Here is a 113,585-nt window from a genome sequence, read left to right on the forward strand (position 1 = left end):
GGGACAAACCCCTGGTGGCCGGCGCGCTGCGACCCGGCACGGTGGCGATCGCGGCCGGCGCCGCGCTCGCGCTGTGCGTCCCGTTCTCGCTGGCCAACGGTGCCTCGGCGGGCACCGCCCACCTGGTCGCGGTGGCCGCCGCCTGGGCCTACGACCTCGGCGTCAAACGGACGGTGCTGTCCTGGCTGCCGTACGCCGTGGGCTTCGGTCTGCTGCCGGTCTTCGTCACGCTCGCTCTCCCGGGACACCCCTGGCCGCAGCCCTGGGCGGTCGCGGCGGGCGCGCTGCTCGGAGTGGGCGCGCACCTCACCAATGTGCTGCCGGACATCGACGCGGACCTCCGCGTGGGCGTGCGGGGCCTGCCGCAGCGCCTCGGCCGGGGCCGGACCAGGGCGCTGGCCCCGGTGCCGCTGCTCGCCGCATCGGTGTTGCTGGTGTTCGGGCCGCCCGGCCCGGTGGGTGGTTGGGGGTGGGCCGCGCTCGCGGTCACCGGCGCGCTCGCCGTCGCGGTGGTGCTGCCCGGCGGCGCCGCTGCGGAGAGCCGGCGTCCGTTCCTGGCCACCCTCGCGATGGCCGCGACCGCGGTGGGCCTGCTGCTCCTGCACGGCGCCGCGTTCACCTGACGGGCGGTCCGGGGACGGCGTCCCGCCTGCCCTCCTCCAGGGCTGCCCTGCTCCGTGGCCTCCCTGCCCCATGGCCGGGGCGATCGACGGAGCCGTGGACCAGGCCGTCGACCAAGCCGTCGACCAGGCCGTCGACCAGGCCGTCGGCACGGGGCCGATCCCGCGCGGGGGCGCGGGACCGGCCCCGTGGCCGGTGGGTGCCGGCGCACCCCTCGGCCGCCCGGCGGTGGGTCAGCCGACGTTCGCGCAGGTGTTGCCGAAGGCCGGGTTCAGCAGGCCGATGACGCTGACGGAGTTGCCGCACAGGTTCACCGGAACGTGCACGGGCACCTGGATCAGGTTGCCCGAGAGCACGCCGGGCGAGCCCGCGGCGACGCCCTCCGCACCCGAGCTCGCGCTGGCGGCGCCCGCACCGGCGAGGACGAGGGCGCCGGCGGCGGCGCCCAGGACGAGGGACGTGCGAAGACGGGGCATGGATCTCTCCTGTGTTTGCGTGACGGATCGGACCGTCCGGGGCCGGGGTCCCGACCGGCCGGACGTCTGCTCTTCGGGCACGCGACGGCCGCGGACCGGTCGCCCGGCCCTGGTTCACCCGATCCGGTGAACAGCTGCGTGCGGACGGGCGAAGGGGTGACGGGCCGCCCGCCGGCCGGCCCCGCTCGCCGAACACACGAGCGGCCGCCCACCGAAGTGGGCGGCCGCTCAGGGAGGGGAGAGGGCGGGCTCGGATCAGGAGAAGATCTGGAACTCCGAGAGCTGCCCCGCGGGCCAGCCCGTGTTTCCGGTGAAGTTCAGCCGCAGGTAGCGCACCGATCCGGCCGGGACGGTGATGGTGACCGCGTTGCCGGTGGCCGGGTTGAAGGTGTACCCGGCCGAGGCCTTGAGCGTCGTCCAGGTGCTGCCGTCGGTCGAGCCCTGGACCGAGAGGGTCTCGGTCCGGGTGGCCCAGTCGGCGGACGGGGGCAGCGTGAGGGTGAGCGTGCTGACGCTCTTCGCGCTGCCCAGGTCGGCCTGGAGCCACTGCGGGAAGGCGTTGTTGTTGCTCTCCCAGTAGCTGCCGGTGTTGCCGTCGGCGGTGTTGCCAGGCCCGTAGTTCTGGGTGGAGCTGCTCGCCGTCATGGTCGCGCCGAGCGCCAGGTTGCCGCCACCCGCCGCGGTGGCGGTACCGGTGAGGGCGATGACGAGCGGGCCGGCCGGGTCGTTCGAGGCGACGCTCACGCTGCCGGTGCGGGCCCCGGCGGCGGTCGGCCGGAACGTGACGGCCACGGTGCAGGAGGCGCCCGCGGCGAGGGTGGCGCCGCAGGTGGTGGTGTCGCTGAAGTCACCGGAGGCGGTGACGGCGCCCAGACTGGCCGTCGCGGTGCCGGTGTTGCTCACCGTGGTGCTCTTCGCCGGGCTGGTGGTGCCCACCGTCCGGCTGTCGAAGGCCAGGCTGCTCGGAGCTGCCGTGAGGGCCGGCGCGCCGGTGCCGCCGCCGCCCCCGGTGCTGCCGCCGCCGGAGTAGATCAGCAGTTCGGAGAACTGGGCGGCGGGCCAACTGGTGTTGCCGGTGACGTTGATCCGCAGGTACCGCACCGTGCCGGTCGGCAGCGCGATGGTCACGGTGTTGCCGGTCGCCGGGTCGAACGTGTACCCGGCCGAGGCCTTGAGCGTCGTCCAGGTGCCGCCGTCGGTCGAGCCCTGGACCGAGAGCGTCTGCGTACGGGCGCCCCAGGCGGTGGCGGGCGGGAGGTCCAACGTGAGCGAGCCGACCTGCTGGGCCGTACCGAGGTCGGCCTGGAGCCACTGCGGGAAGGCGTTGCTGTTGCTCTCCCAGTAGCTGCTGGTGTTGCCGTCGTTGGTGTTGGACGCCGGGAAGCCGCCGTTGGAGCTGCTCGCGGTGAGGGTAGCGCCGGCCGCGAGGTTGGTGGTGGCCGAGACGCCGGTACCGGTGAGCGTGGTGCCGACCGGAGTGGAGGTGGTGGAGTTGGCGATCGCGAGCGTGCCGCTCTGCGGCCCGCCGGCGGTCGGCGTGAAGGTCACGCTGACGGTGCAGGACGCACCGGCGGCCAGCGTGGCGCCGCAGGTGTTGGTCTGCGCGTACGGGCCGCTGACCGTGATCGAGGACAGCGTGGCCGCGGCCGTCCCGGGGTTGCCGACCGTGACGGTCTTCGCCGCGGTCGTGCTGCCGACCGCGACGTTGCCGAAGGCGAGCGAGCCCGGGTTGGCGGAGACCGGCGTGTGCACCACGGTGCCGCCGTCGGTGCCGACCAGCTGCACCGTGGTGGGGCCGCCGGGCCGGCTGTTCGGGATCGTCAGGGTACCGCTGGTGATGCCGGAGGTGGGCGCGGTGTAGGAGACGTCGACCTGGCACCACATGCCCGGGTCGGTGTCGTTGGCACCGTTCAGGCTGCCGCCGCAGGGCTTGGCCGGGTCGGGGGAGACGGTGAAGCCGCCGGTGGCGGAGATGCCGCCGAGCGTGGCCGCCGAGCGGCCGGTGTTGTAGACGGTCACCTTCTGGATCGCGGTGGCCGCGCCGACCCTGGCGTTCTCGAAGGTCACCGTGGACGGGAAGGCGGTGACCGGCGCGGCCCCGGGGAACCCGCAGGTCGGGGTGGCGGACCAGCCGGTGTTGCCGCTGCCGAGGCCGAGGGCGAAGCCGGAGCCGCAGTCCTCCACGCCGCCGACGCCGACGTTGGTGGCGGTCACGCCGGACACGGTGGCCGAGCCGGAGGTCTGGTTCTGGAAGACGTACGTGCCGACACCGTTGACGGTCTCGTTGCTGATGTGCACGCCGCTGATCGGCTTGCCGCCCTCCAGCGCGCCCTGGAACTGGTAGGCCTCGTAGGGGCTCTGGTCGATCTCGTTGCCGGAGACGTTGATCGTTCCGGTCATCGCCGAGTCGAGCGCGAAGAACCACATGGCGCCGACGCCGTAGTCCCAGCCCGGGTCGAACTGACCGGTGCGCACCAGCTTGTTGCCGCTGATGGTGGTCGTCCCGGCCAGTGCCACCGCGCCGAAGCGGTTGCCGACGTGGACGCCGCCGCCCCGGGTGACGGTGTCCTGGAGCAGGTTGTTGGTCACGCTGTTGTCCGAACCGCCGTACAGGGCGATGTTGTTGGCGAGACCGGGGGAGTCGACCGTGTTGTGGTCGAAGGTGTTGCCGCTGTCGTTGGTGGACGACCACATGGCCAGGCCGTCGTCCTGGGTGTTGCGCAGGAAGCTGTTGCGGACGGCCGAGTTGGTCACCCCGCCGTCGAAGTTGATGCCGTCGGCGAGGGTGTCCTGGATACGCATGTTCTGGAACGTCAGGTTGGTCGTCGCGCCGACCACCCAGGCGCCCACCTTGGCGTTCTGGATCCAGACGTCGGAGATCGTGGTGTTGTTGAACCCACCGTTGAAGCCGTTGACCGAACCGTCGCTGTCGTCACGCGAGTTGACGTTGCCGAAGATCGACAGGTCGTGCACCGTGACGTTGGTGGTCTGGCCGACGTTCCCCTGGAACTCCACGTTGTGGCCGGTCAGCTTCGTGTACCACTGGCCGGCGCCGGCGACGCCGACCCGGTTGAGGCCGATCGGCGCGGTGATGTTGTACAGGCCCTGCGGCAGGTAGACGCCGGTGCCGGCGGCCGAGGCGTCGTTGACGGCCTGCTGGAGCTTGGTGGTCGCGTCGGCGACACCGGAGCTGTCGATGTTGTACGGCGCCTGGGTGACGTCCAGGTACCCGGCGGGCTTCGGCAGCGGCGCGGCCACGTTCTCGAAGTCGGCCGTGTTGATCGCGTACCAGGGAGCGGTGTCGTTCGCGTCGACCTGGAGCTTCACCACCGTCCCGGCGGGCAGCACGGACGGGAACATCGTCCGGACGTCGTCGTAGAAGTCGTGCGGCACCGCGCTCTGCGGATCGCCCACGTCGGCCGGGTTGTTGGTGAACGTGTACGCCCCGTAGAGCCAGCTGTTCCTGGAGGTCAGCTGGAGGTCCTGGGTCTTGGTGCCGTTGACGTAGACGCTCAGCGGCGCGGTCAGGCCGGTGCCGTCGAGCGAGTCCGGGATGGAGTAGTGGAAGTCCACGGCGTTGGCCGGCGCGGTCAGCGTGAACTGCACGTACTTGCCCTGGCCCACCAGCTGCACGGCCTGGCGGCCGGTGGCCTCGGAGGCGAGCGTGCCGTAGGTGTAACTCGGGGCCAGGACATTGCCGTTGGTGGCCGCGTTGGCGGCCAGGTACTCGGTGAACGGGGTGGCGGCGCCGGGTGGGGTGGCGGCGCCCGCGGTGGCGGGCAGCGCCAGCACCGGCACGGTGGCCAGCAGCGCGGCGCTGGTGAGACCCGCCGCCCAGCGGCGGACGGCGCGGGTCGGATGGTGGAACACGCAAGGGCTCCTACGGCTCGGATGGGGCTGGGTGGGGGTGGTCGGCCGCACCGCCGCCCCTCAGCGGCGACGCGGCCGTCGGTGCCAGCCACGCGGGAGCTGCGCCCGAGGTGTCGTCGGCGTGCCGTCCCTCCGTCGGTGGCGGCACGCCCGCCCGGTACAAGCCGCTTGTGGCGGGGCTCACTTAACCATCGCCAACAGATACTCTCAATATCTCGATCGATATTTGCAAAAACTTGACACATCTTCGAGTCTGCATGACGTGCCCGAGGGTGGCGCGCGTCGCCTCCGCGGAATACCCGGGAACGCCACGGGTGGTCGCTCGAACACCGGCTCGGAGGGCGCGGCGCCGAGGGCGCGGCCCGCTCCGTGCCTGCGCGGGATTTGCCCTGGAGTGCGCTCCAATGTTCAGACTGAGGGCATCCGCGGACGCCGGCCCCCTTGCCCGGCGGTACCGGCTCCCGACAGAAGAGAGCAGCGCCATGGACAGCACCCGTCCCGTCGTCCTGATCACCGGCACGTCCAGCGGCATCGGCCTGGAAACCGCCGTGGCCGCGGCCAGGGCCGGCCATCAGGTGATCGCCACGATGCGCGACCCCGGTCGGGACGCCGCCCTGCGCGCGGCGGCGGAGGCCGCGGGCGTGGCCGACCGCGTCGAGGTCGGCCGACTGGACGTCACCGACCCGGCCTCGGTGGCCGCCTGCGTGAGCGCCGTGGTCACCGATCACGGACGGCTCGACGCGCTGGTGAACAACGCGGGCGCCGGTCACGTCGGGACCTTGGAGATCGACGGTGTGGCGAAGGCGCGCGAGGTGATGGAGGTCAACTACTTCGGGGTGCTGGCCGTCACGGAGGCCGCGCTGCCGCACCTGCGGGCCGCGAAGGGCCGGGTCGTCACCGTCAGCAGCGTGGGCGGCGTGGTCGGCCAGCCGTTCAACGAGGCGTACTGCGCGGCCAAGTTCGCGGTCGAGGGGTTCATGGAGTCGCTGCACCCGGTCGCGGCGGCCGTCGGGGTCGCGGTGGTCCTGGTCGAACCGGGCGCGGTGGCCAGCGAGTTCGTCCGCAACGTGGGGGCCGGTGGTCCGCTCGAGGAGCGCGCCGCGGCGGCGGGCCCCTACGCCCCGGCGATGGTGGCCTACCTCGACCGGACCGCCAACGCGTTCGCGTCCGCGCAGACGGCCGCCGAAGCGGCCGCCGTGGTGGTCGCCGCGCTGACCGCCGAGCGGCCGGCCCTGCGGATCCAGACCTCCGAGGCCGCGGCGGCGTTCGTCGGCGCCAAGCTCGCCGACCTGGACGGCGGCAGGATCACCACGATGACGGCGGGCTGGATCGCCTGATCGCCCGTCGGCGCTCAGTGCTCGGCGGCGGGCGCCACCGAGGCGTGCAGCAGCAGGTCCCGCAGCGCCGTGGCGCTGTCCGACGGCTCGGCGGGGGTGAGGACGACCTGGTCGGCGGTGGTCGAAGGGCCGGTGAGGGGGATGACGCGCAGGCCGGGTGGCCGGTGGTCGAGCGCGGATTCGACGGCGATGCCGATGCCCGTTCCCGCGGCGACGTGAGCGGCGATGGCCTGCACGCTGTCGGCGGTCCTGATGATGCGCAGGTCGGCTCCGCCGAGGTGGAACGCGGCCAGCAGGCGGTCGCAGAGACCGCTGTTGATCTGGTGGGGCCAGGTGAGCAGGTCGGTGGTGGACAGTTCGGACGCGCTCAGCTCGGTACGCCCGGCGAGGGGGTGGGCCGCGGGTACGAGCGCCATGAACCGCTCGGTGGAGAGCACCCGCGCGCGTACGCCGGTGATGTCGCCGGTCGCCCAGCCGATGCCCAGCCCGATCGTCCCGGCCCGCAGGGCGGTGAGCTGGGCGGTGGTCGGCATCGCCTCCGGCACGATCGTCACGTCGGGAAGGCGGTCGCGCAGTCGCGGCAGGCAGCGCAACAGCAGTTGGTGGCCGGTGTACTCGGCGTGGCCGACGACGAGGGCGGTGTCGGCCCGGCCGCCGGCGGCCAGGGAGCGTCCGCGCTGCTGGAAGCGGCGCAGTTGGGCCAGGGTGGCGTGGGCGTCGGGCAGCAGCGCCTCGCCGAGATCGGTCAGTGACACCCGGCGGCTGGTGCGGTGGAACAGCCGCCCGCCCAGGGCGTTCTCCAGCCGCCTGACGGCGTCGCTGACGGTGGGCTGCCCCCGGTGCAGCCGCGTGGCGGCGCGGCCGAAGTGCAGCTCTTCCGCGACGGCGACGAATGCTTCCAGTTCCATCCTGTCCACCGGAGCAGGCTAACCCGATCGATCGGTGCGACCGATCGCTGGGTGCCGGAGTTCGGCGTTGATGGTCTGCCGTGCGCGGGCTGTGATGGGGCGACAGGGATTTCCGCACGAACGGGAGCAGTGAGAAGCAGATGACAGTCAATGAGGTCGACCGTGAGCACGACGCGCCGGTGGTCACGGTGACGGTGGTCCACCACTCGGTGCACGGGCACACCCGGGTGCTGGCCGAACACCTCGCCGCCGGGGCGCGGCTGGTGCCGGGCGCCCGGGTGCACCTCGTCGAGATCAGGCCCGAGGACGTCACCGCCGGCCGGTGGCACGATGCGCGGGTGCTGGCGCTGCTCGACCGCTCCGACGCGATCGTCCTCGGCTGCCCGACGCTGATGGGCAGCGTGTCGGCGGTGTTCAAGGCGTTCATGGAGGCGGCGTTCACGCCGTTCACGACGCAGGCGTGGAAGGACAAGCTGGCCGGAGGTTTCACCATGTCCGCCTCGCAGAGCGGAGACAAGCTGGCGGTCCTGGAGCAGCTGGCGGTCTTCGCCGCGCAGATGGGCATGCAGTGGATCGGCGTGGGCGACATGCCGGGCAACAACTGGAGCGGTGGCGCCCGTGACGACGTGAACCGGCTGGGCTCGTGGCTGGGCCTGATGAGCCAGAGCCACGCCGACCAGGGGCCGGAGCACGCCGGATCGCGCGGTGACCTGATCACCGCGCAGCGGTACGGCGAGCGGATCGCCCGGCTGGCCCAGCGTTGGGTCAACGCCGTGCCGTACGACACGCCCCGGACGACCGAGCACGAGGCCCGCGCGCTGTCGGCCTCCTTGAGGGAGACGGCCGCCGCGCCGGCGGCGCTGACCGGCGCCTGACCTCGCAGATGGCCCCGCACCGGCGGCGTCCGGACCGGGCGAGGCGTGCGGGCCGGGCGAGGCGTGCGGTCCGTGACGGGAGGGACGGCACCCCTCCTCCCCGGCGGGGGCCGGCGCCCGCCCGGATGGCGGGCGGAGGTGTTCACGGTCCGGTGTTCACGGCCCGTGCGCGCGGCGAGGTGTTCACCGCCCGGTGTTCACTCCGGATTCGGCCGTCCTCACGTCGATGTGGTCGGCGCCGGAGAGGACGGAGGCCAGTTCGGGAGTGGTGTCGATGATGCTCATGAGGTGTGCCCTCCTCGGTACGGGGGAGCGACGCGGGGGAGTCAGGAGGCCGACCGGTCCAGCAGCGGAAGCAGCAGCTCGTACACTCCACGCTTCCGGGGTGGGTCCGGCCGTCCGGCCGACCGGGGATCCCGGCCCGATGTTCGACAGCTGGCCAGGTGAGCGGGACACTGGGCGGATGGACACGCGCAGCAGGCACCATGTGACGGTCGTGGGTCGGGACGAGGGGCCGTCCTTGGTGCTGGCCCACGGCTTCGGGTGCGATCAGAACATGTGGCGCCTGGTGCTGCCCGCGCTCGCGGAGCAGTTCCGGGTGGTGCTGTTCGACCACATCGGCGCGGGCGGGTCGGACGCCTCGGGGTGGAGCGAGCAGCGGTACTCCTCGCTGGACGGCTACGCCGACGACGTGCTGGAGATCCTGGCGGAGCTGGACCTGCGGGACGTGGTGTTCGTCGGGCACTCCGTCAGCGCCTCCGTGGGGGTGCTGGCCGCGGTACGGGACCCGGCGCGCTTCGCGAAGCTGGTGCTGCTCAACCCCTCCCCGCGGTTCATCGACGAGGACGGCTACCGCGGTGGCTTCAGCCACGACGACATCGAGGAGCTGCTGGAGTCGCTGGAGAGCAACTACCTGGGGTGGTCGGCGACGATGGCCCCGGTCATCATGGGCAACGAGGAGCGCCCCGAGCTCGGCCGGGAACTCACCAACAGCTTCTGCCGGATGGACCCGAAGATCGCCCGGGTCTTCGCCCGGGCCACCTTCCTCTCCGACAACCGCGCCGACCTGCCGCACGTGACGGTGCCCACCCTCGTGCTGGACTGCGCGCAGGACGCCATCGCCCCACCCGAGGTCGGCGCCTACGTCCACGCGCAGATCCCCGGGAGCCGCCGCGAGACGCTGGCCGCCACCGGCCACTGCCCCCAGCTGAGTGCGCCCGAGGCCACCGCCGCCGCGATCCGCGCGTTCGCCGGCGGCTCCAGGTGATGTCGCGCGTCGGCGAATCCCGCGAGGGCGGATCCGGCGCGGAGGGGCACGGCGCCGCGGCGTTCACCGCCCTGCTCGAGGACAGTGCCGAGGACCTCTACGACAACGCCCCGTGCGGCTATCTCTCCACCCTCATGGACGGCACCCTCGCCAAGGTCAACACCACCCTGCTGAAATGGCTCGGCCACTCCCGCGAGGACCTGGTCGGACGGCGCCGCTTCGCCGACCTGCTCACGGTCGGCGGAAAGCTCTACCACGAGACGCACTTCGCGCCGCTGCTCGCGATGCAGGGCGAGGTCGGCGGCGTCGCCCTGGACCTGAAGACCGCCGACGGCGGCCGGCTGCCGGTCCTGGTCACCTCCACCGTCAAGCGGGGTTCCGACGGGCAGCCGCTGCTGATCCGCACCACCCTCTTCGACGCCCGCGACCGCCGGGCCTACGAGATGGAGCTTCTGCGGGCCCGCGAGGAGGCCGACGCCCTTCGCCAGGACGCCGAACAGGCGCGCCGGGAGGCGGAGCTCCAGCGTCAGGAGGCGGAGCGGGCCCGCGACCAGGCGCAGGCCGCGTCCCGGCTGCTGGAGGTGGAACGCGACCGCCTGCGCGTCCTGGCGACGACCCTGCAGCGCACCCTGCTGCCGCCGGCCCTGCCCGCCGTCCCCGGCCTGGAGGTCGCGGCCCGCTACCACGTGGCCTCCACCGACGAGGTCGGCGGCGACTTCTACGACCTGTTCCCGCTCGGGGGCGGGCAGTGGGCGTTCTTCCTCGGCGACGTCTGCGGCAAGGGAGCGGCGGCCGCCGCCGTCACCTCCCTGGCCCGCTACACCCTGCGTGCCGCCGCGCTCGCCGACAGCGACCCCGGCGCAGTCCTGGCCCACCTCGACGCCGTCATGCAGAACACCTACACCGGCCTGGACACCCGGTTCTGCACCGTCGTGCACGGCCTGCTCACCCCCGACCCGGCCGGGCAGGGCGCGGGCTTCACGCTGACGCTCGCCAGCGGCGGCCACCCCCCGGCCCTGCTCCTGCACGCCGACGGCACGGCCACCTACCGGCCGACCCCGGGTGGGCAGCTCATCGGCGTCATCCCCGACGCCCACATCGCCACCACGACCCTGCACCTGGCCCCCGGCGACACCCTGCTGCTCTACACCGACGGCCTCACCGAGGCCCACACCGAGAGCGACGGCCGCTACGGCGACGAGGCCCTCCTCGTCCACGCCGCCCGGCTCGCCCCGACCACCGCGTCCGCCCTCCTCGACTCGCTCGTCGAGCTGCTGGCAGGCTTCGGCGCCGGCGTGGACGACGACACCGCGCTGGTCGCGCTGAGCGTCCCGATCAGCAGGCGGGGCCCCCGATGAGCGAGCTGACCCTCACCGTGACCACCGCCGGACAGGGGGCGGTGATGGCGATCCGAGGTGACCTCGACTTCCACAGCGCGCCCCGCGTCCGCGAGGCGCTGGCCGACCTCCGGCTGGCGCCGGGCGGGCGACTGGTACTCGATCTCGGGGGCCTCACGTTCTGCGACTCCTCCGGGATCAGCGTCCTGGTGGCGGCGCACAACCACACCCAGGGCCTGCGGGCCGAGACCGTGCTCGCCGACGTCCCCACCGGCGTCAGCCGCATCCTGGGCGTGGTCGGACTGGAGCGGGTCATCGCGCAGTACGCCGACACCCGGGCCGCCACCGCCGGTTGGACGCAGGCCGCGACCTGACGATTGGCCGGGACGCCCCGCGACCTCCCCGTGGGGTGCGGGGCCGGACGGCAGTGGACCCGACCCCCGGTACGGTCGTGCGACCAGCCGCCGACCGGGCACACCGGTGGTCCGCCGCAGCAGCCACAGCAGCAGCCGCCGCAGCAGCAGCCGCCGCCGCAGCCGACAATCGGCGGTCCGATCGAGGGACGGCGTCGCGTTTCGAGCCCCTCCACCGCCTGTCCGGCCGGTCCGGTCAGCCGAGCGGCTGGGCGTGCACGGGCATGTCCGGCGCGGGGTAGCGGCCGACGGCGACCAGGTAGGCGATGCCGTCCGGAGTGATCTCGACCTCGATGCCCCCCTCGCCGACGTAGAGGGGCTGGCCGCGCGGTCCGAGGGTCCCGTGCCACTGCACGAGGGCGGTCTCCTGCCGGGCGTGGCAGCCCTGGGGGCCGGGGAAGGTGATCAGCCAGCGTCTGGGAGTGTCCGTCACGATGATCACGATCCTTCTGCCCCCACCGGGGTGGCCCCACGCCAAGTGTGCACCCGACAGGGGCCGGCCATGCCGGGATCATGACGCCTCCCCCCTCGCCGGGCACGCCGGAGGGGCCCCGCGCACGGTGGTCACGCCCAGGTCAGGTGCCGGTTCCGGGTGACGCGGGTGCTCCCGCCTCCCCGACGGGGTGAGCGAGGGCCCGTCGAGTGCGACTACCGCGCGAAAGGCGGGTATGCGTTGCCCTGACGGGAGCACTAGCTGCCCGAATCCTCTCCCGTCCCGGGCATCCCGGCCCTGCTCGAACCGAAGGAGTTCCCCGATGGACGCGATCGTGCCGCTGAAGCACGACCACGAGAGGGTGGAGGTCCGACGCCCCGCGCGACCCTCCCGAGGCCCCCGGCGCCCGCGACTGATCCGCCCCCCGCGGCGACCGCCCCGTCATCGCGTCGGCGGCCCCTCGCGACGGTTCGACGAAGGAGACACGTGCCCCCCGACCAGGTGACCCCCCAGGACCCGGTGCGGCAGTACCCCCGCCCCGACTTCGCCGCGCAGAGCCAGCCGCATCCCGGATCCGGTGCGCGGATGGATCCCGAACCGGACCACGGCGAGCAGAGCTACCGCGGCAGCGGCCGCCTCACCGGCAGAAAGGCGCTGATCACCGGCGGTGACTCCGGCATCGGGCGGGCCGTCGCGCTCGCGTTCGCCCGGGAGGGCGCCGACGTCGCGTTCTGCCACCTGCCGGCCGAGGAGGACGACGCCCGCGAGACGACCCGGCTGGTCGAGGAGGCCGGTCGGCGCGCCCTCGCGGTGGCGGGCGACGTGCGTGAGGAGCAGTTCTGCGCGGACCTGGTCACCCGTACGGTCGACACGCTGGGCGGCCTGGACATCCTGGTGAACAACGCCGCCTACCAGATGTCCCAGCCCGACGGGCTCGCCGCGATCAGCACCGACCAGCTCGACCGGGTGATGAAGACCAACGTGTACGCCATGTTCTGGCTCTGCCGGGCGGCGCTCCCGCACCTTCGCCCGGGGGCGTCCGTCATCAACACGGCGTCCGTCCAGGCCTACAGGCCCAGCCCGCACCTGCTGGACTACGCCGCCACCAAGGGCGCGATCGTCACCTTCACCCAGGGGCTGGCCCAGCAGCTCGCCCCGGAGGGCATCCGCGTCAACGCCGTCGCCCCGGGGCCGGTGTGGACGCCGCTGATCCCGGCGACGATGGCCCCCGACAAGGTGGCCGCGTTCGGCCGGCAGTCTCCGCTGGGGCGCCCGGCGCAGCCGGCCGAGATGGCTCCGGCCTACGTGTTCCTCGCTTCGCAGGAGGCGAGCTACATCACCGCCGAGATCGTCAACGCCACCGGCGGCACACCCCTGTGACCGCGCCGGCCCGATGATGCGCACGCGCCGCTCGCGGGTCGGGCCGGGGCCCGGATGTCAGGAGCCGGGCGGGTGGCCCGGATGTTAGGAGCCGGGCGGGTGGGGCAGGCGAACCGGGGGAGAGCGGAGCGTCGCTCCCCCCGAGGGCCGCACGGCCGAGGCCGCGGTGTCCCGTCGTCCGCGGTACGGGCGCCGGCCCCGCACGGGGCCGGCGCCCGTACCGGACAGCCGGGGGACCACTCGCGAAGGAGGCCCGCGTCATGGACGCCGACACACAGGGGAAGCAGTTCGAACTGCTGGGGATCTACCTCAACGATCACCTGATGGGCGCCTTCGGCGGTACCGAACTGGCCCGCAGGATCGCCCAGGAGCAGTCACCGGGAGATCTGCAGCGCCTCGCCGCCGACATCGCCGAGGATCGCGACGACCTGGTGCGCATGATGCGCAGGCTCGGTGTCCCGGTGCGCCGATACCGGCAGTGGCTGGGTATCGCGGGCGAGCGCCTGGGGCGCGCCAAACTGAACGGGCGCCTGCTGCACAGGTCGCCGCTCAGCGACCTGGTGGAGCTGGAGGCCATGCGTACCGGCGTCGAGGGCAAGGCCGCCCTGTGGCGTGCCCTGCGCCCGCTCGCCGGTGCGGGCGGGCCGCTGGGCCCCGCGGAGCTGGACCGTCTCGCCGACCGGGCCCGGTCGCAGGCCGCCACCCTGGAGGCGCACCACGCGTCCGTGAGCGCCCGGCTGTTCCCCTCGGAGGCCCTCGCCCCGTCCCGGGCGGCCCGCCCGTGAGCGGACCGGCCGGGAGAGGGCGGGACGTGGGTCCTCAGATGGCGCCGCCGTAGAAGGGGCCGTAGTACGCGTTGTAGATGTCCTGGTAGTCGGTGTCCGCGTCGTGCGTGTGCGGGTCGAACTCGGGGCCGCTCTTGATCTCGTCCTTGGTGCGGTCGACGTGGACCTTCCGGTCGCCCCGGTCGACCCGCAGGACGGTGCCGGCGGGGAGCAGGACGTGCCTGCCGAAGATCCACGGGCCGGTGTCCACCACCAGGTACTGGGAGCCGGCCTGCTCCGACAACGTGTCGATCTTTCCGATGTGGCCGTCGGTGGCCTCCACGTGGAATCCCACCAGGTCGCTGCCGGAGACGTGGCCGGCCGTCGAACGGAACTCCCAGATCTCGGTGCCGCTCATGCGGTCTCCTTCGCTCGATGCGCCGCACCGGGCCGATCCCGGGCACGATCGCCGCTGACCCGCCGCCTGCCCGCCCACGTCCCGTCCATGCTCCGTCCCGGCGCGGACGCGACGATCGGCGAAGGCGAGCGACCAGCGGGGCGGACCGGCCGGGTGGCTCGTCCGCCTCGGCGACGCCCCGGGAGGCGGCTGTCAGGACGCGGGCCTCGGCCGGCCGTCGTGCGGATCTTGTTCAGCCGGCGGTCCAGGACCTCCTGCGGGGCCTTCGGCCCGGCGCCGCCGGGCAGCGGGGTCGGGCCGCCGGGCACCGGGCCGGGAGAGAACACGGCGACGACGCTGCCCTGCCGGACGACCCTCACCTCCCGCGTCTGCCCGTCGGAGGTGAGGGTGTGGGAGACCGCCTCCTCGCCGAGCTTCGGTGAGGAGGCGGGACGGGCCGGGACGGGCCGTGGACGGCGGGCCGGACCCCGGCCGTCGGGTGCGACGGCCGGGTCCGGCGGGTGGCTGCCACCGCGCCGGCTACTGCGCGCCGGCCGCCTGCCTGAGCCGGGCGGTCAGTTGCTCCGTCGTCAGGGCGTGACCGGCGGCGTCCGACAGCTTGACCGTGGTGCCGTCGAGCCTGACGGTGGGCGTGCCGGTGACGCCGCTGCTCTCGAAGGCGGCGGCGACCTCGGCCGCCCACGGTGCGTAGGTGCCCTCGGTGACGGCCTTGGTGAACGCCTCGGTCCTCAGCCCCGGCACCTGCCCGGCCAGCGCGAGGATCCGGTTGACGTCCCCGAAGCCGTCCTCCCGCTCCTCCGGCTGGTTGGCGTAGAGGACATCGTGGAACTGCTTGAACTTGTCGACGCCCTCGTTGAGCGCCGCGCCGGCGGCGGCGAGGGCGGTGTGCGAGCCCCGGCCGCCGAGGCCGGCGTCGAGAAAGGCCGCCAGGTGGTACTCGATCCTGTACGTGCCGTCGTCCGCCAGCTGCTGTACGGCCTGACCGTGAGCCGCCTCGAAGGACTTGCAGATCGGGCAGCGGAAGTCCTCGAACACCTGCAGCGTGTGCGGGGCGTCGGCCTTGCCGTAGACGATCACGGTGCCGTCCGGGCCGGTGCTGTTGGCGGGGACGACGAGCGGCGCGGCGGTCCCGCCCGCCCGGCCGGTGCCGCCACCGGGCACGGTCGCTGCGAGGGGCGTCCGGCCGTCGTCGGCGAGGCCGATGGCGAGGGCGGCGCCGCCGGCGAGGGCCAGGACCGCCAGGACGCTCACGCCGACGAGGATCCGACGACGGGTCCGGGCGGCGAGTGCCTCCCTGCGGTGTGCCTCCCGGAGGCGCTCACGGGCGGCCGGCGTGGCGGCCGGAACGGCGACCGGCGTTGCGTGGTGCTGGTGCTGGGGCTGGCTCATGGGTCACTCCTGTACGGGGTGCGCCGGCGCGGTCGGGTGCGGGCGCGCCGGCCCGACCCGCTGGGCGGGTGCGTGGGATGGGCGGGCACACGTGCGCGCTAACGGGCGCGAGGATGCGGGCGGGTCCGGAGGGCGGGCCGACGGATCGTCAGCAGGCCGGCACGAGAACCGGCGGACCGCGCCGGGGCGCCGGGCCGAGCAGCGCGTCCGTGCGGTGCGGGCGCGGCAGGTCCCGTACCGGTGGGGGCACCCGCAACACCGGGCGGCCGGGCACCGGAGCGAGCGGCAGGAGCAGGCGCAGCGGCGCGGCGAGCGATCGCCGCAGGACGCGCAGGGCGCTCGCCAGTGCGGTGAGCGCGGCGTCGCCGAGGCGCAGCCAGAGGGCGGCGAGCAGGGCGACCGCCAGGTGCACCAGCAGCAGGAGCAGTCGGGTTGCGGCGGGCGACAGCGGCCCGGAGGGGCCGAACTGGCCGGAGAACAGCGAGCCGTCCACCGAACCGCCCCCGCACACCAGCAGGTTCACGCCGCGTACCGGGAGGTGACCCGCGTCCTGGACCGGGGCGCAGGTGCTCTGCCCGAGGTTGAACGCGGTGTTGAGCAGTAGCTCGACCGGGATCATCACCGCCGAGATGTGCGGGAGCCGCCGCTCGGATCCGGCCAGTGCGGCCGCGAGGAGGAAGACCACCACGGCGGCCTCGGCCACCAGGCCGAGCGGGAGCGGGCGTCCGGTGACGACCACCTGGCCCGACGCGGACAGCGACACGGCGAGCGCGGTGAACACCGCGGCCCGCAGGGCCCTGATCGCGCGGGAGGAGGTCATGGTTCGGGAGTATGCCATGCGGGCGGGGCCCCTCACGAGGGTGCCTCCGGTCCGCGGCACCGGTGGTCGTACGGGTGCCGTCGTTTCGGCTGTCTGTTCGTCAGGATGGCTCCCCGGCTTCACCCCTGGGGTGGTTTGCGATGCGCCGTCGGGGTGATCACGGGTCGGCCGCCGTCGGAGCGGCTACAGAATCGGCCGATGGACAACGCCCCGCACTCATCCCAGTCCCCCTACGGGGCGCCGCTCGCGCCGGTGTCCCGACCGACCGATCTCGGCCACGCGCCACAACAGGCCCAGCCCGCGCACCGCTCCGATCCGGCGCACACGTCGGACACCGCGCACAACACCACCGACCCTTCGCACGCTCCCTTGCACACGCACGCTCCGTCGCACCCGTCACCGCCCACGCGGACACCCGGGCCGTCGCACACCTCGCACCCGCCACAGCCGCCCGAGCAGCACCCCCCGCACCCGCCGCACCCGCCCGAGGTGCACCGGCCACCGTGCGAGCCCCCTCCGCCCCCTCCGCCCTGCCCACCGCCCCAGCCCGATCCACCGCCCCAGCCGACGCCACCGCCGGTGCCCTCGCCTCCCGCGCCGGTGCACCCGCCGGACCCGCCGGCGCCCCCGGCCCCGCCCGCTCCACCGCCGCCCCCTCCACCGCCGCCGGTCAAGGCCGCCCCGGCTCCCGTCCCGGCGGCGCCCGTCCCGCCGAAGCCGGCGGCGGCAAAGCCGGCTCCCCTGAAGGCGGTGCCGGTGAAGGCGGTCGAGGCGCCCCGTCCGCCTACCCCGCCCCCGCCGGCCGCTCCCGTGCCGACGCCGCTCGCCACGACGGCGGTTGCCGCGCCGCCGCCGATCGCGGCGCCGCCGCCCACCCTGGACCCGGTGGTGTGGTCCGTCGTCCTGCTCGTCACCGTCCTCGTGCCGGCGGCCCTCGCCGCCATCTTCCACACCCCGACCAGGAGTCGCAGATGAATCCCGCTCCGCTCATCGGTGCCGTCGCCGCGGCGACGATGGCCCTCGCCGCACTCACCGTGGCGCACCGCCTGCGCCCCGCCCTCCCCGAGGGGGAGGAGGCGGACGGCCCGCACCCCGTGCTGTCCACCATCGGCGGCGGCCTGCTCTCCGGCTTCGTGCTGCTGACCGGCTTCCTGGTCGCCACCGGCTGGGCCGCGCACACCACCAACGTGGTCCCGCCGGTCGGGCTCTACGCCGCCGACCTGGCCGCCGGCTGCGCCGTCCTGGCGTACCCCTCGCTCGCCGGGCTGCCGTTCACGGGCCGGCACGCGACCGCGGTGGCGCTGTTCGGCGCCCTGGTCGGGTACACCCTCTCGTTGGCGATCCAGCTCCGGCCGTGACTCCCCGGCGGCGTCGCCCGCCCCGGCCCGCGGAGCGGATCCACCCGTGATCCGGTGCTTCGGACCACCCGTGATCCGGTGCTTCGGACCGCCCGGAGGCAGCGGCCCGTGAGGGGTGAGCCGTTTGTCGGCGCCCGTGACCCAGGGTGGGCGCGGGCGCCCGCCCGGTCAGGGGCCGGGGGGTTCCGGCGCCGGATCCAGGCCCGCCGTGCGGGCGGCCGTCCGCAGCACGTCCCGGAGCATGACGGGGGTGAGGCGGCCGGTGTGGGTGTTGCGCGGGCTGACGTGGTAGCAGCCGTACAGCTCCAGCGGAGCGCCGCCGTCGGCGGCCGGCAGTTGGACGTGCGCGCCGTGTCCGAAGGCCGGCCTCGGGCGGGGCGACTGCCAGCCCGCGGCGGACAGCGCGGGCAGCAGGGCCTGCCAGGCGAAGCCGCCCAGCGCGACCACGGCGCGGACGGTCGGGCGCAGCAGGGCCAGCTCGCGGGCGATCCACGGTCGGCAGGTGTCGCGCTCGGCCGTGGTCGGCCGGTTGTCGGGCGGTGCGCAGCGGACGGGGTCGGTGATCCGCACGCCGGACAGCTCCAGGCCGTCCCCGTGGCGGACGGACTCCGGGCGGTTGGCCAGCCCGAGGCGGTGCAGCTCGGCGTAGAGGAGGTCGCCGGACGGGTCCCCGGTGAAGATCCGCCCGGTGCGGTTGGCGCCGTGCGCGGCGGGGGCCAGGCCGACCAGGACCAGGGCGGCGTCGCGCGGGCCGAAGCCGGGGATGGGGCGGGCCCAGTAGTCCCAGTCCCGGTACGACCTCCGTTTGGTGCGGGCGGCCTCCTCGCGCCAGGCGACCAGGCGCGGGCAGGCCCGGCAGCCGGTCACCGCGGTGTCCAGTGCGGCCAGGTCCGTGCTGACGGCGGCGGTGGCGGCAGGGTGGTCGGGGTGCTGGGGGTCGTCGGTGTGCCCGGTGTGCCCGGTGTGCCCGGGCCGGAGGTCACGGTCGGCGGGCGGCTGGTCCGGCATGCCCCGATCCTATCCAGGCGGGCCGGCCGTACCGCGCGCCTACCGGACGGCCCCTCGGGGTCGGGCCCGGTGGGCCGCGCACCGCCGTCCGGGCGGCCGGAGGCGTAGCGTGGAAGCGGCTGTTCCGACGATCGTCGGCCCGGGCCGGCGGGGCCCGGGGCAGGGCGGCGTACGTGGTACCGAGGTGATCGACGATGTGGGTGGTCGATGCGGTGCTGGTGCTGGTGTTGGTTCTCGGCCTGTGGGCGGGGCTGAGCTTCCGGGTGGTCCAGCAGTTCCAGCGGGGTGTGGTCTTCAGGTTCGGCCGGGTGCGCGAGCAGGTGCGCCAGCCGGGTGTGGTGATGCTGCTGCCGGTCGCCGACCGGCTGCGGAAGGTGAACGTGCAGATCGTGACGATGCCGATCCCGGCCCAGGAGGGCATCACCCGGGACAACGTGACCGTCCGGGTGGACGCGGTGGTGTACTTCCGGGTGATGGATCCGGTCCGGGCGACGGTGAACGTGCAGGACTACGGCTTCGCGATCTCCCAGGTGGCGCAGACCTCCCTGCGGTCGATCATCGGCAAGAGCGAGCTGGACGACCTGCTGGCCAACCGGGAGCCGCTGAACCAGGGGCTCGAACTGATGCTTGACACGCCGGCGATGGGGTGGGGCGTGGAGATCGACCGGGTGGAGATCAAGGACGTGGCGCTGCCCGAGTCGATGAAGCGCTCGATGTCCCGGCAGGCGGAGGCGGAGCGGGAGCGCCGGGCGCGGATCATCACGGCGGACGGCGAGTTCCAGGCCTCGGCCCGGCTCTCGGAGGCGGCGGCGGTCATGAGCGCGACGCCTGCCGCGCTCCAACTGCGTCTGCTCCAGACGGTCGTGGAGGTGGCGGCGGAGAAGAACTCGACACTGGTCCTGCCGTTCCCGGTGGAACTGCTGCGGTTTCTCGACAGTGCCACCGAGGCCAACGGCCGGGTGGCGGCGCAGGCGGCCGGCGCCGGCGCCGGAACGGAGCAGACGCCGACGACGACGGTCGACGGGCTGGACGCCGCACACCTGCTGAAGGGCGTGGAGCAGCTCGAACTCCCGCCGTTGGAGGATCTGTTGGCGCACTCGTCGGTGGAGGCCCCCGACGCCGAGCGGCCCTCGGCCGACGTCCAGGCCAACGTCCAGGCCAACGGTCGGACGCCCGGGCCGGCCAAGGGGCAGGAGCCGGGCGCCGCGCGGGAGCCGTGAGGCCCGGTGGCGCTCCGGCGGGGGCCGGACCACGATGGAGTGACCGGGGAGGGGCGAGCACGTCAGGAGGCCCGACCATGACCAGAGCCGGCGACATCATGCACACCGGGACGGAGTGCGTCGACGAGCACGACACCCTTGCCGACGCCGCCCGGATCATGCGGGAGAGAGACGTCGGGGCACTGCCGATCTGCGGGAAGGACCAGAAGCTGCTGGGCATCCTCACCGACCGCGACATCGTGCTCAAGTGCGTGGCCGAGGGCCGCGATCCCGGGGAGGTGACCGCCGGGGAGATGGCCGAGGGTCGCCCGATGGTGATCGAGGACGACGAGGACACCGACCAGGTGCTCAGGGTGATGGAGCAGTACCGGGTCCGCCGGCTGCCGGTGATCAACCACCCGGACCACAAGCTGGTCGGGATGATCAGCGAGGCGGACATCGCCAGGGGGCTGCCGCAGGCCCGGCTCGCCGAGTTCGTGACGGCGATCTGCGCCAGGTAGACCCGCCCCCGCCCGGGGCGGGGCGCTCCGCACCCGCCCTGGCCGCACCCGCCCCGCCCGTACGCCGCGCGTGAGCGCGTGACGCGTACGGGCGGGGCGGGTGCGGAGCGTTCGCGGCTCCGACGCCGGTCGGGCCCTGCGCCCGGCCGGTCCGGTGCGCGCGCGGCCGGTCCGGTACCCGGCCGGTCCGGTGCGAGCCGGACCGGCCGGGGCGGCATCAGCTGCAGGTGATGCTGAGCGAGGTGTTGGCCCTGCAGGTCCGGGAGGCGCTGTCGTCGGTGGCGACCGGGTCGGCCGGAGCGCTCGCCGTACGGGTGGCCGTGACGGTGAACGTCCGGGAGGTCAGCAGGCCGACCGGGACGGAGAAGTGCCGGGTCACGCTCGCTCCGCTCGCCAGCGCCGCCAGGGTGCAGGTCACCTTGCCGCCGGCCACCGTGCAGTCGGTGGAGGTCGCGGTGGTCGGCGACGTCAGCGGCACCGTGACGGTGCCCGAGGTCAGGGCCGAGGGGCCCCGGTTGGTGACGGTCAGGGTGAAGTCGACCCGCCCGCCGAGCCCGGTGACCGGCTTGGCGGTGAGGGCGACGGCGAGGTCGGCCTGCTCGGTGTAGGTGTAGTGGTCGCCCGGGACGACGGCGCTCACGCCGAGCGGGGTGGTGACCCGGACGTCGACGGTGCCGGCGGCCCCGGCCGGCGCGGTCGCCGTGCAGCCGGTGGCCGTGCAGGAGAAGGCGCTCGCGTTGCCGGCCGCGCCGAAGGTGACGGCGGTGGCGCCGGCCAGGTTGGTGCCGGTCACGGTGACGGCGGTGCCGCCGGTGACCGGGCCGGTGGCGGGGCTGACGGCGGTGACGGTCGGCACGGGCCGGGGGATGGACAGCACGTTCACGGTGGCGGCGCCGAAGTCGGCCAGGTAGCCGTGCTTGCCGTCGGCGGTGACGGCGAGGCCGTAGGGGTTCGCGCCGACCGGCAGGGTCGAGCTGACGGTGTCGGCGGCGGTGTCGATGACGCTGACCGTGTTGTCGTCGTAGTTGCTCGCGAACGCCGTCCGGCCGTCCGGCGCGACGGTGACGGCGAGCGGGTTGGCGCCGACCGTGACGGTGCCCGTGGCGGTGCCCGCCGCGGTGTCGATCACGCCCACGGTGTGCTCGCCCCAGTTGGCGGTGTAGAGGCGGGCGCCGTCGGGCGTGACGGCCAGGTCGAAGGCGGCGCTGGGGACGGTGATGCTGCCCGTGACGGTGGCGGTGGCGGTGTCGAGCACCTGGACCACCTTGTCGCCGGGGGCGGCGACGTAGACGCGGTGGCCGTCGGGGGAGGCGACCAGCCCGTGCGGTTCGGCCCCGACCGGCACGGTGGCGGTCACCGTGGCGGTCGCGGTGTCGATGACGCTGACCGTGTTGGCGTCCGCGTTGCTGACGTAGGCGTGCGCGCCGTCGGGGGCCAGTACCACGTCGAACGGGGCCGCGCCGACGGGCACGGTCGCGGTGACCGTGCGGGCGGCGATGTCGACGACGCTGACGGTGTTCTCGGTGGCGTGCGTCACGTACGCGTGCCCGCCGTCCGGTGTGACGGCCACCGCGTACGAGCCGGAGCCGGTGTCGACGGTGGCGGCGACGGTGTCGCTCGCCGTGTCGATCAGCGTCACCGCGCCGCTGCTCTGGCTGGTGACCAGGACCTTGCTGCCGTCGGGCAGCAGGGCGACCCCGGCGGGGTAGGGGCCGACGGGGACGGTCGCGGCGACGGTGGGCGGGGGCGTGTCGGCGAGCGCGAGACCGCCCGGGCCCAGCAGCGCTCCTACGGTCAGACCTGTGGCCAACAGGGCCGTCCAGGATGGACGCAGGGATCGACGGGTCCTCAACAGAAGCCTCCAGGGCTCAGCACTCGGTAAGGGCGGCCGCGGCGGGCGGTGATCGCCGTCCGGACGTGCACAGCGTAGGAGGTGAGCTGATGGTGGGTCAGAATGTTGGATGGATTGTCGTTTAATGATTGGAGTTGGACCATCGTGAAAATAGCGTGACGGTGGCTGCACCGCACGATCACCTCGGATACTGCTCCCGCAGGGCCCGCTGGAGCAGCTCCGCCAGGTGCAGTGCCCGCCGGCCGTCGGCCAGCCGGCTGATCTGCGTCCGGCAGCTGAACCCGTCCGCGAGCACCGCCGTCTCCGGCCCGGCGGCCCGGACCTCCGGGAGCAGCACCCGTTCGGCCACCGCGACCGAGACGTCCCAGTGCCCGCGCTCGAAGCCGAAGTTCCCCGCGAGCCCGCAGCAGCCCGAGTCCAGTACCCGGTTCGCCAGCCCGATCCGCGCGTCGATCCGCCGGTCCGCCCCGGTGCCCAGCACGGCGTGCTGATGGCAGTGCGTCTGGGTGATCGCGCTCCCGCCGACCCGGGGCAGCTCCAGGCCGGCCGCGGACTCGTCCAGGAACTCCGCGAAGGTCCTGGTCCGCCCGGCCACCGGCCGACCGGCCTCGCCCAGCAGCTTCGGCAGCTCCTCCCGCAGGGCGGTGGTGCAGCTCGGTTCCAGCCCCACCACCGGCAGGTCCGGCGCCAGCGCGCGCAGGCTGCGCCGCATCACCCGCCGGGCGGCGTCCAGTTGGCCGGTGGAGACCAGGGTCAGGCCGCAGCAGACCGGCCCGTCGGGGAGCACGACGACGAAGCCGAGGTGTTCCAGCACCTCCACCGCGGCCCGGAGCACCTCGGGCTGGAGGCGGTCGGAGAAGGTGTCCGGCCAGAGCAGCACGCGCTGTGCGCCGGGCCGCTGCGGCCGGGCGGCGCGGCGGTGGAACCAGCGGGTGAAGGTCTCCGGCGGGAACTCCGGGATCGGCCGCCGGCCGTCCACACCCGCGAGCCGCTTCAGCAGGGGCGCGGCGGGCGAGCGGGCGACCCGGTTGGCCAGGCCGGGCGCGAGCGCGACGCCGCGCAGCCACAACGGCAGCCATCCCAGGGAGAGATGGGAGACGGGGCGAAGCCGGTGGCGGTAGTGCTGGTGGAGGAACTCGGAGCGATAGGTCGCCATGTCGACGTGGACCGGGCAGTCGCTCGCGCAGCCCTTGCAGCCGAGGCAGAGATCGAGTGCCTCCCGGACCTCCTCCGAGCGCCAGCCGTCCGACACGGTCTCGCCGCGCAGCATCTCGGCCAGCAGCCGGGCCCGGCCCCGGGTGGAGTGCCGCTCCTCGCCGGTCGCCATGTAGCTGGGGCACATCACCCCGGTGCCGGTGTCGACGCACTTCGCCACACCGACGCAGCGGTGCACGGCCTTCAGCAGGCTGCCGTCGTCGTCCGGGTACGGCAGGGCCAGCGGCAGCTCCCGCACCGGACCGGCGAAGCGCAGGTCGGCGTCCAACGGGCGCGGGTCCACCAGGTTGCCGGGGTTGAGCAGGCCGGCCGGATCCCAGATCCGCTTGAAGCGGCCGAACAGCTCGATGATCTCCGGCGGGTACATCCTGGGCAGCAGCTCGGCCCTGGCCTGGCCGTCGCCGTGCTCGCCCGAGAGTGAGCCGCCGTACGAGACCACCAGGTCCGCGGCCTCCTCCAGAAAGCCGCGGAACTCCCCGGTCCGCCGGGGCCGCGTCAGCGGGAAGTCGATCCGCAGGTGCACACAGCCCTCGCCGAAGTGGCCGTACGGCACTCCACGCAGCCCGCGCCGGAGCAGCAGGGCCCGCAGGTCGCGCAGGTAGTCGCCGAGCCGCTCGGGCGGTACGGCGGAGTCCTCCCACCCGGGCCACGCCTCGCTGCCGTCGGGGAGCCGGGTGACGATCCCCGCGCCCGCCTCCCGGACGCCCCAGAGCTGGCGCTGCTCGCCCGGGTCGGTGACCACCGTGACGGTCGCCGCGCGCTCGCGGCGGACCGCGTCGGCCAGGGTGTGCGCGGCGTCCAGCGCCTCGGCCGCGGTGGCGCCGCCGGCCTCCAGGAACAGCCAGCAGCCGCCGGCCGGCAACCGGTCCAGCGCGGCCGGCCTGGGCCCGGCGGCGAGCAGCGCGGCGATCAGGTCGACCGCCATCCCCTCGACGGTCAGCGGCCGCAGCGGCAGCAGCGCGGGCACGGCGTCGGCGGCGGCCGTCTCGTCCGGGTAGCCGGCCACCACCAGGACCCGGACCGGCGGCTCCTCGACCAGCCGGACGGTGGCGCCGAGCAGCAGGGCGCAGGTCCCCTCGGTGCCGGTGAGCGCGCGGGCGAGATCGTGGCCGCGCTCGGGCAGCAGGGCGTCCAGGGGGTAGCCGGAGGTGCGGCGCGGCAGGTCGGGCATCCCCCGGCGCAGCACGGAGAGGTTCTGCTCGGTGAAATCCAGCAGATCGCGGTGGAGTTCGCCCGCACGGCCGGGCAGCGTGCGCAGTCGCGCGCGGTCGGCGGGGGTGAGCGGGCCGCCGACGGTCAGCTCGGTGCCGTCGGCGAGCATCAGGTCGAGGGATTCGACGTTGTCGGAGGTCCGGCCCCAGGCCACCGAGTGCGCGCCGCAGGAGTCGTTGCCGATCATGCCCCCGAGGGTGCAGCGGCTGTGGGTGGACGGGTCGGGGCCGAAGCGCAGCCCGTACGGGCGGGCGGCCGCCTGCAGGTCGTCCAGTACGGCGCCCGGCTCGACCCGGGCGAGGCGGCGCTCCGGGTCCACCGCCAGCACGCGGTTGAGGTGCCGCCGGAAGTCGAGGACCACCGCGCCGGGGCTGATCGCCTGGCCGCCGACACTGGTCCCCGCGCCCCGGGCGACCACCGGCACACCGTACTCGCGGCAGAGCGCGAGCGCGGCCCGGACGTCCTCGGTGTCGGCGGGTTTGACCACGCCGAGCGGCAGCTGACGGTAGTTGGACGCGTCGTGGCTGTAGACCACGCGTTCGGCGGGGCCGAAGCGGACCTCGCCGCGCAGGGCCTCGGTGAGTGCGCGGGCCAGCGGGCTCGCGGCGTCGGTGGACGGGGTCACTGGGCGGCTCCGGGGCAGGCGCGGTGGTCGTGCCGCCGATGATCCCAGCCGGAGCCGGGTCGCGCGCGGGGCCACCCCGGGCGTGGCCGACGGTGCGTCATGTGGCAGGCTTTTCGGCCATGACCCCCGACCGCGCCCTTCCCGGACCGGACCACCGACCCAGCCCGTTCGTCGAGGGCCTGCCGATCGGGCAGCCCCTGCCCGTCCCGAAGGACGGCCTGCCGTCCTGGTCGATCTTCCCGTACGAGGGTGCGCTGGAGGTCAGGCCGCTGGAGGCACCCGAGCTGCCCGAGCCGCCCCGCCAGGGCGAGGCGGGCGAACAGGACTGCGACCAGTGCGCGCGCCCCGACTCCGACTTCCTCTGGACCGACCGGCACTGGCGCCTGGACGCCCCCCGGGAGCCGGCCGCCCTGCCCGCGATGGTGCTCCTCCAGCCGCGCGCGCACCACGACCTCTCCGACCTGCCGGTCGAGCGGGCCGCCGAACTCGGCGTGCTGCTCCAGCGCGTGGAGCGCGCCGTACTGTCGCTCGGCGGCATCGCGCGGGTGCACGTCAACCGGTGGGGTGACGGCGGGGCGCACCTGCACCTGTGGCTGCTGGCCCGGCCCGAGGGCATGATGCAGCTGCGCGGGGCCTGCCTGCCGCTCTGGGACGACCTGCTGCCGAAGCTGCCGGCCGAGGAGTGGACGCGGATCCGTGGACGGGTGGCCGTGGCGATGGCGGCGGACGGCGGCGTCGCACACGCCTGAGCCCGCGGCCGGGGCCGCTCGGGGGTGGGTGCGGCCCGGCTGTTCGGCGGCAGGAGGTCCGGCCCGGGGGAGGTCGGCCCGGCGGCAGGACCTCCGGCGGCGGGGGTCGGCCCGGCCGCCTCGAAGACCGGGGGTCAGCCCGTCGGCCTGCGCCGGCGGGCCTCACCGGTGACGGCGGCCCGGGCGAGGTGGGACAGCTTGGCCACCTCGAAGGCCGGGTAGGAGCCGGCCGCCAGCAGCGAGAACTTCAGGCCCTCCCGGCCGGGCGGGCGCGGGTGGCCGGGCGGCAGGTAGCGGCGGTGGTGTTCGGAGGCGCGCTGGAAGAACTGGGGGCGCTCGGCGCGAGCCACGCACCCGGCCAGGTCGAAGACGAACAGGTAGTGCCGGATCATCCGGGTGAACAGGAACGGCCGGACGGCGTCCAGTTCGGGCCGGGCGTCCAGCAGCTCGAAGCTGCGCTCGTACTGCCCGAAGATGTCGAAGTGGCTGCTGCCGGGTGAGCCGGTGGGATGCAGCGTGTGCCGGCGGCGCAGCCGTACGCACTCGCGGGGCAGGACGGCGATCCGCGCGGCGGCCAGCATGGCGTGGTGGGCGAGCGGCACCTCCTCGTAGTGGCCGTCCGGAAAGGCCAGGCCCCGGGTGGTCCACAGGTCCCGGCGCAGCAACCGGTCCCAGCTGTGCGGCGGCGCGCCGAACAGCTCGGGGCGGGCGGCCGGGCCTGACACCTCCGGGCCCGCCGGATCCAGCAGCTCCTGCGCCCCGCCGGGCCACTCGCGGCCGCCGTGGTGGCGGGTGTGGCCGAACAGCAGCACGTCGACCGGCCCGGTCACGGCCAGCCGGTCGGCCAGCGCGTGCAGCGCCTCGGGCGGCAGCACGTGGTCACTGTCCAGGAACAGCAGGTACTCGCCCCCGGCCCGGGCGGCTCCGGCGTTGCGCGCCCGGCCGATGCCCACGGCGGCGTTCAGCCGCAGCACGTCGACGCGCGGGTCCCGGGCGGCGTAGGCGTCGGCCGGTCCGTCGGCGGCCTCCGGGGAGCGGTCGACGACCAGGATGACCTCGATGTCGCGGAAGGACTGGGAAAGGAGCGAATCCAGGCAGTCCGACAGCTGTTTCTGCTGGTCGTGGGCGGGGAGCACGACGCTGATCAAGGGGGAGGGCATGCGGTGGAGGGTAGGAGCGGCCCTCGCCCGCAGGCAACGGCGGGCGGCCGACCGAACCTGACCAATCTGCGGCAAAAGGCGCAGTGTGCGCCATATCTTCACGCCGTGCGCCGGGCGCGTCCACCTGGACGGCGCGCCGGGCGCACGCGCTCGGCGCCGACCATCCGCCGGAGTGGACCACCGTACGGAGAGTCGCGGGAGCGCGTGCGCCGGTACGGGCGACGAGGTGTGCGCGGGCGGCGCGACGCGCGAGTGGGCGGAGCGGCGGTGGGCGGAGCGGCGGTGGGCGGCGCGAGGATGGGTGCGTGGGTGCGTACCCCGGGTGAGTGAGTTCGTCCGGGGCGAGGACGCGGGCGGATCAGTACGCGTGGTGGATCTGCCAGAAGCCCCACGCGCCGCACGGGCTGCCGTAGGTGGCGTTCATGTAGCTCAGGCCCCACTTGATCTGGGTGGCCGGATTGGTCCGCCAGTCCGCGCCCGCCGACGCCATCTTCGACCCGGGCAGGGCCTGGACCAGGCCGTACGCACCGGAGCTCGGGTTGGTGGCGGTGACGATCCAGTTGCTCTCGCGCTGGACGATGTTCTCGAAGCACTGGAGTTGACCCGCCGGCACGATCTGCGCGGCGATCTGCTGGGGGGTGCCGGTGAACGCGCCGGTGCTGTTCAGGGCGGAGCGCTGCTGCGAGCGGGAGGCCGCCGCGGCCGCGTCCGCCTTGGCCTTGGCGTCGGCCCTGGCCTTCGCCTGTGCCTGTGCCTGTGCCTGTGCCTGTGCGGTCGCCCGCGCCTCGGCGTCGGCCTTGGCCTGCGCGGTCGCCTCGGCCTGCGCGTCGGCCGCCGACTTGGCACTCGCGTCGGCCTGTGCCTGGGCGTCGGCCTCGGCCTGCGCGTTTGCCCGGGCCTGCGCGGCGGTGTCGGCGTCGGCCTTGAGCCGGGCCTCGATGTCGGCGGTGGCGCGGTCCGCGTCGGCCTGCGCGAGCACGTCACCCTCGGGAGCGGTCACCGGGCGGCCGTCGACGGAGGCCGAGCCCGCGGGGGCGGCCGCCTCGGCCACGCCGTTGTCGCCGGGCAGCGCGAGCGCCAGGGTCGCCGCGCTCGCCACCACGACCGTGGTGATACCGGTGATCAGCGAGTTGCGGCGGGCATGGGTGAGCTGCATGGAGCGGACATCCTCTTCCGTCGGGCCGGGGCCGCGCCGAGGGCGCACGGCGGCACGGGGCGTGCTCGGGGAGCGGGCCTTCGTGCCGTGCGCAGCGGCGGTGACACCCCGGCTGTCGGGACGGGGCGGGCGGGCCGCACGGCGGTGTGACGCTCCGTGCTGCCCGGCGGCTTGCACATTCTTGGCAGAGGGGCGAGCGGGGGGCAACGAGCTCGCCTACTACGGGCGGTAGTGGAGACGGCCGTGGGCGGGGCGCCGACGGCTCCTGCCCGGCGGGTCCGCGCCGCCGTGGGCCCGCCGCACCGAGCAGGCCGCGCGGGGTGCGCTCCGAGGCCGGGAAACCGGCGGTGGCGCGTCCTCGGCGGGTTCCGGGCGAGGGGCCGGGGCGATCGGCCCCGGCGGTCGCCGGCCGAGGCGGGCGGCTCCCTGGCAGGTTCGACTATCGGCGGCAGTAGTCGCCGGCCGGACTGTGGGCGGGCTCACAGCGCGGGGAGGCCGTCGTCACCCTGGAGTGACCGCTCACCCACGGGCGGCTACGGCTCCGGCTCCGGCCGTGCCCGCGCCTGTGGCCGTGACCAAGCCTTCCCCTACGCCTGGACGGGGCCGGACGGCCCGTGAGGCCGCCGCGCCGCGCCATGCTCGCCCGGTCGGGGGCCGGAGGCCGGGAACGCGCCCCGGCCGGGGCCGCCCGGCTACGGCGCGGCCGGCTGACCGCCGTGGCGCCGGTCGCCGGTGCAGCGGCCCGCCGAGGGCCGACCGTCCCCGGCGGCGCCGCCGTCGTCGGGGCCGTCCACGGCCGGGGTGCCGCTCTGCTCCGACCCCGATTCCGCAGCCTCCGCCGCTTCCCCGGCCTCCTCGACCGGAACCAGGTCGCGGGCCAGCAGCGTCGCGCCCGCCACGGCGCCCGGCATCGCGAACACGGTCAGCATCGGGACGAGGAAGAGCAGGATCAGCGGCACGCCGAAGCCGAGGGCGAGCGGCAGCCGGGCACGGAGCAGCCGGATCCGCTCGCGCTGCGGTACGCCACGCCGCTGCAGCGCGACGGCCGTCAGTTCCACGGCGAGGAAGAAGCCGGACACGCAGAACCCCGCCACCGGCACCAGCGTCTGGCCGACCACCGGGATGAACCCGCAGGCGAACAGCAGCACGCCGAAGCCGAGGACCCGGATCAGGACGTACAGGCTGTCGCGGGCGGAGACCCACAGTTCGCGCCAGAGCGGCGTCTCGGGCGCCGGCGGCGCGCCGCCCTCGGCCTCGTCGACCTTCGCGCAGAGCGACTCGTAGAACGGCTGGCCGACCAGCAGGGTCACCGCGGTGAAGGTGACCAGGGCGACCAGCAGCCCGCCGCCGAAGACGAGGACGGCGAGCGCGCCGCGCAGCAGGCCCTGCCAGGGGGAGCCCCAGCCGTCGGCGAACGGCGTGGCCCAGCCGGCCAGGTCGTCGGCGCCGGTGCTCAGCACCACCAGGGCCACGAGGTACCCGACCAGGGTGATCAGCGCGGGAATCATCCCGAAGCCCCACCAACGGCCGTGCCGGGCCGCCCACTTCTGGCCCCTGATCAGGTACCGCGTCCCCGCCGCAAGATCTCGCATACCGGGAAGGGTAGGTGAAGCCGCCCGACGCGTCACATCGCCCCGGCGCCGAGTGGGCGGTGCCGGGGCGATGTGACAAGCCGGTGCGGCGGGCCGCCTGACGCCGCTTCGGCGGCTCGGTCCGGGGTGCGGGTGTGCGCCCGCAGCTCAGCCGGCTGCCGCGGCCGCCTTGCGCCGGCGGTCCACCACGGCCGCGGCCGCCAGCACGACGACCGCCGCGGCCAGCGACAGGTACATCTGGGTCCGGCCGTCGTGGTCGGTGAACATGTAGGCCACGACGAAGCCGATCAGGCCGATGGTCGCCCAGGTCAGATAGGGGTAGAGCCACATCCGCACGGTGAGCCGCTCGGGGGTCTCGCGTTCGATGATCTTGCGCATCCGCAGTTGCGAGAAGCAGATCACCAGCCAGACGAAGAGCGCCACCGCGCCCGAGGAGTTGATCAGGAACTTGAAGACGGTGTTCGGCGAGGTGTAGTTGAAGAACACCGCCAGAAAGCCGAAGACCACCGAGGAGAGGATCGCCACCCGGGGTACCCCGCGCGCACTCACCCTGGCGAAGGCCCGCGGCGCGTCGCCGCGCTGCCCGAGCGAGAAGGCCATCCGGGAGGCCGTGTACAGGCCCGAGTTGAGGCAGGACAGGACGGCGGTCAGCACGATCACGTCCATCACGCGGGCGGCGCCGGGGATGCCGACGTGCTCCAGCACCGCGACGTAGGGGCTGCCCTTCACCGAGGCGTCGTTCCACGGCAGCAGGGTCACCACGATGGCGATCGATCCGAGGTAGAAGATCCCGATACGCCAGATCACGCTGTTGGTGGCCCGGCTGACGGCCTTCTCCGGGTCGGCGGACTCCCCGGCCGCCAGCGTGACGATCTCGCTGCCCATGAAGGCGAAGACCACCGTCAGCATCCCCGTGAAGACGGCTCCGACGCCGTGCGGCAGGAAACCGCCGTTGCCCGTCAGGTTGGTCGTACCGACCGCGTGGGTGCCGGGCAGGACGCCGAACACCGCCAGCGCCCCGATCACGATGAAGGCGATGATCGCCACCACCTTGATGCCGGCGAACCAGAACTCGAACTCCCCGTACGAGGCGACCGAGAACAGGTTGGTCGCCGTGAGCACGGCCATCACCAGCAGGGCGAAGGCCCACTGCGGCACGCCGGGCACCCAGGTGTTGAGGATCTTGGCGCCGGCGGTGGCCTCGACGGCCAGCACCACGACCCAGAAGAACCAGTACAGCCAGCCGATGCTGAACCCGGCCCAGCGGCCGAGCGCCCGGTCCGCGTAGGCCGAGAACGAGCCGCTCTGCGGATCCGCGGCCGCCATCTCGCCGAGCATCCGCATCACCATCACGACCAGGATCCCGGCCAGCGCGTACGAGAGCAGGATGCCGGGGCCGGTGGAGGCGATACCGGCGCCGGAGCCGACGAACAGGCCGGCGCCGATCACGCCGCCGATCGCGATCATCGACAGGTGCCGGTTCTTCAGTCCGGCCTTGAGACGGCCGTCGTCGGGTGCCGCCGTCGGCGGCGAGGTGGTCGGGGTGCCGGTGTCCGCACTCATGCGTGAATGCCTGTGCCTTTCCCGCGCGGGCAGCCCCTTCGGCCTGTGGTGCCGGAGGGTGGGGGACGGATCCGCGCATTGCGGTGCAACCTAACTTCTCCTTCCGGCTATCGGAACAGTGCACAGCGCAACGTCCGCTCAGCGAACGCAAAAGCCCAGGTCAGAGGGGGTACGAAATTGTCCGCGAAAGCTCAAATATGACGCAGCGTCAGGAGCTGCAGGTGGCCCCGGAGACGTCCGGGGGCAGGTTCGGGCCCGCTCGGCGCGGCCCGCATACTGTGGGCATGAAGATCGACGGAACGGCTCCGGGGCGGGTGGCGGCGTGATCGTGGTCGTGGTGCTCGCCGTGCTCGTCGTCCTGGCCGTGTTCGGGCTGGCGCACCGGTACCTCTGGCGGCGTCTGGTGCGCGACGTCAGCGCCCCGGGAGGCCCCTGGCGGCGGACCGGCACGGTACTGGCCTTCGTGCTGCCGCTGCTCGCCCTCGGCGCGCTGGTCGGCGGCCGGGCGCTGCCGCTGGCCGCCGAGCGCTGGCTGGCGTGGCCGGGCTACCTCTGGCTGGCCGTGCTGCTCTACCTGCTGATGGCGCTGCTGGTCGGCGAGGCGATCCGCCCGCTGCTCAACCGCCTGCCGAAGCGCCGCCCGGTGCCCGCGGCCCCCGACGGTGAAGCCAGGTCGGCGGGCGGGACGACCCCGGACGAGGTGACGCAGGGCGAGGTGACGCAGGGCGGGACGGCCCCGGACGGGGCCGTCCCGGCCGAGGGGACCGAGCGCGAGGGCGCCACTGGCGGCAGCCCGGCGCCCGGCGCGCCCTCGCCCGGCAGGCGGCTGTTCGTCGCCCGGGCGGTCGCGATCGGCGCGGCCGGCGCCGCCGTCGCCGTCGTCGGCAACGGTACGTACGGTGTGCTGCGCGGCCCGCACCTCAAGCAGGTCACCGTGCCGCTGGCTAAGCTGCCGGCCCGGGCGCACGGCTACCGGATCGCCGTGGTCAGCGACATTCATCTCGGACCGATCCTGGGGCGCTCGCACACCCAGCGCATCGTCGACACCATCAACGGCGCCCAGCCGGACCTGATCGCGATCGTCGGCGACCTCGTCGACGGCACCGTGCCCGAACTCGGCAGCGCCGCCGAGCCGCTGGCGCGGCTCCGGGCCCGGGACGGCGCCTACTTCGTCACCGGCAACCACGAGTACTTCTCCGGCGCCGCCCCCTGGGTGGAGTTCGTCCGCTCGCTCGGGGTGCACCCGCTGCAGAACGCCCGGGTCGAACTGCCCGGCTTCGACCTCGCGGGTGTCAACGACCTGGCCGGCACGGCCGAGGGCGACGGGCCGGACTTCGCCCGGGCGCTCGGCGACCGCGATCGCAGCCGCGCCTCCGTGCTGCTCTCGCACCAGCCGGTGACCATCCACGACGCCGTCCGTCAGGGCGTGGACCTCCAGCTGTCCGGCCACACCCACGGCGGCCAGCTCTGGCCCGGCAACTACCTCGCCGAGCTGGCCAACCCCACCGTCGCGGGCCTGGAGCGCTACGGCGACACCCAGCTCTACGTCACCCGGGGCGCCGGCGCGTGGGGCCCGCCCGTCCGGGTCGGCGCGCCCTCGGACATCACCATCGTGACCCTCGCGTCACTGCGAACCTGAAAGCGGACACCGAGCTCATGACCGGACCCGACACCCCCGCCGACCCCTCGGCGGACGGCATACTCCCCAACGTCCCCAACGTCCCCAACCTCCCCAACCTCCCCGGCCTCTCCGGCCTCCCCAACCTCCCGACGGACCGCCCGGACGGCACATCCTTCGCCCCCCTGACGGACGGCCCGGACCGGGGCGGCAGAGCGTCGGCCGAGGGCTGGGAGCTGCGCCCGGCGCTGCCCGGCGACGTGGAGGCCATCGCCGACCTGCGCGCCGTGGTCCTGCGCGAGGATCTCGAACGGCTCGGCCGCTACGACGAGCACCGGGTGCGGCAGCGGCTGCGGGACGGCTACCACCCGCAGTACACCTCGCTCCTGCTGGTCGACGACGGCGGAGCCGGCCGCGGGCGGGCCGGCTGCGTCACGCTGCGCCCGGCCGAGGACGGGCTCCACCTGGAGCACTTCTACCTGGCCCCGCGGTACCAGGGCCTGGGCCTGGGCTCCGCCGTCCTGCGCTCGCTGCTGGCACGGGCCGACGCCGAGGGCGTACCGGTGCGCCTCAGCGTGCTGCAGGGCAGCGCCGCCCGCCGGCTGTACGAGCGACACGGCTTCGTCCCCGACTCCGAGGACGCCGTCGAGGTCTTCATGCACCGCCCGGCCCCGGTGTGCGCCGGCGCCCCGGTCGCCACCGCGCCGGTCACAGGGCACGCAGGCCCAGCAGGGTGATCCGGACGCCGTCGTCCGCCCGGCCGGTCAGCCGGGCGGCGACCAGCCTCGGGATGTCGCTCTCCTGCGAGTATCCGGGCAGCAGCGACACCTCGGTCCGGCGGATCACCGCCGACCCGGCGAGGGTGTACGTGACCCGGTAGGCCGTCCGCTCCGGCGGCGGGTCGCCGTCGGGCGGGCGGCGGCGCGGGCTGCGCCCGTCCGTCCGGAGCTCGCTCATCCGCCTCGGCCTCCTCCTGGGCAGCCCCCTCAACCTGTCCATTCTCGTCCCGCCACGGCGGCTTGTCGCGGTCACCCGCGCCGCCCCCTGGACGGGGCGAAATCGCAGGTCCGAAGGGTGTCAGAGGGTGCGTGACAGGGCACCACGCCTGTAGGCCCCGTCGCCGGACGACCCGGAGGCGGCGAGGGACGGACGAGCCCGGACCGACCTGGCGCCGGCGCCGGAGTCTGGAGGCGATCGAGATGGACCCACGGACGAATGAGGGCCCCGGACGGGGTGACGGGACGGCCGGCGCGCGGCCGGGCCGGATGGGGCGCGCGCGCAAGGCGCTCCTCGGTGTTCACCCCTCGACGGTGTTCTGCCTGGTGGCACTGTCGCTGGGGCTGGGCGCCGTCGCCGCGCAGATGTACTACCTGCCGCTGCTGGTCGTCTTCGCGATGGTGTGGGGCGTGACCGTGATCGCCATGATGGGTATCACGGCGCGCTGGATCGAGGAGAGCCGCCATCACCACCACGCCCCGCCCCGGGCGGCGGTCGGTCTCTGAGCGCGGTGCCCGCGCTCACCCGTCCGGGCTCGGCGCACACCACGAGGCCCCCCGGTCCCGGCGAAATGCCGGGACCGGGGGGCCTGGGCCGCGCCGCGAGCGGCGGGCGGGTCGTGCTCCGTGCGTCGGCCGCTGTCAGCCGAGGGTCGCGATGGCCTCGTTGAAGGTCTGCGACGGGCGCATCACGGCCGACGCCTTGGCCGGGTCCGGCTGGTAGTAGCCGCCGATGTCGGTCGCCGAGCCCTGGACCGCGATGAGCTCGTCGACGATCGTCCGCTCCTGCTCGGCGAGCGTCTTGGCGAGCGACGCGAACGACTCCGCCAGCTGCGCGTCGTCGCTCTGTGCGGCCAGCTCCTGGGCCCAGTACAGCGCCAGGTAGAAGTGGCTGCCGCGGTTGTCGATGCCGCCCAGGCGACGGCTCGGCGACTTGTCCTCGTTGAGGAAGCTGCCGGTCGCCCGGTCGAGCGTGTCGGCGAGGACCTGGGCACGGGCGTTGCCCGTGGTCTGCGCGAGGTGCTCGAAGCTGACCGCCAGCGCGAGGAACTCGCCCAGGCTGTCCCAGCGGAGGTAGTTCTCCTTGAGCAGCTGCTGGACGTGCTTCGGCGCGGAGCCGCCCGCGCCCGTCTCGAACAGACCGCCGCCGTTGATCAGCGGGACGACGGAGAGCATCTTGGCGCTCGTGCCGAGCTCCAGGATCGGGAAGAGGTCGGTCAGGTAGTCGCGCAGCACGTTGCCGGTCACCGAGACGGTGTCCTCGCCGCGGCGGATGCGCTCCAGGGAGAAGGCGGTGGCCTGCTCCGGCGTCATGATCTCGATCTGCAGCCCGTCGGTGTCGTGCTCCGGCAGGTACGCCTTGACCTTGGCGATCAGGTTGGCGTCGTGCGCGCGGCTCTCGTCGAGCCAGAACACCGTCGGGTTGCCGGTGGCGCGGGCACGGTTGACGGCCAGCTTGACCCAGTCGCGGATCGGCACGTCCTTGGTCTGGCACATGCGGAAGACGTCGCCGGCCGCGACCGGCTGCTCCAGCACGACGTTGCCCGCGGCGTCCACGACGCGGACGGTGCCGTCGGTCTTGAGCTCGAAGGTCTTGTCGTGGCTGCCGTACTCCTCGGCCGCCTGCGCCATCAGGCCGACGTTCGGCACCGAGCCCATGGTGGCCGGGTCGTAGGCGCCGTTGGCGCGGCAGTCGTCGATGACGACCTGGTAGATGCCCGCGTAGCTGCTGTCGGGGATGACGGCGAGGGTGTCGGCCTCCTTGCCGTCCGGGCCCCACATGTGCCCGGCGGTGCGGATCATGGCCGGCATCGAGGCGTCGACGATGACGTCGCTCGGCACGTGCAGGTTGGTGATGCCGCGGTCCGAGTCGACCATCGCGAGCGCCGGGCCGTCGGCCAGCTCGGCGTCGAAGGACGCCTTGATCGCGGTGCCGTCGGCGAGCGCGTCCAGGCCGCCGAGGATGCCACCCAGGCCGTTGTTCGGGTTCAGGCCCGCCGCCGCCAGCACCTCGCCGTACTGGGCGAAGGTCTTCGGGAAGAAGGCCCGCACGACGTGGCCGAAGATGATCGGGTCGGAGACCTTCATCATGGTGGCCTTGAGGTGCACCGAGAACAGCACGCCCTCGGCCTTGGCACGGGCCACCTGGGCCGCGAAGAAGTCGCGCAGGGCCGCCACGTGCATGACCGAGGCGTCGACGACCTCACCGGCGAGCACCGGTACGGACTCGCGGAGCACGGTGGTGCTGCCGTCGGCGGCCGCCAGCTCGATGCGCAGGGTGCCGGCCTCGGCGACCACCGCGGACTTCTCGGTGGAGCGGAAGTCGTCGGCGGTCATGTGCGCGACGTTCGTCCTGGACTCGGAGGTCCAGGCGCCCATCCGGTGCGGGTGCGCCTTGGCGTAGTTCTTGACCGAGGCGGGCGCGCGGCGGTCGGAGTTGCCCTCGCGCAGGACCGGGTTGACGGCGCTGCCCTTGATCTTGTCGTAGCGGGCGCGGACGTCGCGGTCCTCGTCCGACTGCGCGTCGTCCGGGTAGTCCGGCAGCGCGTAGCCCTGCTGCTTCAGCTCGGCGATCGCGGCCTTCAGCTGCGGGACGGACGCCGAGACGTTCGGCAGCTTGATGATGTTGGCCTCGGCCGTCTTGGCGAGCTCACCGAGCTCGGCGAGGGCGTCCGCGATGCGCTGGCCCTCCTCAAGACGCTCCGGGAAGGCCGCGATGATGCGCCCGGCCAGCGAGATGTCGCGCGTCTCCACGCTGACGCCCGCCGTCGAGGCGTACGCCTGGACCACCGGCAGGAACGAATAGGTCGCCAGGGCCGGGGCCTCGTCGGTGTGCGTATAGATGATGGTCGAGTCAGACACCGGTACTCCGCTTCACGTCGACAACGTCTCGATATCAAGATATCTCGTGACCGCCCCTCCTCGACACCCACCCCCGCGCCGAGTCGGCGATCCGGGGCGCCGCCTGCGCGGGCCCGCGGGGCTCAGCCCTGCTGCGGCGGCCCGAGCCACACCGTGGTGATGTTGCAGAACTCCCGGATGCCGTGGCCCGAGAGCTCACGCCCGAAACCGGAGCGCTTCACACCGCCGAACGGCAGCGCCGGGTGCGAGGCCGTCATGCCGTTGAAGAACACGCCGCCCGCCTCGATGTCGCGGACGAACCGCTGCTGCTCGGCCCCGTCCGTGGTCCACACGTTGGAGCTGAGGCCGAACGGCGTGTCGTTGGCGGCGGCGAGCGCCTCCTCCAGGTCCTCGACCCGGTACAGCGTGGCGACCGGCCCGAAGGTCTCCTCCAGGTGGATGCGCATGGCCGGGGTGACGCCGGAGACGACCGTCGGTTCGTAGAACCAGCCGCCGTCCAGCCCGACCGGGCGCCGGCCGCCGCACTCCACCCGCGCGCCGTGCGCCCGGGCGTCCTCGACCAGCTCCTCCAGATCGGTCCGTCCCTGCTCGCTGGCCAGCGGGCCGACGTCGGTGCGCTCGTCCATCGGATCGCCGACCCGAAGGGCGCGCATCGCCTCGGTGAAGGCGGTCGCGAACTGCTCGTACACCTCGCCGTGCACGATGAAGCGCTTGGCCGCGATGCAGGACTGCCCGTTGTTCTGGACCCGGGCGCGGACGGCGGCGCGGACGGCGGCCGGGACGTCGGCGCTCGGCAGGACGACGAACGGGTCGCTGCCGCCCAGCTCCAGGACGGCCTTCTTCACCTCGTCCGCCGCCGTCGCCGCCACCGAGCGGCCGGCCGGCTCACTGCCGGTCAGCGTCACGGCGGCGACCCGGCGGTCGCGGATCACGCCCTCGACCGCGCCCGACCCGATCAGCAGGGTCTGGAAGCAGCCCTGCGGGAAGCCCGCCTGTCGGAACAGCTCCTCCAGCGCCAGCGCCGTCCGGGGCACGTTCGACGCGTGCTTGAGCAGACAGACGTTGCCGGCCATCAGCGCCGGCGCGGCGAAGCGGATCACCTGCCAGAACGGGAAGTTCCACGGCATCACCGCCAGCACCGCGCCGAGCGGGCGGTAGCGGACGTAGGCGTCGACGGCTCCGGAGTCGGTGACGTCGGCGCGGTCCGGGATCTCGTCCGCGAGCAGGCCCGGAGCGCGCTCCGCGTACCAGCGCAGCGCCGTCGCGCACTTCGCGGCCTCGGCGCGGGCGGCCGTCAGCGGCTTGCCCATCTCCTCGGTCATCATCCGCGCGATCGGCTCCCGGCCGTCGTCCAGCAGGTCGGCGGCCCGGCGCACCAGCTCGGCGCGGTGGTCGAAACCGGTGGTGCGGTACTCCCGGTAGGCCGCCTCGGCGCGGGCCAGGCGCAGCTCGATCGCCGCGCCGTCCAGTGCCTCGAAGGTCTCCAGGGTCTCGCCGGTCGCGGGGTTCACGCTGGCGATGGGCATGACGGCTTCCTCACAGACGGAGTCGGGTGGCGTTCTGCTTCTCGGGGCCCGAGGTCTTCCCGGGCCCGAGGTCGTCCCGGGGTCGTACGTCCCGGGTGGTGCTGCTCTCGGGGCTGCCACCGGCGGCGGCCCCGGCCGCGTGCCGGTGTGCGGTGGGCCCGTGTCGTTCGGTGGTCCCGCCGCCCGGGGCGCCCCCCGGCCGCGCGGCGGCCGGTCACTCGGGGGCGGCCTCGGCCCGCGCGGCGGCGTCCCGGGCCCGGGCGCCGGAGCGGGTACGGGCGGCGGTGACCTGGCGGTCCGGGAAGCGGTGCAGGTACTCCGCCTCCAGCTGCGCGGAGCGGGAGGTGTGGCGCTCCAGCGCGTCGTCGGAGCCGTAGAGGAAGGTCTCGTGCCTGGTGCGGTGCAGCTGCTCCAGCTCGCGCAGCAGCACCCCGTTGTCCAGGGCGTGCGGGGAGATCCCCGCGGGTTTGCCGTGCGGGCCGTCCGGGTGCCGCATGTCCGTACCTCCTCGGCGATAGCCCCCCATGGCCCCCTTCTACCTTCCACCCGCCGTCGCAACCGCGCCGCCGGTGACCGGTCGGGGCGTTGCGCCGATCGAGTGCGATCGCGCCCGGGGCGCCGCCGAGCGCTCACCGGACGGGTACCGCACTGCTGGAGAGCTTTCCCGGCGGCGAACGGTGGCCCATGATCCGGCGGTACCTCGAACGGCTGGAACTGTCGGCCGTGCTGGAGCGGTACGACCCGAGCCTGGTCAGGGCCGGCTACTCGGCGGTGAACGCCGGCCTCTCGCTCGCGGTGATGGCCGCCGTGGCGCACTTCAGCCACGCGCCGTTCCTCTTCCCCTCACTGGGGCCGACGGCGTTCCTGCTCTTCTACACCCCGACCGTGCCGGCCGCCTCGCCGCGCAACACGGTCTACGGTCACCTGATCGGCGTGCTGGCCGGCTACCTCGCGCTGACCCTCACCGGCCTGCGGGACACCCCGCCCGACCTCACCGACATCACCTGGGCCAGGCTCTGGGCGTCCGCCGTGGCACTCGGCCTGACCTGCGGGCTGATGCCGCTGCTCGGGGTCGCGCACCCGCCCGCCGCCGCCACCACCCTGATCGTCGCGCTGGGCCTGCTGCGCACCCCCCTGCAGCTGACCGTGGTGATGATCGCCGTCGTCCTGCTGGCCGCGCAGGGGCTGCTGGTCAACCGCCTGGCGGGCGTCCCCTATCCGTGGTGGCGCCCGGCGCCGCCGGTCCCCGCACCGTCCGAGCCGGTCACGACGGGGTCGTAGGATAGACGTTTCCAACCCCCGAGCCCCGAATCGAACCCTCATGCCGCTGCCCAAGGCCGAACTCCACCTTCACATCGAAGGAACCCTGGAGCCCGAACTCGCCTTCGCCCTCGCCGCCCGCAACGGTGTGACCCTGCCCTACGCGGACACCGGGGAACTGCGGCGCGCCTACTCCTTCAGCGACCTCCAGTCCTTCCTGGACCTCTACTACGCGCTGATGGCCGTGCTGCGCACCGAGGACGACTTCGCCGATCTCGCCGACGCCTACCTGACCCGCGCCGCCGCCCAGGGCGTGCGGCACGCGGAGATCTTCTTCGACCCGCAGGCGCACACCGCCCGCGGCGTGGAGATCGCCACCGTCATCGAGGGCCTCTCGCGGGCACTGGAGCGCAGTGAGGAGCGGCACGGCATCAGCACCCGGCTGATCATGTGCTTCCTGCGCGACGAGTCGGCCGAATCGGCGCTGGTGACCTTCGAGGCCGCCCGCCCGCACCTGCACCGGATCGCCGGTGTCGGGCTGGACTCCGCCGAGGTCGGCAACCCGCCGGCGAAGTTCCGCGAGGTCTACCAACTGGCCGCCGCCGCCGGACTGCACCGCGTCGCGCACGCGGGTGAGGAAGGTCCGGCCGCGTACGTCCGCGAGGCGCTCGACGTGCTGGGGGTGGAGCGGATCGACCACGGCCTGCGCAGCCTGGAGGACGCGGAGCTGGTCGAGCGGCTGGCCCACGAGCAGATCCCGCTGACCCTGTGCCCGCTGTCCAACGTCCGGCTGCGCTGCATCGACGCCCTCACCGACCACCCGCTGCGCCGGATGCTGGACGCGGGCCTGCTGGTCACCGTCAACTCCGACGACCCGGCGTACTTCGGCGGCTACGTCGAGGACAACTTCACCGCCGTCCGCGACGCGCTGGGCCTGGACGACGAGACGCTGCGCCTGCTCGCCGCGAACTCCTTCCGGGCCGCGTTCCTGGACGAGCCGCGCCGGCAGCAGCTGCTCGCCGAGGTGGCGGCGTACGACTTCGCCGGCTGAGCGCGGCCGGGCCGGGCGACGGCCCGCCCGGCCCGCCCCGTCCGTGGCGGGTGCGCGCTCCCGTGAAGGGGTTCACGGGAGCGCGCGGCGCGTCACAGCAGGGTGCGCCAGTAGTACCAGAACCGGTTGAGGATCATCAGGACGATCACCGCGTACCACAGCGCCGGCACCACCCAGTGGTAGCGCGCGGCCTCGCGGACGGCCGGGCGCAGCCGCGCGGACACCGGGATGACGCCGTTCCTGAGATTGTTCAGGGTGGTGTACCAGAACAGCGGGATCATCGCGGCCCAGACCACCATGCAGTACGGGCAGAGCGCGCCGATCCGGTACAGCGTCTGGGTCATCAGCCAGGTCGCGAAGCCGATGCCGAACACCGTGCCGGCCTGCAGGCCGAGCCAGAACCACCGCCGGTAGCGGGCCCCGGCGAGGAGTCCGGCGCCCACCGCCATCACCACGGCGAAGCCGATCAGGCCGAGGATGGAGTTCGGGAAGCCGAACGCCGCGGCCTGGTCGCTGCCCATCACCGAGCCGCAGCTGATGATCGGGTTGATGTTGCAGTTGGGCACGTACGACGGATCCTCCAGCAGGCGGATCTTGTCGATGGTCAGCACGACCGACGAGGCCAGGCCGAGCGCACCGGTGACGACCAGCAGCCAGGCGAAGGCCCGGCCCGCTCCGATCACGCCGGCCGCGTCGCCGGTACGGGTGGCCCCGCCGCCGTCCAGGTCGGCGCGGGTCATCCGATCGCCTGCTTCACCAGGGCGGTGTACTGGTCCGGGGTGACCGCGGCGCCGTCGGTGAAGACGTCGAGCTTCTTGCCGTCCAGCTCGAACGTCGGGGTGCCGGTGACGCCGCTGTTGTCGAAGGCCCTGGACACCTCGGCCGCCCACGGCGCGTAGGTGCCCTCCTGGACGGCCTTGACGAACGCGTCCGTCCTCAGCCCCGGCACCTTGCCGGCCAGGTCCAGCAGGTGGTTCACATCGCCGAAGCCGTCCTCGCGCTCGTCCGGCTGGTTGGCGTAGAGCACGTCGTGGAACTGCTTGAACTTGTCCATGCCCTCGTTGAGCGCGGCTCCGGCGGCGGCGAGCGCGGTGCGCGAGCCCTTGCCGCCGAGCCCCTTGTCGAGGAAGGTCGCCAGGTGGTATTCGATCTTGTACGTGCCACTGTCGGCGAGCGCCTGCACGGTGGGCCCGTCGGTGGTCTCCAGCTGCTGGCAGTACGGGCAGCGGAAGTCCTCGTACACCTTCAGCGTGTGCGGGGCGTCGGCCTTGCCGTAGGTGATCACGGTGCCGTCCGAGCCGCTCGCGTTGGCGGGCAGCACCAACGGGCCGCTCGCCTGCGCGCCGCCGGAGCCGCCGACGGCGAAGGCGACGCCCGCCGCGAGGGCGAGTACGGCGGCCGAGGCCGCGCCGACGACCACCCGGCGGCGGATCTTCGCGGAGCGGTCGGCGCGCTGCCGCTCCTCGCGCAGGCGCTCGGTGGCGGCCCGCTTGGAGGTGTTCCGCTGCCGCGCGCCGTGGCCGGACCGCTCGCCGGTCCCGGGCCCGTCACCGTTCTCGGGTCGGTCGCTGTTCTTGGGCCGGTCGCTGTTCTTGCTCATGGGGAGGTCGTCCTGTGCTCGATCGGAGGTCGGCTGGCGCGGGCGGGCCCGCGGGAAGGCGGGCGGGCCGGGCGCGACGGAGCGACCGCTGAGCGCGCAGGAGGCGTCTCAGCAGGCCGGGACGAGCGCGGGAGGACCACGCCGGACAGCCGGGTCGAGCGGAACGTCCACGGCGGGGATGTGCTCCCGGCTCGCGGAGGGGAACGGGATCCGGCCCAGCGGCCGGGCCGGAACCGGCGCGGTGAGCAGCCGGGGCCAGTGGGCGGCGGCGTCCACGAAGCTCTGCAGGAAGTCGCGCAGCGTCCGCAGCGCCTGCGCGAGGCCGCTCAGGGCGGCGTCCGCCCGCCGCAGCCAGAACGCGGCCACCAACGCGATCACCGTGTGCACCAGGAGCAGCAGCAGACCCCCGGCCGCCGTGGGGACGGCCCCGGGAAGCGCCCGGTCGCCGTGGCCGAACAGGCCGCCGTCGCCGACCAGGAAGGCGCCCACCGAACCGCCACGGCAGACCAGCGGCTCGAAGGCGTGCAGGCCCGCCGGGGCGGCCCCGGGGCGGCAGGTCGCCTGCGCGAGGTCGAACAGCACCGAGAGGGCCAGTTGGAGGGGGAGGAAGACGGCGGCGATCCGCCAGAATCCGCGCACGGAACCGGCCAGGGCCAGCGCCACCGCGAAGACGGCGCCGCCCGCGAGGGCCAGGACGGGCAGGGGCAGCGGGCGGCCGGTGACCAGCACCTGGCCGAGCGCGGCGAGCAGGACGACCAGCGCGGCGAACACCGCCGCGCGCAGGGTCCTGGTGGCCGGGCTGCTGCTCATGTCATCCGAGTCTGCCACAGGGCCTCACCCGAACCGTCGGCCTGTGAAGATCCTCACGACCGGGCCTTCTCTTACGGTGCGCCTACGGGGAGGTGTGCAGCGGAGCCGTTCGGGACGGCGGTGGGGACGGCGCTGGGGTGCCCGGTGAGGACGGCGGTGGGGACGGCTGGGGTGTCGCCGTGGTGCCGGTGCCGGGATGGGGGTAGGTGGGGCGGGGGCGGTGCCGGGGCTGCGGTGCCGGGGCTGCGGTGCCGGGGTGTCTGCGGGAGACTTCTTCCATGCCGGAACTGCCCGAGGTCGAGGCACTCACCGCCTTCCTCGCCGACCAGCTGGTCGGCCGCACGATCGCGCGGGTGTACCCGGTCGCGGTGAGCGCGCTGAAGACCTACGCCCCGCCGGTCACGGATCTCCAGGGCCGTCGGGTGGAGGCGGTCGGGCGGCACGGCAAGTTCCTCGACATCACCGCCCTCGACGCCGAGGCGCAGGGCCTGCACCTGGTGGTGCACCTGGCCCGGGCCGGCTGGCTGCGCTGGCGGGAGAACCTGCCGCCCGAGCCGCCGCACCCGGGCAAGGGGCCGCTCGCGCTGCGGCTGTGCCTGGCCGAACCGCAGGGCGCGGGGTTCGACCTGACCGAAGCCGGTACCCAGAAGCGGCTGGCGGTCCACTGCGTCCGGGATCCGGCGGAGATCCCCGGCATCGCCCGGCTCGGGCCGGACCCGCTCGCGCCGGAGTTCACCCTGGACGTCTTCGCCGGACTGCTGCACGGCGAGCGGCGTCGGCTCAAGGGCGTCCTACGGGACCAGGGGGTGATCGCGGGTATCGGGAACGCGTACTCGGACGAGGTGCTGCACGCGGCCCGGATGTCGCCCTACAAGCCGGCCGCCGGTCTGTCGGAGGAGGAGACGGCGCGGCTCTACGAGGCGCTGGGCAGCACGCTGCGAGACGCGGTCGAGCGCTCGCGCGGATTGGCGGCCGGTCTGCTGAAGGCGGAGAAGAAGAGCGGGCTGCGGGTGCACGGCCGGGCCGGGCAGCCCTGCCCGGTCTGCGGTGACACCATTCGCGAGGTCTCGTTCAGCGACTCCTCCCTGCAGTACTGCCCGACCTGCCAGACGGGTGGCAAGCCGCTCGCGGACCGCCGGCTCTCGCGCCTGCTGAAGTAGCCACCGCGGCGGGAGCGGGCACCCGGCCGGGGCCCACGCTGGGGTGGACGGCCCGGTCGTGCCCCGGTCCGGCGGGTCGGGTCCGGCGCCTCAGTGGCCCGTTCGGGTGGTGATCGGGCCCGCTGGGACCGGGTTCGGCTGGGCTCGGCCTCGGACGGGGGAAGGCATCTGACATGTTGTCGTATCGACAGATTGTCTCTCGAAGGATGCTCCTGGCGAGTGCCGGCATCACCCTGCTCGGGGTGAGTGGTTGCGGCGGACCACCGAAGGGCGAAGCGGACAACGCGTCCCCGACCGGCCCCGGGCCGGCCGGGGCGACGAGTCCCGGTCCGGGCCCGAGTCCGGGCTCGGCGCCCCCCTCCGGCCCGACCGGCGGCGCGAGCCCGCATCCCGGTTCGGCGCCGGCTTCGGTGTCCTCATCGGCCACGGCGGCCGGACGCCCGTCGGCTGCCGCGACGGCGCCGTCGCAGCCGCCGTCGCAGCCCCCGTCCCTGTCGCCGTCGCCGTCGTTCTCGTCTCCCGCGTCGTCGGCGCCGACCGGGTCGTCGATGCCCGCGCCCGCCGCACCCGCCGCGCGCGGGGCGCTGGATCCGGCGAAGAACGCTCCGCTCAACGAACTCTCCCGCGACGGACGGGTGCTGGCCCTCACGATCGATGACGGTCCGGACCCTCGCAACACCCCCGCCGTACTCGCCGTCCTGCGCCGGTACGGCGTCCGGGCCACCTTCTTCATGGTGGGCCAGAACGCCGCGGCCAACCCCTCGCTGGTCCGCGCCGTCGCGGACGAGGGCCACCACATCGCCAACCACACCTGGTCCCACCCCGACCTGCGCCGTCTCACGGAGGCGCAGGTGAACGCCGAACTCCAGCGCACCTGCGACGTGTTGGAGAAGCTCACCGGCAAGCCGCCGACCTGGTTCCGGGCGCCCGGCGGGGACTGGGCCCCGGTGACCATCCGGGTGTGCTCGGCGCTGGGTCTGCGGCCGATGGGCTGGTCGGTGGATCCGATGGACTGGGCGCGCCCCGGTACGGCCGCCATCACCACACGCGTCCTGACCGCCGTGCGGCCGGGCTCGATCGTGCTCAACCACGACGGGGGCGGCGACCGTTCGCAGACCGTCGCCGCGCTGCGCGCCTACCTGCCGGTGCTCATCGACCGGGGCTACGCGTTCACGGCGCCGCCCTGACCGGCCCCGGGCAGGGCGGCCTCGCGAGGTGTCGACGGCCGACCGGGTGACCGTGGCGCACGTAGCGGCTTCAGGGGTAAAACCACCCAAATAGGTGAAATAGAAGAACCGTTTCACCACTTTTGCGGCCCATAGGGTGATTCTGCACCGCACCACTTGGAAAAGGATCACCTCTCATGCGTCTCCGCAACGCCGCGATCGCCGCCGCCAGCGCCCTCACCCTCGTGCTGGCCGTCCCGGGTTCGGCCTCCGCCGCGGACGGCGAATTCCGGTACACCCACCGCGACGCGGCGGGCGAGCGGCACATCGGGTGGCTGCTCGGCCCGGCCAGCGGGGAGTGCGTCGACCTGCCCGAGGCGACGGAGCAGAATCCCGCGTACGCGCCGAAGAACCGCACGGGCTCCACCGCCACGGTCTTCCTGGACCTCGACTGCCACGGCGACGTCTTCTCCTCGCTGCGCCCGGGCGGTGTGGCGTCGGAGCGACTGCTGATGCGTTCGGTGATGTTCTCCTGACCGGGTGCCCGCGTTGACGAGGGGCTCGGCCTGACACGACGGCAGCCGGGAGCCGAGCCGGTCGGCTCGGCCTCGGCCGCTCGGCCCCCGACTGCTCGGACCGCGAGGTCCGACGCCGTGTCAGGCAGCCGCACCGCTCGGCGCCTCAAGCCGTCCGGTCGCCGGCCGGTCCCACGAGCGGTACCGGCGACCTGCACGCACCCCCCGCGACGCGGCGGGCCGGGCGCTTTGACGTCGCCGACCACTGCCCCACACTGGAAGGCGACGCAGCGCCCCGGTCCGACTCGTCTCCGCATGACGGAGCCGGGGCGCCGATATGCCGGCCCGCGATGTGTCGGAGTTCGGCGGCCTGCGGGTGTCCAGAACGTGCCACCGGCTCCGTCCCAGGGGCACCAGCGGCCACCACCGACTGTTCGGACGAAGAGGGAGAAGCCAGCATGGCGATTCAGCGGATGGACAACGTCGGCATCGTCGTCGAGGACCTGGACGCCGCCATCGCGTTCTTCGCGGAACTCGGTATGGAGCTGGAGGGCAGGGCGGAGGTCGAGGGCCTCTTCGCCGACCGGTGCACCGGGCTCGACGGCGTCCGCTGTGACATCGCGATGCTCCGGACCCCGGACGGTCACAGCCGGCTCGAGCTGGCGAAGTACCGCAGCCCCGAAGTGATCAGCGCCGGGCCGCGCAACCGGCCGCACAACGTTCTGGGCACGCACCGCGTGATGTTCGCCGTCGACGACGTCGAGGACACCGTTGCCCGCCTGCGCCCTCACGGCGCCGAACTCATCGGCGAGATCGCCCGGTTCGAGGACAGCTATCTGCTCTGCTACGTCCGTGGCCCGGAGGGCGTCATCGTCGGACTGGCCGAGCAGCTTCGCTGATCAGGAGCAGCCCGAGCAGGTGGCCGAACGAGGTCGTCGAGTGGCCCGCTCGGGCTCCCCGGGCGTGCGCCGCCCTCGCGCCGCCTCCTCGGTGGTCGGCCGGTCCATTGACACGCCGCTGCGCCGCCTCCACCATGGTCGGCGCCGCAGCACTGTTCACCGGGGACGTTCAGGGCGTGAAGTGGGAGCGCTCCCACGCTTTGCAGGCTCACCTGCAACACCGCGTCCGTACGGCCCCGTCCTGCCCGGCACCGCACGCCGTCGCCCCCTGTGGACGGCCCCCACCTGCGATGTTCAGCGGAAGGTAGCCATGCCTGAGCCCACTACGCCGTTACCACCGGCCGCCGCGTCCGTGCGCCCCACCGCGCCCGCGACCACCGTCCCGTCCGCGCGCCCCACCGCGCGGGTCGTCTCCGAGAGCCGGGCCGCCGCCCGGGGCCCCCGGCCGCTGCGCCACCGGCTGGGCCTCGGCCTCGCGCTGGCGGGCGCGCTCGCCGCCGCCGCGCTGCTGCCGGCCCGGGCGGAGGTCGCCGGCCCCGCCCCGGTGGCCGCCTCGGGCCAGTACAACTACGCCGAGGCGCTGCAGAAGTCGATCCTGTTCTACGAGGCCCAGCAGTCGGGCAAGTTGCCCGACACCAACCGGGTCTCCTGGCGCGGCGACTCCGCCCTGGACGACGGCAAGGACGTCGGCCTCGACCTCACGGGCGGGTGGTACGACGCCGGGGACCACGTGAAGTTCGGCCTCCCGATGGCCGCTTCGACCACCATGCTGGCCTGGGGCGCGATCGCGGAGAAGCAGGCCTACACTGCCTCCGGCCAGATGCAGTACCTCAAGAACAACCTGCGGTTCGTCAACGACTACTTCATCAAGGCCCACCCGTCGCCGAACGTGCTCTACGGCCAGGTCGGCAACGGCGGTACGGACCATGCCTGGTGGGGTCCGGCCGAGGTGATGCCGATGGCCCGTCCGGCGTACCGGATCGACACCTCCTGCCCCGGCTCCGACCTGGCGGGCGAGACCGCCGCCGCGATGGCCTCCTCCTCGATGGTCTTCGCGGACAGTGATCCGACGTACGCGGCCACCCTGCTCACCCACGCCAAGCAGCTCTACTCCTTCGCCGACACCTACCGAGGGAAGTACAGCAGTTGCATCAGCGACGCCCAGGGCTACTACAACTCCTGGAGCGGATACAACGACGAGCTGGTCTGGGGCGCCATCTGGCTCTACAAGGCCACCGGTGACAGCAGCTACCTGGCCAAGGCGGAGACCTACTACGCGGACCTCTCCACGGAGCCGCAGACCACGACGAAGTCCTACAAGTGGACCATCGCGTGGGACGACAAGTCCTACGGTGCCTATGTCCTGTTGGCCCAACTCACGGGCAAGCAGGGCTACATCGACGACGTCAACCGCTGGCTGGACTGGTGGACGGTCGGCGTCAACGGCAGCCAGGTCAAGTACTCGCCCGGCGGTGAGGCCGTCCTCGACTCCTGGGGGTCGTTGCGATACGCGGCCAACACGTCCTTCGTCGCCCTGCTCTACTCGGACTGGCTGACCGGGGACGCCACCCGCAAGGTCCGCTACCACGACTTCGCGGTGCGCCAGATCGACTACGCGCTGGGCGACAACCCCCGCCGCTCCAGTTACCTGATCGGCTTCGGCACCAACGCGCCGAAGAACCCGCACCACCGCACCTCGCACGGCTCCTGGACCGACCAGTTGACCAGTCCGGTGAACAACCGCCACACACTCGTCGGCGCCCTGGTCGGCGGTCCGAGCTCGGCCGACGACTCGTACACCGACGACCGCAGCAACTACGTCAACAACGAGGTGGCCACCGACTACAACGCGGCCTTCACCGGAGCCCTCGCCCGTCTCTACGCCGAGTACGGCGGCTCGCCGCTCGCCGCGTTCCCGGCCAAGGAGACCCCGGACGGTCCGGAGATGTCGGTGCAGGCCTCGGTGAACGCCGCCGGCACGAACTTCACCGAGATCAAGGCTTACGTGATCAACAAGTCGGCCTGGCCCGCCCGGGCGATGAACAAGGCCGCGCTGCGCTACTACTTCACGCTGGAACCCGGTGTGACACCGAGTCAGATCACGCTGAGCACGAACTACAACCAGTGCGGGACGGTCAGCGGGCCCACCCTGTACTCCGGCTCCACGTACTACGTGACGGTCGACTGCTCCAACACGAGCATCGCGCCGGCCGGGCAGTCGGCCTACCGCAAGGAGGTGCAGTTCCGGATCTCCTCGGCGGGTGCCTGGGATCCTGCCAACGACTGGTCCTACCAGGGCATCGCGACCACGCCCGGAGCCACACCGGTGGATGCCTCGCACCTGCTGCTGCTGGACGGCGGGGTGCCGCAGTGGGGTGCGACGCCGGACGGTTCCGTGCCGACCGGCAGCCCCAGCCCGCCTCCGACCGCCTCCACATCGGCCTCGCCGAGCCCCAGCCCCAGCCCCAGCCCGAGCCCGAGCCCGAGCCCGTCCGCCTCTCCGACGGGTACGCCGACCGGGAGTTCCTCGCCGACCGCCGTGCCCGGGGCCTGCTCGGTCGGCTACACCATCGGCAGTAACTGGGGTACGGGCTTCACCGCCGACGTGGTGGTGCGGAACACCGGCACCGCCGCGATCTCCGGCTGGACTCTCGGCTGGACGTTCCGGGGTGCGGAGCAGGTCACCAACGCCTGGAACGCCAAGGTGTCCCAGAGCGGCGCGGCCGTCACCGCGGTCGACGCCGGCTTCAACGCCACCGTCGCGCCGGGTGGTTCGGCCTCGTTCGGCTTCCAGGGCGCCGGCGCCCCCGCAGGTCTCCCGGTCTTCACGCTCAACGGGAGGACGTGCACGGGCTGACCCGGCCGGCCGGGTGCACCGACCGGTGCACCCGGTGACGCCGCCTGCCCGGCCCCCGCAGTGTTCCGGGGGCCGGGCAGGCGGCAACGCGCGGGGCGTTCACTCCCGGCGCTCACTGCCGGCGCTCGTCGCCGGGTTCGCCTGCGGCCCTCACTCCCGGCGGGCGTCCTCGGGGGTCTCCTCCTCGGCGGCTTCCTGGGCGACCGCCTCCTCCGTGACCTCCTGGGCGGTACGGACCTCGTCGGCCACGTCCTCGGCCGGCCGCCGTACGAGCCGCCCACCGTGCCGGGCGGCGATCGCGTCCGCATCCTGCGGCTGCTGCTCGCGCACCTCGGCGATCAGCAGGCTGTCGCCCTCCGCGAGACCGCTGCTGTAGACCGTCAGGCCCTCGGCGGCGTCCTGGAAGCGCTTGATCTCGGCGGCGCCGGCCAGCACGGTGCCCGCGGTCCAGCCCAGGAAGACGCCGACCGGGCCGCCCAGCAGCCCGACCAGGCCACCGACGATCCCGCTGACCACGGTCGGCGTACCGGCCCCGCGCACCCAGCTCTCGGGCACGTCGAGCAGTCCCTCGGCCGAGCGCTCCAGGACGGCCGCCTGCCGGGCGCCGTGCAGTTCCTTCACCTCCTGGTAGGCGGCTCTGGCGGCCGCCGGGTCGTCGAAGGTGACGAACAGCATGGTGTGGGTCTCCGGCATCGGACGGCCTCTCGACGTTCCTGGGCAGGGCTGCACGCTTGCACGATAGACCGCCGCCCGCGGATCGGCCCCCGGGCCGGGCCGCCGCGTGCCTCGGCCGGAGGCGGGCAGGACGCTCGGGGCGGCAAGCGGCAAGCGGCAAGCGGCAAGCGGCAAGCGGCAAGCGGGCCGGGCGTCAGGGCGCCGGGGCGGGCCGGGGCGGGGGCCGCTCGGCGGAGTCCCGCAGGGCCGCTTCGACGATGGCGTTCAGGCTGGCGTGGTGGGCGCCCCGCCAGTACACCTGGCCGCACGCGGTGCACTGGGCGAACACGTCGTAGGAGCGCTCGGTACCGCCGCGCAGTCGACCGTGCACCGCCTCCTTGGGGGCTTCGCGGAGCGTGCCGTTGCAGGCCGTGCACCTGGTCCAGGGAGCGAGCGGCGGGGCGAACCGGGCGAGTACCTCCCGGAGCTGTTCGGCGGGGCGGTGGCTGTAGACGTAGGCCCCGGCCCAGATCTCCCGGCGCCGCAGGAGGCCCCGGTCGCGGGAGAGCATCACCCGGTGCTCCGCGGCCGAGCGCGTGGCCAGCGCCGCGTCGCCGATGTCCGGGTTCTCGTACGCGGCGTCCACCCCGAGCAGCCGGAGCCGGCGGGTCAGCGTCCCGAGATGGACGTCGAGCAGGAAGCGGGCCGGGCCGGCCAGCGGCTGGGGCCGTGGGACGGCGTGCACCGCGACCTCCTCGCCGTGCGCGGGCAGATGCGAGGTGGCCACCGTCCGGCCGTCCACGACGAGCTCGCCGACCTCGGTGAGTGGCACGCCGAGCGACTCCACCACGTGTCCGAGCGTCGCGGCGCGGTCGGTGCGTACCGCCGAGCGCGCCACGCGCCTGGCCGCGGCGAGGAACACGTGCAGTTCGGGGTCGAGGCTGATCCAGATCTCCGGTCTGTCCACGCGGCCAGCATGCCAGCGGTGCGGGTCCGGCCGCGAGCGTTTTCCGCCCGTGCCGCCCGTGCCGCCCGTGCCGCGGCGCGCCGCGGCACGCGGGTCAGACCTGCTGGGGCGAGGGCTCGCTGCCGACCGGGTCGGGGCGCGCTGCCGGGTCGCCCGGCCCGGCCGGGTCGCCGGCGTCCCGGCGGGTCCGGGCGTCGGGCATGGTGAAGGCGAACAGGCCGGCGGCGACCGCGATCGCGGCGAGTACCAGGTAGCCGTTGCGGTAGGCGTCGAGCGCCGGGTGGGCCCGTTCGGCGCCGGTGGACCCGAGCATCAGCACGGTCGTCACGACGGCCGGCGCGAGTGCCGCGCCGGTCTGCCGGACGACGGTGTTGAGGGTGGCCGCGTGGGCCACGTCGGCGCGGGCCACCGCCGTGAAGGAGGCCACGGTCGTGGGCATGAAGACGGCGCCCATGGCCAGGCCGAGCAGGAACATGTAGGCGCGGAAGGTCCACAGCCCGGTCTGCGCGTCCGTCCCGGCGAAGAGCAGCATGACCGCGGCCACCCCCAGCATCCCGGTGCCGATGATGACCCGGGGGCCGATCCTGGCGTAGACGACGCCGACCACCTGCATGGTGAGCAGCACGCCGAAGGCCTCGGTGAACGTGCTGCTGCCGCTGTCGAGCGCGCTCCCGCCGCGTGCCTCCTGGATGAGCAGGGGGCCCAGGTACATCGCGCCCATCATGGGGATGTGGCCGACCAGGCCGACCAGGTTGGTGTCGCGGAACAGCCGGTCGCCGAAGAGCCGCAGCCGCAGGATCGGCTCCGGTGCCCGCAGCATGGTGCGGACCGCCAGTCCGAGCAGGAGCGCGCCGCCCGCCAGCGATCCGAGCACCTGCGGCCGGGCCCAGCCGAGGTCAGGGCCCGCGCAGACCCCGTACATCAGGATCGCCGTGCCGCCGCCGCTGAGCAGCAGCCCCGGCAGGTCCAGCCGGCCGGCCCGGTGGTCGTGGTGCTCGGCGAGGAAGAGCAGTCCGAAGAGGATGGCGAGCGCGCCGACCGGCAGGTTGACGTAGAAGACCCAGCGCCAGGACAGGCTGGTCACCAGCACGCCGCCGAGCAGCGGCGCGAGGGCGGGGGCGATCTGCTGGGGGATGATCAGCAGCCGCGACAGCCGTACCTGCTCGGTCTGGTCGAAGGTGCGGAACAGCAGGGCCTGCGAGGTGGGGGTGAGCAGGCCGGCGGCGAGGCCCTGCAGGGCGCGGGCGGCGATCAGGGCGGTGAGGCCGGGCGCCGCGCCGCACAGGCCGGAGGCGAGGGTGAAGACCGTCAGGGAGAGCAGCAGCATGCTGCGCCCGCCGAAGCGCTCCACCAGCCAGGCGGAGGCGGGGATCATCATCGCCAGGCAGACCGGGTAGACCACCACGACGCTGTCCAGCGCGGCCGGGGTGAGGGCGAACTGACGGGCGATGCTGGGCAGCGCGACGGTGGTGATCGCACCGTCGACGATGCAGATGAAGGTGGTCGAGACGGTCATGATGGGCACCACGAGGCGCTGGCTGAGTCGGCTGCTCATAAATGCTGAGCATACTCACTATGATGATGCTCATAAAGCTCTGGGACGGGGAAACGACGGACATGGCACAGGTTCAGGACTTCGGCAGCAGCGACATCCTGGTGGACGAGCTGTTCGCCACCACCCACCGGCTGCGGATCTTCGTCGACGGGCGGCTGCGCGAGCACGGCGCCTCCGTGGCGCGGTTGCGGGCGATGCGGGTACTGGCCCGGGCCGGCGAGCCGTTGCGGATGCGCGACCTGAGCGATCTGCTCGGCAACGCCCCGCGGACCACCACCACCATCGTCGACAGCCTGGAGCGGGACGGGCTGGTCGAGCGGGTGCGGCACCCGGACGACCGCCGGTCCTTCCTGCTGACCCTGACCGAGCGCGGGGTGCGCTGCCACCGGGAGGCCGAGGAGTTGGACGGCGCGGCGCTCGCAGCGGCCACCGGCGCACTGAGCGCAGCCGAGCGCGACCAGTTGCGGACGCTGCTGGCCAGGATCCGGACGGCCGTCTCCGGCGACCGCCTGACCGCCTGACCGCCCGACCGCCCGACCGCCCGACCGCCCGACCAACCGCCCGGCCGCCCGGGGGAGACGGGGCCGTTCCGCGGCGGGAGCGGCGAGCGACGAGAATGGAGGCGGGTCCGTGCGACCCGCCCGGAGGGGACCGTCACTGTCACCGGAGTGAGGGACAGCCCATGGGACAGGCAGCCATCAGCGTCGTCGGACTCGGCAAGAGCTTCGGGTCGGTGACGGCCCTGGACGGGGTGGACTTCGAGGTGCGGCCCGGGACGGTCTTCGGCCTGCTCGGGCCGAACGGCGCCGGGAAGAGCACCGCGATCCGGATCCTGACGACCATCCTGCGGCCGAGCCGCGGCCACGCCGAGGTGCTCGGCCACGACGTGGTGCGCGAGGCCGCCACCGTCCGGCGGTCGATCGGCCTGGCCGGCCAGTACGCCGCCGTGGACCCGAATCTCACCGGCCGCGAGAATCTGCGGCTGATCGGCCGGCTGACCCGGATCGGCCGCACCCGGCTCCGCCCCCGCGCGGCGGAGCTGCTGGAGCGCTTCGACCTGAGCGCGGCCGCCGACCGCCCGGTGCGGACCTACTCGGGCGGAATGCGCAGACGGCTCGACGTCGCCGCCGCGCTCGTCCCCGAGCCGCCGGTGCTGTTCCTGGACGAGCCGACCACCGGTCTGGACCCGCAGAGCCGCAACGCCCTGTGGGGGCTGATCCGCGAGCTGGTGAACGACGGGACGACCGTCCTGCTCACCACCCAGTACCTGGAGGAGGCCGACCGGCTGGCCTCGCGGGTGGTGGTGGTCGACGAGGGACGGATCATCGTCGACGACACCCCGGCCGCTCTCAAGGCCCGGCTCGGCAACACCGTGATCGAGCTCGCGATGGGCGACGAGGACCGCGCCGCCCGGGCGGTCGCCGTCCTCACCGGGAGGCTGCCCGAACCGCCGGCGCGCGAGGGCCCGCTGCTCACGCTCGCCTCCCGGGACGGCTCCCGGCTGTTGCTGGAGGCCCTGCACCTGCTGGACGAGAGCGGCCTGGTGCCCCGGGCGGTCGCGGTCCGCGAATCCAGCCTCGACGACGTCTTCCTGGCCCTGACCGGCCACCGCACCGCGAGCGGCGGGCCCACCGCAGCAGGGCCGCCCGGCGAGGATCCCGGCGCGGACGGGGCCGCCCAGGCGGGTGCGTCATGACCGGTACCGCCGTCCCGCACGCGTTCGGCGCCGGGAGCCTCGCCTGGCGGCTCGGCCGGGGGCTCTCGGACGCCGTCCGGGACGGGCTCGCGGTGGCCTGGCGCAACCTGATCGCCCTGCGCCGGGTGCCCAGGCTGCTGGTCTTCTCCACGATCCAGCCCCTGGTCTTCGTCCTGATGTTCCGATACGTCTTCGGCGGGGTGGTCGGGCCCGCACTCGGCCCCGTCTCCTACGTCGACTTCCTGATCCCCGGCATCTTCGTGCAGACCGCCGTGTTCGGCTCCATGAACACCGCGATCGGCCTCGCGACCGACATGCAGACCGGCCTGATGGAGCGGTTCCGCTCGCTCCCGATGGCCCGCTCGGCGGTGCTGGTCGGCCGCACCACGGCGGATCTCGCGCGCAACGTGTTCGTGGTCGCGCTGATGACGGCGGTGGGATTCGCCCTCGGCTTCCGGATCCACGCGGGCGTGCCCGCCTTCCTGGGCGGCGTCCTGCTGGTGCTGGCCTTCGGGTTCGCGATGTCGTGGATCTTCGCGGTGGTGGGCATGGCGGTGGGCGACCCCGAGACCGCGCAGGCCGCCGCGTTCCCGGTGCTCGCGCCGCTGGTCTTCGCCTCCTCGGCGTTCGTCCCGGTCAGCACCATGCCTGGATGGCTGCAGGCGTTCGCCGGCCACCAGCCGGTCTCGAAAACCGCGCAGGCGGTGCGGGTCCTGGTGCTCGGCGGCCCGGCCACCACCGTGGTCTGGCAGGCGCTGGCCTGGGACGCCGGGATCGTCGCCGTCTTCGCCCCGCTCGGGGTGTGGTTCTACCGCCGGGCCGTGTAGGACGCCGGAGCGGGAACCGGTGGCCCTACGGCGGACGCGCCGCCCGCGCACGGTGGCACGCGGCGGCCGGGCCGGACGCTCCTGCATCCGAACGCTCCTGCAGCCGGATCCCCTGCAGCCGGATCCCCTGCACCCGGATCCCCTGCACCCGGACACGGCGAAGCCGGTCGATGGCGATCACCGACCGGCTCCGCCGTGCCGCACGACGGGTCAGTTCTGCGTGACCTCGGTGGTGAGTTGGGGGAGGACGGTGAAGAGGTCGCCGACGACGCCGTAGTCGACGAGTTCGAAGATGGGGGCTTCGGGGTCCTTGTTGACGGCGACGATGGTCTTGGAGGTCTGCATGCCGGCTCGGTGCTGGATGGCGCCGGAGATGCCGGCGGCGACGTAGAGCTGGGGGGAGACCTGCTTGCCGGTCTGGCCGACCTGGTTGCTGTGGGGGTACCAGCCGGCGTCGACGGCGGCGCGGGAGGCGCCGACGGCGGCGCCGAGGGCGTCGGCGAGGTCCTCGACGACGGTGAAGCCCTCGGCGGCGCCGACGCCGCGGCCGCCGGAGACGACGATGGCGGCCTCGGTCAGCTCGGGGCGTCCGGTGGCGACGCGGGGGGTGCGGGCGGTGACGGTGGCGGCGTTGCCGGTGAAGGCGACGGTGACGCTCTCCACGGTGCCGGCGGCGGGGGCGGGCTCGGGGGTGGTGGAGTTCGGCTTGACGGTGATGACCGGGGTGCCGTGGGTGACGGTGGAGCGGACCTGGAAGGAGGCGGCGAACACCGACTGGGTGGCGAGGGGGCCGTCGTCGCCGGCCTGCACGTCGACGGCGTCGGTGATGAGGCCCGAGCCCAGGCGCAGGGCGAGGCGGGCGGCGATCTCCTTGCCCTCGCCGGAGGAGGTGACCAGGACGGCGCCGGTGTCGGTGGCGCGGGCGATCTGGGTGAGGGCGTCGACCTTGGGGACGACGAGCTGGTCGGTGAACTCGGGGGCGTCGGCGACGTAGACCTTGGCGGCGCCGTACTCGGCGGCCTTGGCGGCGATGTCGGCGGCGCTCGCCGCGGCGCCCAGGATGACGGCGGCGGGCTCGCCGAGGCGGCGGGCGAGGGTCAGCAGTTCGAGGGCCGGCTTGCGGACCGCGCCGTCGGCGTGGTCCACGAGAACCAGGATCTCAGCCATGATTCGTTGCTCCTGATGGTTCGTGAAGTGGCGCTGGCGGCGGGGTCAGATGAACTTCTGGGCGGCGAGGTAGCCGGCGAGCTGTCGGCCGCCCTCGCCCTCGTCCTTGACGATGGTGCCGGCGGTGCGGGCCGGGCGGGCGGTGACGTCCTGGACGGTGGTCCAGGCGCCGGCCAGGCCGACCTGCTCGGCGTCGATGCCCAGGTCGTCGAGGTCGTAGGACTGCACGGGCTTCTTCTTGGCGGCCATGATGCCCTTGAAGGAGGGGTAGCGGGCCTCGCCGGACTGGTCGGTGACGGAGATGACGGCGGGCAGTTCGGCGCGCAGCTGCTCGGTGGCGCTGTCGCCGTCGCGGCGGCCGGTGACGGTGGTGCCCTGGACGGCGACCTCGGAGAGCAGGGTCAGCTGCGGCACGCCCAGGCGTTCGGCGAGCAGGGCGGGCAGGACGCCCATGGTGCCGTCGGTGGAGGCCATGCCGCCGACGACGAGGTCGTAGCCGCTCTTCTCCAGGGCCGCCGCGATGATCGCGGAGGTGCCGATCACGTCGGTGCCGTGGATGTCGTCGTCGTTGACGTGGACGGCCTTGTCGGCGCCCATCGACAGGGCCTTGCGCAGGGCGTCCTTCGCGTCGTCCGGGCCCACCGTCAGGACGGTCACCTCGGCGTCGCCGTGCGACTCGGCGATCCGCAGCGCCTGCTCGACGCCGTACTCGTCCAGCTCCGACAGGAGGCCGTCCACGCCCTCCCGGTCGGTGGTGTGGTCGTCCTCGAAGCGACGGTCACCGGTCGCGTCGGGCACGTACTTCACACAGACAACGATCCTCAAGCTCACGGCCTGTCTCCTGTACTCGTCTCGTCCGGCGTGGTCCGGCCGGCGGTCGCGGGCCAGGACGACGCGCCTGACCTGCTCGGCGCCCTGCTGGAGCGGGATGATGGCGGTGCGGTGACAACCACCGCTCGCGATCCGGACCAGAGGGAACTGAGTTCCCCTAATAGAGCACACTCGGTGCCGAATGGCCAGTATCGACATGGCCGCGACATGCCCGAAATTAGCAAAGGATCGGCGAACGAGCCTGTCGCCGGGAGGGATGGCAGGGTACTCAGTGTCCTCATTTGTGGGAACTGAGTGTCGCGAGGAGGTGTCGTCATGCCGTCGAGGGCCGCGACCGCCGGTGGTCGCGGCCCTCGACGGCATGGGGTGCCGCGCGGATCAGCGCTCCTCGCGGAAGGCCGTGTGCCGGCGGGCGGCGGGGTCGTACTTGCGCAGGACGAGGCGGTCGGCGTCGTTGCGCCGGTTCTTACGGGTGACGTAGGTGTAGCCCGTCCCGGCCGTGGAGCGGAGGCTGACGATCGGGCGGAGTTCACTGCGGGCCATGGCGGGTCCTCCTGGTGCGTCGGCGGAACACTATGGAACGGTTGTCGTTTTCATGTGCCGTCCACCGGCTGCAACGCCCCCGTGGGGAGCGGTATTCCGGCCCGCCCGGCTTCGGCGCCGGCCCCGCACCGCCCGGGGGCCCGCGAGCGGCCGCCGGCCCGGGCACTCACCAGGAGTGCCCGGGCCGGCGGCCGGTCAGGAGCCGAGGGGCCGAGCGGATCGCTGACCCTCGGCCGGGTCACGGACCCTCGGGCGGATCGCTGACCCTCGGCCGGGTCACGGACTCCGGAGTGGAGCACTGGCCCGACGGGTGGGGCTCAGGAGGGGGCGCCACCGCCCCGGCGGCGCAGCGCGAACAGGCCGAAGGCGACCCCGAGGACGCCGATCACGATGCCGACCACGCCCAGGGTGCGGGCGGTCGAGTCGGATCCGGGGGTGGTGGCACCGGCGGTGGTGGTGGCACCGGCCTTGGCGTCCTGGGCGGAGCCGGCCTTGCTGAGGACCAGGGTGGGTGCGGGGTGCTCGGGTTCGGGCTGCCCCTCCTTGCCGTCCTCGATCCAGCGGACGACGGTCCCGTCGTCGTAGGTCTGCAGGGCCTTGAAGACCAGCTTGTCGGTGTCGGTGGGCAGCGGGCCGAGCGAGATCCTGAACTCCTGGAACTGGCCGGGCGCGATCTTGGCGCTCGCGTCGGCGGTCCAGGTGATCTTCGAGACGGCATCGGTGATCTCGTCGCCGTCGTCGGTCTTGAGCGGGGTCGCGAGTTTGGCCTTCTCGACCGTCGCGGTCCAGCCGGGAAGCGGCTGCGTGCTGACCGAGGCGACGGGGTGGTCGGTGGGGAGGTTCACCTCGATCTTCGTGGTGGACGCGGTGTCCTTCTCGTCCGGGACGCGGAAGGACACCGCGGTGTAGTCGCCCTGCTGGGCGGTGCCGGGCTGCACGGTGACGTGCGCGAAGGCCGGTCCGGCCAGGGCGGTCAGGGCGGCGGTGAGCGCGGTGGTCGCGGCGAGGCGGCCGGCGGTGCGGTGGCGCATGGGTGGTGGTCTCCGTCCGGAGGCGGGCACGGTGGACAGCGCCAGGAGGGCACTCGCTCCGGGGCGCCGTCCATGACGGTGCCGGTCCGGGGGAGCGCCGTCCGTGGCTCGGTCGGTGCCTGGTCGATGGGGGCAGGGCGGGAGGGCGTCGCGGGACGCGGACCTCCCCGCCTCGTGCTCGTACGGCGCGGACGACCCGGCCACCGCGGCGGCGGCCCGATCGCGTCAGCGCGCGAACTCCGCCACCGGTGGACCACGGCGCACCACGCTGTGCCGCAGCACGGCCCCGGCCGGGGGCCGATGGCGGTTCCCCGGTGCCCGACGCGATCGTGGCCCGCCGCCCCCGGCGGCCCCTGCGCGGGTCAGGGCGGCGAGCAGGCGGAGCACCCGCCGCAACGGTGACACCCACGCCCGCGCCCTGGTCGCGCCCAGGCGGACCAGCCGCCAGAGCGCGGACTCGCCCCGCCACAGCCACCAGCCGGCGACCACGGTCGCGGCGAGGTGTCCCACCAGCATGCCCGGCGTCAGACCGAGCGACGGGGCGTGCCACCAGAGCGCCGCGTGCGCCGTCCCGGTGGCATGCGGGTGCAGCGCGGCAGCCGACCGTACGGCGGGCATCGCGGTCGTACCGCCCATCCCCGGCATGTCGTCCATCCCGGCCATCCCGGCCATCCCGGTCATGCCGCCGGCGCCGCTCGGGCCCCCGGTGGCCGCCGCGTTCGCGTGGGCGTGGGGCTGCCCGAGCTGGAAGAGCAGGTGGAGGCCCAGCTGACCGCCGGCGAGCCCGCCGAGGATCGCGGGCAGCGAGCGCTCGCGGCCCGCCCCCGCCACGGCGGCGCAGAAGGTGAGCAGCCAGCCGAGCAGCGCCGCCCCCAGGGGCACGCCGCCGCCGGAGGCGAGGAGGTGGCCCGCCGCGGCCAGCACGAAGCAGACCGTCGCGATCGGGAGGGCCCGGATGACGCGAAGGTCGAGCGCTGCGACGAGCGGTCGGCCGGACACGGGAGCAGGCATGGCGCCCCATCATGGCACCGTGCACCGCGCCCGGGGGCACAGGCGCCGAAACCGCCCATCCGCCCGCCCGTCGCTCGGCCGCCCGTGGCTTCCCACCCGCACGGTGGACGCGAGCGCCCCGCTCCGCACGCGGGGCGCGTGCGGAGCGGGGCGGGGGAGCGGGTGGCCGGCCGGATCAGCCGTCGATGCGGTGCTGGGTCCAGAACGACGTCAGGTCGGTGGTGGTGGCGGCCTGCGCCGCGGCCTTGAACTCGGCCGTGGTCGAGACGCCGTACCAGTGGGCCTGGGCGTAGTCGTGGAGCAGCTTGGTCATCGCTGTGTCGCCGATCAGACGCCGCAGGTCGTGCAGGGCGCACTTGCCGTAGCCGTAGACGACGGTGGAGTAGCGCGAGGAGTTGGCGTCCCAGTAGGCCATCGAGTTGGTGATCTTCTCGGCGGAGGAGGCCCAGGAGACGCTGCTCCAGCAGCCCGAGCCGGTCTTGCCCAGGGCGAGGTCGGTCGCGTAGTCGGTGAACGCCTCGTCCAGCCAGGGGCTGTTGTACTCGTCGTCACCGACGATCCCGTAGAACCACTGGTGGCCGATCTCGTGCGTCAGCGCGGTGGTGCTGACCAGGTCGAGGACGAAGCCCGGGTACTCCATGCCGCCGAACCAGAAGTTGTTGTCCAGGACGGCGTCCAACTCCGTGTACGGGTAGGCCCCGAAGCGCTGGGCGTGCGCGTCCACGGCCGACAGCGAGGTGCTCAGCATCGACTGCGAGTCGGCGGAGCCGATGCCGCTCACCGCGTAGACGTTGACCTTGACACCGGCCGGGGACGTGCCGGAGATCCGGGTGAACGGGCCCGCGCCCCAGGCGAAGTCGCGGACCTTGCTCGCCGTCGCCCGGGTGACGGTGCGCCCGGCCGCGCCCGGGGTGTCCACCGAGGTGCCGGTGGCCGGGACCAGCAGGCTGGTCGGGTGGTCCAGGGTCACGTCGAAGTCGGCGGCCAGCGAGTAGAACGACTCGCCGTTGTTGGTGTACGGGTCGAGATGCCAGCCGGCGGCGTCCCTGACCGCCAGCACCGGAAGGGCGTTGCCGATGAAGCTGAAGGCGCCGTCACGACCGAAGCGGTCGGCTCCGCTCGGCACGCTGATGCCGAGGTCGAAGCCGATCGTGCCGCTCTGCCCGGTGCCGAGCGCGGCGGGCAGCGTGACCTTGAGTGCGGTGCAGTTCACCGACAGGGCGCCCGCGGTGCCACCCGTCAGGTTGGTCACCGTGATCGGGGTGGTCGGGCAGCTGCCGTGGTAGTTGTCCCACAGCCGCAGGTACACCTCGCCGAGCGGGGTGGCCGAGGCGTTGGTGAAGCTCACGCTCTCGTGCCCGCTCCAGACGCCGCCCGAGGAGTCGGCGGTCAGGTTGACGGTGTAGCGGGGAGCGGCGGGCGTCCGGGTCGCGTCCGGCGGCGGGGGCGTGGTGCCGCCCCCGGCGGTGTTCAGCGCGACGTCGTCCAGGACGAAGCTGGTCTGCTGCCCCGAATCCTCGACGCCGGTGAAGGAGACGGCCACCGTCTGGCCGGCGAACGAGGAGACGTCGAACGACTTCTGCACGTATCCGGAGCCCGCGTCCAGGTTGCTGTAGGTCGCCAGCGTGCTGCTGCCGATCTTGGCGGTCAGCTTGTCGTAGGCGACCGAGCCGGACTCCGCGGTGTCGACGTGCAGCCAGAAGGAGAGGGTGGCCGAGGTGCAGCCGGCCGGCACCACGACGCTCTGCGAGAGCGTGTCGGTGTGCGTGGATCCGTAGCCGTCCAGCCAGGCGAAGGAGCTGCCGCCGTGGGCGCTCTGGCCGCCGCCGCTGGTGATCACGCCGCTCGACGCCGACCAGGGCGTGGCGCCGGATTCGAAGCCGCCGTTCGTGACCAGCTGGGCGGGCGTGCAGGTGGCGGCCACGGCGGGGGCCGCCGGTGCCGGGGTGGCCTGCGCGGGGGTGGCGAGGGCGGTGGTGCCGGCGGCCGCCAACAGCGCGGCCCCGGTGACGAAGTGGAGCAACCTGCTTCTCATCGGATCCTCTTGGGGGGACGGGAGCGCCCGTGGGGGACTCGACACCGCCGGGACGCCGCGTCCGCGAGGACGCGCCGAACCCGCGAGGAATCGGCGCGACGAGGGTGGAAGAGCCACTGTCCAACTCTTCCTGACGCAGCGTCACCGGATGGGTCGAGCGGCCGCAGGGGACGCTCCCCACTCCCGAGGCCATAGGAAGAGTGGCAGGAAAATCCGTTGAATTGAAGAGGGCATGCCACATTGTCGATGGCATCGAAGCCGCCCGGCCGTACTCGGTGCCACCGGCGCGGGGCAGCGGAAAGCCCGGGGCGGGCCCGGTGGTTGAACACCGGGGCCGCCCCGTGGGTCGATCGCCTCGGCCCGGCCGGGGGGTGGCCGGCCGGGCCGTGGTGGGTCAGCTGGTGGCGATGGAGGTGTCGTCGATCACGAAGCTGGTCTGGAGGGAGGCGTCCTCGGTGCCGTTGAACTTGAGGGTGACGCTCTGGCCGGCGTAGGCGGAGAGGTCGAAGGTGCGCAGCTGGTAGCCGGTTGCGGCGTTGGCGTTGGAGTAGGTGGTCAGCGCGGTGCCGTTGACGGTGACGGCGAGCTTGTCGTAGGCGGTGGTGCCGGTCTCGGCGGTGTCGATGTGGAGGTAGAAGCTGAGGGTGGCCTTGCAGCCGGCGGGGATGGTGACGGTCTGGGAGAGGCTGTCGGTGTGGGTGGAGCCGTAGCCGTTCAGCCAGGCCTTCCAGGAGCCGGCGTGGGCGGCCTCGCCGGTGCTGTTGTCGACGACGCCGCTGCTGGCGGTCCAGGGGCCGGCGGTGCCGGTCTCGAAGCCGGCGTTGCCGAGCAGCTGGGCCGGGGTGCAGGTGCCGCCGCCGCCGGTGCTGACCGTCCAGGTGAAGGAGGCTGCGCCGGTCTTGTTGGCGGCGTCCTTGGCGGTGACGGTGACGTTGTAGGTGCCCGCGGTGGTGGCGGTGCCGGTGATCTTGCCGGTGGAGCTGATCGACAGGCCGGTGGGCAGGCCGGTGGCGGTGAAGGTCAGCGGGGCGGTGCCGCCACTGGCCTGGATCTGCAGGTTGGCGGTGCCGTTCAGCGCGGTGGACTGGTTGCCCGGGCCGGTCACCGTGACGGCGCTGCCGGCCGGCTTGGTGAGGAGGCAGCCGCTGACGCTGAGGTCGATGGCGCGGCCGGTGCCCAGGCAGGTGGTGAACCAGTAGGTCTCCTCACCGTAGCTCTGGCCCTTGGTGACCGTGGTGGTGCCGTCGGCGGCGACCTCACAGGGGTTGTTCAGGGTGCACACCGCACCGTCGTCGTTCCCGGTGTTGTTGATGCCGACGATCCTGTTGGTCGCGGCGTCGACGATCGGCGAGCCGGAGGTGCCGTGCGTGGTGTTGCAGCCGGAGCTGTAGCGGATCGAGTCGTGCCAGGTCCACTGGTCCTCGCGCAGGGTGTCGACGAACCCGTTGACGGAGCAGTTCCAGACCTGCTTCCAGTACGAGGAGGGTATGAACATCGAGGAGCCGTCGGCCGGGTGGGTGTCACCGATCGTCAGCGCCGTCGTGGCGTACTTGGTGCTGATGGACGCGTAGGTGTCGGTCAGTTGGTAGAGCGCGACGTCGGTTCCCGTCATGGTCGCGTAGAGCACCTTGTCCGCCTGGACGGTGCCGAGCGAGGAGCCGGAGGGGCCGAGCAGCGTGCCGCTGCGGCTGGCCGTGGTGTTCTGGATGACCTGCCCCGCGGTCGGCATGGTCGGCAGGCAGTGCCCGTTGGTGAGCATCAGGGCCCGGTCGGTGTCGACCGAGGAGGGGTAACGAACCAGCGAGGCCGAGCAGTTGCTCAGGGCGATCGTACCCGTGAGATCGGCGGCCCGGACGGCCTGCGCCGGGGTGGCGACACAGGTCATGGCGCCCGCGACGACTGTTGCCGCGCCGAATGTGGCGGCAAGTCTCTTGAACATGGCTCTCCTTGTGGGGGAAGACGGGATGCGTGACCGGTTGGGGGCACCCCGCCGCATGAACCTGCCATGGCCACTTCAATCAGGTCAACCGTGCGAGCGGAAGTCGGGGTCGGGCCTCCGCGTCCGACGGCGCGTCCGAGGCCGCCCGGATCCCCGCCCGGACGGCCCGCTCGGATCCCCGCCCGGACGGCCCGCCGGGGCGTCGAACCGCCCCGGCGGCAGCGGTGGTTCGGCGCGGCGGTCGTGGTGGGGGGGCGTCGTCGGGGTGTGCTCGCGGCGCGGGGTGGGCGGCGGCGGGATCGGCGCGGTCGGGGCCGCGCAGGTGCCCCCGGGGAGCGGGGGAACGGTCGGACGCGGGCCGGACGGCACTCCTCCGGAGCAGATGGGGCGTCAAAAACGTTTCAAGGAAACGGACTCGCGGATTCCCGGTCAGAGGATCCGCGGAACCCCGCGGACGCGTCGGCGCCGGAGGGCCACCACGGCCGCGACGGCCAGTACCGGCAGCGCGAGGCCGGCCGCCCGTCCGGCGGTCAGCCAGGGCCGGCGGGACGGGGCCTGCGCCGGGCCCGCGGCGGTCGGCAGCGCCGCGGCGCCGGTGAGCGCGCCGACGGCGGCGGCCTCGCCCCGGGCGGCGAACCCCCAGTCGAGGAGCTGCCGGGTCTCCTCGTACACGGCGTTGGGCTTGCCGCTCCTGGGGTTGAGCAGGGCCACCGCCAGGGTGTGCCCGTCTCGGGAGGCCGCGCTGATGAGGGTGTTGCCGGCCTGCGCGGTGTAGCCGTTCTTGCCGGCGATCAGCCCCGGGTAGCGGGGGACGCCGCCGGTGCCGGCGAGCAGCCGGTTGGTGTTCTGGATCTGGAACGACGGCGCCGGCGTGCCCTTCGCGGTCCTGCCGCCGGGAAACGTGGCGACCCTGGTGGTGGAGTACCGCGCGAAGTCCGGGTTCGCCAGGGCGTCGCGCAGGATCAGGGTGAGGTCGTAGGCGGAGGAGACCTGCCCGGGCGCGTCGTAGCCGTCGGGGGACACCACATGCGTGTCCAGGGCGCCGAGCGCGGTGGCCCTCGCCTGCATCGCGCCGACGGCCGCGGGGACGCCGCCGCTCATCGCGGCCAGGGTGCGGACGGCGTCGTTCCCCGAGCGGAGGAACACCCCCAGCCACAGGTCGGAGACCTTGTAGGACTGGCCGGCCTGAATGCCGACCCGGCTGCTGCCCTCGCCGACGTCGCTGAGGTCGGCGGCTGAGACCCGGTGCACGGCGTCCGCCGACAGCCGGGGGAGCAGCGTGTCGGCGAACAGGGCCTTCAGGGTGCTGGCCGGCGGCAGCGGCCAGTGCGCGTTCTTCGCCGCCAGCACCTCGCCGGTGCCGAGGTCGGAGACCATCCAGGAGAGGGCCGACAGCTCGGGCGGGGCGCTCGCACCCGACGGCTCCGCCTGGACACCGGGCAGCGCCAGCCGCTCGCCGCCCGCGGCGGACATCCCCGGCGGCGGCTGAAGCGGCGGCAGATCCGCGGCGCGTGCGGGAGCGCCGGTGGCGGCGGACAGGACGGCGGCCACTGCGGCGGCGGCCACGCGGGGGCCCACCGGTGAGCGGTACGAGTGCGGGGAGCGGCCCATGGAGCCACCCTACGAACGGCCCCCCGCGTACGCAGGGCCCGCTGGGCCGGTCGGCCCAGCGCGGCCGCCGCGGCCGAGCACCGCCGCCCCGGGCCGTCGGCCGCCCCCGGGGCCGCGGCGGCGACCGGGCGTCGGCCAGGAGCCGTACCGGGGGCGGAGGTTGGGAGACCGCCAGGGCCCGGGAGCCGGGCGGTCGCGGGCCGCCGCCCCTGCCAGAGGACGGTGTCGTCCGGGTCAAGCCGTGCCCATCGCGAGATGACGAGCAGGTGGCCGCTCGTGCTCCGACGGCCGCTGCCGGGGCTCCGGCGAGCCCTTCAGCAGGTGCACATCCCCGCGTCTCCGAATGGCCACCTGGACGCCAGCCTGCTCGGCGAGACATACGGGTGCCACCCCACCCGCAGGAACAGTCGCCCGAACGGCGAGCCGGCACCTCGGTTGCACGCGCCCGCCTCCACGCTCGCGTACCCGGAGACTCACCATGACCACTGCGCCCGTCCTCACGCCGACCGTTGCCACGCCGACCGTCCCCGCCCCCCGTGCCGCGCCCGCCGCGCGGCTCGGGTCCGGCCCGGGCGCCGCACCCGCCACCGCGCCGCAGCGCGCCGCCGCGACGGCGGGCGGCTACTCCGTCCTGATGGCCCGCGACGAGGCCGATCTGCGGGCGGCCCAGCGGCTGCGGCACCTGGTCTTCGCGGGCGAGCTGGGAGCCGTCCTCGACACCCCGGTACCCGGTCTGGACGTCGACGCCTTCGACGAGCACTGCGAGCACCTGATCGTCCGGGAGGACGCCACCGGCGAGGTCGTCGGAACCTACCGGCTGCTCCCGCCCGAGCGCGCCGCGCGGGCCGGCCGGCTCTACTCCGACACCGAGTTCGACCTCTCCGCACTGGCCGCGCTGCGCGGCGGCCTGGTCGAGGTCGGCCGCTCCTGCATCCACCCCGACCACCGCGCCACCGGCGCCGTCATCAACCTGATGTGGGGCGGCCTCGCGCGCTACCTGGTCGAGTCCGGCAACCGGTGGATCGCGGGCTGCTGCTCGGTCCCGCTGGCCGACGGCGGGGCGACGGCGGCCGCGGTCTGGGACGCGGTGGCCGCCAAGCACCTCGCCCCCGAGGAGTACCGGGTCCGCCCGCTCCGCCCCTGGGACCCGGCCGGGATCGTCCGGCCGGCGGTCCGTACCGGTCTTCCGCCGCTGCTCCGCGGCTACCTGCGGCTCGGGGCCTGGGTCTGCGGCGCACCCGCCCTGGACCCGGCGTTCGGCGTCGCCGACCTGTACGTGCTGCTGTCGCTCGACCGCATCGACCCCCGCTACCTGCGCCACTTCCTCTCCGCCGGACCGGCGGCCGTCGCGGCAGCCGGATGAGCGGCTGGCTGCCGACCGCGCCGTGCACGCCCGAGACCTGCGTGACCGGGCCGGGGCCGACCGTCCCGGTACCGCGCCGGGTGCTGCGCTGCGCGGCGCTCGCCGCCGTGCTCGTCGGCGGCCTGCTCCTCGCGCCGCTGCTGCGGGACCGTCGCCCGCCGAGCACGACCTGCGGGCCGGCGGGGCGTCAGGGCGGGGCCGGGGTGCCGGCGCTGCCGGCGGAGCGGCTGATGCGCGGCTGGTGCCGGCTGCTGGTCGCCGCCGCCGGGGTACGGATCCGCACGGCCGGGCCGGCCGGCGCCAGGGGCCGGGCGTACGGCGGCGCGAGCGGTGGTGCCGCGGCCGGTGACGAGGCGGTCGGCGGCGGTGCGGTCGGCGGCGGTGCGCTGCTGGTGGCCAACCACGTGTCCTGGCTGGACATCCTGCTGATCCAGGCCGTCCGACCGGGCCGGATGCTGGCCAAGACGGAGGTCCGCGGCTGGCCGCTGATCGGCCGGCTGGCCGCCGGGATCGGCACCATCTTCATCGAGCGAGACCGCCTGCGGACGCTGCCGCGCACGGTCGAGGAGATCGCGGCGGCCCTGCGCCGCGGCGAGCACGTGGTGGTCTTCCCGGAGGGCAGCACCTGGTGCGGGCAGGGCGGCGGACGCTTCCGGCCCGCCGCCTTCCAGGCCGCCCTGGAGGCGGGCGCTCCCGTCCAGCCCGTGACGATCCGCTACCGCCTGGCCGGCGGCGAGCCGACCACCGCCCCCGCGTTCGTGGGCGAGGACGGGCTGCTCTCCTCCCTGTGGCGGGTGGTCACCGTCCGCGGTCTGGTCGGCGAGCTGACGCTGCTCCCCCGGATCCCGGCCGGCCGGCACCCGGAGCGCCGCTCGCTGGCCGGAGCCGCGCAGACCTCGGTCCAGGGCCACCGGGCACCGAGCGGCCCGCACCGCGTTCTGCCGGGCCCGCACCGCGTACCGGCCGGGCCGCCTCACGTACCGGCCGGTACGCCTCACGTACCGGCCGTTTCGGCCCACGTACCGGCCGGTACGGCCGGCGGGCAGCGCCGCACGGCCGGGGTGGGATCGAGGGTGGCCGCGACGGCGACCGGGAGAGGCGGTGCGGCGCCGCACGGCTAGGCGCTCGGTACCGGGCCCGTCGAGCCGCGGACGATGAGTTCGGTGGCGAGTTCGACGTGGAGGGCCTCGACCGCGTGGCCCTCCATCAGGCGCATCAGCAGGCTGACGGCCATCCTGCCGAGCTCTCCGAGCGGCTGGCGGACGGTGGTCAGCATCGGGACGGTGCTGCTGCTGAGGTGGACGTCGTCGAAGCCGGCGATCGAGAGATCCTCGGGGACCTGACGCCAACGGCGGCCCGCAGTACGGCGGGTGCGGCACCGCCTGCAACGGCGTCGTCGAGATCTCCAACGGCACCTGCACCAAGAACGCCGAGTACTACCTGCTCGGCCACATCGCCAAGTTCACCCAGCCGGGCGCCCCGACCGGAAGCCCGAGCCCGAGCCCGAGTGCGTCAGCGAGCCCGAGCCCGAGTGCGTCGGCGAGCCCGAGCCCGACCAGCAGCCCCACCGGCGGCGGCCCGATCAGCACCAGCGCCTGGTACACCGCCGCCAACCCGAACTCCGGCACGTGCGTGGACGACGCGGGCAGCGCGAACGGCAGCGCCGTGCAGCAGGGGAGCTGCTCGTCGGGTGCCAACCAGCAGTGGCAGTTCACCGCCACCGACAGCGGCTACTACCGCATCACCGACCGCAACGCGGCCTCGGCCGGCCAGGTCCTCGACGTCTCCGGCGCCTCCACCTCCAACGGCGCGAAGATCCAGACCTGGCAGTGGGGCGGCGGCGCCAACCAGCAGTTCAAGCCCACCCCGCAGGCCGACGGCACCCACACCTTCGTGGCGCGCAACAGCGGCAAGTGCCTCGACGTCACCGACGTGTCCACCGCGGACGGCGCCCTGCTCCAGCAGTGGGACTGCACCGGCGGGCCCGCGCAGGCCTTCCGCGCGGTGACCGGATCGCCCTGCCTCAGAACCGAACTGACGGAGCGTCGCCGACGGCCGCCCTCCGACGGCGGGCGTACGCCGCGCGCGCTCCGCTCCGCCCGGCCGGTCTCGCCGGACAGTGCCCCGGGGCCCGCCGCCCGGCGCTAGGCTCTGAGGCGCGACGAGGCTGGTGAAAGGACTTGCGGGTGACCCACCAGGAGCACGGCCCGGGCGAGTCGGACGCGCCCGGTGAACGGCGGGCCGCCCCGCCGGGCACCGCCCCCGCACTGCACGAGCGGGAGCGGGAGCTGCGGGCGGCCGAGGAGGCCGTCGGCTCGCTGCGGGGAGCGCCGGTGGGAGAACCACCGGGAGCGCCGGGAGCCGGCGGGATCCTCCTCTACGCGGGCCGCCCCGGCCTGGGCAAGACCGCCCTGCTCGCCGAGGTACGGCGGTCGGCCGCCCACGACGCCGGCTGCACCGTCCTGTTCGCCCGCGGCGGTGAGCGGCGGCGCAACGATCCCTTCCACGTGGTGCGTCAGCTGCTGCGGCCGGTGGTCGGCACGCTCTCGGACGCCGAGCGACAGGAGGCCTTCGGCTCCTGGGGCGACATCGTGGGGCCCGCGGTCGGACTGACGCCGCCCGCCGGCCGGCTCGACCCGCAGGGCGTCCGGGACGGCCTGGACTTCGTGCTCGCCCGCCTCGCCCGGCTCCGGGCCCCGCTGGTGCTGATGGTGGACGACCTGCACTGGGCCGATCTCGAGTCGCTGGGCTGGCTGGCCGCCTTCGCCGTCCACACACGTGAGCTGCCCGTGCTCCTCGTCCTCGCCCACCGCGACGAGTTCGCCGACGACGCGGCGCCGCTGCACCAGCTGGTCGCGCGGGCCGGGACCAGGTACGAACTGCGCCCGCTCAAGCCCGCCTCGGTCGCCGACCTGGTCCGCGGCCGGCTCGGGAAGGCCGCCGAGGACGCCTTCTGCCGGGAGGTGTGGACGGTCACCGGTGGCAACCCCTTCGAGACGGCGACCCTGCTGCGCCGGGTCCTGGAGCAGGACCTCGCGCCCGTGGAGGAGAACAGCGGCCGACTGCGGCCACTGGCCGCCGAGGCACGCGGCATGACCCTGCGGGGCTGGCTGGACAGGCTCGGCGCGGGCACCCTGCAGTTCGCCTGGGCCGCCGCCATGCTCGGCACCGGCATCCGTCCCGAACTCGCCGCGGCCATCTGCGCCCAGGGGCCCGCGGCCGCGGCCCGGTCGGTCGGCGAGCTGCGCCGGCACCGGGTGCTGACCGACGCGGCCGACGGGCGGCTGGAGTTCGTCCACCCGCTGATCGCCACCTCCGTCTACCAGTCGATGCCGGCCGCCACCCGTACCGCGATGCACGGGGTCGCCGCCACCGAGATCCAGAACGCCGGACAGGGCCTGCTGGCCGCCTCCCGCCACCTGCTGGAGACCGTCCCCGACGGTGACCATGAAACCGTCGCCGCGCTGCGCGGGGCCGCGGCCGAGCACCTGGCGATCGGCGCCCCCGACGCCGCCCGGCGCTGCCTCCGGCGCGCGATGAGCGAACCGCCCGCCGACGAGGAGCGCGCCGAGGTCCGCTACGAACTGGGCTGCTCCTCGCTGCTCACCGACCCGGCCGCCACCGTCGACCAGCTGCGGCTCGCTCTGGAGGAACGCCCGGGCCTGAGACCGGAGTTGCGGGTGGACGCGACCTTCCGGCTGGCCCAGGCACTCGCACACAGCAACCACCTGGGCGAGGCGGCGCGGGTGTGCCGGGAGGAGGCGCTGGCGACGCCGCCGGGGCCCGGACGCCAGCGGCTGGACGTCGCGCACTTCATGTTCACCGCGTTCCAGGCCCGGGAGGACGACGGCCCGGCCCGCTCCCGGAGCCTGGCCCGGTTCGCGAGCGCGCTCGACGGCGGGGAGCGGAGCACCGTCAGCGCCGTACGCGTCCTGCACTGCTGGGACCTCACGCTGCGCGGGCGCCCCGCGACGGAGGCGGTGGCGACGGCCGATCTGGCCCTGGAGGACGGCCGGCCGCATCGGAGCCTGGGATGGACCAACACCCTCTGGGGGTTCGAACTGCCCGGGGTCCTCGGTATCAGCTACCTGTACGCCGACCGCGCGGACCGGGCGGAGGCCCTGTTCGACGAAGCCGTCTGGGCCTACCAGGTGGCCGGCTGGAGCGGTGCCCACCTCGGTTTCGCGTACTGCCTGATGGGGCTGCTCCGGTTCCGTCAGGGCAACCTCCGCGAGGCGGAGGACTTTCTGCGCCGCGCCCTGCGCTCGGCCGAGCGGATCGCCCCCGGCATCCCCCTCCAGTGGTTCGCCGTCGGCGTGCTCGCCGACACGCTCCTGGCGCGGGGCCGGACCGACGAGGCCCTGGCACTCGCCCGGAAGTACTCCTTCGAACCGCCCTTTCCCACGGTGATGGTCCTCCCCGACGCGCCCACCCTCCACGGCAGGCTGCTGCTGGCGGGCGGCGACCCGGCGGGTGCGCGGGTCGCGCTGACCGAGGCCGGGGCCCTGCTGGACACCCGGGGCTGGCAGAACCCCGTCTGGGCGCCGTGGACCGGCCACCTCGCCCTCGCCACCCTCGGGCAGGACCGCGCCAGGGCCCGCGACCTCGCCGACGAGGCCCTGCGCAGAGCGGAGCGGACCGGCACGCACTCGGCGGTGGGCAGTGCGCTGCGGGTGAGCGCGGCCGTGCGCGGGGACGCGGAGTCGGTGGAACTGCTGGAGGAGGCGGTCCGCCGCCTGGCACAGTCCCCGGCGGCGTACGAGCACGCCATCGCGCTGGTCGACCTCGGCGCGGCCCTGCGCCGCGCCGACCGGGGTGAGGAGGCGCGCCGAGCGCTGGAACGGGGCCTGGAACTCGCCCGGACCTGCGGCGCCGACGCGCTGGCGGAGCGAGCCCGGCTGGCCCTGGCCGGACTCTGACCGGCCGGGCTGTCGGGCTGTCGGGCTGCCAGGCCGCCGGGCCGTCGGGCCGTCGGGCTGACTCTGGCCGAGGAGCTACGTGCCCCCGGGCCGCAGCCGCCACTCCGCGCCGGGCCCCGGCGCGGACGACCCGCGCGGGCCCGGTCAGCCCGTCGGGAAGGCGTGCGCCGCGACGCCGGAGAGCAGGTCCGCCAGCTGTCGCAGCGCCCGCTCCGACGGTGAGTGCGGTTCGACGGTGAAGGCCACCAGGAGCTGGTCCGCGCCGCTGTCCGCCCGGAGGACCTCCTGGCGGACGCTGAGCGGGCCGACCAGAGGGTGCATCAGGTCATTGGTGAACGAGTCGCAGTCGGCCACCGAGTGGTCGCCCCAGAGATCGACGAAATCGGCGCTCTCCACGGAGAGTTCGGTGACCAGCGCGGCGATTCGCCGGTTCTCCGGATACCTCGCGGACACCAGCCGCAGGTGGGCCACCACGGATTCGGCCTTCGCCCGCCAGTCGACGAACAGCAGACGCATCTGCGGGTCGAGGAAGATCAACCGGGTCATGTTGGGTAACTCGCTCCGGTGCCCCGCGAAGAGGCTGTGCGCGAGCGGGTTCCAGGCGAGCACGTCGGCGGACGGCGACAGCACCATCATCGGGACGTCGCTCACCATGTCGACCAGTCGGCGCAGCCCCAAAGGGAGTTGGTTGCCGGCGCCCGGCCGGTCCGTCGGACGGGCCGGGCGGGCGAGCGTCGCGAGATGGGCTCGCTCCGGCCCGTCGAGGCGCAGCGCGCGCGAGAGCGCGTCCAGCACCGTCTGCGAGACGTTCTGCCCCAGGCCCTGTTCGAGCCGTGCGTAGTAGGAGGCACTCACACCGGCCAGTTGAGCGAGTTCCTCCCGGCGCAGGCCCGGTACCCGACGGCGTTCACCGTAGCGGATGAGACCGGCGTCCTCCGGCCGGAGCCTGGCACGACGGGACTTGAGGAAACTCCCGAGGTCGTCCATGTGGCCCATTATGCAGAAAAATGGCCCGCTTGATCCTCCCTTTGGCAGTGATACGAACAGCGGGTGTCTGGCTAGCCCGGCCGTGATCTCCCACCCTTGCGTACATGACCACACCTCCGAACGCACGGGAACGCATGAGCGCCCGGCTGAAGCTGACACTCTTCGTGCTGCTGGGCGCGCAGTTCATGCTCTCCGTGGACTTCTCGATCCTGAACGTTGCGCTGCCCAAGATCGGCTCCGGCGTGGGGATGTCCCAGTCCGACCTGCCCTGGGTGGCTTCGGCGTACACACTGCCGGCGGCGGGGTTCACCCTGCTGTTCGGCCGGATCGCGGACCTGTTCGGCCGACGCAGGCTCTTCCTGACCGGCGTGGCCCTGCTGGCCGTCGCCTCGATCCTCGGCGGTTTCGCCGACAGCGCCGGGCTCCTGCTCACCGCGCGCGTGCTGCAGGGCTTCTCGACCGCCATGGCGGCGCCGGCGGCCCTCTCGCTGCTGATCACCTCCTTCTCCGAAGGCGCCATGCGGGACCGGGTGCTGGGCCTCAACGGCGCGCTGCTCTCCGGCGGCTTCACGGTCGGCGCCCTCGTCGGCGGAACGCTCGTCGGCCTGCTGAGCTGGCGCTGGGCCTTCCTGATCAACGTCCCGGTGGCGCTGGTCATCCTGATCGCGACGCCGAGGCTGATCGCCGACAGCCGGGCGCCCGAGAAGGTCCGGCTCGACCTGCCCGGCGCCGTCACGGTCACCGGCGGCCTGCTCGCCTTCATCTACGGCGTGATCGACAAGAACATCGCGATCGCCGCGATCGGCGTGGTGCTGCTCGGGGTGTTCTGGGCGATCGAGCTGCGCGCCCCCGCGCCGCTGGCCTCCGTGCGCATCCTCAAGCGGCCGACGGTGAAGTGGGGCAACTTCGCCGGCTTCCTGGTGTTCGCCATGGAGAGCGCGCTGATCTTCCTGATGACGCTCTACCTGCAGAACGTGCTGCACCTCGCGCCGCTGACCACCGGCCTGATCTTCGGGGTGCCCGGCCTCGCGGCGGTGGCGGCCGGCGTGATCGCGGGCCGGGCCATCGGACGGTTCGGCAGCCGTACCGTCCTGGTGGTCGGTATGGCCGCGCAGAGCCTGGCGACCGCGCCGCTGCTCCTGGTCGGCACCGACCGCGTGATGCTGGCGGTCCTGATCCCCGCCCTGTTCATCGGGTTCTTCGGGCACGTCACCTCGATCGTGGCCTACACGGTCACCGCCACCTCCGGACTGCCCGACTCCGAGCAGGGCCTCGCGACCGGTCTCACCGCGCTGAGCCAGCAGGTGGCCGTCACGCTCGGCATCCCGGTGCTCAGCGCGATCGCCGCCACCCGGACGGTGGAGCTGGACGGCATCCACCTGGCGCTCGCCGTCAACGTGATCGTCACGCTGGTCGCGACGGCCTTCATCTGGTTCGGACTGCGCCCGCGGGTCGGGCAGCCGGTCGCGGCGGCCCCCGAGGCACAGCTCGCCGTGGGCGAGGAAGCCACCTCGCACTGACAGGGACCGCAGCCCGCGACCGTCGGGGCGCCGCACCGGAAACGGGCGGCGCCCCGACGCATTTTCCGGAATGCGCCCGGCCGGCGGCGCGCGCTGCCTCGCGCGGGAATGTCAAGGGCAGCCTGGGAGAAGGTGACGGGCCTTTTCGGGGGCACCCTGGAAGGCGACCGGAGGGGTCACCGGCGAATTGCGCGCCGGGGCCTCCGGTCCACTTCCGCGTTCCCGCACCCTTCGAGAACGGAATCACCGTGGAACTCCAGCGAATCACCGCGAACGGTATCGACTTCGCGTACGCCGAAATGGGCCGGGGGCCGCTCGCCCTGCTGCTGCACGGCTTTCCGATGTCCCCGGCGACCTATCGTCATCTGATGCCGGCCCTGGCGGACGCGGGGTACCGGGTGGTGGCGCCGTATCTGCGCGGCTTCGCCCCGAGCGCGCTGCCGGCCGACGGCAGCTTCCGGATCGCGGATCTGGTCGCCGACGCCAACGCCCTGCACGAGGCGCTCGGCGGCGAGGAGGACGCCGTCCTGGTCGGGCACGACTTCAGCGCCCCGGCGGCCTTCGGCGCGGCCCAGGCGGCGCAGCGCTGGTCGAAGCTGGTGGTCTGCGACGTCCCGCCGCTGCAGGTCTTCGGGCCGTTGGTGCTCACCCCGGAGGGCATCGAGGCGCTGAACCACTTCTGGTTCTTCCAGATGGACGTGGCGGAGCAGGTGCTGGCCGCCGACGATCTGGCCTACCTCGACTGGATCTACCGCAAGTTCACGGCCGAGGGCTTCGACGCCACCGAGGACCTCCGGTACGCCAAGGACGCCCTGCGCGCCCCGGAGAACCTGCGCGCGGCCCTCGCGCTGTACCGTACGGCCTTCCCGCCGGCCGGGTTCGGCTCACCCGACTGGGCCGCCGAGCAGGCGGCCGTCTGGGGCGCCCCGCCGGTCCAGCCCACCCTCAACCTGTTCGGCGCCGAGGACCCGAGCTTCGCCCTGACCGACGTGGTGCTGGCCACCATCGTGGAGGGCCTGCCGAAGGGCTCCCACGCCGAGATCGTCCAGGGCGCCGGGCACATCGGCCTGGTGGAGCAGCCGGCGGTGGTCAACGACCTGATCCTGCGGTTCCTCGCCGGGGAACTCTGACCCCGGCCGGGGAGCAGGGGGAAGGGCTGTGGCCCGGGCGGTCCAGCGCCCGGGCCACAGCCCTTCCCCCGTCGACTCAGGAGCTGAACTTGTCCTCGCCGTTCCACCAGTTCTGGCCCGGCCCGGTCGAGCCCTCGGCGTCGTACCTGTCGTGCAGGCGCCACCAGTCCCAGGGGTGCTCCAGGCCCTCCTCCTGCCGGCCGAGCAGCGTCATCTCCAGGTAGTTGTAGTTGTTCAGGGTCACCTCCCCGCCCCGGTCGAAGATCGAGTTGGTGTGGAAGACCTGGTCGCCGTCACGCAGGAAGGCGCTCACCGCGGGCAGTTCGCCCCGGTCGGTCGTCACGTGGAAGTCGCGGTTGAAGTCGGTGCCGAAGGAGGAGACCCAGGGGATGTCCCAGCCCATCCGCTGGCGGAACGCCTCGATCTTCGCGATCGGCGCGCGCGCCACCATCACGAAGGAGGTGTCACGTGCGTGGATGTGCGAGAGGTGGCCGACCGAGTCCGCCTGCATCGAGCAGCCGGGGCACCCCTCCTCCTGCTCCGGGCTGAACATGAAGTGACGGACGATCAGCTGGCGCCGCCCCTCGAAGAGGTCGAGCAGGGTGGGGTTGCCGCCGGGCGCCTCGAAGACGTACTCCTTCTCGACCGGCACCATCGGCAGGCCGCGCCGGGCCGCCGAGACCGCGTCGCGCACGCGGGTGAGCTCCTTCTCCTGTTCGAGCAGCTCCTTGCGCGCGACGAGCCATTCCTCCCGGGACAGGACGGCTGGCAGATCCACGGTTCCTCCTGGTGTGAAGTGTCCGGACGGCTCGGGGGAGGCCCGGACTCCTGGCATTTGTCATCTCACGGTGGCAGGTCGGACGCGCGCCGCCTTCCTCGGTATTGCCCTCTGTTTCATGCGACCTCCACGCCACGGAAAGACAGCAATCCTGAAGAGGTCGGCGGACGCCCGGGGATGGCATTTTGAACCTGAACGGATCGGCCGGCCACGGCGCGGCCGTTCATTCCACCGTCCCGTCCAGGAGGCCATGATGCCGAGCAATGGAATTCCGACCCGCGAGGAAATAGTCCGTCGTGTCTCCGACATCGTGCCGCTGCTGCGCAAGCAGGCGGCCTGGTCGGAGGAGAACCGGCGGCTGAACGACGAGACGGTCGAGACACTCGCCGCCGCCGGCATCTTCCGGCTGCGGACCCCGGTGCGATACGGCGGGTACGAGGTCGACACCGCCACCCTCGTCGAGGTGGCCACCGAGCTCGGCCGGGCCGACGGGGCCATCGCCTGGACCACCTCGGTCTACTGGATCCCGACCTGGATCTCCGGCCTCTTCCCCGACCACGTCCAGGACGAGGTGTTCGCGACGCCGGACACCCGGGTCTGCGGCACCAACAGCCCCACCGGGATGGCCGCGCCGGTCGACGGCGGCATCGTGCTGAACGGCGAGTGGAAGTTCATCAGCGGTGCGCGGCACGCCCACTGGCAGGAGATCGCGGCGATCCTGCTCCGCCCGGACAGCGAGCCCGAGCCGATCATGGCACTCGTCCCGATCTCCGAACTGGAGGTCGTGGACGACTGGCACACCTCCGGGCTCCGCGGCAGCGGCAGCGTCACCACCGTCGCGAGGGACCTCTTCGTCCCGGCCGACCGGGTCATCCCGATGGCGGCGGCGATGCGCCCGCAGGGCCTGTCGCAGATCAACGCGGCCTCGCCGGTCTGGCGGACCCCGGCGACGCTGGTCGCCGCGGCCTCCGGCGTGGGCGTGGTGATCGGCATGGCGAAGGCGGCCCAGGAGGCGTTCTTCGAGCGGCTGCCCGGACGGAAGATCACCTACACCGACTACGCCCTGCAGAGCGAGGCCCCGATCACCCACCTGCGGGTCGCCGAGGCGGTCAACAAGATCGACCAGGCCGAGTTCCACGCCTACCGGGCAGCCGCCGTGGTGGACGCCAAGGCGGCCGGCGGCGAGGAGTGGACGCTGGAGGAGCGGGCCCGGGTCCGCAACGACCAGGGCGAGGCCTCGCGGCTGGCGAAGCAGGCCATCGACCTGTTCATCAGCATCAGCGGGGGATCGTCCATCCACCAGGACGTGTCGCTCCAGCGGATCGGCCGGGACGTCCAGGCCGCCGCGCTGCACGCCCTGATCAACCCCGACACCAACGCCGAGCTGTACGGCCGGGTGCTCTGCGGCCTGGAGCCCAACACGGTCTACATCTGACGGTCCGGGGCCGGATCCTGGATCTGACGGCCGGGGCCGGGGCGGGATCGACACGCTCCGCCGTCCGGGGCCGCTCCGGGGCCGCTCCGGGAACGACCCGGTCCGCCGGGCCCGCGTGGGGCGGGTCCGGCGGACCGGGTCGGCGGGTCGGGTCGGGGCGGTCAGCAGTTGACCATGCCGCCGGTCAGGTCGGCGATGGTGCCGGTGGTGACACCGGCCCGGTCGGAGGCCATGAAGGCGGCCATGTTCCCGACGTCCGCCAGCGAGGGCGCCCGCCCGAGCAGGTTGCGCGCCTCGGAGCGCCGGCCCCAGCCCTCCATCCGGCCGGGCAGCGCGGGGTTGCCGACGGCGAGGGTGGACTCCACGCTCCGGGGCGCCTCCGGCGATCCGGCCGAGTGCAGGCAGACCACCCGGACCCCGTCCGGCCCGAGCTCGGCGGCGAGGGTACGGGAGAAGGCCTCCACCGCGGCCCAGGCCGGCCCGAAGCCGGCCGTGTAGGGGTAGGGGATGCGCGAGGGCACCGCGGTCATCATCATGATCACGCCCTGCTTGCGGGCGGTCATGTGCGGGGCGGCGGCGTTCGCCGTGACGAACTGTGCCTTGGTGAAGTCGATGATGGGCAGGGAGAAGTCCTCGAACGAGAGCTCGCCGAGGGCCGCACCCTGGTCGCCGCCGGGCCGACGGGTGGAGGTGGCGCAGAAGGAGACGTCCAGGCGCCCGGTGCGCTCCACCACGGAGGCGACAAAGGTCTCGACGGCGGACCGGTCGAGCGCGTCCACCTGGGCCGTCTCCACGGTGCCGCCGGCCAGGGCGATCTCGTCCGCGAGCTGCTTGAGGGAGGCCTCGCCACGGCCGGCCACGAACACCTGGGCGCCCTCCCGGGCGAAGGCCTTGGCGACCGCGCCGCCGACCGCGCCGGCGCCGTAGACGATCGCCGACCGGCCGCTGAGCAGACTCTCCATGGGGCTCTCCTTCTCCTGGGTTCGACCGGCCCGTACCGGGCGGGCTCCGGCCCGCGGGCGTGCGGACCGCGACGGCGGCCACGGCGCCGCGGGCGGGCCTCCTGCTCCGGTCCGAGGGGCCGGGGCAGCGCGGCCGCCCGGGTGCCCGGGCCGCGTCGAAGGGGGGCGCGACATCGCTCCGGGTTGCCCGGTGCGGTCGAACCGTGACCGCTTCACACGGTATTGAAGCGGTCGGGCCGGCGCGATTCGACCGGCCGGTCGAATCGTCGGTTCCTTGACGATGACGCAGGTCAGCGCGGTTCGAGCAGGCTTCCGACCTTGGCGTGTCGGCCGGCGGCGACGGTCTGACGCACACGCGTGCGACCCGGCGCCCCGATCGGCCGCCCGGCGAGCGGCGTCGGGCGGGCCCCCGGGCCCTGCCTGCGCCGCCCCGGCCCGCGCCGCTCGGGTCCGCGCCGCCGGTGTCCGCGTACCGCCCGTCGTGCCCGTCCACCCGGCGGTACGACCGGGCACGTTGGGAGAAGACCGTCGGGCGACAGGTTCGGATCATCGGTACCACCGTCCCGAACAGGACCGGTACGAAAGACAGTTGACGAGGGGGAGCCTCATGGGAGATGCGGACGCGGGCACGGTGGGTCTCGGCCGCCGGGCGGCCCGGATCGGCGCGGTGGCGCTACGGCACACCGCTCACGCGCTCTCGGGCGCGGTTCTGCGCAGGGGCGGCGCGCAGTCGGTGTCGGCGCGGCTGGCGGCGGTCGCCCCCGCGATGCTCACGGATCTGGGCCCGTTCTACGTGAAGGTCGGCCAGCTGCTCAGCACCCGGCGCGACCTGCTGCCGGAGGTCTGGTGCACCGAGCTCGGCAGGCTCACCGACACGGTGCCGGCGCCACCCAGGGAGGCCATCGCCGCGGTGCTCACCGAGGAGTTCGGCCCCGCCGGGCAGTGGCCGTTCCGGTCGTTCGACTGGGAGCCGGTGGGCAGCGGCAGCATCGCCACGGTGCACCGCGCGGTGCTCGCCGACGGCACGGTGGTCGCGGTGAAGATCCGCAGGCCCGGCATCGTGCCGGTGATGACCGGCGACTTCCGGCTGGCCGGCGCCCTCGCCCGGGCGGCCGGCCGGCTGCCCGGCCTGCGACGTCTCCCCGCCGAGGAGATGCTCGGGCAGGTGGGCTCCGCGGTGCTCGCGCAGACCGACCTCGCGGCGGAGCGCGTCTCGCTGGAACGCCTGCGCGGCAACCTGGCGGCGGTCGCCGGGGTCCGGCTGCCCAGGCCCCTCCCCGAGCACTGCCGGGACCAGGTCCTGGTGATGGAGTACCTCGACGACCTCCGGGAGTTCCGGCCGGAGCCGTACAGCCCGGAGCAGCGCAGGGAGGCCATGCGCCGGGTGCTCCGGGTGGTCTACCAGATGCTCTTCCTGGACGGCCTGGTGCACTGCGACCTGCACCCCGGGAACCTCCGCCTGGACGCCGCGGGGGACGTCGTCCTGCTGGACGCCGGTTTCGTGGTCGCCCTGCCGGACCGGGTGCGGCGGCACTTCGGCGAGTTCTTCCTCAACATGGCGCTCGGCAAGGGACGGCGCTGCGCCGAGATCGTGATCGACAGTGCCGCCCGGCTGCCCGAGAAGGGCGATCTGGACGCCTTCGGCGTCGAGGTGGAGAACCTGGTCGCGGAGTCCTCGGCGGTGGTCGCCGGGGAGTTCAACCTGGCCGCGTTCGCGCCGCGGCTCTTCAAGCTGCAGCGCAGGTACGGCATCTTCGCCGCCGCGGAGTTCGCCTTCCCGCTGCTCTCGCTCCTGGTGCTGGAGGGGATGATCCACAGCTTCGACCCGGGCGTCGACTTCCAGGGAGAGGCGGTACCGGTCCTGCTGAAGGCCGTCGGATCGCCGACCGGGCGGGGCGAGGACTGAGCACACGCCGCGCCATGCTGTCACATTGACGGTCCGTCATACCGTCGCCGGTCGGGCACGCTGCGAGAAGCCATGCGGGTGTTCCCCGCACCAGGATGGCTTCGGCCGTGCCGAGGGAGCGTTCCCGTGTGCGCGGCACCCACCGGTCACGACATCTAGGGGGAGACTCATGTCCCGAACGACCGCCGGCGCAGCCGCCGGGCGGATCAGAGGCTTCGAACACCCGGTAGCCTTCTGGCTGGGAGCGGCCGCCTGCACGGCCGGCGTCCTCCTGCACCTGCCCATGTTCCTGATGGCCCGCGACATGGGATACCGCCTGGCCGGGATGGACCCGGACCCGGAGATGCTCGTCGGCATGACCCTGATCGTGCTCGGCATGGCCGCCGTGTTCTACGGCGTGGTGCCGCGGCGCAGCGGCGACATCAAGCGGTCGGCGGCGCGGATCCGGGTCTCCGCACTCGACGACACCCCGATGCGGCCGGCCCACGTCGCGCTCGCCGTGGTGATGGCGATCGCGGTCACCATCGACGTGATGAAGCCGACCGCGCTGGCCTTCGTGGCACCCGGGTTCGCGCACGAGTACGGTCTGAAGTCCCCCGGCAACCCGCACGGCCACATCTCGGTGGCCTGGCTGCCGCTGGTGGGCATCAGCGGGACGGTGTTCGGCTCCTGGCTCTGGGGCGAGCTCGGTGACCGGATCGGCCGCCGCGCCTCCATCATCCTGGCCGGCATGCTCTTCGTGACCACGTCCATCTGCGGCGCGATGCCCAGCTTCGGCTGGAACCTGGCGATGTGCGCGGTGATGGGCACCAGCGCCGGCGGGATGCTGCCGATCACCTTCACCCTGCTCGCGGAGACGATCCCGGCCCGCCACCGGGGCTGGCTGATGGTACTGATCGGCGGGGACATCGCGGGCGCGTACGTGATCACCAGCTGGCTGGCCGGCTGGCTCACCCCGACGTACGGCTGGCGCATCCTGTGGCTGATCGGCCTGCCCACCGGGCTGCTGTTCATCGCCCTCCAGCGCTGGATCCCCGAGTCCCCGCGGTTCCTGCTGGCCCGCGGCCGGCAGGCCGAGGCGGAGCAGGTGATGCTCCGGTACGGCGCACGGGTGGAGGAGATCGCTCCCGAGGAGGTGGAGGTCCGCGAGGTGGTCGACCGCGGCAGCTATCTGACGCTGCTGCGCCGGCCGCTGCTCAGCCCGACGCTGGCCATCACCGTGCTCGGTGTGGGCGTCGGACTGATGACCTACGGTTTCCAGCTCTGGGTGCCGACCAACCTCCAGCACCTGGGGTACTCGGCGGTCAACTCCGACTACGTCGTACGCAACGCCGCACTGCTCGGGCTGCCGCTGACGGTGGTCACCGCCTGGCTGTACGCGGCGTGGGGCAGCCGGCGGACCATCGTGGCCGTCTCGGCGCTCACCGGACTCGCCCTGCTGGGCTTCGTACTGGCCGGCGACAGGCTGGCCCACGAGCACCTGCTGCTCTCGCTCCTCCTGGTGATCCCGTTGTCCGGGGTGAGCTCGGTGGTGGCCGTGGTCGCCAGCTACGCGTCCGAGATCTACCCGACGCTGGTGCGCTCGCGCGGTACCGGCCTGGCGGCGGGCATGACCAAGGCGGGCGGCGTGCTGATCCTGGCGATGACCGTCCTGGCGGCCACCGTTCCGTCCATCGCGATGACGGCCGTGATCGGCGCCGTACCGCTCCTGCTCGCCGCGCTGTGCTTCCTCTGGATCGGTCCGGAGACGCGCAACCGCCGGCTGGAGGACATCAGCCAGGGCCTGTTGGCCGCCAAGCCGTAGGACGTCCCCGGACGACCACCGCCATCCCCCGGAGAGGACAGGCTCCCATGCTGGTCTGCGTGACAGGCGGCTCCGGCTTCGTCGGAGCCCATTCGGTCGCCGCCCTGGTGCGCGGTGGTGCCGAGGTCCGGGTGCTCGCCCGCGATCCCGCGGGGGTGGCCCGGGCGCTGCGGCCGCTCGGTGTCCTCCCGGCCGCCGTCGAGGTGGTGACCGGCGAGGTCACCGACCGGGCGGCGGTCGACGCGGCGGTGCGCGGCGCGGACGCCGTGCTGCACGCCGCCTCGGTGTACTCCTTCGACAGTCGCCGGCACCCGGAGCTGCGCCGTACCAACGTCTCCGGCACCGAACTGGTGCTGGAGGCGGCGGTACGGGCCGGAGCCGCCCGGGTCGTGCACGTCTCCAGCGTCGCCGCGCTCTACCCCTCGGCGTCCGGGCCCGTCACCGCGGGCTCGCCGGTGGGTTCGCCGCGCGAGGCGTACATGGCGAGCAAGGCGCAGGCCGAGCGGGTGGCCCGCCGCCTCCGGGCGGCGGGCGCGCCCGTGCTGATCAGCTACCCGCCCGGGCTGATCGGGCCGCACGATCCCCACCTGGGCGACCAGAACGCCCGCCTGCGCAACGAGTTGCGGGGCCTGATGCCGTTCTGGCCGACCGGTGGCTTCCCGCTCGGGGACGTCCGCGACACCGCCGCCCTGCACGCCCGCCTGCTGCTGGGGCCGGAGCCCGTCGCCCGGGCGGGCGCCGAGCCGGGCCGGTTCTTCGGCCCCGGGCGGTTCCTGACGACCCGGGAGTACCTCCGGGAGGTCGGCGCGGTGACCGGGCGCAGACTGCCGGCGCTCTTCCTGCCGCCGGCCGCGATGCTTCCGGTGGGCCGCGCGGTGGGGCTGCTGCAGCGGGCCTGGCCGTGGCACATCCCGGCGGAGTACGGCGCGGTCTACATCTGCGCCGCCGCCGCGCCGGTCGCCGAGGACGCGCCCACCGCGGGTACGCCTGCGCGACCGCTGGCCCGGAGCGTCAGCGACACCGTGCGGTGGCTGTACGAGGGCGGGCGGTTGTCGGCGCGGCAGGCCGGCGCCGCCGCCAGGGGCCCGGAAGGCGCCGGGCCCACCGGCTGACCTGTCCCCGGCGGCCGTCCGCGAGCCTCGGCGAGGCTCGTGAATCACCCTGATCCACCCCGAGCCACCCCGGTCGGCCCCGACGTGATCTCCCCGTCGTGGTCACCCGTCCGACGCACCCCACCGTTCCGGTCCGCCGACCGATCCCGGCGAACCCACGAGCCGACCGAAGCAAACCGACCGAGCCGAGCCGACCGAACCGACCGAACCGAACCGAGCCGACCGAACCGAACCGAACCGAGAAAGAGGAGTCGCATGTCCGAGAACCCCTGGGACCGGGTGCCCCGTCATCTCGCCTACCGAAGTGCGCGCGAGTCCGTCTCCGGCCTGCTGGCCGGGCGGTCGGGTGACAGTGGCCTGGCGGTCCCGGCCTGTCCCGGCTGGACGATACGGGACGTGGTGGCCCATCTGGTCACGGTCTGCCGGCACGTCGTGGACGGCACCGAGGCACAGCTCTGGGAGATCCCGGTCGAGGAGCCCGGCGCCGATCTGGCCGCCCTGCTGGCCGACTGGGCGGCCCTGGACGCCGGCATGGAGCGACGGCTCACCGAGCCGTACAGCATCCAGCACTCCATCATGCTGATGGACTGCTTCTCGCACGAGATCGACATCAGGACGGTGCTCGGCGAGCCCGTGGTGGACCGCCACCCCGCGTACCCGATCGCGCTCGACCTGGTGGCGCTCGGCTTCGGCGCGGCGGTCGCCTCGCACGGGATGCCGGCGCTGCAGCTGGAGGTGTCGGGCGCGCAGTGGGTCGCGGGCGAGGGAGAGCCGGTGGCCTCGGTCAGGGGCCACCGGCACGACCTCTACCGCTCACTGACGGGACGTCGCACGGTGGAGCAGATCTACGCACTGGACTGGTCGGGGGACCCGGACGTCTGGCTGGCGGCCTTCGCCTGGGGACCCTTCCAGCCGCCGGACGCCGCCACCGAGCACCTGGTGGCCGGCGGCGGCCGGTAGCGGCGGGCGCTCAGGCTCCGTAGGCGACCGAGGAGGTCTCGCCCGGGGGCCTGACGGCCATGAGGCTCTTCAGCGGGCCCCTGCTGTCCAGTTCGGGCAGCGCGAGCAGGATCGGGATGTCCAGGCTGCACAGCGGCCGGGTGTGGATGTCGACCTCGACCGCGCGACCGGCACTGATCACCACCGGTGAGGAGGCGGCGCCGATGAAGAGTGGCTGCCGCACCCACGGGCGGGGCTCGACGGGCCGGCTCGACACGACGGCGACCCGGATGAACCACTGGCCGTCCGGCAGGCCCGACAGCCGGTAGTCGCCCGGGCCCTCCAGGATGTCGCAGGCCTTCGGCTGGCCCTCCGGGATCGACTCCTTGAAGGCGGCGACGTAGACCCGGATCGGGAGGTCGGTGGCCGGAACGTGCACCTCGCCGTGGACGGAACCGCGGTGGGCGGAGGGGGCCCCGGGGAGCAGGGCCCTCGGTAACGCGCTGATGCCCAGCTCCGACAGGATCCGGAAGCGGGCCGGCGGGACGCCCACGCTTCGGGTGAAGCGGCTGGTGAACGTGCCCAGACTGTTGTATCCGACCATGAACGAAATGTCGGTGACGCTGGCCGAGGTCTCCAGCAGCAGCTTTTTCGCCATGCACAACCGGACCGCTGCGAGGTACCGGCTGGGTGAGGTTCCGGTCAGCGTCCGGAAAACCCTTGAGAAGTAAAATTTGCTGAGTATTGCGGTGTCGGCAATATCGTTGAGGGACAGGGGTTCGTCGAATCTGTCCCACATGGTTGCTATGGCTCGCTCGACAGCGTCATTCAAGGAAGCTCTCCATTACCCCGGTGGATGTCCTGATGTGCTGTGCCATTTGCGGGCAGAGCCTACCGAGGGGGTGCCAGGCACGCAATGGTGCTTTCTATTGACGCTCGGTCACTGCTCCGGTGACCACAGCGTGTGGAATCCGTGCGGGACCCGTACGCCCAGCGGGACGACGGCCACCGGTGCGCCGGTGAACGTCGAGGTGTCGACGACGATCAGCTCGGTGAGGTCGGTGCGCAGGTCGTGAACCAGGCTCAGCAGCCAGCCGTCACCCTCGGTCGCGTGCGTCCCGCGCGGGACGAAGACGGCCTCGCCGGCCTCCCGGCCCGGGCCCAGCTCGTGCACGTCGGTGCGGCCGGCCACCAGGTCGTGGCGCAGCAGTTCCGGGCCCGCGAGCGCGGCGCCCTGGCCCGGGCGCAGGCCCACGGTGAAGGCGTAGCGGTGGGGGGTGCCGGTGAAGCGGTCGTCGATCCGGGGGAACTCCTGGATCCTGCCGTCCAGTTCCCGCTCCTCCACGGTGGCCGCGGAGCGGTCGACGGTCCAGCGCCACAGGGTCGGCGCGGACTCGCTCGGGTGCAGCGGGTCGCGGTCGAAGACCCGTTCGTGCCGGATCACGTCGATGACGGTGAGCGGTCCCTGTTCGTACGCGTTGACCGGGTGGAAGACGAAGCAGGGGTCGATCTCGATCCACAGGACGTCGGCGTCCCGGCCGTCGCGGGGGATCAGGCCGAGTCGCGCGCCGTGGTTGTCGTCCCACGTGTAGGGCACCCGGGAGCCGTCGGCGGCGGCCCGCGGGTCGAAGGTGACCGGAAGGTCGTAGACGATGGCGTGCCGGCTGGTGAGCGAGAAGGCGTGCACCATCGGCGTGCCCTTGACGGTGATCGGCTCGGCCCGCCGGACCCGGCCGAGAGCGTCCACGGTCAGGTGGGTGAGCTGCGGCCGGCGGTGGTCGTACGCCATCGCGTGCAGCTCCCCGGTGAGCGGGTCGCTGACCGGGTGGGCCGCGAACCCGGCCGGCAGGGTCCCGTCGAAGTCGAAGCGGGCGAGGGTGTCGAGCCCCTCGCTCAGGTGCACCGGCCGCGCCCCGCCGTCGGCGAGTGCCAGCAGGCGTCCGGCGTGCCGGACGAGGCCGGCGTTGACGTTGTCGCCGAGCCCGTACCGCGGCCCCGGGGCGGGCAGTTCGCCGAGCGCGCGGGCGACCCGGTCGGTGCGGATCCAGCGGTTGCGGTACGACTGCGCGGCGCCGCCTCGCAGGCGCAGCGCGTGCACCATCGCGTCCCCGGCGAAGGCGTGGTCGAGGGCGGGGTCGTACGGGCCGATCGGGTTGGGGCCGATGCGCAGCAGGCTGCCGTCGAGTTCGGCCGGCAGGGTGCCGAGCACGGGCAGGTCGGTGAGGGTCCGCTCGTCGGTGACCGGGCGGTAGCCGCTGCTCAGCAGGTGGGAGGTGGTGTTGGTGGGCCGGGTGAGGACCATGTCGACTCCTTGCATATCGGCGTTATGTAACACTGATATGCAAAGGTTCGCTGGCGCGTGAGAGGATGTCAAGGGTGAGCCCCCGTCAGATCGACCCGACACTCGGTCCGCAGCTCGTGGAGACGGCCGCCAGGCTCCTCGCGGAGGAGGGGCCCAAGGCGCTGTCCACGCGCAGGCTCGCGGCGGAGGTGGGCACGTCCACGATGGCGGTCTACACCCACTTCGGCGGCAAGGACGACCTGGTCCGGGCGATGGTCCGGGAGGGGTTCGGCTACCTCGACCGCAGGCTCACCGAGGTGGCCCAGACGGCCGACCCGGTGGCCGACGTGGCCGCGCTCGGCTGGGCCTACCGCAGCAACGCGCTGGAGCACCGCCACCTCTACAGCGTCATGTTCGGCGGCTCCGGGTTCGGCGGCTTCGCGCTGACTGACGACGACCGCCAGCACGGGCGCTACACCCTGGGCACGCTGGTCCGGACGGTCGGCCGCTGCATGGAGGCGGGCCGACTGCGCTCGGAGGACGAGCTGCTGGTGGCCCATCAGCTGTGGATCGCGCTCCACGGCCTGGTCACCCTGGAACTCGGCGGCTACCTGATCCCGCCCTACGACGCGGACGCCTGCTTCGAGGCCCAGGTCGGCGGGATCCTGGTGGGCGAGGGGGACGACGCGGAGCGGACCCGGGCCTCCCTGCTGCGGGCGCGCGAACGCCGAGCCTGAGTGCCGGGCCTGAGTGCCGGGTCCGAGTGCCGGGTCCGAGTGCCGGGCCTGAGCGCCGGCCCGTCCTCGGCGGTGCCGCCGTCGGAGCGCCGGTCCGCTGCCACCGGCGGGCCTGACGGGCCGCCGCACGGCCGTCCGGGCCGGTCCGGGCGGCGCGGCGCCGTCCCGGCTTCTCGGGCCGCAGCGCCGCCGCAGGGCGGTCCCGCCGAGGCGGTCCGGGGACGCGGGGGCGGGTTCGGCGGTCGGACGCGGTGGACGCGCACGCTCTGCGGGCAGGAGCGGAATCCGACCTGGACGAGTCGTTGCGTCTAGACAGCAGGGCGTGATCGCCGACGGGTACTGTGTCCCGCATGTCCGCCACGAACTCCCAGCCCCGCAGGCCTCACTCCGGCAACCGGCGCGACGAGTCCGCACGTCTGGCCGTGCTGCACGCCGCCGACGATCTGCTCGTCGAGCACGGTTTCGGAGCCCTGACCGTCGAGGCGATCGCGCGTCGAGCCGGGGTCGCCAAGCAGACGATCTACCGCTGGTGGCCCTCGAAGGTCGAGATCCTCCTCGACACGCTCATCCAGGACAGCGACGAGCGCCTTCCCGTCCCGACCGGGAAGCCCACGGCCGAGAGCATCCGGGACTACCTGCGAGGCTTCGCGCGGTTCCTGACCCGGGACCCGGCCGGCACCGTCCTGCTCGTGCTCATCGCCGAGGCGCAGCACGACCCGGCGACGGCCCGGAGCTTTCACGCGCGCTATCTCGGTCCTCGCCGTGACCTGGAACGCGAGATGATCGCGCGCGCGATCGACGCCGGTGAGGTCGCGCCCCGGCTCGGCCCCGACGCCGCGATGGACGCCTTGCTCGGCCCGATCGTCTATCGCGCCCTGACGGCGGAGGACATCTCCGAGGACCTGGTGGACACCCTGGCCGAGGACCTGCTCGGACCTCGCGCGAACTGAGTGTGCTCGGGCGGGCCGGGCCCCCGCCGGCCGTCGTCGGCGACGGGGGACCGCCGACGACGGCCGGCGGTCAGGCCGCACCGGTCACGGGAGGGCCGCTAGCTGTTCCAGGGCGCCGTCGGGAACCAGATGTAGCCCAGCCGGCCCAGCACGCGGACGTCCCAGTAGACCATCGTGAAGACGCCCGCCACCAGGAAGGCCACCGCCGTCACGGCCGCGATCCGCCCCGGCCGCGCGGTCAGCAGGCGCTGCAGCCGCCGCCCCGCGCCGTAGGAGAGTGCGATGACCAGGAGCGACATCACCAGGATGTTGCCGACCGACTGCAGGGTGAACGCCGCCGCGCCGTACAGCGGATTGTGGGTCGTCGCCGCGTGCCGGAAGAGGTCCCGGAACAGCGGGTAGGGCCGGCCGATCAGGAAGCCGCCGATCAGCGCCCCCAGCAGCACCATCGGCGCGTTCGGGAAGCGCCGGGAGACGCCGGCCAGCGGGTCCTTCAGCACGCCGGCGGCGGCCAGTCCGAGCACCACCATGACGAGGCCGATCAGACCGAAGGTCACCATCGACTGGACGGTCCGCGGCGAGAAGTGGCCGGCCGGGCTGCTCGCGGTCGAGAACTGCGGCATGTGCGTGCCGGCCAGGCCGACCAGCGCGCCGTACGCGGCGGACACCGGGATCATCCCGGCCGCCATCCAGCCCAGCGGCCGGACGGTCTGCAGGAACCGGGCCCCGCGCGAGCCGGCCTGACCCACCATCGGGCCGACCGCGCCGAAGACCGCGATGTTGCAGGCGGTGAACGAGCCGGCCAGGCCGGAGACGAACGCGAAGAGCACCCCGGCGGCGATCCCGGCGATCGGCGTCTTGTGGGCGTCGTGGCCCAGCAGCGCGTTGGCGGTGTTCACCCCGATCTCGGTGTCCACCAGCTTCGAGGACCACGCGTAGGACAGGAAGAGGGCGAAGGCGGCGCTGGCCACCACCAGCAGGCCGCGCCGGCGTGGGAACGCGCCGCTGACGAACAGTGAGGTACCGGGAGCCTCGGAAACCGGCGCCGGTGCTGTGCTGAGGTCACTCACGTGGTGTTTCTCCCTCGGACTGGACGGCACGGACGGCTCGATTCTGGTGGCCCCCGGCCGCGGTTGCTTCTTCGCTCGTGCCCTCGGGTGGGCACGTTCGAAGTAGGCGGGGGATCGGCCGTGCCGGAAGGATTTCGGTCGGACAGCTGCGTCCCGTCGCAGCCCGACTTTGTGGAGGGAAAGATGGCGGGTTCTTGGCGTGCGCTCAGGAGTCGGATTCTCACCCCTGACCGATCGGCCACCAGACTCTCGGTGCGGGGATTCCACGAGAAATCCCCGGCAGCCCGGGAACTCCTCGAAACCGTCGGTGGGACGTTTCTCACCGGTTATTCGTACGTGATGGAGGAACGCACCGTCGCCGACGCCGAGGAGCGCCTGGAGCGGATTCCCGAGCAGTTCCGGGGATTCGGCTACGAAGGTGCGGCGATGGCCTGCGCGATGCTGGACGGCCTCCGGTTCGGCAACGGCTGCAAGGTGGCCGACCTGCTCGCGGGCCGCGGCCGCCACCACAGCTACATGGTCTACGTCGGCGTCGGCTGGGCGATGGCCCGGCTGCCGAGGTTCCGCTGGGCGGCGATCAGCCCCCAGGACCCCCTGCTGCGCTGGCTGGCACTGGACGGGTACGGGTTCCACCAGGCGTACTTCCGGACCGCCAAGTACGTCCACGAGCAGTACCGGGAGGCGGACTTCCGTTGGCCGCCCGGCAACCCGGACCGCTACGCGGACCGGGCGATCGACCAGGGCATCGGGCGCGCCACCTGGTTCGTCGGAGGCTCCGCCCCCGAGGTCGTGGCCGATCTGCTCGACCGCTTCCCCGAGCACCGCAGGGCCGACCTGTACAGCGGCGCGGGACTCGCCGCGACCTACGCCGGCGGCGGCGACGAGGCCGAGCTCGCCGTCTTCTGGAAGCGCGCCGGGAAGTACCGCGCGCAGGTCTCCCAGGCCTCCGCCTTCGCCGCCACCGCACGCGTGGAGGCCGGTCTGGTCATCCCGCACACCGAGCTGGCCGCCCGGTTCTTCTGCGACCTGACGCCCGCCGAGGCGGCGGTGCTGTGCGACGAGGCCCGGGCCGACCGCCCGGTCGACGGCGCGGTGCCCGCGTACGAGGTGTGGCGCGAGCGGATCGCGGAGCGGCTGGCCGGCCGGGGCGGCGTGAGCGCATGACGGCGCCCCAGGCCGCGCGGGCACGCTCCCGGCGGCTGCCGCCGGGCCCGGCCCGGAGCGGCACGCTCGGCCTGCTGGCCCGGATGGCCCGCGACCGGCTCTCGGTGATGACCTCCGCCTCGTTGCGCTACGGCGACGCGGTGCGGCTGCCTCTCGGCCCCAAGACGCTGTTCTTCTTCAACCACCCGGACCACGCCAAGCGCGTGCTCGCCGACAACGCCGCCAACTACCACAAGGGCATCGGCCTGGTGCACGCCCGCCGGGCCCTCGGCGACGGCCTGCTGACCAGCGAGGGCGACCTCTGGCGCAGCCAGCGCAAGGTGATCCAGCCGGTCTTCCAGGCCAGGCGGATCAACCGGCAGACCGAGGCCATCGCCGAGGAGGCGGCGAAGCTGGTCGCCCGTCTGCGGGCCCGGGCCGGCACCGGACCGGTCGACATCCGGGCCGAGATGACCGGGCTGACCCTCGGCATCCTCGGCCGGACCCTGCTGGACGCCGACTTGAGCGCCTACGAGTCGATCGGCGAGTCCTTCGAGGTCGTCCAGGACCAGGCGATCTTCGAGATGATGTCGCTGAGCGCCGTGCCGTCCTGGCTGCCGCTGCCGCAGCAGCGCCGCTTCCGCGGGGCCAGGGCCGACCTGGAGCGCATCGTCGCCAACCTGGCGGCGGAGCGCTCCGCGCACCCCGGCGGGGACGGCGACGACGTGCTCTCCCGGCTGATCGAGGCCACCGCGGACGAACCCGACGAGGCGGTGCGCCGCCGGCGGATGCGCGACGAACTCGTCACCCTGCTGCTGGCCGGCCACGAGACCACCGCCTCGACGCTGAGCTGGACCTTCCACCTGCTCGACCAGCACCCGCTGGTGTGGGAGAGGCTGCACGCGGAGGTGGTCGAGGTGCTGGGGGACCGGCAGCCGACCGCCGAGGACCTGCACCGGCTGACCTACACCTCGATGGTGATCGAGGAGGTGATGCGGCTCTACCCGCCGGTGTGGATCCTGCCGCGCAAGGCGCAGCGGGAGGACGAGATCGGCGGCTTCCACGTGCCGGCCGGCGCCGAGGTGCTGATCTGCCCGTACACGCTGCACCGCCACCCCGGTTTCTGGGAGGCGCCGGACCGCTTCGACCCGGAGCGCTTCGCCCCGGGCCGGGCCGGCGGGCGGCACCGGTACAGCTACATCCCGTTCGGCGCCGGTCCCCGGTTCTGCGTGGGCAACAACCTCGGCCTGCTGGAGGCCACGGTGGTGATCGCCGCCGTGGTCCGTGAGCTGCGACTGGCGAAGGCCCCCGGATTCGTGGTGCGACCCGAGCCGATGCTCACCCTGCGGGTGCGGGGCGGGCTGCCGATGACGGTCCATCCGGTCGGCTGAGTCCGGCCGGGTACGACGAGGGCGGCACCCCTGCCGGGGGTGCCGCCCTCGTCGTGTGCGGCCTGCTGCCGTCCTGTGCGGGCTCGCTCCGCTCGCCCGCCCTCTGCCGCGGCGGTGCGCCCGGCACCGTCCGTCGCAGCGGGCCGCCTGTGCCCACTCGTGCCCCGCCTGTGCCCCGCCTGTGCCCCGCTCGTGGGCGGCCGCGGGCGTCGGCCCGTGCACGCGTGACGCCCGGCCGGAGGACCCGGCCGGGCGTCACCTGCGCGTGCGTCCGCTCACCTGCGGGCTCAGGCCCCCAGACGCTGGAAGCCGCCGGCGAAGTAGAGCAGGGGATCGTCCGGCTCCGTCCGCCCGATCGACAGCACCGAGCCGAGGAAGATCGAGTGGTCGCCACCGTCGTAGTCGGCGGTCAGCTCGCACTCCAGCCACGCCTGCGCACCCACCAGGACGGGCGCGCCGGTGCACCGGCCCGGCACCGTCTCCAGGCCCTCGAACTCCTTCGTGCCGCGCGGCCGGCCACGGTCGGCGAAGTGCCGGGCCGCCTTCTCCTGCCCGCTCGACAGGACCGAGACGGCGAAGGCCCGCTCGGCCAGGATCGCCTCGTGGACCGCGGCCGTGCGCAGCACGCAGACCAGTACCAGCGCCGGGTCCAGCGACACCGAGGTGAAGGAGTTGGCGGTCATGCCCCGGGGCTCCGCCCGCCCGGCGGACAGGACGGTCACCCCCGTCGCGAAGCGGCCGAGCACGCCGCGCAGTTCGCCCCGGTCGTGCGGGGCCGCGGAAGCCCGCCCGGACAGCGGTCCGGCGAGCGGCAGTCTGTCGGTGGAGGTCATGGGCTACGCCTCGCTCGTGACGGGAACGGGCTGCTGGGCCCGCCCCGCGCCGGCCGGCCGGGAGGTCGCGTACGGCTCCAGGGCGCGGCGCAGCGGTTCCGGGACGCGGGTCGGGCGGGTGTCGTTGTTCGGGCCCCGCATGCACGCGACCCGCTGCCGGCCCCGGGCCACCAGCACCTCGGAGCCGTCCTGGTCCAGCCGGACGTAGTCGAAGGTGAAGCCGACCTGGGTCTGCGTCAGGTCCTCCAACCGCATCCGGATCGACAGCTCGTCGAAGGCGGTGATCTCCGCGAAGAACTCGCAGTCCACCTTGAGGGTGAACAGCTTCAGATCCGCGCGGACGTCCGCCAGCACCTCGGGAGCCAGCTCCCGCAGGAACATCTCCCGGCACCGGCCCTGCCACCGCAGGTAGTTGACGTAGTAGACGTTGCCCACCAGGTTGGTCTCCTCGAACCCGACGAGGTGACGGATCTCGAAGTAGGGGAGCATGGCTCAGTCCTCTCGTTCCGACAGCAGAGCGAACATGACCGGCGTTTCGACCCCGAGCAGAGCGGTCGGGAAGGTCGCGACGACGGCCTCCCCGGCCCGCAGCACGGCCCAGCCGGCCGGAGCGTCCGGGACGTCCGCCAGCGTCAGAGCGGCCACCGCGTGCCCGTTCTTGCGCAGGCACTCGACCGCGCCCCAGACCCTGGCCGCCGCCTGCGAGGGCTCCTCGCCGTGCTCGGCGGCCAGCAGCTCGGCCAGCGCCGCACCGTCCGGGCCGAGCAGCCCGGCCCAGTCCGCCGCCGACCTGGTCACGACCGGTTCGACGTCGCAGGCCACCGGGTGGTCCCCGACCACCGCGAAGGTGACGCCGGCGCCGTGCGAGGAGGAGACCGGGCGGCCGCCCTCCAGCTCCGGCCGGCCGTCCGGGCGGTAGCGCACGGCCGTCTCACGGCCGAGCGCCCAGCTCACCGCCTGCGCGGTGCTCGCGCGCCGGGCCGCCACCCCCTGCGCCGGCGGCTCGCCCTCGCTCCGCACGACGCAGCGCAGCGGGACGCCCAGCAGCGTCTCGGCCCGCCGCTCCAGGAAGGTGCCGAGCAGGGCGGGCTGCCAGGGCCCGGCACCGTTCAGCTTGCGCACCGCCTGGAGCTTGAGGCCCTCCCAGCGCTCGATCAGGGCGCCCTGCGGGTCGGTCACGTCCAGGTCGTAGAGGTAGGTGTCGCCGACCCGCGAGCGCTCGACCGCGTGCAGGACGACGTGCTCCGCGCCCCGGACGGCGGACGGATCCGTCAGGTGCAGGCGGGCGACGCTCACCGGCAGCAGCGTCGCGTCCGGCACACAGCACTGGATCGAGTGCATCAGTGCGTCCCGGACGCCGGGGTCGGCGAGGACGAGGCCGGCCGGCAGGTACCCGGCGAACCAGGGAGCGGTCGCCGCCGTCGAGATCTCCGCGACACACCGCTTGGCCGCCAACTCGCGGTAGCCGAGCAGCCGCTGGAACCGGCCGCCCTGGAACAGCACCGGCCCGTAGAGATCCCGTTCGGGATCGAGCGGCAGTCGCGGCGTGTCCGGATGGACCGCCCCGGGGCCGGGCCGCTCCGGTGACGGCACGCCGTAGCGCAGGACCGCCCTGAAGTGGTCGGCCTGGAAGCCCGTCTCGCTGCTGCGGATCACCGCCTGCACCGTGCCGTCCTCCCGGACGAGGACCGCGACCCGGACGGTGGTGGAGCCGGTGACCGGGACGACGATCGGCCGCAGGAACTCCATGTCCTCCAGCACCGGCACGTCGGACCGCCCGGTGACCGCCGCGGCGGCCTGGCTCATCGCCTCCATGCCCAGGACGGCGGGGAAGAGCAGGGAGCCGTCCAGCAGGTGGTCGGCCAGGTAGGGATCGCCGGCCGCGGAGAGCTCCGAGTCGGCCACCAGCTCGACGCCCGGGTAGTACGCCTGCGGCTGGTCCAGGAAGCGCAGCAGCGGAAGCTCCCGCTGCTCCAGGACCAGCGTGGGCAGGCCCCCGACCCGGCCCGAGACCACCACGGAGGTGGGCGCCGCGGGGTCGGCGAGCAGGTCCTTGAGCAGGGCCACGCCCGCCTCGGTCGGGATGGGCTCGATGCCCTCGCGGATCAGGCCCTCCAGGACGCCGAGCCGCTCGCCCATGCCCGCGCCGGACCAGACCGACCACTCCAGCGCCAGGCAGCGGCAGTCCGGGTACTCCTCCTGGACGCGGTACGTCAGGTCGGTGAGCCAGTCGTTCGCGGTGGCGTAGTCGGCCTCACCGCGCAGTCCGGCCCGTCCGATGATGGAGCCGAAGGTGACCAGCAGCCGCAGGGTGCCGGGATCGGTGGCGGCCAGCACGTTCTCCAGGCCGGTGATCTTGGTGGTCAGGGTCCGGCGGAAGGACGACTCGTCCAGGCCGGTCAGGGCGTGCGGTTCGTTGCGGCCGGCGCCGTGCAGCACGGCGGTGACCGGCCCGAGCGCGGCGCGGATCTCCTGGACGGCGTCCTTCACCTGGTCGGCGGAGGTGACGTCGGCCCGGGCGTAGTGGAAGGAGATCCCCGCCGCCGTCATCCGGGCCAGGTTCGCCGCCAGCTCCTCGTCCCGGGCCGGGTCCGAGCGGCCGAGCAGGCCGACCGCCGCGCCGGAGTCGAGGGCCAGTTCGAGGGCGCACTCGGCGGTGATGCCCTTGCCGCCGCCGGTCACCAGCAGGACGTCCAGGGCGTCCAGCGCGGGCCGTCCCTCCCCGGGTACGGCCGCCGCCAAGGGGCGCAGCACCGGCACCCGGCGCACACCCTCGCGGTCGTAGTGGACCTCGCTGAAGCCGCTGGTGCCGGCCACGTCGGCGGCGATCAGCACCCCCAACTCCCGCGCGCGGCCCGCCGGCAGATCCTCCGGCAGCGGCAGCGTCACCACGGTCGTGGCCACGCCGGGCGACTCCAGGTGCAGCGTCTTGGCCAGCCCAGCGGCTCCGCGCCGGTCACCGACCGCCACGAACCGGGTGGCGCCGGAGCCCGCCGCGCTCAACGCGGCCCGCGTGGCGGCCAGCATCAGCGCCGCGTGCTCCTGCTCGCAGTCCCTCGGCAGGCAGAGCAGCACGCCGCCGCCGAGACCGGCCGCGCCGAGGGCCTGGCGCAGGGCGCCGGCCAGCGGGTGGTGCTCGGAGGCGAACACCTGCCAGCTCCCGCCGGCGGCCGGGGCCGCCGCGGCCGCCGGGAGTGGCGCCTCGGTGAGGTCCACCGAGAAGGCCCGCACCCAGGGCGCGACGCCCGCGGCGGTCCTCGGCTGCTCCGCGTCGCCGTCGGCGCTCTCGGCCAGCTCGTCGAGCAGACCGGCGAGCTCGGCGATCGTGGAGGTCGCGAAGGCGGAGGTGACCATCGGCGTGGAGATGCCGAGTTCCTGGGTCGCCTGGTTCATGATCTGGCCCACCGTGATGGAGCTCAGGTGCAGCTCGTCCAGCGGGTTGCTGTCCGGGCCGACCGCGGAGAGCGGCAGCTCGGCGCGTTCGGCGGCGAGCCGCAGCAGGACCTCCAGACTGCTCGCCCCCGATCCGGCGCCCGCCGCGACCGCCACCGCCGGAGCCGGCGCCGCCGTGACGGGGGGCCGGGCCTCGCGGCGTACGCCCGCGAAGGAGAAGTCGCCCTCGGGCACGGACTCGCAGGGGCTGGCGAAGAAGCGGAACTCCTTGTCCAGCGGCAGCGGCCGGGTGAAGCGGTCCCGGAACAGCTCCTCGTGCCGCACCGGCGCGCCGAGGATGAAGGCCGCCGCCACGGCGTTGAACAGCCCGGCCAGCGAGCCGCTGTCCGACTCCAGCGAGATGACCGGGACGGACGGCGCGATCTCGCCGGCCAGCCCGCGCAGCACCCGGCCCGGGCCGACCTCCAGCAGCAGGTCGGTGCCGGCCGCCAGGTTCTCGACCGCCTCGGAGAACCGCACCGGATCGAGGACCTGACGGGTGAGCAGCTCCACCACGTCCGCCTCGGCAGGCAGTTCGCCCGCCGTGACGGTGGAGAACATCCGGCCGGAGAGCGGTCCGAACGACTCGGTGGTGAGGAATCCGCGCAGGCCCTCCGCGGCCGGCGCCACCGCCGCCGAGTGGAAGGCGTGCGACACGTTGATCCGGGCCGTACCGAGGCCGGCCGCCGTCGCCAGCGCGCAGACCCGTTCGACGGCGTCCACCGGTCCGGAGACCACCGTCTGCGAGGGGCTGTTGTAGCCGGCGATCACCACGGGCTCGCCCGCCAGCAGGGGTTCGACCAGCGCGGCCTCGGCCGCGATCCCCGCCATCGTGCCGTTGCCGTCGCTCGCCTCGGCCATGATCCGGCCCCGGGCCGCGGCGACCCGCAGCACCGCGCTCTCGTCCATCGCACCGGCCCAGTGCAGCGCCGTCACCTCGCCGAGGCTGTGCCCGGCTGCGCCGACCGCCTCCACCCCGAGCGCGGCGAGCACCCGCAGGCCGGCGACCGAGGCGGTCACGATCCGCGGCTGCGCCACGGCCGTCGCGACCAGGTCGCCGTCGGCGGGCTGGGCGTGCGTGCGGTAGAGCTCGTCCACGGTGGCGAAGCGACGGCGAAGGGCTCCGCCGTCGCCGCGCCGCCCGGCCCCCTGGCCGGGGAAGAGGAAACCGATCCTGGGCTGCGGCGCGGCCGCGCCCAGGTACACCCCGCCGTTCGGGTCGAGCACCGAGCGCGCCCCGGAGTCGAGCAGCGCCAGCAGTTTGGCGAAGCGCTGCTCGGCCTGCTCGGGATCGGCCGCGACCACGGCGGCTCGGATCGGCCGGTCCGCCAGCTCGCTCTGGAGGGTGGCGGCCAGGTCACCGAGCTCGGCGAACGAGAGCCGGGGCGTCAGCCCGGCCAGCCGCGCTATCCTGCCGCGCAGCTCGGCCATCCCCACCGCGTCGACCAGCAGCAGTTCGACGTCCTGGCGGGAGGCGACGAGCTTGCGGGTGAGGCTGCCGACGCCGCTCTTGCGCACGCCGTCGGCGTGCTCCACCACGACGTGGGCGTTGATGCCGCCGAAGCCCATCGACGAGACGCCGGCCCGGATCGGTGCCTGCCCCGGCCAGAGTTCGGCGTCGTCCGGTACGCGCAGCGCCGGGCGCTCCCCGGTCAGCTCGGGGTGCGGGTCGACGTGGCTGGTGGCCGGCGGGATGACCTGGTGGCGGACCGCGAGGATCGCCTTGACCAGGCCGGCGACACCGGCCGCCGCCTTGGTGTGGCCGAAGTTGCCCTTGACCGTGCTGATGGCGGCCGGCGCCGCGTCGGGGTCGGCCGCGCGGCGTGCCTCGGAGAACGCGCGCAGCTCGGTGGCGTCGCCGACGGCGGTGCCGGTGCCGTGGCCCTCGAAGTAGGAGACGGTCTCGATGCCGAACCCGGCGGTCGCGTAGGCGCGCTGCAGGGCCAGCCGGTGCCCGGCCGCCTCCGGCCGGGTGATCCCGCCCTTGCCGTCCGAGGAGTAGCCCCAGCCGGCGATCGACGCGTAGCGGAACCTGCGCTCCGCGACGGCGTCCCGGTCACGCATCAGGACGAGCATGCCGCAGCCCTCGCCGGGCCAGAAGCCGTTGGAGCCCTTGTCGTAGACCCGCATCTCGCCGGTGGCGAGCGCGCCGGTCTTGGCGAAGCCGATCACCTCGAACGGGTCGATGCTGAGGTCCACGCCGCCGACGACGGCGACGTCGAGCCGGCCGTCGGTCAGCGCGTCGCAGGCGGTGGCGACCGACAGCAACGAGGAGGAGCACGCGCCGTCGACGGTGAAGCCGCCGCCCTTGAAGTCGAAGTGGTTGCAGATCCGCCCGGCGATCGTGTTGGCCAGCCCGCCCGCCAGCGAGTCCTCCCCGATCGGCGGGAAGGGGCTCTTGTAGCGCTCCTCCAGGTTGTCCAGGAACTCGGCCAGCGCGGTGTCGTCCCAGCCCTGCTCGCGCAGGGCGGCGCCCACGGTGCGGCGCACGTACGGCCAGCGCAGCCGCATCAGGTTGGCCCGGCTGAACTCGCCGGTGAGGGTGTTGCCGAGGATCACGCCGGTGGTCGCCCCGGTGAGCCCGGCGCCGGACGGGAAGCCGGCGTCCTCCAGGGCCCGGGCGGCGGTGTCCAGCGCCAGCCAGTGCGTCATGTCGGTGGCCCGGAAGGTGGAGCCGGCGACCCGGTGCTTGACCCGGTCGAACTCGAAGCCCTCGATCACCGCCGCCTTGGTGGAGTAGAAGCGGTCCGGCGCGGTGGGGTCGGGGGAGTAGTAGTCCTCGGCGCGCATCCGCTCGTCCGGCAGCCGGCGGAAGGCGCGCCGTCCGGCGAGCACGTTCTGCCACAACTCGCTCGGCGAGTCGGCGTCGGGGTAGCGGCACGCCATGCCGACGACGGCGATTCTGGACGGTTCACGGTCGGGGTGGGGAGTCATGCGGCCATCGCCTCCGGTCCGGTCTGCTTGCCCAGCTCGGCGGCGAGGGTGTCGCCGAGGGCGGTGCCCGAGGACTGCGGTGTACGGGAGCGCTTGACCAGGTGGGCGACCCACCAGCCCAGGCCGCGCACCCCGCAGACCACGGTGACGGCGAAGAAGAGTGTGTAGACGACGTTGAACAGCATCAGTACGCCGTACGTCATGGCGACCCAGGAGCCGAACATGAACTGGTTGCGGGCCCGCGACGGGGTGGTCCCCGGGTCGCTGATCATGTAGTTGGTGAAGAGGACGAAGGCGACGCCGCTCATCGGGCCGAGGGCGGAGAAGATCGCGACGTCCCAGACCCAGTGCCGGATGAGGGCCTGGATCACGAACCCGCCCAGCCAGCCGACGATGAGCGCGACCTTCTTGGTGAGCATGGCGTTGATCACGGTGCCGGAGGTGACGATGATCAGCGGGATCGCGACCCGGAAGAAGGTGTTCGCGTTCTCGGTGAACTCGTAGGGCGGCGCGATGCTGACCCAGGAGCCGAAGCACACCAGCGTCATGGTGATGCCGAAGTTGGACGGGTTCATGAAGTGCCGCATCCGGCCGGCGACCGGAGCCTGCAGCGCGTGCTTGCCGGCGACGCCGACCACCGTGCCGAAGATCACCGGGAGGATCTGGTCGTTGGCGTACAGCAGCATGTTCACCGCCAGCGCGGTGATGTGCGACGGCAGCAGGAACTCGTACACGCCGCGACCCCCGTTGCCGAGGAAGCGCGGACTGCGGCGCTGGGCCCAGGCGCTGAGGATCTCGAAGGCGATCTCGGTGGTGTAGGCGGTCAGCACCGCGAAGATCGGCCACAGCCACGGCTGCTCGAAGCCGAGCAGGGTGTAGCCGAAGATGTTGAAGACGGAGATGGAGACCGCGAAGTTGCGCAGCGCCAGGTAGCGGGGATCCTTGGCGGCGGGCTTCTGGACGGCGATGCTCATCGGCTCGGAACCTCCTGGACGTCGCTGGACAGGACGAGCGAGTGGGTGCCGGGCGTCAGCTGCTCGGACTTCTTGTGTTGGACACCGTTGGTGTCCCGCCAGGACAGCTCGACGGTCACCGGGCCGCTGTGGGCGCCGAGACCGAAGTGCACGTCGAAGCTGCGGAAGCCGCCGTGGCCGCTGCCGCCGTCGAGCTGGGACACCTGGGTGCCCTCCGGGGTGGTCACCTTCACGGTGGCGCCGTAGGCCGGTGTGCCGGTGTTGGCGACGCCCTGGCCGGCGCCGCTGTCACCGGACGGGCGGTAGAGCCGCAGGTTGACGAAGTTCCCGGGCGCGGGCGCCTGGTTGGCGTAGAACGCGGGCGGTCCCCACTGCCGGGCGACCGCGAAGTCCAGCAGGCCGCTGCCGGTGGTGTCACCGGTGGCGATGGCGCGGGTGGGGGTCGGAACGGCCAGGCCGAGCTGCTTGCTGATGTTGGCGTACGTCCCGCTCGGCGTCTTCGCGTAGAAGGCGAGCGCGTCGTCGCCGGCCAGGTCGTCCCCGGGCTGGACGTTGGGCCACATGGCGGGGTTGGAGAGCAGGTCGTCGTTGGTCATGGCCATCTCCTGGAGCCACGGCCAGCGGTCGATCTCGCCCTTGACGAAGCCGTCGGCCTGGAGCACCGCGAGGTTTCCGTCGTTGCGGAAGTCGGCCATCTTGGTGTCCCAGCCCCAGCCCGTCCAGGCGAGCCCGTTCTCCCGGGCCTCCTGGGTGAAGGGCGCGACGCCCGCGGCGAGCTTGCCGCGCATCTCGTTCTCGTCCTTCGCCTGGTTGACCCAGAGGAAGTTGGACTCCTCCAGGCCCCAGGCGGCGGTGATGTTGCTGACCATCATGTCGAAGCTGCCGTTGTGGTTGACGTCGGCGAAGTCGACGCCCATGCCCTTGAACGAGCCCTTGCCGAGCACGAACGACTTGGGGGTGGTCGGGGTGCGCTCGCCGGTCGCCTCGGTGAAGCTGATGTGGCCCGGGGTCGAGCGGTTGTACAGCAGGTGCGCGTGGCCGAAGTCGTTGGCGATGTAGAGGTCGGGGCGGCCCTCGCCGGTCAGGTCGGCGCCGGCGATGGCCAGCGTCCAGCCGGTGGAGGCGTCGAAGGGGATGGCGCCGCGCTCCTCGACGAACGCGGCGTCCGGATCGGCGCCGGCGCTCGCCCCGGCCCAGCGCAGGACGTGGTCCCCGCCGGCGTTCCTGGCGCTGGAGAGGGAGTTGTTCATCTGCACGTTGTTCAGGCCGTGGGTGTCCAGCACGTCGGAGTCGGGGAAGTAGTTCCCGATCACGATGGACGGGTGGCCGCTGCCGTCGAGGTCGCCGACGTAGGCGGCGTCCGTGTTCCAGCGCGGGCCGTGGTACTTGCCGTCGATGGACTGCGAGGGCACCACCTCGCGCGGGGTGTAGGCGGCGGCCGTCAGCTCCGTCGTGCCGGACTTCGCCAGGAAGACCAGCGGGGTGCGGCCCCAGTAGGTGACCAGCAGGTCGGCCCGACCGTCACCGTTGAAGTCCCCCGGCGTGCAGCCGGTCGGCGCCATGGTGTCGTCCATCGGCAGCGGCGAGGCGTCCAGGACGAACGGGGTGAACCGGTCGCCCGGGCGGGCCGTCGGCGTGTACGTCACCACGACCTTGTCGGTCCGGGTGTCCACGATGCACATGCCGTCGGCCAGGCCGTGGCCGGTGAGGTCGTTGATGGCGATGCCGGCGCCGACCGAGGAGATCCACGACCGGATCTTCTGGTAGGACGGGTTCACCGCGCGCACCGTGTTCATGTGCAGGGAGTCGTACCCGGGCGGCAGGGCGATGGGCATCTCCTGGAACTTGTACCGGGCGGCGGTCTCGTCGCCCCCGGCCACGGCGACCGAGCTCCGGACGGTGAAGAAGAGCGAGGCGGCCACCACCACCGTCGCCACCCCCGGAATCAGTCTGCGAATTCGCTCGCTGTGCAACACATTCTCCTCTCCATGCAGGATCTCCACGCGGGAATAACAATGTGATGGATCGTTGCCGGATTGTTCTGGCAAACTCCGATCGTGGTTTTTGAGCATGGGTCACGCTCTGGCCCCCCGCTTCTCCCATCTTGCCCATCGCCCGCCGGGGTCCGTCCGGGGTCCTTCCGGACTCCTTCGAGAGTCCGTCCGGAGTCCCTCCGGAGGGAGAGCACGCTCGGAGAAGACAGTCGCCCGCGGCGACTGTGAAGCTCTTCGGCAGAAGCGTTCCCATCGGATTCCGCAACCCGAGGATGTTCCATGGCGCAGACTTATGACGACATCGTTGTGGGGTCGGGCTCGGCCGGGGCGGCGCTGGCCGCCCGGCTCAGCGAAGACCCCTCGCGCAAGGTGCTTCTGCTGGAGGCCGGCCCGGATTTTCCGGATATAGCGGATCTTCCGGACGACATCCGGGACGGGGGCTCGATGTCCCTGAGCGCCCACGACTGGAAGTTCCGGGCCGAGATCAGCGACGGACGGCGTATTCTCTTCCCGCGCGGGAAGGCCTCCGGTGGATCGTCCTCGGTGGGTGCGACCATCGCACTCCGCGGCGTCCCCGAGAACTTCACCGAATGGGCCGAGGCCGGTAATCCGGAATGGACCTGGGACCAGGTCCTGCCGTATTACCGGAAAATGGAGGACGACCTCGATCTCGGCGACGACGAGTTCCACGGAAAGGGCGGTCCCGTCCCGGTCCGACGCTGGCGGACCGACGAGCTCACCCCGGTCCAGCGGGCTTTCACCGAGGCGAGTCTGGCGGCCGGATTTCCCGAGGTGACCGACCACAACCATCCCGAGGCCACCGGAATCGGCCCGATCCCCTCGAACCGGCGCGACACCACCCTTCGGGTCAACGCGGCGATGGCCTACCTGACCCCGGAGGTGCGCGGCCGCGGCAACCTGACCGTCCGCGCCGGGGTGCTCGTGCACCACGTGCTCTTCGAGGGCAGTCGCGCGGTGGGCGTGGCCGCCTCCGTCGGAGGCGGGGTGGCCGAGGAGATCCGCTCGCACCGGGTGGTGCTCTCCGCCGGCGCCGTGAACTCACCCACGATCCTGATGCGTTCGGGCATCGGGCCGGCCGAGGACCTGCGGCGCCAGGGCGTCGACGTCCGCCTGGACCGTCCGGGCGTCGGCGCCAACCTGATCGACCACCCGCGCACCGGCGTCTTCATGAAGCCGAGGCCAGGCGCGATCGACCGCACGGACCCGTTCCTGCAGACCATCGTGCGCACCACGGCGAAGGGCTCGACCGACTTCAACGACCTCCAGTACTACATGGTCAACCACTTCGACCTGACCATGTTCCCCGACCTGCAGATGCTGGCCGGCGGCAACGTGATCCTGGGTGTCATGGTGGTGGACCAGAAGCCGCAGTCCCGCGGGCGCCTTCGGCTGAGCTCGGCCGACCCGGCCGCCGCACCCGACATCGACCTCAACTTCCTCTCCACCGAACGGGACGTCGAGAAGCTCGCCGACGCCGTCCGGACCTGCTGGGAGCTGGTCAACCACCCGGGCATCCGCAGCCAGGGCGAGGACTTCATCGTCCTCAACGACCAGCTGATCGACAACGAGGACATGGTCAAGCAGTACGTCCGGCTGAGCCTGGACAGCGCCTACCACCCGGTCGGCACCGCGCGGATGGGCCTGGCCTCGGACGAGGGGGCGGTGGTGGACGAGCACCTGCGCGTGCACGGCACCGAGGGCCTCTACCTCGCCGACGCCTCGGTGATGCCGCAGATCGTCAACTGCAACACCAACTTCACCTCGACCATGATCGGCGAGCGCCTCGCGGACTGGCTGCGCGGGAGCTGACCCCGGCGCGCCGGCGGCCGGCCGTACCTCTCGCGGACTCGGCGCCGGCGCTCCCCAGGCCATCAGCCGCACACACAGGAGAGAGCGGATGAAGCTGCCCAGGGTGGCAACGCGCGAAGAGTGGCTCCAGGCCCGCAAGGAGCTGCTCGCGAAGGAGAAGGAGCTCACCCGGCTGCGCGACGAGGTCGCCGCCGCCCGGCCCGGGCTGCCGATGGTGAAGGTCGGCAAGGAGTACGTGTTCGAGGGACCGGACGGCAAGGCGACCCTCCTCGACCTGTTCGAGGGACGACGCCAGCTGATCATCCGTCATTTCATGTTCGGGCCCGACCAGGAGGAGGGCTGCGTCGGCTGCTCCATGCAGGCCGACTCGGTGGGGCACCTGTCCCACATCCACGCCCGGGAGACCACCTTCGTGATGGTCTCGCGGGCGCAGCTGTCCAAGCTCACCGCCTTCCGGGAGCGGATGGGCTGGAGCATCCCCTGGGTCTCCTCCCACGAGACGGACTTCAACCAGGACTTCCACGTGACCACCGACCAGGGCGAACTGCCCGGTGTGAGCGTGTTCCTGACGGACGGCACGGACGTGTTCCACACCTACTCGGTCTTCGACCGGGGCGGTGAGATCTTCAAGAACTTCTACAACTACCTCGACCTCACACCACTGGGCCGACAGGAGGCCGATCTGGAACGGCCCTGGGACTGGTGGCGCCACCACGACAAGTACGGCGACGAGGCCGCCCCGACCGCCGGGCGGAACTGGTGGAACGGGACGGACAAGTTCGTGAGCTGACGGACGGGGGCTCACGGGCGGGGACTGGCGGGCGGGGGCCCGGCGTGGGCGAGCCGTGCCCCGCGCCGGGCGCCGCCGGGTGGCACCACCCGGCGGCGCCCGGCGCCGGTCCCGCCCGTCCCGTCCCGTCCGTGGGCCGGTCCGGCTCGCCGCCCGGTCCGGCGGTTCCCGGGGCCGGCCCGCCCCGCCGTGACTGCCCGCGATCCCTTTCGCCCCCGCGCCGGGTCAGTACGGGGGCAGCATTCGCAGCGCACCACGAACGAGGAGTAACCCATGTCCGTTCAGCAGCTCGCCGGGACCACCGCGATCGTCACCGGCGCGAGCCGGGGGTTCGGCCGCTCGACCGCCAGGGCACTGGTCGGGGCGGGCGTGCGCGTCGTGGGCGTGGCCCGGGACGGTGACGCACTGGAGGAACTGCGCACCGAGCTCGGCGACGGCTTCGTCCCGGAGCCCGCGGACGCCGCCGACCCGTCGGTGGCCGGCCGCCTGATCGACGCGTACGAGCCGCGCACCCTGGTCCTCAACGCGGGCACCACCCCGGTGCTCGCCCCGCTCCAGGAGCAGAGCTGGGACACCTTCCGCGCGGCCTGGGAGACGGACGTGCGGCAGGCGTTCCACTGGGTGCGGGAGTCGCTGCTCCGGCCGCTGCCCAGCGGGAGCACCGTGCTGTCCTTCTCCAGCGGCGCCGCGGTCAACGGCTCGCCGCTCAGCGGCGGCTACGCGGGTGCCAAGGCCACGGTGCGCTTCGTCTCCGCCTACGCGGCGGACGAGTCGGCGCGGCAGTCGCTCGGCATCCGGTACGTGTCGGTGCTGCCCAAGCTGACCCCGGCCACCGGGCTCGGCTCGGGCGCGGTGGCCGCCTACGCAGCCCTGCAGGGGGTCGACGTACCGACCTTCCTGAGCGGTTTCGGCCCGACGCTGACCCCGGAGCTGGTGGCCGCGACCGTCCTCGACCTGGTCGGTGACGCCGGCTGGGAGGACCTCGCCTACCTGCTGACCCCTGGGGGCCTGAAGCCGCTCTGAGCGGACCCGTGCGGCGGATGTGCGGAGGCGCGCCGGTCGGCGACGGCCGCTGCGGTTCATGCGCTGCGGTGCGCACGGTGCGGTTCGGTCAGGTCGTCGCTGCGGCGGCGACCTGTTCGGCGTAGGTGGGTGCCAGCCCGAACGGACCGAACAGGCCCGGATCCAGGAAGCCCGAGATCCGCGAGATCCGCCCGCCGGCGAGGGTGAGCACGGTGATCGAGTGCGGGTGGTGCCCGCCGTCGTCCCCCCGCCGGTAGAGGGCGAAGGCCGGCTGGCCGTTCGCACGGACGGGAGCCAGCCGGTAGCGTCCCGGCTCGACGAGCACCTGGGCCGCGAAGAAGCGCGCGACCTCCTCCCGTCCCGCGAACCACGACGGGTACGGCGGCATCTCGGCCACCGCGTCGTCGGTCAGGAGTTCGAGCAGAAGCTTGATGTCGGTGTTCTCGAACGCCGTCACATAGCGGTCGAGCAGCTCGCGCTGCTCGGAGGCGACGCTGTCGCGGACCTCCTCCTCGGCCGGTGCCAGCCGCTCCAGCTGTCCCCGGGCCCGTTGCAACGCGCTCTTGACCGCCGGGACGCTGGTGCCGAGCAGATCGGCCACCTCGCCGGCCGGCATGGCGAGCACGTCGCGCAGGATCAGCACGGCCCGCTGCCGGGCCGGTAGGAACTGCAGGGCCGCGATCATGGCCAGCCGGAAGCTGCTGCGAGTGGCGACGATGGTGGCGGGATCGCCGTGCCGCGGGCCCAGCAGGGCGTCGGGGGCGGGCTGCAGCCATCCGATCTCCGGTGTGGGCGGGACGAGCGGCGTCTCGGGCGCGGCGGGTGTGCCGAGGCCGGTCGGCAGCAGGCGGCGGTCGCGGTGCTCCAGCGCGGTGAGGCAGACGTTGGTGGCGATCCGGTACAGCCAGGTCCGCAGCGACGACCGCCCCTCGAACGTCTCGTACGAGCGCCAGGCGCGCAGGTACGTCTCCTGGACCAGGTCCTCGGCGTCGTGGATCGACCCCAGCATCCGGTAGCAGTGCGCGAGCAGCTCCGTCCGGTACCGGTCGTGGACGCGCGCGAAGTCCTCGCGTTCCGTCACCGCCGGGTCGCCCCGCCGGCCCGGACGGGGCCACCCGCGCGTTGTGTCCCTGTCCGCCCCGCCGCCCTGGTGATCACGTCGCCCAAGATACTGGAGTCCGTGGCGCGCCGCCCCGGTTGTCCGCATGCTCACCGATGCCCCGTCCGACGTGTGCGGCGCCGCGCCGGGTGTGCCGTCCGGGTGGTGGGGCGGGTGCGGTGTGCGCGGCTTCGCGCGGCGGCGATTCCTTCCGTCCGTCCGCCGGGTCTGTATCCGTGAGTGCCGACCGTTCGCACGCCAGGGAGGAGTACGGACACGGGTGGGGACGGCCTCCGCTCGCGCCCGACCGCGTCGTGGGAGCGTCGCGGCCGCGGTGGCCGGGGCGGTGGCCGGGGAGGGACCCGCGCGGCCGGGACCCGGAACGCCGCGGCACGGTCGCCTCGGCGGGGTGGGCGGGCGCCTTGCCGGTGCCTGTCTCCGACCTGCGCCGATTGCTGATGATGCGTCAGGTATTCGTCGAGAGAGGGCAATTTAAAAGACAAATGCGCTGCGTGCCCCTGACAGCATCGGACTGCTCGTGAATGTCCGCGCATCGAGAAGGAGCAACGTTCATGGGAGAACAGCAGGTTCCGGCGGCTCGTGTTCCGATGGTCGAGGAGTCCGAGGCGACCGGCAGGACCGCCGAACTCTACGATCTGATCAAGACGAGGACCGGCCTTCCCTTCGTGCCCGATATGTTTCGACTGGTTTCCAGCCGGCCCGATCTGATGGAAGTACTCATCACCGGCTACACCGGGGTCTTCAGCGACGGCGTGCTGCCGCGGGCCACCCGGGAGATGATCTCGGCCTGGAGTTCGAAGGTGAACGGCTGCCCGTACTGCGTCGGCACCCACAACTGGTTCCTCTCGCAGTTCGGCGGCAGCGAGGAGCTGACCCAGGCCATCGCGACCTCCGACAAGCCCGGTGACCTGCCGCTGGACGAGCGGACGGTGGCCCTGATGGAGCTCGTCACCCAGGTCTGCACCGGCGCGTACCGGGTCACCGACGAGGAGTGGGACCGGGTTGCCGGGTTCGGCTGGACCAACGAGGAGATGCTGGAGGCGGTCTTCACGGCGGGGCTCTTCGCCTTCATCAACCGCCTGGTGGACGGCTTCGGCCTCGGCTCCTCGGTCACCCGCAGCCGGATCTCGCGCCAGTCCGACGCAGCCGCCGACGCCGACGCCGACGCCGACGCAGCCGCGGATGCGACCCCCGACCCCGACACGGCCGCCTGATGGCGCCCTCCCGGGCGGTCCTGCTGACCGGCGCCTCCTCGGGAACCGGGATGTCCTCCGGTACCGGGCGTGCGGCCGCGCTCCGCCTGCACCGGGCGGGCTGGCCGGTGTACGCGACCGGGCGCAACACCGAGGCGCTGGCCGACCTGGCGGCCGAGGGGATCCGGGTGCTCCACCTGGACGTGACCGACGAGCAGTCCATGACCGACGCGGTCGACAAGATCACCGCCGAGCACGGAGCGGTCGGCACGCTGATCAACAACGCGGCCTACAGCCTGAACGGGACCATCGGCGAGACGCCGATCGAGGAGGTGCGGCGGCAGTTCGAGACCAACGTCTTCGGTCTCTCCCGGCTCACCCAGCTCGTCCTCCCCGGGATGCGCGAGCAGGGCGCCGGCCGGGTGGTCATCATGTCCTCGATCTTCGGGCAGTTCGCGACCCCGGGCCGGGGCTACTACCAGGCCACCAAGCACGCCCTGGAGGCGATCGGGGACTCGCTCCGGCACGAGGTCGCCGGGTTCGGCATCAAGGTGGTGCTGATCGAGCCCTCGCCGGTGCTCGGCGGCTTCGTCCCGACGAGCGTCGCCGACCTCGGGATGTCCGGGCAGGAGCAGAACGGCCTGTACGACGAGTTCTGGAAGTACTTCGTCGACTGGCACGGCGCCTACCGCGAGACCGACCGCCCCACCGGCCGGGGCCGGATGGCAGTCCGCGCCGAGGACGTGGCCAAGGTCATCGAGCGGGCGGTGGCCAGCGAGAACCCCCGGATCCGCTACCGCCTGGGAGTGCCGTCCCGGCTGCTGCCCCGGATGCGATGGACCCTCGGCGACCGGCTCTTCGAGAAGTTCGTACGCGCCTTCTTCCCCATCCCCTGAGACCCTTCGAAGGAACGGTGTGACCGAGCACGACGAAACCCCCAGCCTGGCGCGGGCCATGGACTACCTCCTGGGCGGCAGGGCCAACAACCCCGCCGACCGGGAGGCGGCCGAACGAGCCTGCGCGGCCTGGCCGGCGGGTGATCTGAAGCAGGAACTGCGTTCCGCCCGCGAGGCGCTCGGCCACATGGTCCGGCAACTCGTGGGCGAGGCCGGTGTCCGGCAGCTGCTGCACATCGGCGCCGGCCTGCCGACCATGCACAACACCCACCACGTCGCCCAACAGATGGACCCGGACACCAGGGTGGTCTACGTGGGCCGCGACCCCGGCGTGGTGGAGCACGCGAGGCAACTGCTCCGGCAGGAGCCGCGGAGCCCCACCGTGTACGTCCGCGGTGAGGTGGACGATCCGGACCGCATCCTGCGGGACGCCTCGGCGATCCTCGACCTCACCCGCCCGGTCGGGGTGCTGCTGTTCGGCGCCCTGCACTTCGTGGACAGCAGGCAGGACCCGGCCGGTCTGGTCAACTCCCTCGTGGACGCGATGCCTTCGGGCAGCTGGGTGGCCTTCGGGCACCTCGCCACCCACGACCGGGAGGACCTGATGGACGCCGCCCTGGAGCGGATGGCCCCGGGCTGGCAGGAGCGGGTCGTCCGGCGCAGCCGCGCCGAGGCGACGGCCCTGCTGGAGGAGACGCTCGAACTGGTACCGCCGGGCGTGGTCGCCCTGCCGGAGTGGCGCGCGGAGCCGACGGCGGACCCACCGGGCGCGGCGGCCATGTGGTGCGCCGTGGCACGCAAGCCGTGAACGACCGTCGACCTCAACACATCCCGGGGGAATCCGTGCGCACCAAACTCGTCCGGTCCTCGCTCAGGGGGCTGTCGCTGGTCCAGGTCCGCCATGTCACCCCGGTCGGCTTCGACCTGGCCCGGGGCGGCGTGGCCCGGGTCTACCGCGAACTCGAACGGGACTTCGGCGTGCTGGCGCCGCCCATCGCGCTGCACTCGCCCGCGCCCGAGGTGCTGGCCGCCGGCTGGCTGATGCTCCGGGAGACCCTGATCGTCCCCTCGGGCGCCTCCCGGGCCGCGAAGGAGGCGGTCGCGTCCGCCGTCTCGGCGGCCAACACCTGTCCCTTCTGCGTCCGGATGCACTCGGCCATGCTGCACAGCCTGGTCCGGGGGCGGGACGCGGCGGCCATCGAGGAGGGACGGCTCGACGACGTACGCGACGGCGCGGTCCGGGCGGTGGCCGGGTGGAGCGCCCGGAGCGCCGTGCGCGACACCGCCCGCGGCAACCCGCAGCCCTTCCCGGCCGACCAGCTGCCCGAACTGCTGGGCGTGGCCGTGATCCTGCAGTACCTGAACCGGATGGTGAACGTCTTCCTGGGCGGCGTGCCGCTGCCGTCCGGAGCGCCGGAGTCCTCGTTGCGCCCCGTGCTGCGGGTGCTCATCTGGCTGCTCCGCTCGGCCGCGCGCTCCGAGCCGAGGGCGGGAACCTCACTGGACCTCCTGCCGGCCGCCCCGCTGCCCGGGGATCTCGCCTGGGCCGAGGGCGATCGTACGATCGCCACGGCGTTCGCCCGCGCCGCGGCCGCCGTCGAGCGGGCGGGGGAGAGGTCCGTCCCGGAGGGCGTACGGGCGCTGCTGGACGCGAGGCTGACGGAGTGGGACGGACGACCGCCGGGCATCAGCCGGGGCTGGGTGGAGGAGGCCGTGGCGCCTCTGCCGGCGCGACAGCGCCCGGCCGGCCGGCTGGCGCTGCTGACCGCACTCGCCTCCTACCAGGTGGACGACGCGACGGTGGCCGAGGCCCGCGCCCTGCTCCCGGACGACGGCGCCCTGGTGGAGCTGACGGCGTGGGCGAGCCTGTCGGCGGCCCGGCGGATCGGAGCGTGGACCCTGGAGGGTGCCTGAGCAGGCTCCGCAGCCGACGCTGTTCGTTCGCACGGATTCCTATGGATTCGCCCGAAATGGAGGGATGTCTTGCAAGCCGCAGTCGAGCGTGCCATCGCGACGATGTGGGACCGCTACGAGGAACCGCTCTCGTTGGACGACATCGCGGACACCGCGATCCTGAGCAAGTTCTACTTCTCCAGGGTATTCCGCGCCCTGACCGGCACCTCGCCCGGGCGCTTCCTGTCCGCCATCCGGCTGCACCAGGCCAAGAACCTGCTGCTCAGGACCTCCCTCAGCGTCACCGACATCTCCTACCAGGTCGGCTACAACAGCCTGGGCACCTTCACCAGCCGGTTCACCCGCAGTGTCGGGCTCTCGCCCGGCCGCTACCGCGCCCTCGCCCGGGTCGGGATGCCGCGGGCCTCCGACGCCTTCCCGGCCGCCCCCCGGCGCCCCTGCGCGGTGCGCGGCTTCGTCGCCGTCCCCGAGGTGGAGCTCGACACCCGGATCTACGTGGCGGCCTTCAGCGACCCGATCGTCCAGGGCGAGCCCGTGGCCTGCGACATCCTCGACGGGCCGGGGGAGTTCCGCCTGGCCGGGACGGCCGAGGGCACCTGGCACCTGCGCGCGGCGGTGGTCGCGGTGAGCGACGTGGACCCGCTGCCGTGGAACCGCCGGCCGCTGTTCATCGGGGCGAGCCAGCCGGTGACGGTGCGGGCGGGGCAGACGGTCGAGATCGACCTGCAGACCCGCGGGTTCTGTCCGTTCGACCTGCCGATCCTGCTCGCCCTGCCCGAGCTCGACTGCTGGCAGCTGCCCCAGCGAAGCCTGGCGGCCCGGACACTGGGCTGACCCGAGACCCTCGGCCCTGCGGTCGTCCGGGGTCCCCCCGGGTCTGTCCGGGTCCGTCCGGGTCTCTCCGGGTCGGTCCGGGGTCCCCCCGGGTCTGTCCGGGGTCCGTCCGGCGTCCGGGTGTCACGGCCGCGGGCGGCCGCTCTGTCGCTGCACCCCCGGTACGGCCGTCGGTCCCGCCCCGGATCCGCTCGGGGCACCCGCACACCGAACGACCCCGGCGAAGGTCGGGCCGGCCGCCCCGCCTCGGGGGAGCGGCCGGCCCGACCTTCTTCTGTTGTCAGGGCCGGCCGGGCACCGTCAGGGCCGTCCGGGCCCAGGACGCTCCGCGCTCAGACCACCCGGGCCGTCGCCCCGTAGCCGAGCACCCGGGACGAGGTCTGCGCATCGACGCAACTACCGGGGTCGGGGCGCCAGTCCGCCATCAGCGTGACGCCCGGCTCGACGAGTTCCATCCCCTCGAACCAGGACGCGATGACCTCGCGGTCGCGGACGTAGAGCTCCTGGCCGACCCCGACCCGGTACGCGTCGGTCATCCTGGCGACCTGGGTCCGGGTGGCCGCGTCGGCCAGGTCGTCCGAGAGGTGCGAGATGGACAGGTAGCTGCCCGGGGCGCAGGCGTCCCGGTAGGCGGCCACCACGGCGGCCGGATCGTCCTCGTCGTCGACGAACACGAGCAGGCCGCCCATGAGGATGCCGACCGGGCGGCTGAGGTCGATCAGCTCCCGCACCCGGGGGTGGGCCCAGACCTGCTCCGGCCGTCGGCCGTCGGCCTCGATCATGGCGGCGAGCGGCTCGTCGGCCAGGATCTCCTCCCCGTGCAGCACCGCCGACGGCTCGTGGTCGACGTACACCACCCGGGCCAGCGGGTTACGGGCGTGGGCGACCTCGTGGACGTTGTTGGCCGTGGGCAGGCCGGACCCCAGGTCGACGAACTGGTCCACCCCCTGATCGAGCAGGAAGCGCACCGAGCGGCGCAGCCAGTCCCGGTTGGCCCGGGCGAGGAGGTCGACACCGGGAAGCATCGTCCGGATCCGGTCGGCCTTCTCCCGGTCGATCGCGAAGTTGTAGAGCCCGCCCAGGTAGTAGTCGTAGATCCGTGCGATGTTGGCGACATCCACGTCGGCCACCGGACGCTCGGTGAATGTGGTCATGGGGACCCTTCGCCTCGCCGGCCGACCCGCCACAGCGGCGCGCCGTACCCAGCGGAGCATATCGCGATGATCTTTCAATCAGCCTGCAATCGACCGAGATTGATGCTCCGTCATCATGATTGAGTGCGAGCCCATTTCGGCGCGGGCGGATCGGGCCGGCGCGAGGAGAACTCGGCGGCGGTTGCCAGGCGGCGTCACGACCGCCTCGATCCTCATTCGGATCCGCCCCCTCGAAGACACTCCTCGGTCGGACCGGTCGCGCAGGAGTCGGCTCACGGACCGGACGCTCGATTCCGGGCCGCCCTGTGGAGGTGATCCGACAGAGGCGCCGGAGAGCCGCGCTCCCGCGCGGTTCCGGAGCCGCCCTGTCGGATCACCCCACCCGGGGCAGCCCGGCGGACGTTCACGGATCGAGAGGACGTCACCAGTCCGAGTTGGTCGCCCCCAGACTCAGCAGGACCTGGTCGAAGGTGTTGCCGTCGTTGTCATCGGTGTACGACGTCGTGAGTGCGCCGAACGGAGAGGAAGCCACC

The 113,585-nt window shown here is 73.4% G+C and carries 96 protein-coding genes and 2 pseudogenes (2 of these 98 running past the window's edge); 49 read left to right on the forward strand and 49 right to left on the reverse strand.

Going from position 1 to position 113,585, the window contains the following annotated elements:
• A protein-coding gene (locus OG823_RS29680) for a UbiA family prenyltransferase (protein ID WP_371483173.1) crosses the window boundary here: on the forward strand, positions 1–623 show its 3' portion. It extends 265 nt beyond the left edge of the window; only the last 623 of its 888 coding nucleotides appear in the window; its start codon lies off the left edge, out of view; it ends in the stop codon at positions 621–623.
• Positions 624–854: 231 nt separating this feature from the next.
• On the opposite strand, the gene OG823_RS29685 is transcribed toward OG823_RS29680, so the two are convergent.
• On the reverse strand, positions 855–1,097 hold the full coding sequence (locus tag OG823_RS29685) for a chaplin (protein WP_371483174.1): 243 nt from the start codon (positions 1,095–1,097) through the stop codon (positions 855–857).
• Between the two features lie 255 nt (positions 1,098–1,352).
• Positions 1,353–4,967, reverse strand: a complete 3,615-nt coding sequence (locus OG823_RS29690) for a discoidin domain-containing protein (protein ID WP_371483175.1) — start codon at positions 4,965–4,967, stop codon at positions 1,353–1,355.
• 482 nt (positions 4,968–5,449) lie between these two features.
• On the opposite strand from OG823_RS29690, the gene OG823_RS29695 reads away from it, so the two are divergent.
• A complete protein-coding gene (locus tag OG823_RS29695; protein WP_371483176.1) occupies positions 5,450–6,304 on the forward strand; it encodes an SDR family NAD(P)-dependent oxidoreductase in 855 nt (284 codons plus the stop codon).
• A 14-nt stretch (positions 6,305–6,318) separates the two neighbouring features.
• Here OG823_RS29695 and OG823_RS29700 read toward each other — a convergent pair whose 3' ends face one another.
• On the reverse strand, positions 6,319–7,212 hold the full coding sequence (locus tag OG823_RS29700) for a LysR family transcriptional regulator (protein WP_371483177.1): 894 nt from the start codon (positions 7,210–7,212) through the stop codon (positions 6,319–6,321).
• Between the two features lie 140 nt (positions 7,213–7,352).
• Here OG823_RS29700 and OG823_RS29705 point away from each other — a divergent pair, with 140 nt between their 5' ends.
• From OG823_RS29705 to OG823_RS29720, 4 genes are all read left to right on the forward strand, one after another.
• Entirely contained in the window at positions 7,353–8,087 is a 735-nt protein-coding gene (locus tag OG823_RS29705; protein WP_371483178.1) for a flavodoxin family protein, read from the forward strand.
• A 463-nt stretch (positions 8,088–8,550) separates the two neighbouring features.
• Complete coding sequence (locus tag OG823_RS29710) at positions 8,551–9,354, forward strand: alpha/beta fold hydrolase (RefSeq protein WP_371483179.1); 804 nt, start codon at positions 8,551–8,553, stop codon at positions 9,352–9,354.
• On the forward strand, positions 9,354–10,712 hold the full coding sequence (locus OG823_RS29715; protein ID WP_371483180.1) for a PP2C family protein-serine/threonine phosphatase: 1,359 nt from the start codon (positions 9,354–9,356) through the stop codon (positions 10,710–10,712). The genes OG823_RS29710 and OG823_RS29715 overlap by 1 nt, the downstream gene beginning before the upstream one ends.
• Positions 10,709–11,065 carry an STAS domain-containing protein gene (locus tag OG823_RS29720; protein ID WP_371483181.1) on the forward strand — a complete coding sequence of 119 codons (357 nt, stop codon included), beginning with the start codon at positions 10,709–10,711 and terminating at the stop codon, positions 11,063–11,065. Before OG823_RS29715 ends, OG823_RS29720 begins: the two co-directional genes overlap by 4 nt.
• 235 nt (positions 11,066–11,300) lie before the next feature.
• On the opposite strand, the gene OG823_RS29725 is transcribed toward OG823_RS29720, so the two are convergent.
• Positions 11,301–11,537 carry a DUF6296 family protein gene (locus OG823_RS29725; protein WP_371483182.1) on the reverse strand — a complete coding sequence of 79 codons (237 nt, stop codon included), beginning with the start codon at positions 11,535–11,537 and terminating at the stop codon, positions 11,301–11,303.
• 486 nt (positions 11,538–12,023) lie between these two features.
• On the opposite strand from OG823_RS29725, the gene OG823_RS29730 reads away from it, so the two are divergent.
• Together OG823_RS29730 and OG823_RS29735 are read left to right on the forward strand one after the other, a co-directional pair.
• Positions 12,024–12,917, forward strand: a complete 894-nt coding sequence (locus tag OG823_RS29730; RefSeq protein ID WP_371483183.1) for an SDR family oxidoreductase — start codon at positions 12,024–12,026, stop codon at positions 12,915–12,917.
• A gap of 260 nt (positions 12,918–13,177) precedes the next feature.
• Positions 13,178–13,702, forward strand: coding sequence for a hypothetical protein (locus OG823_RS29735; RefSeq protein ID WP_371483184.1), 525 nt, complete (start codon positions 13,178–13,180; stop codon positions 13,700–13,702).
• A 34-nt stretch (positions 13,703–13,736) separates the two neighbouring features.
• Here the strand turns inward: OG823_RS29735 and OG823_RS29740 are convergent, their stop codons facing one another.
• From OG823_RS29740 to OG823_RS29750, 3 genes are all read right to left on the reverse strand, one after another.
• Positions 13,737–14,099 carry a PRC-barrel domain-containing protein gene (locus tag OG823_RS29740; RefSeq protein ID WP_371483185.1) on the reverse strand — a complete coding sequence of 121 codons (363 nt, stop codon included), beginning with the start codon at positions 14,097–14,099 and terminating at the stop codon, positions 13,737–13,739.
• Between the two features lie 519 nt (positions 14,100–14,618).
• Positions 14,619–15,488: a DsbA family protein gene (locus OG823_RS29745; protein ID WP_371483186.1), complete on the reverse strand. Its 870-nt coding sequence runs from the start codon at positions 15,486–15,488 to the stop codon at positions 14,619–14,621.
• A gap of 148 nt (positions 15,489–15,636) precedes the next feature.
• Complete coding sequence (locus tag OG823_RS29750) at positions 15,637–16,308, reverse strand: hypothetical protein (RefSeq protein WP_371483187.1); 672 nt, start codon at positions 16,306–16,308, stop codon at positions 15,637–15,639.
• A gap of 756 nt (positions 16,309–17,064) precedes the next feature.
• Between OG823_RS29750 and OG823_RS29755 the strand changes: the two genes are divergently transcribed.
• Positions 17,065–17,283 (forward strand): hypothetical protein, encoded by a 219-nt coding sequence (locus OG823_RS29755; RefSeq protein WP_371483188.1) that lies wholly within the window; start codon positions 17,065–17,067, stop codon positions 17,281–17,283.
• Positions 17,280–17,666 (forward strand): hypothetical protein, encoded by a 387-nt coding sequence (locus OG823_RS29760; RefSeq protein ID WP_371483189.1) that lies wholly within the window; start codon positions 17,280–17,282, stop codon positions 17,664–17,666. Before OG823_RS29755 ends, OG823_RS29760 begins: the two co-directional genes overlap by 4 nt.
• Positions 17,667–17,834: 168 nt before the next feature.
• On the opposite strand, the gene OG823_RS29765 is transcribed toward OG823_RS29760, so the two are convergent.
• Positions 17,835–18,674: a uracil-DNA glycosylase gene (locus tag OG823_RS29765; RefSeq protein WP_371483190.1), complete on the reverse strand. Its 840-nt coding sequence runs from the start codon at positions 18,672–18,674 to the stop codon at positions 17,835–17,837.
• Between the two features lie 194 nt (positions 18,675–18,868).
• Here OG823_RS29765 and OG823_RS29770 point away from each other — a divergent pair, with 194 nt between their 5' ends.
• Together OG823_RS29770 and OG823_RS29775 are read left to right on the forward strand one after the other, a co-directional pair.
• A complete protein-coding gene (locus OG823_RS29770) occupies positions 18,869–19,894 on the forward strand; it encodes a slipin family protein (RefSeq protein WP_371483191.1) in 1,026 nt (341 codons plus the stop codon).
• Between the two features lie 77 nt (positions 19,895–19,971).
• Positions 19,972–20,394 (forward strand): CBS domain-containing protein, encoded by a 423-nt coding sequence (locus OG823_RS29775; protein WP_371483192.1) that lies wholly within the window; start codon positions 19,972–19,974, stop codon positions 20,392–20,394.
• Positions 20,395–20,611: 217 nt separating this feature from the next.
• On the opposite strand, the gene OG823_RS29780 is transcribed toward OG823_RS29775, so the two are convergent.
• Positions 20,612–22,204 carry a beta-propeller fold lactonase family protein gene (locus OG823_RS29780; RefSeq protein ID WP_371483193.1) on the reverse strand — a complete coding sequence of 531 codons (1,593 nt, stop codon included), beginning with the start codon at positions 22,202–22,204 and terminating at the stop codon, positions 20,612–20,614.
• Positions 22,205–22,424: 220 nt separating this feature from the next.
• Positions 22,425–25,298, reverse strand: a complete 2,874-nt coding sequence (locus tag OG823_RS29785; protein WP_371483194.1) for an FAD-binding and (Fe-S)-binding domain-containing protein — start codon at positions 25,296–25,298, stop codon at positions 22,425–22,427.
• Between the two features lie 119 nt (positions 25,299–25,417).
• Here OG823_RS29785 and OG823_RS29790 point away from each other — a divergent pair, with 119 nt between their 5' ends.
• Entirely contained in the window at positions 25,418–26,047 is a 630-nt protein-coding gene (locus OG823_RS29790; RefSeq protein WP_371483195.1) for an HIT family protein, read from the forward strand.
• A gap of 134 nt (positions 26,048–26,181) precedes the next feature.
• Here the strand turns inward: OG823_RS29790 and OG823_RS29795 are convergent, their stop codons facing one another.
• From OG823_RS29795 to OG823_RS29810, 4 genes are all read right to left on the reverse strand, one after another.
• Complete coding sequence (locus OG823_RS29795; RefSeq protein ID WP_371483196.1) at positions 26,182–27,207, reverse strand: glycosyltransferase family 2 protein; 1,026 nt, start codon at positions 27,205–27,207, stop codon at positions 26,182–26,184.
• Positions 27,208–27,565: 358 nt separating this feature from the next.
• Positions 27,566–28,363 (reverse strand): lytic transglycosylase domain-containing protein, encoded by a 798-nt coding sequence (locus OG823_RS29800; RefSeq protein WP_371483197.1) that lies wholly within the window; start codon positions 28,361–28,363, stop codon positions 27,566–27,568.
• A gap of 692 nt (positions 28,364–29,055) precedes the next feature.
• Positions 29,056–29,955 carry an EI24 domain-containing protein gene (locus OG823_RS29805; protein ID WP_371483198.1) on the reverse strand — a complete coding sequence of 300 codons (900 nt, stop codon included), beginning with the start codon at positions 29,953–29,955 and terminating at the stop codon, positions 29,056–29,058.
• Between the two features lie 147 nt (positions 29,956–30,102).
• Positions 30,103–31,518: an amino acid permease gene (locus OG823_RS29810; RefSeq protein ID WP_371483199.1), complete on the reverse strand. Its 1,416-nt coding sequence runs from the start codon at positions 31,516–31,518 to the stop codon at positions 30,103–30,105.
• Between the two features lie 322 nt (positions 31,519–31,840).
• Here OG823_RS29810 and OG823_RS29815 point away from each other — a divergent pair, with 322 nt between their 5' ends.
• Together OG823_RS29815 and OG823_RS29820 are read left to right on the forward strand one after the other, a co-directional pair.
• Positions 31,841–33,157 carry a metallophosphoesterase gene (locus OG823_RS29815; protein ID WP_371483200.1) on the forward strand — a complete coding sequence of 439 codons (1,317 nt, stop codon included), beginning with the start codon at positions 31,841–31,843 and terminating at the stop codon, positions 33,155–33,157.
• 164 nt (positions 33,158–33,321) lie between these two features.
• Entirely contained in the window at positions 33,322–33,873 is a 552-nt protein-coding gene (locus OG823_RS29820) for a GNAT family N-acetyltransferase (RefSeq protein WP_371484699.1), read from the forward strand.
• Here OG823_RS29820 and OG823_RS29825 read toward each other — a convergent pair.
• The gene (locus tag OG823_RS29825) at positions 33,845–34,093 is read right to left on the reverse strand and encodes a hypothetical protein (RefSeq protein WP_371483201.1); all 249 of its coding nucleotides are present in this window, start codon (positions 34,091–34,093) and stop codon (positions 33,845–33,847) included. The two genes, OG823_RS29820 and OG823_RS29825, sit on opposite strands and share 29 nt — an antisense overlap.
• 242 nt (positions 34,094–34,335) lie before the next feature.
• Between OG823_RS29825 and OG823_RS29830 the strand changes: the two genes are divergently transcribed.
• Positions 34,336–34,638, forward strand: coding sequence for a hypothetical protein (locus tag OG823_RS29830; RefSeq protein ID WP_371483202.1), 303 nt, complete (start codon positions 34,336–34,338; stop codon positions 34,636–34,638).
• Positions 34,639–34,773: 135 nt separating this feature from the next.
• Here OG823_RS29830 and OG823_RS29835 read toward each other — a convergent pair whose 3' ends face one another.
• From OG823_RS29835 to OG823_RS29845, 3 genes are all read right to left on the reverse strand, one after another.
• Positions 34,774–36,993, reverse strand: coding sequence for an NADP-dependent isocitrate dehydrogenase (locus OG823_RS29835; protein WP_371483203.1), 2,220 nt, complete (start codon positions 36,991–36,993; stop codon positions 34,774–34,776).
• A 122-nt stretch (positions 36,994–37,115) separates the two neighbouring features.
• On the reverse strand, positions 37,116–38,519 hold the full coding sequence (locus OG823_RS29840) for an NADP-dependent succinic semialdehyde dehydrogenase (RefSeq protein WP_371483204.1): 1,404 nt from the start codon (positions 38,517–38,519) through the stop codon (positions 37,116–37,118).
• A 214-nt stretch (positions 38,520–38,733) separates the two neighbouring features.
• Positions 38,734–39,015, reverse strand: coding sequence for a DUF6158 family protein (locus OG823_RS29845; RefSeq protein WP_371483205.1), 282 nt, complete (start codon positions 39,013–39,015; stop codon positions 38,734–38,736).
• 188 nt (positions 39,016–39,203) lie between these two features.
• Here OG823_RS29845 and OG823_RS29850 point away from each other — a divergent pair, with 188 nt between their 5' ends.
• Positions 39,204–39,800 carry an HPP family protein gene (locus OG823_RS29850; protein ID WP_371483206.1) on the forward strand — a complete coding sequence of 199 codons (597 nt, stop codon included), beginning with the start codon at positions 39,204–39,206 and terminating at the stop codon, positions 39,798–39,800.
• A gap of 40 nt (positions 39,801–39,840) precedes the next feature.
• Complete coding sequence (locus tag OG823_RS29855) at positions 39,841–40,830, forward strand: adenosine deaminase (RefSeq protein WP_371483207.1); 990 nt, start codon at positions 39,841–39,843, stop codon at positions 40,828–40,830.
• Between the two features lie 92 nt (positions 40,831–40,922).
• Here OG823_RS29855 and OG823_RS29860 read toward each other — a convergent pair whose 3' ends face one another.
• The 3 genes from OG823_RS29860 to OG823_RS29870 form a co-directional block, all read right to left on the reverse strand.
• Entirely contained in the window at positions 40,923–41,570 is a 648-nt protein-coding gene (locus tag OG823_RS29860) for a vitamin K epoxide reductase family protein (RefSeq protein ID WP_371483208.1), read from the reverse strand.
• Positions 41,567–42,430, reverse strand: a complete 864-nt coding sequence (locus OG823_RS29865) for a DsbA family protein (protein ID WP_371483209.1) — start codon at positions 42,428–42,430, stop codon at positions 41,567–41,569. The genes OG823_RS29860 and OG823_RS29865 overlap by 4 nt, the downstream gene beginning before the upstream one ends.
• Positions 42,431–42,538: 108 nt before the next feature.
• Complete coding sequence (locus OG823_RS29870; protein WP_371483210.1) at positions 42,539–43,240, reverse strand: hypothetical protein; 702 nt, start codon at positions 43,238–43,240, stop codon at positions 42,539–42,541.
• A gap of 278 nt (positions 43,241–43,518) precedes the next feature.
• On the opposite strand from OG823_RS29870, the gene OG823_RS29875 reads away from it, so the two are divergent.
• From OG823_RS29875 to OG823_RS29895, 5 genes are all read left to right on the forward strand, one after another.
• A complete protein-coding gene (locus tag OG823_RS29875; RefSeq protein ID WP_371483211.1) occupies positions 43,519–44,400 on the forward strand; it encodes an Fpg/Nei family DNA glycosylase in 882 nt (293 codons plus the stop codon).
• A gap of 548 nt (positions 44,401–44,948) precedes the next feature.
• Positions 44,949–45,587 carry a polysaccharide deacetylase family protein gene (locus OG823_RS29880; protein WP_371483212.1) on the forward strand — a complete coding sequence of 213 codons (639 nt, stop codon included), beginning with the start codon at positions 44,949–44,951 and terminating at the stop codon, positions 45,585–45,587.
• A gap of 176 nt (positions 45,588–45,763) precedes the next feature.
• The gene (locus OG823_RS29885; protein ID WP_371483213.1) at positions 45,764–46,102 is read left to right on the forward strand and encodes a hypothetical protein; all 339 of its coding nucleotides are present in this window, start codon (positions 45,764–45,766) and stop codon (positions 46,100–46,102) included.
• Between the two features lie 437 nt (positions 46,103–46,539).
• Positions 46,540–46,980 (forward strand): VOC family protein, encoded by a 441-nt coding sequence (locus tag OG823_RS29890; RefSeq protein WP_371483214.1) that lies wholly within the window; start codon positions 46,540–46,542, stop codon positions 46,978–46,980.
• Between the two features lie 352 nt (positions 46,981–47,332).
• Positions 47,333–49,837 carry a glycoside hydrolase family 9 protein gene (locus OG823_RS29895; protein WP_371483215.1) on the forward strand — a complete coding sequence of 835 codons (2,505 nt, stop codon included), beginning with the start codon at positions 47,333–47,335 and terminating at the stop codon, positions 49,835–49,837.
• 150 nt (positions 49,838–49,987) lie between these two features.
• Here OG823_RS29895 and OG823_RS29900 read toward each other — a convergent pair whose 3' ends face one another.
• The 3 genes from OG823_RS29900 to OG823_RS29910 all read right to left on the reverse strand — a co-directional run bounded on the left by OG823_RS29900 (position 49,988) and on the right by OG823_RS29910 (position 53,013).
• Positions 49,988–50,530: a histidine kinase gene (locus OG823_RS29900; protein ID WP_371483216.1), complete on the reverse strand. Its 543-nt coding sequence runs from the start codon at positions 50,528–50,530 to the stop codon at positions 49,988–49,990.
• Positions 50,531–50,705: 175 nt separating this feature from the next.
• Positions 50,706–51,458 carry a Mut7-C RNAse domain-containing protein gene (locus tag OG823_RS29905; RefSeq protein ID WP_371483217.1) on the reverse strand — a complete coding sequence of 251 codons (753 nt, stop codon included), beginning with the start codon at positions 51,456–51,458 and terminating at the stop codon, positions 50,706–50,708.
• A 94-nt stretch (positions 51,459–51,552) separates the two neighbouring features.
• The gene (locus tag OG823_RS29910; RefSeq protein WP_371483218.1) at positions 51,553–53,013 is read right to left on the reverse strand and encodes a DHA2 family efflux MFS transporter permease subunit; all 1,461 of its coding nucleotides are present in this window, start codon (positions 53,011–53,013) and stop codon (positions 51,553–51,555) included.
• A gap of 23 nt (positions 53,014–53,036) precedes the next feature.
• Between OG823_RS29910 and OG823_RS29915 the strand changes: the two genes are divergently transcribed.
• From OG823_RS29915 to OG823_RS29925, 3 genes are all read left to right on the forward strand, one after another.
• Entirely contained in the window at positions 53,037–53,534 is a 498-nt protein-coding gene (locus OG823_RS29915) for a MarR family winged helix-turn-helix transcriptional regulator (RefSeq protein WP_371484701.1), read from the forward strand.
• Positions 53,535–53,695: 161 nt separating this feature from the next.
• Positions 53,696–54,709 carry an ATP-binding cassette domain-containing protein gene (locus OG823_RS29920; protein ID WP_371483219.1) on the forward strand — a complete coding sequence of 338 codons (1,014 nt, stop codon included), beginning with the start codon at positions 53,696–53,698 and terminating at the stop codon, positions 54,707–54,709.
• On the forward strand, positions 54,706–55,536 hold the full coding sequence (locus tag OG823_RS29925; protein ID WP_371483220.1) for an ABC transporter permease: 831 nt from the start codon (positions 54,706–54,708) through the stop codon (positions 55,534–55,536). The genes OG823_RS29920 and OG823_RS29925 overlap by 4 nt, the downstream gene beginning before the upstream one ends.
• A 210-nt stretch (positions 55,537–55,746) precedes the next feature.
• Here OG823_RS29925 and OG823_RS29930 read toward each other — a convergent pair whose 3' ends face one another.
• From OG823_RS29930 to OG823_RS29970, 9 genes and pseudogenes are all read right to left on the reverse strand, one after another.
• Positions 55,747–56,703, reverse strand: coding sequence for an electron transfer flavoprotein subunit alpha/FixB family protein (locus tag OG823_RS29930; RefSeq protein ID WP_371483221.1), 957 nt, complete (start codon positions 56,701–56,703; stop codon positions 55,747–55,749).
• Positions 56,704–56,748: 45 nt separating this feature from the next.
• The gene (locus tag OG823_RS29935) at positions 56,749–57,534 is read right to left on the reverse strand and encodes an electron transfer flavoprotein subunit beta (RefSeq protein WP_371478010.1); all 786 of its coding nucleotides are present in this window, start codon (positions 57,532–57,534) and stop codon (positions 56,749–56,751) included.
• Positions 57,535–57,912: 378 nt separating this feature from the next.
• A complete protein-coding gene (gene rpmG, locus OG823_RS29940) occupies positions 57,913–58,077 on the reverse strand; it encodes a 50S ribosomal protein L33 (protein ID WP_371483222.1) in 165 nt (54 codons plus the stop codon).
• A 317-nt stretch (positions 58,078–58,394) separates the two neighbouring features.
• Complete coding sequence (locus OG823_RS29945) at positions 58,395–59,108, reverse strand: YcnI family protein (RefSeq protein ID WP_371483223.1); 714 nt, start codon at positions 59,106–59,108, stop codon at positions 58,395–58,397.
• 225 nt (positions 59,109–59,333) lie between these two features.
• Positions 59,334–60,119, reverse strand: a complete 786-nt coding sequence (locus tag OG823_RS29950; RefSeq protein WP_371483224.1) for a hypothetical protein — start codon at positions 60,117–60,119, stop codon at positions 59,334–59,336.
• 175 nt (positions 60,120–60,294) lie between these two features.
• The gene (locus OG823_RS29955; RefSeq protein WP_371483225.1) at positions 60,295–62,154 is read right to left on the reverse strand and encodes a M1 family aminopeptidase; all 1,860 of its coding nucleotides are present in this window, start codon (positions 62,152–62,154) and stop codon (positions 60,295–60,297) included.
• A 394-nt stretch (positions 62,155–62,548) separates the two neighbouring features.
• Positions 62,549–63,343 (reverse strand): annotated as a pseudogene (locus tag OG823_RS29960) (putative Ig domain-containing protein); the annotation flags it as partial.
• Positions 63,344–63,475: 132 nt separating this feature from the next.
• Positions 63,476–64,150: pseudogene (locus tag OG823_RS29965) on the reverse strand (serine protease); the annotation flags it as partial.
• Positions 64,151–64,522: 372 nt separating this feature from the next.
• Positions 64,523–65,704, reverse strand: a complete 1,182-nt coding sequence (locus OG823_RS29970) for a D-alanyl-D-alanine carboxypeptidase family protein (RefSeq protein WP_371483226.1) — start codon at positions 65,702–65,704, stop codon at positions 64,523–64,525.
• A 478-nt stretch (positions 65,705–66,182) separates the two neighbouring features.
• On the opposite strand from OG823_RS29970, the gene OG823_RS29975 reads away from it, so the two are divergent.
• Both OG823_RS29975 and OG823_RS29980 read left to right on the forward strand, forming a co-directional pair.
• Positions 66,183–67,067, forward strand: a complete 885-nt coding sequence (locus OG823_RS29975; protein WP_371483227.1) for a GNAT family N-acetyltransferase — start codon at positions 66,183–66,185, stop codon at positions 67,065–67,067.
• Positions 67,064–68,188, forward strand: a complete 1,125-nt coding sequence (locus OG823_RS29980) for a 1-acyl-sn-glycerol-3-phosphate acyltransferase (RefSeq protein WP_371483228.1) — start codon at positions 67,064–67,066, stop codon at positions 68,186–68,188. Before OG823_RS29975 ends, OG823_RS29980 begins: the two co-directional genes overlap by 4 nt.
• Here OG823_RS29980 and OG823_RS29985 read toward each other — a convergent pair.
• Entirely contained in the window at positions 68,185–68,388 is a 204-nt protein-coding gene (locus OG823_RS29985) for a substrate-binding domain-containing protein (RefSeq protein ID WP_371484702.1), read from the reverse strand. The genes OG823_RS29980 and OG823_RS29985 overlap by 4 nt on opposite strands.
• 115 nt (positions 68,389–68,503) lie before the next feature.
• Positions 68,504–68,764 (reverse strand): hypothetical protein, encoded by a 261-nt coding sequence (locus OG823_RS29990; protein ID WP_371484762.1) that lies wholly within the window; start codon positions 68,762–68,764, stop codon positions 68,504–68,506.
• Between OG823_RS29990 and OG823_RS29995 the strand changes: the two genes are divergently transcribed.
• A complete protein-coding gene (locus OG823_RS29995) occupies positions 68,700–69,215 on the forward strand; it encodes an RICIN domain-containing protein (RefSeq protein WP_371483229.1) in 516 nt (171 codons plus the stop codon). The genes OG823_RS29990 and OG823_RS29995 overlap by 65 nt on opposite strands.
• Before the next feature lie 119 nt (positions 69,216–69,334).
• On the forward strand, positions 69,335–71,986 hold the full coding sequence (locus OG823_RS30000; RefSeq protein ID WP_371484703.1) for an AAA family ATPase: 2,652 nt from the start codon (positions 69,335–69,337) through the stop codon (positions 71,984–71,986).
• 144 nt (positions 71,987–72,130) lie between these two features.
• On the opposite strand, the gene OG823_RS30005 is transcribed toward OG823_RS30000, so the two are convergent.
• A complete protein-coding gene (locus OG823_RS30005; protein WP_371483230.1) occupies positions 72,131–72,973 on the reverse strand; it encodes a helix-turn-helix transcriptional regulator in 843 nt (280 codons plus the stop codon).
• A 104-nt stretch (positions 72,974–73,077) separates the two neighbouring features.
• On the opposite strand from OG823_RS30005, the gene OG823_RS30010 reads away from it, so the two are divergent.
• Positions 73,078–74,493, forward strand: coding sequence for an MFS transporter (locus OG823_RS30010; RefSeq protein ID WP_371483231.1), 1,416 nt, complete (start codon positions 73,078–73,080; stop codon positions 74,491–74,493).
• Positions 74,494–74,741: 248 nt separating this feature from the next.
• Positions 74,742–75,623 (forward strand): alpha/beta fold hydrolase, encoded by an 882-nt coding sequence (locus OG823_RS30015; protein ID WP_371483232.1) that lies wholly within the window; start codon positions 74,742–74,744, stop codon positions 75,621–75,623.
• A 76-nt stretch (positions 75,624–75,699) separates the two neighbouring features.
• On the opposite strand, the gene OG823_RS30020 is transcribed toward OG823_RS30015, so the two are convergent.
• Positions 75,700–76,401, reverse strand: a complete 702-nt coding sequence (locus OG823_RS30020) for a DUF899 domain-containing protein (RefSeq protein ID WP_371483233.1) — start codon at positions 76,399–76,401, stop codon at positions 75,700–75,702.
• Positions 76,402–76,654: 253 nt separating this feature from the next.
• Between OG823_RS30020 and OG823_RS30025 the strand changes: the two genes are divergently transcribed.
• On the forward strand, positions 76,655–77,836 hold the full coding sequence (locus OG823_RS30025) for an acyl-CoA dehydrogenase family protein (protein ID WP_371483234.1): 1,182 nt from the start codon (positions 76,655–76,657) through the stop codon (positions 77,834–77,836).
• A 161-nt stretch (positions 77,837–77,997) separates the two neighbouring features.
• Here OG823_RS30025 and OG823_RS30030 read toward each other — a convergent pair whose 3' ends face one another.
• Entirely contained in the window at positions 77,998–78,798 is an 801-nt protein-coding gene (locus tag OG823_RS30030) for an SDR family NAD(P)-dependent oxidoreductase (RefSeq protein WP_371483235.1), read from the reverse strand.
• A 607-nt stretch (positions 78,799–79,405) separates the two neighbouring features.
• Between OG823_RS30030 and OG823_RS30035 the strand changes: the two genes are divergently transcribed.
• The 4 genes from OG823_RS30035 (at position 79,406) to OG823_RS30050 (ending at position 84,580) form a co-directional block, all read left to right on the forward strand.
• Entirely contained in the window at positions 79,406–80,704 is a 1,299-nt protein-coding gene (locus OG823_RS30035) for an ABC1 kinase family protein (protein ID WP_371483236.1), read from the forward strand.
• Positions 80,705–80,873: 169 nt separating this feature from the next.
• Complete coding sequence (locus OG823_RS30040; protein WP_371483237.1) at positions 80,874–82,508, forward strand: MFS transporter; 1,635 nt, start codon at positions 80,874–80,876, stop codon at positions 82,506–82,508.
• Between the two features lie 59 nt (positions 82,509–82,567).
• Positions 82,568–83,620: an NAD-dependent epimerase/dehydratase family protein gene (locus OG823_RS30045; protein ID WP_371483238.1), complete on the forward strand. Its 1,053-nt coding sequence runs from the start codon at positions 82,568–82,570 to the stop codon at positions 83,618–83,620.
• Positions 83,621–83,875: 255 nt separating this feature from the next.
• Positions 83,876–84,580 carry a maleylpyruvate isomerase family mycothiol-dependent enzyme gene (locus OG823_RS30050; protein ID WP_371483239.1) on the forward strand — a complete coding sequence of 235 codons (705 nt, stop codon included), beginning with the start codon at positions 83,876–83,878 and terminating at the stop codon, positions 84,578–84,580.
• A 10-nt stretch (positions 84,581–84,590) separates the two neighbouring features.
• On the opposite strand, the gene OG823_RS30055 is transcribed toward OG823_RS30050, so the two are convergent.
• Both OG823_RS30055 and OG823_RS30060 read right to left on the reverse strand, forming a co-directional pair.
• Complete coding sequence (locus tag OG823_RS30055) at positions 84,591–85,358, reverse strand: helix-turn-helix transcriptional regulator (RefSeq protein WP_371484705.1); 768 nt, start codon at positions 85,356–85,358, stop codon at positions 84,591–84,593.
• Between the two features lie 141 nt (positions 85,359–85,499).
• Entirely contained in the window at positions 85,500–86,861 is a 1,362-nt protein-coding gene (locus tag OG823_RS30060) for a carotenoid oxygenase family protein (RefSeq protein WP_371483240.1), read from the reverse strand.
• A gap of 74 nt (positions 86,862–86,935) precedes the next feature.
• Between OG823_RS30060 and OG823_RS30065 the strand changes: the two genes are divergently transcribed.
• Entirely contained in the window at positions 86,936–87,577 is a 642-nt protein-coding gene (locus OG823_RS30065; protein ID WP_371483241.1) for a TetR/AcrR family transcriptional regulator, read from the forward strand.
• A 350-nt stretch (positions 87,578–87,927) separates the two neighbouring features.
• Entirely contained in the window at positions 87,928–88,527 is a 600-nt protein-coding gene (locus tag OG823_RS30070) for a TetR/AcrR family transcriptional regulator (protein ID WP_371483242.1), read from the forward strand.
• A 98-nt stretch (positions 88,528–88,625) separates the two neighbouring features.
• On the opposite strand, the gene OG823_RS30075 is transcribed toward OG823_RS30070, so the two are convergent.
• Positions 88,626–89,597, reverse strand: coding sequence for a hypothetical protein (locus OG823_RS30075; protein ID WP_371483243.1), 972 nt, complete (start codon positions 89,595–89,597; stop codon positions 88,626–88,628).
• Positions 89,598–89,780: 183 nt separating this feature from the next.
• Here OG823_RS30075 and OG823_RS30080 point away from each other — a divergent pair, with 183 nt between their 5' ends.
• Positions 89,781–90,761 carry a DUF1702 family protein gene (locus tag OG823_RS30080; protein WP_371483244.1) on the forward strand — a complete coding sequence of 327 codons (981 nt, stop codon included), beginning with the start codon at positions 89,781–89,783 and terminating at the stop codon, positions 90,759–90,761.
• Complete coding sequence (locus tag OG823_RS30085) at positions 90,758–92,131, forward strand: cytochrome P450 (protein ID WP_371483245.1); 1,374 nt, start codon at positions 90,758–90,760, stop codon at positions 92,129–92,131. Before OG823_RS30080 ends, OG823_RS30085 begins: the two co-directional genes overlap by 4 nt.
• Positions 92,132–92,418: 287 nt before the next feature.
• Here OG823_RS30085 and OG823_RS30090 read toward each other — a convergent pair whose 3' ends face one another.
• Genes OG823_RS30090 through OG823_RS30110 form a run of 5 tightly spaced genes read right to left on the reverse strand, consistent with a single transcriptional unit; the run spans position 92,419 to position 102,280 of the window.
• A complete protein-coding gene (locus tag OG823_RS30090) occupies positions 92,419–92,964 on the reverse strand; it encodes a flavin reductase family protein (RefSeq protein WP_371483246.1) in 546 nt (181 codons plus the stop codon).
• 3 nt (positions 92,965–92,967) lie between these two features.
• Complete coding sequence (locus OG823_RS30095; RefSeq protein WP_371483247.1) at positions 92,968–93,453, reverse strand: acyl-CoA thioesterase; 486 nt, start codon at positions 93,451–93,453, stop codon at positions 92,968–92,970.
• Between the two features lie 3 nt (positions 93,454–93,456).
• On the reverse strand, positions 93,457–99,330 hold the full coding sequence (locus tag OG823_RS30100) for an SDR family NAD(P)-dependent oxidoreductase (protein WP_371483248.1): 5,874 nt from the start codon (positions 99,328–99,330) through the stop codon (positions 93,457–93,459).
• On the reverse strand, positions 99,327–100,304 hold the full coding sequence (locus OG823_RS30105) for an enediyne biosynthesis protein (protein ID WP_371483249.1): 978 nt from the start codon (positions 100,302–100,304) through the stop codon (positions 99,327–99,329). The genes OG823_RS30100 and OG823_RS30105 overlap by 4 nt, the downstream gene beginning before the upstream one ends.
• Entirely contained in the window at positions 100,301–102,280 is a 1,980-nt protein-coding gene (locus OG823_RS30110; protein WP_371483250.1) for a CRTAC1 family protein, read from the reverse strand. The genes OG823_RS30105 and OG823_RS30110 overlap by 4 nt, the downstream gene beginning before the upstream one ends.
• 297 nt (positions 102,281–102,577) lie before the next feature.
• Between OG823_RS30110 and OG823_RS30115 the strand changes: the two genes are divergently transcribed.
• The 3 genes from OG823_RS30115 (at position 102,578) to OG823_RS30125 (ending at position 105,941) form a co-directional block, all read left to right on the forward strand.
• Complete coding sequence (locus OG823_RS30115) at positions 102,578–104,128, forward strand: GMC family oxidoreductase (protein WP_371483251.1); 1,551 nt, start codon at positions 102,578–102,580, stop codon at positions 104,126–104,128.
• Positions 104,129–104,216: 88 nt separating this feature from the next.
• A complete protein-coding gene (locus OG823_RS30120) occupies positions 104,217–104,918 on the forward strand; it encodes a DUF899 domain-containing protein (RefSeq protein ID WP_371483252.1) in 702 nt (233 codons plus the stop codon).
• A 273-nt stretch (positions 104,919–105,191) separates the two neighbouring features.
• Positions 105,192–105,941 (forward strand): SDR family oxidoreductase, encoded by a 750-nt coding sequence (locus OG823_RS30125; protein ID WP_371483253.1) that lies wholly within the window; start codon positions 105,192–105,194, stop codon positions 105,939–105,941.
• Between the two features lie 88 nt (positions 105,942–106,029).
• Here the strand turns inward: OG823_RS30125 and OG823_RS30130 are convergent, their stop codons facing one another.
• Positions 106,030–107,022: a sigma-70 family RNA polymerase sigma factor gene (locus tag OG823_RS30130; RefSeq protein ID WP_371483254.1), complete on the reverse strand. Its 993-nt coding sequence runs from the start codon at positions 107,020–107,022 to the stop codon at positions 106,030–106,032.
• A gap of 590 nt (positions 107,023–107,612) precedes the next feature.
• On the opposite strand from OG823_RS30130, the gene OG823_RS30135 reads away from it, so the two are divergent.
• The 5 genes from OG823_RS30135 to OG823_RS30155 all read left to right on the forward strand — a co-directional run bounded on the left by OG823_RS30135 (position 107,613) and on the right by OG823_RS30155 (position 111,898).
• Positions 107,613–108,275 (forward strand): carboxymuconolactone decarboxylase family protein, encoded by a 663-nt coding sequence (locus OG823_RS30135; protein WP_371483255.1) that lies wholly within the window; start codon positions 107,613–107,615, stop codon positions 108,273–108,275.
• Positions 108,275–109,150 (forward strand): SDR family NAD(P)-dependent oxidoreductase, encoded by an 876-nt coding sequence (locus OG823_RS30140; protein WP_371483256.1) that lies wholly within the window; start codon positions 108,275–108,277, stop codon positions 109,148–109,150. The genes OG823_RS30135 and OG823_RS30140 overlap by 1 nt, the downstream gene beginning before the upstream one ends.
• A gap of 19 nt (positions 109,151–109,169) precedes the next feature.
• Positions 109,170–109,958: an SAM-dependent methyltransferase gene (locus tag OG823_RS30145; protein WP_371483257.1), complete on the forward strand. Its 789-nt coding sequence runs from the start codon at positions 109,170–109,172 to the stop codon at positions 109,956–109,958.
• 35 nt (positions 109,959–109,993) lie between these two features.
• On the forward strand, positions 109,994–111,064 hold the full coding sequence (locus OG823_RS30150) for a carboxymuconolactone decarboxylase family protein (RefSeq protein WP_371483258.1): 1,071 nt from the start codon (positions 109,994–109,996) through the stop codon (positions 111,062–111,064).
• A gap of 69 nt (positions 111,065–111,133) precedes the next feature.
• Positions 111,134–111,898, forward strand: a complete 765-nt coding sequence (locus tag OG823_RS30155; RefSeq protein ID WP_371483259.1) for a helix-turn-helix transcriptional regulator — start codon at positions 111,134–111,136, stop codon at positions 111,896–111,898.
• Positions 111,899–112,230: 332 nt separating this feature from the next.
• Here the strand turns inward: OG823_RS30155 and OG823_RS30160 are convergent, their stop codons facing one another.
• On the reverse strand, positions 112,231–113,052 hold the full coding sequence (locus OG823_RS30160) for an SAM-dependent methyltransferase (RefSeq protein WP_371483260.1): 822 nt from the start codon (positions 113,050–113,052) through the stop codon (positions 112,231–112,233).
• A gap of 421 nt (positions 113,053–113,473) precedes the next feature.
• Positions 113,474–113,585, reverse strand: the end of a protein-coding gene (locus tag OG823_RS30165; RefSeq protein WP_371483261.1) for a hypothetical protein. The gene runs 1,151 nt beyond the window's last position; 112 of the gene's 1,263 nt are visible here — the last part of the coding sequence; its start codon lies off the right edge, out of view — the gene reads right to left on this strand; it ends in the stop codon at positions 113,474–113,476.

Origin of the sequence: Kitasatospora sp. NBC_00315 (assembly GCF_041435095.1) — a bacterium.
In the GTDB taxonomy this organism is placed as follows: Bacteria; Actinomycetota; Actinomycetes; order Streptomycetales; family Streptomycetaceae; genus Kitasatospora.

What these genes read in the sequence shown, in the direction of transcription:
- OG823_RS29685 (WP_371483174.1), bottom strand. Translation starts at nt 1,097, where the DNA reads ATGCCCCGTCTTCGCACGTCCCTCGTCCTGGGCGCCGCCGCCGGCGCC.
- OG823_RS29695 (WP_371483176.1), top strand. Translation starts at nt 5,450, where the DNA reads ATGGACAGCACCCGTCCCGTCGTCCTGATCACCGGCACGTCCAGCGGC.
- OG823_RS29700 (WP_371483177.1), bottom strand. Translation starts at nt 7,212, where the DNA reads ATGGAACTGGAAGCATTCGTCGCCGTCGCGGAAGAGCTGCACTTCGGC.
- OG823_RS29705 (WP_371483178.1), top strand. Translation starts at nt 7,353, where the DNA reads ATGACAGTCAATGAGGTCGACCGTGAGCACGACGCGCCGGTGGTCACG.
- OG823_RS29710 (WP_371483179.1), top strand. Translation starts at nt 8,551, where the DNA reads ATGGACACGCGCAGCAGGCACCATGTGACGGTCGTGGGTCGGGACGAG.
- OG823_RS29715 (WP_371483180.1), top strand. Translation starts at nt 9,354, where the DNA reads ATGTCGCGCGTCGGCGAATCCCGCGAGGGCGGATCCGGCGCGGAGGGG.
- OG823_RS29720 (WP_371483181.1), top strand. Translation starts at nt 10,709, where the DNA reads ATGAGCGAGCTGACCCTCACCGTGACCACCGCCGGACAGGGGGCGGTG.
- OG823_RS29735 (WP_371483184.1), top strand. Translation starts at nt 13,178, where the DNA reads ATGGACGCCGACACACAGGGGAAGCAGTTCGAACTGCTGGGGATCTAC.
- OG823_RS29740 (WP_371483185.1), bottom strand. Translation starts at nt 14,099, where the DNA reads ATGAGCGGCACCGAGATCTGGGAGTTCCGTTCGACGGCCGGCCACGTC.
- OG823_RS29745 (WP_371483186.1), bottom strand. Translation starts at nt 15,488, where the DNA reads ATGAGCCAGCCCCAGCACCAGCACCACGCAACGCCGGTCGCCGTTCCG.
- OG823_RS29750 (WP_371483187.1), bottom strand. Translation starts at nt 16,308, where the DNA reads ATGACCTCCTCCCGCGCGATCAGGGCCCTGCGGGCCGCGGTGTTCACC.
- OG823_RS29760 (WP_371483189.1), top strand. Translation starts at nt 17,280, where the DNA reads ATGAATCCCGCTCCGCTCATCGGTGCCGTCGCCGCGGCGACGATGGCC.
- OG823_RS29765 (WP_371483190.1), bottom strand. Translation starts at nt 18,674, where the DNA reads ATGCCGGACCAGCCGCCCGCCGACCGTGACCTCCGGCCCGGGCACACC.
- OG823_RS29770 (WP_371483191.1), top strand. Translation starts at nt 18,869, where the DNA reads ATGTGGGTGGTCGATGCGGTGCTGGTGCTGGTGTTGGTTCTCGGCCTG.
- OG823_RS29775 (WP_371483192.1), top strand. Translation starts at nt 19,972, where the DNA reads ATGACCAGAGCCGGCGACATCATGCACACCGGGACGGAGTGCGTCGAC.
- OG823_RS29790 (WP_371483195.1), top strand. Translation starts at nt 25,418, where the DNA reads ATGACCCCCGACCGCGCCCTTCCCGGACCGGACCACCGACCCAGCCCG.
- OG823_RS29795 (WP_371483196.1), bottom strand. Translation starts at nt 27,207, where the DNA reads ATGCCCTCCCCCTTGATCAGCGTCGTGCTCCCCGCCCACGACCAGCAG.
- OG823_RS29800 (WP_371483197.1), bottom strand. Translation starts at nt 28,363, where the DNA reads ATGCAGCTCACCCATGCCCGCCGCAACTCGCTGATCACCGGTATCACC.
- OG823_RS29805 (WP_371483198.1), bottom strand. Translation starts at nt 29,955, where the DNA reads ATGCGAGATCTTGCGGCGGGGACGCGGTACCTGATCAGGGGCCAGAAG.
- OG823_RS29810 (WP_371483199.1), bottom strand. Translation starts at nt 31,518, where the DNA reads ATGAGTGCGGACACCGGCACCCCGACCACCTCGCCGCCGACGGCGGCA.
- OG823_RS29825 (WP_371483201.1), bottom strand. Translation starts at nt 34,093, where the DNA reads ATGAGCGAGCTCCGGACGGACGGGCGCAGCCCGCGCCGCCGCCCGCCC.
- OG823_RS29830 (WP_371483202.1), top strand. Translation starts at nt 34,336, where the DNA reads ATGGACCCACGGACGAATGAGGGCCCCGGACGGGGTGACGGGACGGCC.
- OG823_RS29840 (WP_371483204.1), bottom strand. Translation starts at nt 38,519, where the DNA reads ATGCCCATCGCCAGCGTGAACCCCGCGACCGGCGAGACCCTGGAGACC.
- OG823_RS29845 (WP_371483205.1), bottom strand. Translation starts at nt 39,015, where the DNA reads ATGCGGCACCCGGACGGCCCGCACGGCAAACCCGCGGGGATCTCCCCG.
- OG823_RS29850 (WP_371483206.1), top strand. Translation starts at nt 39,204, where the DNA reads ATGATCCGGCGGTACCTCGAACGGCTGGAACTGTCGGCCGTGCTGGAG.
- OG823_RS29855 (WP_371483207.1), top strand. Translation starts at nt 39,841, where the DNA reads ATGCCGCTGCCCAAGGCCGAACTCCACCTTCACATCGAAGGAACCCTG.
- OG823_RS29860 (WP_371483208.1), bottom strand. Translation starts at nt 41,570, where the DNA reads ATGACCCGCGCCGACCTGGACGGCGGCGGGGCCACCCGTACCGGCGAC.
- OG823_RS29865 (WP_371483209.1), bottom strand. Translation starts at nt 42,430, where the DNA reads ATGAGCAAGAACAGCGACCGGCCCAAGAACAGCGACCGACCCGAGAAC.
- OG823_RS29870 (WP_371483210.1), bottom strand. Translation starts at nt 43,240, where the DNA reads ATGAGCAGCAGCCCGGCCACCAGGACCCTGCGCGCGGCGGTGTTCGCC.
- OG823_RS29875 (WP_371483211.1), top strand. Translation starts at nt 43,519, where the DNA reads ATGCCGGAACTGCCCGAGGTCGAGGCACTCACCGCCTTCCTCGCCGAC.
- OG823_RS29880 (WP_371483212.1), top strand. Translation starts at nt 44,949, where the DNA reads ATGCCCGCGCCCGCCGCACCCGCCGCGCGCGGGGCGCTGGATCCGGCG.
- OG823_RS29885 (WP_371483213.1), top strand. Translation starts at nt 45,764, where the DNA reads ATGCGTCTCCGCAACGCCGCGATCGCCGCCGCCAGCGCCCTCACCCTC.
- OG823_RS29890 (WP_371483214.1), top strand. Translation starts at nt 46,540, where the DNA reads ATGGCGATTCAGCGGATGGACAACGTCGGCATCGTCGTCGAGGACCTG.
- OG823_RS29900 (WP_371483216.1), bottom strand. Translation starts at nt 50,530, where the DNA reads ATGCCGGAGACCCACACCATGCTGTTCGTCACCTTCGACGACCCGGCG.
- OG823_RS29910 (WP_371483218.1), bottom strand. Translation starts at nt 53,013, where the DNA reads ATGAGCAGCCGACTCAGCCAGCGCCTCGTGGTGCCCATCATGACCGTC.
- OG823_RS29915 (WP_371484701.1), top strand. Translation starts at nt 53,037, where the DNA reads ATGATGCTCATAAAGCTCTGGGACGGGGAAACGACGGACATGGCACAG.
- OG823_RS29920 (WP_371483219.1), top strand. Translation starts at nt 53,696, where the DNA reads ATGGGACAGGCAGCCATCAGCGTCGTCGGACTCGGCAAGAGCTTCGGG.
- OG823_RS29925 (WP_371483220.1), top strand. Translation starts at nt 54,706, where the DNA reads ATGACCGGTACCGCCGTCCCGCACGCGTTCGGCGCCGGGAGCCTCGCC.
- OG823_RS29930 (WP_371483221.1), bottom strand. Translation starts at nt 56,703, where the DNA reads ATGGCTGAGATCCTGGTTCTCGTGGACCACGCCGACGGCGCGGTCCGC.
- rpmG (WP_371483222.1), bottom strand. Translation starts at nt 58,077, where the DNA reads ATGGCCCGCAGTGAACTCCGCCCGATCGTCAGCCTCCGCTCCACGGCC.
- OG823_RS29945 (WP_371483223.1), bottom strand. Translation starts at nt 59,108, where the DNA reads ATGCGCCACCGCACCGCCGGCCGCCTCGCCGCGACCACCGCGCTCACC.
- OG823_RS29950 (WP_371483224.1), bottom strand. Translation starts at nt 60,119, where the DNA reads ATGCCTGCTCCCGTGTCCGGCCGACCGCTCGTCGCAGCGCTCGACCTT.
- OG823_RS29955 (WP_371483225.1), bottom strand. Translation starts at nt 62,154, where the DNA reads ATGAGAAGCAGGTTGCTCCACTTCGTCACCGGGGCCGCGCTGTTGGCG.
- OG823_RS29970 (WP_371483226.1), bottom strand. Translation starts at nt 65,704, where the DNA reads ATGGGCCGCTCCCCGCACTCGTACCGCTCACCGGTGGGCCCCCGCGTG.
- OG823_RS29975 (WP_371483227.1), top strand. Translation starts at nt 66,183, where the DNA reads ATGACCACTGCGCCCGTCCTCACGCCGACCGTTGCCACGCCGACCGTC.
- OG823_RS29980 (WP_371483228.1), top strand. Translation starts at nt 67,064, where the DNA reads ATGAGCGGCTGGCTGCCGACCGCGCCGTGCACGCCCGAGACCTGCGTG.
- OG823_RS30005 (WP_371483230.1), bottom strand. Translation starts at nt 72,973, where the DNA reads ATGGACGACCTCGGGAGTTTCCTCAAGTCCCGTCGTGCCAGGCTCCGG.
- OG823_RS30010 (WP_371483231.1), top strand. Translation starts at nt 73,078, where the DNA reads ATGACCACACCTCCGAACGCACGGGAACGCATGAGCGCCCGGCTGAAG.
- OG823_RS30025 (WP_371483234.1), top strand. Translation starts at nt 76,655, where the DNA reads ATGCCGAGCAATGGAATTCCGACCCGCGAGGAAATAGTCCGTCGTGTC.
- OG823_RS30030 (WP_371483235.1), bottom strand. Translation starts at nt 78,798, where the DNA reads ATGGAGAGTCTGCTCAGCGGCCGGTCGGCGATCGTCTACGGCGCCGGC.
- OG823_RS30035 (WP_371483236.1), top strand. Translation starts at nt 79,406, where the DNA reads ATGGGAGATGCGGACGCGGGCACGGTGGGTCTCGGCCGCCGGGCGGCC.
- OG823_RS30040 (WP_371483237.1), top strand. Translation starts at nt 80,874, where the DNA reads ATGTCCCGAACGACCGCCGGCGCAGCCGCCGGGCGGATCAGAGGCTTC.
- OG823_RS30050 (WP_371483239.1), top strand. Translation starts at nt 83,876, where the DNA reads ATGTCCGAGAACCCCTGGGACCGGGTGCCCCGTCATCTCGCCTACCGA.
- OG823_RS30055 (WP_371484705.1), bottom strand. Translation starts at nt 85,358, where the DNA reads ATGTGGGACAGATTCGACGAACCCCTGTCCCTCAACGATATTGCCGAC.
- OG823_RS30060 (WP_371483240.1), bottom strand. Translation starts at nt 86,861, where the DNA reads ATGGTCCTCACCCGGCCCACCAACACCACCTCCCACCTGCTGAGCAGC.
- OG823_RS30070 (WP_371483242.1), top strand. Translation starts at nt 87,928, where the DNA reads ATGTCCGCCACGAACTCCCAGCCCCGCAGGCCTCACTCCGGCAACCGG.
- OG823_RS30080 (WP_371483244.1), top strand. Translation starts at nt 89,781, where the DNA reads ATGGCGGGTTCTTGGCGTGCGCTCAGGAGTCGGATTCTCACCCCTGAC.
- OG823_RS30085 (WP_371483245.1), top strand. Translation starts at nt 90,758, where the DNA reads ATGACGGCGCCCCAGGCCGCGCGGGCACGCTCCCGGCGGCTGCCGCCG.
- OG823_RS30090 (WP_371483246.1), bottom strand. Translation starts at nt 92,964, where the DNA reads ATGACCTCCACCGACAGACTGCCGCTCGCCGGACCGCTGTCCGGGCGG.
- OG823_RS30095 (WP_371483247.1), bottom strand. Translation starts at nt 93,453, where the DNA reads ATGCTCCCCTACTTCGAGATCCGTCACCTCGTCGGGTTCGAGGAGACC.
- OG823_RS30100 (WP_371483248.1), bottom strand. Translation starts at nt 99,330, where the DNA reads ATGACTCCCCACCCCGACCGTGAACCGTCCAGAATCGCCGTCGTCGGC.
- OG823_RS30105 (WP_371483249.1), bottom strand. Translation starts at nt 100,304, where the DNA reads ATGAGCATCGCCGTCCAGAAGCCCGCCGCCAAGGATCCCCGCTACCTG.
- OG823_RS30115 (WP_371483251.1), top strand. Translation starts at nt 102,578, where the DNA reads ATGGCGCAGACTTATGACGACATCGTTGTGGGGTCGGGCTCGGCCGGG.
- OG823_RS30120 (WP_371483252.1), top strand. Translation starts at nt 104,217, where the DNA reads ATGAAGCTGCCCAGGGTGGCAACGCGCGAAGAGTGGCTCCAGGCCCGC.
- OG823_RS30125 (WP_371483253.1), top strand. Translation starts at nt 105,192, where the DNA reads ATGTCCGTTCAGCAGCTCGCCGGGACCACCGCGATCGTCACCGGCGCG.
- OG823_RS30135 (WP_371483255.1), top strand. Translation starts at nt 107,613, where the DNA reads ATGGGAGAACAGCAGGTTCCGGCGGCTCGTGTTCCGATGGTCGAGGAG.
- OG823_RS30140 (WP_371483256.1), top strand. Translation starts at nt 108,275, where the DNA reads ATGGCGCCCTCCCGGGCGGTCCTGCTGACCGGCGCCTCCTCGGGAACC.
- OG823_RS30160 (WP_371483260.1), bottom strand. Translation starts at nt 113,052, where the DNA reads ATGACCACATTCACCGAGCGTCCGGTGGCCGACGTGGATGTCGCCAAC.